A 115,343-nucleotide genomic window follows, 5' to 3' on the forward strand; every position below is an offset into this window, starting at 1 on the left:
AGCTGGGCGGAGTCCATCAGGGCCGCGCCCTCGGAGGCCGTGCGGCCGCTGTCGACCCAGATCCCGCGCTCCAGAGGGAGTCTGACCAGCAGTGGGATCCGCAGGTCCGGGCTCTCGGGCAGGTGGAGGTCGCCGATGCGCAGCGCCATGGGGATCTCCATCGGCACGCGGTAGGCGTGCCAGACGGGGTTGTCCCACGCCGCGAACGCGACGGGCAGTGCGGGTTCGACGACGGCGGACTCGGCGGCGAGCTGGGCGAGGTCGCGATCGAGGGCCTCGCGGGCCCGGGCGGTCAGCTCGTCGCGCTTGGCCCGGGCCTGTTCGCGGGCCCGGTCACCGGCGCCGCCGATCCGGTTGCGCGGGTCGGACAGGGTCCGGTCGAGCTCCTGGTCCATGCGGGACTCGGCGAAGTCGACGGCGCTGCGGTACGCGGCGGTGGTGCGGGCCAGGTCCTCGAACATGCCCCAGATCTGGTTGTAGAGGCGTTCCTCCATGGACCAGCCGGTCGCGTCCCCGGCGACGGGCCCGGCGGGGCGGCCCGGCTCGGCGGGCGGCGCGGTGGGAGGGGGCGGCGGGGGCGCAGTGGTCTGGCGGCGCGGGTGCGCGTAGTTGATGGGGCCGCCCGTCGGGGCCGCGGGCGGCGGGGTGGTGGGCTCGGTGAGGGGCTCCGACGGCTGGGCGGCCGTCGGCGGTGCGGCTTGAGGCCCGCCTCCGTCCGAGGGCGGTACGGGGCCCGTGCCGAGCCCGACCCGGCCCGTCTCGGGGGTGCGCGGTGGCGGCGGTGCGACCGACCGGGCCATCGCGCGGGTGACCGTGTCCTGGATCGTGTGGGCCAGCTCGGCCGCCCGGGGCAGTCCCTGGTCGGCGAGCATGGCGGCGAGGCCGCCCGCGTAGCCCTGGCCGACGGCGCGGACCTTCCAGGCGCCCTGGCGGCGGTAGAGCTCCAGGGCGGCGACCGCGGACTCGCTGTCCAGGCCGGTGAGGGTGAAGGTGGCGATCTCGGTGCCTTCGAGTCCGGTGACGGCGACGAACGGTGCGGCGACCGCGCCGAACCGGACAGGGCCGCCGACGCCCGTGGGCAGCGCCAGCAGCACCGTGACCCGGTGCACCGGGGCGGGCAGCGCTTCGAGGTCCAGGGCGAGGCGGTGCTCGGCGGCGGCCTGCCGGGACACTTCGAGCCCGGGCAGCTGCGGCGATCCCGGGTGGGCGATCCACTCGGTGCCGTGCACCGTGCCGTTCTCGTCGCCGAGCGTGGCACCGGCCACGACGGGCGTGCCGGCCGATACCCGGATCTCCAGACGGGTCTGGGGCAAGGTGTGGTTCTGCCCCCGGACCAGCTCGGCCGTCATTGCCCTGTCCCCTCGATGAGTTGCCGCTGCGTCGTGCGGTGCTGAACGGTGCGGCGCTTGTGGTCCGGCGCCCCGGTCGGGCGCCATGTGGTGCAGCTCCCGGCGGCCGATGCCGCCGGGAGCTGCGCGTGCCGATGCCTGACGGCCGGTCCGGCCGTACCTACAGGTGCGGCAGGATCGACGGCATCAGGTCCTGGAAGGTGCGGCCGTTGGCCGGATTCCCGAGGGCGGTCATCTGCCATCCGTTCCCCGCGCGGTGCACCTTCGCCATGATCTGGGCGGTGTACTGCCCGCCGCCGTCCAGCGTGTAGCGGGCCAGCTCCTGGCCGTTGGTCTCGTCGACGATGCGGCAGAAGGCGTTCTGCACCTCCTGGAACGTCTGGCCGGTGAAGGAGTTCACCGTGAAGACGATCTGGTCGATGTGGACCGGAACCCGCTGCAGATCCACGAGGATCGCCTCGTCGTCGCCGCCCGAACCGGCGCCACCGACCAGGTTGTCCCCGGTGTGGGTGACCGAGCCGTCGTCACTGACAAGGTGACGGAAGAAGACCACGTCGACCGGCTGCTTGTCGGCGAACAGCACCGCCGACGCGTCGAGGTCGATCTCCCGCGTACGCGAACCGAACAGACCGCGGCGCGGCGCTGCCTGCCAGCCGAGCCCCATCCTTACCGCGGTCAGGGTCCCCCCGTCGCTCTTCTGCAAGCTGATGGCCTGGCCCTTGGTCATATTGACCGTCACGCGCTGTCCCCTCTCCGCTTTCCCCGCAACCGTCCGTGCGCGGTTTTCCAGCACCCTACGCAGTCGCACTGACAATGCGGCCACCTGGAGTGAATTTGTGTCGGTCCTGCAACACACCCGATGCCACGGGGTCAGGCGAGGCCCGCCTCACGCATCTGGCGCAGCTCCTTCTTCAGCTCACCGACCTCGTCGCGCAGCCGGGCCGCCACCTCGAACTGCAGGTCCGCGGCGGCCGCCCGCATGCGGTCGGTCATCTCCTCGATGATTCCGGCGAGTTCGGTGGCGGGCCGGTCGGTGACCACCGCGCCCTTGCCTCCAGCCGCCTTGCCACCGGTCGTCTTCGCTCCGGCCGTCTTGATGCCCAGTGCGGGAACGGGGGCCTTGGTGCCTTTCGCCTGGCGGTAGCTGCTGCCGAGCAGTTGCTCGGTGTCGACCTCCTCGCGGGCGATCGTGGCGACGATATCGTTGATCTTCTTGCGCAGCGGCTGCGGGTCGAGGCCGCGCTCGGTGTTGTAGGCGATCTGCTTCTCACGGCGCCGGTTGGTCTCGTCGATGGCCTGCGCCATCGCCGGGGTGATCTTGTCCGCGTACATATGGACCTGCCCCGAGACGTTACGGGCGGCGCGCCCGATCGTCTGGATCAAGGACGTACCCGAGCGCAGGAAGCCCTGCTTGTCCGCGTCGAGGATGGCGACGAGCGACACCTCGGGCAGGTCGAGACCCTCGCGCAGGAGGTTGATGCCGACCAGTACGTCGTACTCGCCGGAGCGCAGCTCGCGCAACAGCTCGATGCGGCGCAGGGTGTCGACGTCGCTGTGCAGATAGCGGACCTGGATGCCGAGCTCCAGGAAGTAGTCGGTGAGATCCTCGGCCATCTTCTTGGTGAGGGTGGTGACCAGGACCCGCTCGTCCTTCTCGGCACGCGTGCGGATCTCGTGCACCAGGTCGTCGATCTGGCCCTCGGTGGGCTTGACGACGACCTCCGGGTCGACGAGGCCGGTGGGGCGGATGATCTGTTCCACGAAGCCGTCGCCCCTGGACAGCTCGTACTTTCCGGGCGTGGCGGAGAGATAGACGGTCTGGTCGATCCGGCTCAGGAACTCCTCCCACTTCAGCGGGCGGTTGTCGAGCGCGGACGGGAGCCGGAAGCCGTGGTCGACAAGGGTCCGCTTGCGGGAGGCGTCACCTTCGTACATGGCGCCGATCTGCGGCACGGTGACGTGCGACTCGTCGAGGACGAGGAGGAAGTCCTCGGGGAAGTAGTCGAGGAGGGTGTTGGGGGCCGTGCCGGGTGAGCGGCCGTCGAAATGCATCGAGTAGTTCTCGACACCGGAGCAGGTGCCGATCTGCCGGAGCATCTCGATGTCGTACGTGGTGCGCATCCGCAGCCGCTGGGCTTCCAGCATCTTGCCCTGCTTCTCCAGCTCGGCCAGGCGCTGCTCCAGCTCCTGCTCGATGCCGCCGACCGCCTTCTCCATGCGCTCGGGGCCCGCGACGTAGTGGCTGGCGGGGAAGACGTGGAGGGACTGGTCCTCGCTGATGACCTCGCCGGTGAGCGGGTGGAGGGTGGAGAGCGCCTCGATCTCGTCACCGAACATCTCGATGCGGACGGCGAGCTCCTCGTAGACGGGGAAGATCTCGATGGTGTCGCCGCGGACCCGGAAGGTGCCGCGGGTGAAGGCGAGGTCGTTGCGGCTGTACTGGATCTCGACGAAACGGCGCAGCAGCTGGTCGCGGTCGATCTCGTCACCGACCTTGAGCTGGACCATCCGGTCCACGTACTCCTGGGGCGTACCGAGGCCGTAGATGCAGGAGACGGAGGCGACCACGACCACATCGCGCCGGGTGAGCAGCGCGTTGGTCGCGGAGTGGCGCAGCCGCTCGACCTCCTCGTTGATCGAGGAGTCCTTTTCGATGTAGGTGTCCGACTGCGGGACGTAGGCCTCGGGCTGGTAGTAGTCGTAGTACGAGACGAAGTACTCGACGGCGTTGTTGGGCAGCAGCTCGCGGAACTCGTTCGCCAGCTGGGCCGCCAGCGTTTTGTTCGGCGCCATCACGAGGGTGGGGCGCTGCAGCTTCTCGATCATCCAGGCGGTGGTCGCCGACTTGCCGGTGCCGGTCGCGCCGAGCAGGACGACATCCTTCTCACCGGCACGGATGCGCCGCTCCAGCTCGGCGATGGCCGCGGGCTGGTCGCCGCTGGGCTGGTAGGGACTGACGACCTCGAAAGGCGCCACCGAACGTTCGATCTTCGAAACGGGCCGCATGCACCTACGGTACGACCCACCACTGACAGCCGGGCCGGATCGGCCGCGGTGCCGGGGCAGGGGTCACCATTCTCCCGGTGGCGCGGGATCGCGCGGCCGGGAGTGGAACGACGCCGGGTCGGCATGTGTTCCGAACCGCGGGACCTGCCGGGGGGCCGGGATTCCGGGGGGACGGCCGGCCCCGTTCGGGGCCTCGGGGTCGTCCCAGTCCGGGGTGCCCATCACCATCAGGGGGTCGAACATCACGACCACGGCGGCCAGGAGCAGGAAGCAGCCGGGGCCGATCAGCAGCGGGACGAGGGGGGCGGCCGGCCCGTCGGCCGAACCGGCGCCGGCGACGGCGCCGGGGTGCAGATGGACGCTGAGCGCGGCCATTCCCATGTAGTGCATGCCGCTCACCGCGACGCCCATCACGGCACTGGCACCGATGCTGGACAGGAAACCGTGGATGGAGACGGCCGCCCAGAGCGCGATCGTGGCGGCCACCACGGCTATGACGACGGAGAGGGCCACGGTGATCGTGTCGTACTCGAACCGCCCCTCAAGACGCATTCCGGCCATACCCAGGTAGTGCATGGTGGCCACGCCCAGCCCGGTGATCATGCCGCCGGTCACCAGGGCCATCCGGGTGGCTCCCCGGTACCCGACGATGAAGATGCCGATCGCTACCATGCCGATCGCGACCGCGAGGCTGGCGAAGGTGATGGGCTTGTCGTAGTCGATGGCCACCCCTTCGACCGAGAAGCCCAGCATCGCGATGAAGTGCATCGTCCAGATGCCGGAGCCGATGGAGGTCGCGCCGAGGGCCAGCCACCCTGCCTTGAAGGAACGCTCGGTGCGCAGTGAACGAGTCGTGCAGCGCAGCCCGAGAGCCGCGCCGAGGCAGGCCATGAGGAAGGCCGCTACGGGCGTCACCGCTCCATAGCTGAAACCGTCGATCGTGCCCTGCATGCTCGTACGCCCTTCGCGGAAGCCCGGGTTGTGGGTGACCCCAAGAGCCTGTCGGGTGAGCTTCGATCGGGTAGCGGACGCGGTCTGGTGCGTGCGATTCCAAGGCGCCGGGATGTCCTCGTAGCGGAGCTACTTGGGCATGTCGGCAACGCGGGAAGCGTGCGTGCCAGGGCGTGGCCGCCCGATCAGAGGTCACCCGACAGGCTCTAAGGCGCGAGGCCCGGCAGACAAACAGATGAGCCGCATTTTATCGGCACGGAAATCGGTCCGTGCCCCGGTCTCAGCAGCGGCGTTCACGTTGTGGCCAACCTTCGCCTGTCCACTGTTGGGGCACAGCTGCCACTCTCGGCCCGTCCGTAACTCTGAACCGAGGAGTACACGTGTACGCACGTACCGCAACCGCTGCCGTCGCCGCCGCCGCTCTCATGGGCGCCGGCGCGCTGCTGATGTCGACCACCACTGCCCAGACCACGACCACGGCCGGGCACACGGGCAGGGGCACGGTCACGGTCACGAGCGCGGGCTCGGTCACGAACATCCAGACCGTGAGCGCCCGGACCCCGGCCGCGAAGGCACATGCCCCGGTCGTCCTCGCCCACCGGGGTGCTTCCGCGTACGCGCCGGAGAACACCCTGGCCGCGGTCGACAAGGCCGACGCCCTCGGCTTCGACTGGGTGGAGAACGACGTCCAGCTCACCAAGGACGGCGTCCTGGTGGTCGTGCACGACACCGATCTGAAGCGGACCACCGACGTCGAGGAGGTCTTCCCGGACCGTGCGCCGTGGGCGGTCAAGGACTTCACGGCCGCCGAGATCGCCAGTCTGGACGCGGGCAGCTGGTTCGGTCCGCAGTTCACCGGCACCCGGGTGCCCACCCTCGAGCAGTACCTGGACCGGATCGAGCGCAACCACCAGAATCTGCTGCTGGAGATCAAGAGCCCGGAGATCTACCCGGGCATCGAGAAGGAGACCCTGCGGGTGCTGCGCCAGAAGGGGTGGCTCGACCGCAGTCACGTCAAGCACAGGCTCGTCGTCCAGAGCTTCGGCGCGGACAGCGTGAAAAAGGTGCACCAGCAGCGTCCGGACGTCACGACCGGCTTCCTCGGCACCCCCGCGGTGGCCGATCTCCCCTCGTACGCGGCGTTCACCGACCAGATCAACCCCTCGTACACATCGGTCTCCGCCGACTACGTGAAGGCGGTGCACGCGCTGAAGGGCGCGCACGGCAAGAAGCTCCGGGTCAACACCTGGACGGTCAACGACGCGGCGACCGCGGCGAAGGTGGCGGGCTTCGGCGTCGACGGGATCATCACCAACAACCCCGATGTGGTGCGCGAGGCCACCGGCTGACAGCTCGGCGGCCCCGCTGCCGCGGCCGGTTGTCAGTGGCCGGTCGTACGGTGGTTTCCATGAACAGCAACGGGGTTGTCGAGTGGGCCGTCGTCGAGAGCGACATCGGTCCGCTGCTGCTGGCCGCGACCGACACGGGGCTGGTGAGCGTGGTCTTCCATGCCCGTCCCGAGGTCCGCCGGAAGGCGGTCGGGCAATTGCGGGCGCGACTGGGTGCGGAGCCGGTGGAGAATCCCGGCTCCGCACGGCTCGCCGAGCCGATACGCCAGCTCGCGGCGTATTTCGCGGGATCGTTGCGGGAGTTCTCGCTGGACCTGGACTGGTCGCTGACGTCCGGCTTCAACCGCCAGGTGCTGCGCGAGCTGGCGACGGGGGTGCCCTTCGGGGCGGTCGCCGGGTACGGGGACCTGGCCGAGCGTGTGGGGCAGCCCGGGGCCGCGCAGGCGGTCGGGGCGGCCATGGGGTCCAATCCGCTGCCGGTGGTGGTGCCGTGCCATCGGGTGGTGGAGAGCGGCGGCGGGCTCGGCGGGTTCGGCGGTGGTCTCGAGACCAAGCGGAAGCTGCTGGCTCTGGAGGGTGTGCTGCCCCAGCCGCTGTTCTGATCCGGTGCGGCAGGGGCAGGCCCTCCTCGCTTCGGATACCCGGGGCATCATCGGCCCCGCGCCCTGGCCACGGCCGTGCTCTTCTCCGCCCCTGCCGGTGTACGTCGCCGTGCTCGGACGGTCCCTGTTTCGTACATGTGTACTCACTGGCACACTGCGTCAGTGACCAACACCCCCGACGCACCTGACACCTCCACCGGGCCCGGCCGCACCGCCTGCCCGGTCACCGCGGCCGAACTGCCCGGACTGCGGCGCAGGACGTCCGCAGTGCTCATCGCCAGCCAGATACTCGGCGGCCTCGGCGTGCCCATCGGCATCACCCTGGCCCCCGTCCTGGCCATGGAGGTGAGCGGCTCCGAGTCGCTGTCCGGCCTGGCTCCGACCGCGTCGGTGACGGGTACGGCGCTGCTCTCGCTGCCGCTCGCCGCGCTGATGACCTCGCGGGGCCGACGCCCCGGTCTCGTACTCGCGTATCTGATCGGTGCGCTCGGCGCGGGGCTCGTGGTGCTGGCCACCGTCGTGGAGAGCTTCCCGCTGCTGCTGCTCGGCATGGCCGCGTTCGGTGCCGGTTCCTCGGCCAATCTGCAGGCCCGGTTCGCCGCCGCGGATCTGGTCGAACCCGACCGGCGCGGCCGGGCGATCTCCACCGTCATCTGGGCCACCACGATCGGCTCGGTTCTGGGACCGAACATCGCGGCTCCGGTGGGACGTGTCTTCCGCGGCACCGCGATATCCGAGAAGGCGGGCCCGTTCTTCTTCGCGGCCGGGATCTTTCTGCTGGCCGCCCTGGTGGTCTGGGTGCTGCTGCGGCCGGACCCGCTGCTCACCGCACGGGCGCTGGCGCCGCGGGGCGCCGGGTCGCCGGCAGGCCGTTCGCTGCGTGCCGGTGTCGCGGCGGTCCGGGCATCTCCGATGGCACGGCTGGCGCTGGTGACGGTGACCGTCTCGCACACCGCGATGGTCTCGATCATGGTGATGACCCCGGTCGATCTGGGCCATCACGGCGCCGGACTCCAGCTGATCGGCCTGGTCATCAGTGGCCACATCGCGGGCATGTACGCGTTCTCGCCGGTGATGGGCTGGCTGTCCGACCGGTTCGGCCGGCTCACCGTGATCGGCCTGGCGGTCGGGCTGCTCTCCTGCGCCGCGCTCCTGGCCGGTACGGCGGGCGCCGGCCACGGGCAGACTGCGGCCGGTCTCTTCCTGCTCGGGCTGGGCTGGTCGGCGGGGCTGGTCGCGGGCTCGGCGCTGCTCACCGACTCGGTGCCGCAGGCCGCCCGCGCCGCCGTGCAGGGCCTGTCGGACCTGACCATGAACACGGCGGCGGGCATCGGCGGCGTGATCGCCGGGGTGATCGTCGCCCGGGCGAGCTACGGCTGGCTGAACGTGGTCGGAGCATGTCTGCTGCTGCCCATGGCGGCGCTGGCGCTGCGCCGGGCGCTCGCCCGCCCCGCGGCACGGGCCGGGACGGCAGCCTCCGAAACGGTGCCCTCGCCCGCATCACCCGGCGCATCCGCCGCACCCGCCTCCGACGTCAGAGACGCCTGAGACGCCAGAGGCCCATAAGGCGTCAGAGGCTGATGTGGTACGCCTTGCGCAGCGTCTCGTGCACGGTCCACGTCGTACGGTCGCCCTCGCGCAGTACGCAGGCGTCCCCCGGCCCGATCTCCAGCGTCGCCCCGCCCTCGACCACCACGGTCGCACGTCCGCTGACGACCACGAACAGCTCGTTGGCCTCCGTGTCGGTGACCACGCCGGGCGTGATCTGCCAGATCCCGCGCACCTGCTTGCCGTCCGGCGATTCCCACAGCACCTTGCCGGTCACCACGGGCTCGCCCGAGACGATCTGTGCCGGGTCGAGCGGTTCCGGTTCGAGTTCGGCATCCGGGATGTGCACGGCGAAAGTGGCGGGAGCTTGATCAAATGTGGTCATGACCGGTCACCCTAGCGACCGCTCCGGGGCGACTCGACACCAGGACCGGGAGTACCCGTGGAAGGGACGGGTGATCCGGCCGGCGTCCCGGCCGCACGTTTGAGGTCGGCGGGCCCGCGACAGGGATGTGGACATGTCATCGAATGCGTCACGCAGCGCACGGTCCTACACCCTCGTCCTCTCCACCGAGGTGAGGGCGGCCCTCGCCACGCAGCACCCCGTCGTGGCCCTGGAGTCGACGATCATCGCCCACGGTCTGCCGCGCCCCCGCAACCTGCGGGTCGCCGAGGAACTCGAAGGGCTCGTACGGAGCGCGGGCGCGGTGCCCGCAACGATCGCCGTACTCGACGGACGGGCCCACATCGGCCTGGACAAGGACCAGTTGGAGCGGGTCGCCGCCGACCCGGAGATGCGGAAGCTGGGCCACCGGGACCTCGCACCGGCCCTGGCCACGGGTGCGAGCGGGGCGACGACCGTGTCCGCGACGGCGTTCCTGGCCGCCCGGGCGGGCCTGCGCGTCTTCGCGACCGGTGGCCTCGGCGGCGTACACCGGGAGTGGACGAAGACCCAGGACGAGTCCGCGGACCTCCGGCTCCTCGCGCGGACCGGCGTCACCGTGGTGTGCGCGGGGGTGAAGTCGATCCTGGACGTCCCCGCCACGCTGCAGCGTCTGGAAACCCTCGGTGTCGGGGTGCTCGGTTACGGAACCGGCCGCTTCCCCGGTTTCTATCTGAACAGTTCCGGCGAACCGGTCGACTGGACGGTGCGGACGCCCGAGGAGGTAGCGGAGGTGATGCGGGCACAGGACGCGCTCGGCGGTCCCGGCTCCGCGCTGATCGTCGCCAACCCCGTGTCCGTGGAGGACCAGCTGGACCCCGCGCTCCACGACCGCGTGCTGACCGAGGCCCTCGCCGCGTGCCGGGAGCGCGGCATCGCGGGCCAGGCCGTCACACCGTTCCTGCTCGACCGGCTGATGCGGGGGACCGGGGGCGCTTCACTGGAGGCCAATCTGGCGGCCGTACGCGGAAACGTATCGCTCGCCGCGCGGATCTCCACCGCCTGGACAGCCGCGCAGGACGCGGCACCGCGCCGGAACCCGGCGGCCGGTCGATGACCGACGACGGGGCCGCGACCGGCAGCGGGCCGGTGGCCGGCGCCTCCGCGACCGGCGGCGGCCTTCTCGTCGTCGGCGACGTGGTCACCGACGTGGTGGCCCGGCACGCGACGGCGCTGGTCCACGGTACGGACACCTCGGCCCGTATCCGCACCCTCCCCGGCGGCGCGGGCGCCAACGTCGCCTGCTGGGCGGCACGTTCGGGCTGCCGCGACGTACGGCTGCTGGCCCGCGTCGGCTCCGACAGCGCGGCCTGGCACCGGGACGCACTCCAGCGGGCAGGGGTCCGCTGCCTGCTGGCCGTGGACGACGACGCGCCGACCGCCACCGTCGTCGCCCTCGTCGATTCCGCCGCCGAGCGCACCTTCCTCACCGACAGCGGTGCCGTGCTCCACCTCTCCCCCGGCGACTGGTCGGCGTCGATGCTCGACGGCATCGCCCATCTCCACCTCTCCGGCTACCTCCTCTTCGCCGCGACGAGCCGGGCGACGGCTCTGCTCGCCCTGCGGGAGGCCCGGCGGCGGCGGATCACGGTGAGCGTCGACCCGGCGTCGGCCGGCTTCCTCGCCGGTCTGGGTGCCGACCGGTTCCTGACTGCCGTGGCGGGCGCGGATCTGCTGCTGCCCAACGCGGACGAGGCCCGGCTGCTCACCGGACTCCCCGAACCTGCCGACGCCGCAGCGAAGTTGAGCCTTCAGGTGCCCCGCGTGGTCGTCACGCTCGGCGGGGGCGGAGCCCTGCTGGCCGTCGCGGGCGCGGTGACCCGGCACATCCCTGCCGTGCGGGTGCGGGGGGCCGTGGACACGACGGGCGCGGGCGACGCGTTCACCGGCGGCTTCCTCGCGGCGCGCCTGTCGGGGGCGGACGACGCCGCGGCCGTCGAGGCGGGCTGCCGGGCGGGGGCGGAGGCGGTCGCGACCGTGGGAGGCCGCCCCGGACCATGACACCCCCGGACCGCCGGAGCAGCCCCGGCCCGCCAGGGCCTGCCGAAAGGTCCCTAACCGCCCTGCCGCCACCCGGTCCAGGCGGGGTGCAGCGGATCATCGGCCCGTACGACCGCGTCCGCACGGCCGCCGGGCGCCACCTCGTCCTCGTATCGCGCGAAAGCGGGCAGGGTCCAGCGCTCGCTCTCCTCCGTGCGCCGCCGCAGCGCGCCCGGCGACAACCGCAGGTGGACACTCAGATCGAACGGGAACCAGTGCCCCAGCAACAACGGGCCGTGCACCACCAGCACACCGCCCTCGGGCAGCGGCCGGTACGGACTGCGGGTGGCCCGGTCCGTCATCGGATCCCAGAGATCCGGCAGCACCCGCCCGCTCCCGCCCGCCTCCAGTGGCCCGAACACCTCGCGCCACAGCGCGCCCGTGTCGAACCAGCTGTCGTAGTACGAGTCGGGGTCCTCCTTGCCAAACTCGTACCGAAGACTCGCCGGCCGCAGGAACCCCTCGGTGGACACGACCAGCACCGCACGCCCGCGGACCCGCAGCGCCTGTGCGACCCGCCCGGCCAACTCCCCGGGACGGGCCGCCGGAGGCCCGTCGACGGCGACCTTCAGCCAGGGGCCGGCATCGGCCGCCTCAAGACCGTCGGCGTGCGCGGCGAAGGCTTCGGCCAGCCGCTCCCAGGTGATCGCTTCGAATCGCACCCGACCATCATCACCCCGGCCCCGTGCACCGGTTCCGCCCCTCCCGCCGGCGGGGTGTCTGCGCACCACTCCCCGCCAGGTTGCTCCCGGTCAGCCGCACCACTCGCCCGGCGAACGGGCGCAGGCCCGGCTCCCGGAGTTCCACAACTCGGGGTCCGTACGGAAGGAGTCCAGGGGCCCGAGCGCTTGCACTGGATCTGCTCACGGAACACCCTCGGACGGAAATCCGCCCGAGGGTGTTTCACCGCGACCCGCATTTTGATCCAGGCACGACGGATGAGGCTGCGCATGGTGATGACAGGGCGTCGCAACTCCGTGATCACCAGACCCCGTGTCTGTTCTGCTACTGGGGTCCTCCATCGTGCCTGTCCGCGCGAGTTCTTAGTCGTTGAAGAGGATGATCTTGCCCCCGGGGCTGTTCTCCATGTGCGCTACCGGGCATGACGTCTCCTGCGAGGATTCCTCGGTCTTGATCTGGATTCCGCAGAAGGGCGAGTTGTCCCAGTCGAGGTGCTTGAAGTTGCTGAGCACGTGGATGTTGTCCCCGTCGCCACGGGTGTCGGCGCTGGCCCCGCCGACGCCGGCGAAGAGGATTCCGCAGGTCGCCGCGGCCACCACTGCGATCTTCTTGACATTCATTATGTGTTCTCCTTCGCTGTTCTGCCCTCAGATTGGGCAGGCACCGTGGGGAACGATCCGCAAGATCGACGCGTAACGTCATCCAGCCGTTGACCACTCGCACGGCCGTACACATCACAAAACTCCCGAACGAGCCGCCGATCGGAACCGCGGACAATCTCCGGTTTCGGCGCATCCGGGGAGACGCTCGCCGGCTGACGGCCGGGCGGGCGGCGGGCGTCAGGCACCGGCCGCGCTACTTCCCGTCGCAGTCCGCCGCGTCGGCGTCGTCCGAGAGCGCGCTGCCCGCGGGCAGCAGATAGGTCACCCAGAGCACGACGGGCTCGGTCCCCAGATTGCGCCCGATGTGGCGGTGCCGGGTCCCGGACGGCTCGATGAAGGACGAGCCCGCGGACGTCACCTCCACCGAGCAGTCGTCCAGAGTGCGGGTCAGCGTCCCGGACTTGACGACCGCGATCAGCTGGCCGTCATGGGTGTGCCAGCCGGTGGAACCGCCGGGCTCGACGGTGATGGTCCGGAAGGTCACGTCGGTGCGGCCGTTCGGAGTCTTCACCTTCAGCTTCCCCGCCGATGTGCCCTCCGCGACCACTGTGCCACTGACACCACTGCCGGGTGTGGCGACAGCCGCCGACGGCACGAAACCGAGGGCCGCCACGCAGCCGCCGACAACCAGGGTCCTGGCGAGTCGTCCCCGGCTCACCCCCGGCCACTGCCGTACCCGCTGCCCCTGCCCCGCCCGCTGCTCCCGGCTTCCCACCCTCATGTGCAACTCCTCCACCTCGGCCCACGGGTAGCGTCCTCGACATCCCAAATATCCCCACGCTACCCGCGGGCCTGCCCCCGGAACCCTCCCGATCCGGCGGCGCAGGTCGCGAAGTACGCTCACTCGCCGCGGAGTTCGGCGGCAAGCGGTCCGTCGCCCGACACCTCGATCCGCCCGTCCTTCACGGCCTCGGCAAGCGTCACCCCACCCCGTCCGAGCGCCAGGCAGACCTCGACATCGAGGGCGATACGGGCGTCGGGACGGGCCGCGGGACCGTCCCCGTACACCGCAGCACCGGCCGTCGGCCCCCCTGTGTCATCCGCACCACCGGCGCGCACATGGAACTCCCCCTCGTCCAGGTGGACTTCGACGACTCCGGCATGGGTCATCCCGTCGAGCGCGCGCAGCAGTGGAAGCGCGAACCAGTGCGCCCGCACCGCATCGGTGGGACGCCGCTCGGCGAGTGCGGGCGCGCCCCACTCGGCGAGAGCGGTGAGTACGGGCAGCAGTCCGTGGCCGCGCTCCGTCAGTTCGTACACCGAGGCGGCGGCGGGCGGCGGAAGCCGACGGCGAGTGGCCAGGCCGCTCTGCTCCATGTCCTTGAGCCGGGAGGCGAGGACGTCCGTACTGACACCCGGCAGGTCGGCGTGGAGGTCGGTGTAGCGGCGGGGGCCCGCCAGCAGTTCACGGACGATCAGCAGGGTCCACCGGTCGCCCACGGAATCGAGGGAGCGCGCGGTGGCGCAGAACTGGTCGTAACTCCGGCGGCGGGCCGGGCGGGTTGCGGACTGTTGCTGACGTGGCATGCGACGCAGTCTAGACATGTTGTTGGACTTTCCAAGCCCGAGCTTGGTAAAACCAAGTATCGCAATCAGGTCGGGGAGGCCACCGCATGGAATTCCGGCAGTCCAGCAAGCTCGACGAGGTCTGTTACGAGATCCGGGGCCCGGTCATCGAGCACGCCAACGCCCTGGAGGAGGCGGGCCACAGCGTGCTCCGCCTCAACACCGGCAACCCGGCACTCTTCGGTTTCGAGGCGCCGGAGGAGGTTGTCCAGGACATGATCCGGATGCTTCCGCAGGCCCACGGCTACACCGATTCGCGCGGCATCCTGTCCGCCCGCCGGGCAGTGGCGCAGCGCTACCAGGCGATGGGGCTGACGGACGTCGGGGTCGACGACATCTTCCTCGGCAACGGCGTCTCCGAGCTGATCTCCATGGCCGTCCAGGCGCTGCTGGAGGACGGCGACGAGGTGCTCGTCCCGTCCCCCGACTATCCGCTGTGGACTGCGGTGGTGACCCTTGCGGGCGGCAGGGCCGTGCACTACACCTGCGACGAGGCCTCGGACTGGAACCCGGACCTCGCGGACATGGCCTCGAAGATCACCGACCGCACCAGGGCCGTCGTGATCATCAACCCGAACAACCCGACCGGCGCCGTCTACCCGCGCGAGGTCCTCGAAGGCATCCTCGACCTGGCGCGCAGGCACGGCCTGATGGTGTTCGCCGACGAGATCTACGACCAGATCCTGTACGACGACGCCGAGCACCACAGCGTGGCGTCCCTCGCTCCCGACCTGGTCTGCCTCACTTTCAGCGGCCTGTCGAAGACGTACCGCGTGGCGGGCTTCCGTTCCGGCTGGATGGTGGTCTCCGGCCCGCAGCAGCACGCCCGCAGCTATCTGGAGGGGCTGACCACACTCGCTTCGATGCGTCTGTGCCCCAACGCGCCCGCGCAGTACGCCATCCAGGCGGCGCTCGGCGGCCGGCAGTCGATCCGGGATCTGGTCGCGCCCGGGGGCAGACTGTACGAACAGCGCAACCGGGCCTGGGAGAAGCTGAACGAGATCCCCGGGGTGTCGTGCGTGAAGCCGAAGGGCGCGCTGTACGCGTTCCCGCGCATCGACCCGAAGGTGCACCCGATCGTCGACGACGAGAAGTTCGTCCTGGATCTGTTGTTGCGGGAGAAGATCCAGGTCGTACAGGGCACAGGCTTCAACTGGCCGCGTCCCGACCACTTCCGGATCCTGACGCTCCCGTACGCTGACGATCTCGACGCGGCGATCAGCCGCATCGGCCGCTTCCTGACCGGATACCGCCAGTGATCGGATGCCCGTGCTGACCTGCCCCGCCTGCCGCTTTCCCGTCCTCACCCAGTTCGCCTCGCCCGAACTCGTCGGCCCGATCGTCGAGGGCGGACTCGATCCGGTCACCGACCCGGCGTGGGCGGAGTCGGGCGCGGCATCACCGGCCGAGTACGCGCGCTGGTCCGGTCATCTGTGCGGTATGACCTGCCTGCGCATGGCGCTCGGCGCCGGGGAGGGTCCGGGCACCCTCTCGGCCGAAGTCACTGGGGGTGCCGGGGTTGCCGGCGCACCGTCCCTGTTCGCGCTGCGCGACGGGGCGCTCAAGTACGGCGCGTACACGGAGGACGCGCAGGGGGCGATCCGGGGCCTGGTCTACGCACCCTTCGCGGAGTACGTACGGGAGGTGCACGGCCTCGATGCCACGGTCCACCGCCACCTGTCGCCGTCGGAGATCCTCGATCTGCTGGACGGCGGGCGGACGGTCATGGCCTCGGTGCACTACGGCATCCGGCATCCTCGGCGGCCCGCTCCGGGGCGCGGCGGGCATCTGGTGCTGCTGACGTCCCGTACGGCCGACGGCGTCGGCGTCCACTTCCACAACCCGTCCGGGATCACGGCCGGGACGCGGGCGGCGGATCTTCCGCTGCCCGACTTCGAGCGCTTCTTCGCGGGGCGCGGGGTGTCGCTGCCCGCGAGCGGGTGACGGGATCCCTGGAAATGGGAGCGGGCCGTCTTCATCCGTGCCGCGGCCGGGTACGGGACCGCACAGCACGGCTGATCGTGCTGCCGGTCGTCGCCGTGCTGCTGATCGGCATCGGCCCCTTCGTCCATCTGCAGAGTTGCTGAGGCCCGGGCCGGCCCGGCCGGTTCAGCCGCCGCGGAGTTCCATGAGCGCGCCCACCGGGTCGGAGCCCGGGGTGGCCCGGGGCCACCAGTCGTCCTCGCCGGGCTCGGATTCGTAGCCGTACCAACGGCCGTCGTGGCCGAAGCGGAGCTGGAGTGTGCCGCCGGGGTGCGTGAGGTGGTTGCGCCAGGGGTGGAAGCGGGGGAAGCCGGCGGCTGCGAGTGCGGGGCGGGCCCGGTCGAAGGGGCCTGCCGGAGGGTCCCAGGGCGTTTCGAGGACGGACAGCCCTTCGGCGCCGCCCTGGCGCCAGGCCGCGACGGCGCGGGCCAGGTCGGTGGGGGTACGGCCGGTGGCGTGGGCCAGCTCGCGGTAGAGGGCACGGGTGGTCGCGGTGAGCCCGGCGGTGGGCCGGGATGCGGCCAGCCGCACCGCGTCCTGCCAGGCGGTGAGCCCGGCGAGCGGGTCGAGGCCGGTGGTGAGGAGCGTGTGCGCACGGGCCGCCGCGTCCGTGGCCAGGTGGTCGAGGGCGAGCGGGTCGCGCGCCCCGGGCAGGCTCGGGTACGAGGGCGGCTGCCCGGGGTGCGGCAGGACCATGAGCGGCGCGGGGAGCGGCGGGAGGTAGCGGTCGGCCAGGGCTTCGCGGGCCGGTACGGAGGGGGAGGCGGGCGCGGCCGGGCGTTCCCGGGCGGAGTGCGCAGCGTTGCGGCGGCCCAGTTCTTCGAGAAGGTCGCGCTCACCCCGGCCACGCAGCAGCAGCAGGACGAACGGGTCGGCGTCCAGCAGCCGGGCCATCTGGTAGCAGAGGGCGGCCACATGCTTGCAGGGCCAGCCGTGGTCGGGACAGGAACAGCCGGGATCGAGATCGCCCGCCGCGGGCAGCAGTCCGATGCCGGCCTCGGCCGCCGTGTCGGCCAGCGAGTGCGGCATCTCCTTGGCAAGCAGTGCGGCGAGGTGACCGGGGCGGGCGGCCACCGCGTCCAGGAAGGTGTCCCAGTCGGCGTCGGTGAGCGCCCGCAGACGCAGCTCGGCGCGGTAGGGGCGGGGGCGGCTGCCGTGGACGTAGGCGACGACCCGTCCGGGGGTGACGGTGATCGCGGCGACCTTGCCGCTGTCGGCGTACGTACGGCCGCGGGACAGCCGTCCCTCGTCCATCGACAGGGACTCCAGGGCGGCCACCCAGGCGCGGCCCCACCAACTGTCCGCGAAGGGTTCGTCGCCCTGGGAGGTGCGGGGCGGCACGGCCTCGAAGGTGCGCCGCAGATCGTCGGGGCCGGGGCGCGACCGGGCGGCCGGCCGGGGCTCGGGGCGGGCGGACGAACGGGGCCGGGGCTGCGGGCGGTGGCTCATGACGGCCTCCGGAGGGAGACGAGATCGGCCAGGTCACGGTCGCTGAGCTCGGTCAGCGCGGTCTCACCGGCGCCGAGGACCGTGTCGGCCAGGACCCGCTTGGCCCGCAGCAACTCGCCGATCCGGTCCTCGACCGTGCCCTCCGCGATCAGCCGGTGCACCTGCACGGGTTGCGTCTGGCCGATGCGGTACGCCCGGTCCGTGGCCTGTTCCTCGACGGCCGGGTTCCACCAGCGGTCGTAGTGGATGACGTGGGCGGCCCTGGTGAGGTTCAGTCCGGTGCCCGCCGCCTTGAGGGAGAGCAGGAACACCGGGACCTCGCCGGACTGGAAGCGGTCCACCATCCGTTCGCGCTCGGCCACCGGCGTACCTCCGTGCAGGAGTTGGGAGGGGATGGCGCGCGAGGCGAGGTGGGCGGAGAGGAGCCGGGCCATCGTCACGTACTGGGTGAAGATGAGGACGGAGCCGTCCTCGGCGAGGATCGTGTCGAGGAGTTCGTCGAGCAGGGCGAGCTTTCCCGAACGGCCCGCGAGGCGGGTCGGTTCCTCCTTCAGATACTGCGCGGGGTGATTGCAGATCTGCTTGAGCGAGGCCAGCAGCTTCATGATCAGACCGCGCCGGGCGATGCCCTCCGAGGCTTCGATGAAGGCCATCGTCTCGCGGACCGCCGCCTCGTAGAGCGTGGCCTGTTCGCGGGTGAGGAAGACGGGGTGGTCGGTCTCCGTCTTGGGCGGCAGCTCGGGGGCGATGCCCGGGTCCGACTTCTTGCGGCGCAGCAGAAAGGGCCGCACCAGTCGCGAAAGCCGTTCGACCGCTTCGTCGTTGGCGAGCCCGGCAGCCGTACCGGTGCTCTCGACGATGCGGGCGTGCCGGGCCCGGAACGCCTTGAGAGGGCCGAGCAGTCCGGGAGTGGTCCAGTCGAGCAGGGCCCATAGCTCGGAGAGGTTGTTCTCCACGGGGGTGCCGGTGAGGGCGACCCTGGCCGGGGCCGGGATCGTGCGCAGCGCCTTCGCCGTGGAGGAGTGCGGGTTCTTCACGTGCTGGGCCTCGTCGGCGACGATCAGTCCCCAGCCGTGGTCGGCCAGTTGCGCCGCGCTCGAACGCATCGTGCCGTAGGTGGTGAGGACGAAGCCGCCGTCGGGTTCGGCGAGTGTGCGGTCGGTGCCGTGGAAACGGCGCACGGGGACACCGGGGGCGAAGCGGTTGATCTCCCGGTGCCAGTTGCCCAGGAGGGAGGCGGGGCAGATCACCAGGGTGGGTGCGGGGTGGGCGCGGTGCAGATGGAGGGCGATGAGGGTGATCGTCTTGCCCAGGCCCATGTCGTCGGCGAGGCAGCCGCCGAGGCCGAGCGAGGTCATCCGGTCCAGCCAGGCGAGGCCGCGCAGTTGGTAGTCGCGGAGCGTGGCGTCGAGACCGGGCGGCGGGGCGATGGTGGTGTCGTCGGCGGTGATGCGGGCGCGGAGCGCGGCCAGCGCGCCGACGGGCACCGCTTCGACCTGCTCTCCGTCGACCTCGGCGGTACCGGTCAGGGCCACGGCGAGGGCGTCGACCGGATCGAGCAGACCGAGCTCCCGCTTGCGAGCCCTGCGTACGAGCGCGGGGTCGACCACGACCCACTGGTCCCGCAGCCGCACCACCGGCCGGTGGGCCTCCGCGAGTACGTCCATCTCCGCCTCGGTCAGCCGCTCGTCGCCCAGTGACAACTGCCAGTTGAAGGAGAAGAGCTGCTCGGCGTCGAAGAACGAGGTGCCGTCGGTGGCCGAGCCGGGCGCGGGTCGCACGACGGCGGCGGCGGTGAGGGAGCGGGCGAGCTCCCTGGGCCAGTGGACGCTCACTCCGGCCGCCGCCAGCCGGGCCCCGGCGTGGCCCAGCAGCTCGTACAGCTCGTCCTCGTCGAGGGCGAGCGCATCGGGCACCGGCTGGTCCAGCAGCCGCTCCAGCGGCGGCCAGACACGGGCGGCGCGGCGCAGGGCGAGCACGGCGTCGATCCTGGCCCGGGGGCCGAACGGCTCCCCCGCCCCGCCGTTCCACAGCGCGGCGGCGTCGGTGACGTAGGTCGGGTCGGCGAGGCTGTGCACCTGCGTGATGGCCGCGGCGGCGTGCCGCGCGGCGCCGGGGCGGGCACTCGCCGCCGCCCCGGAGGCGTCGTCGGGGCGGCCGCCCTCGCTGTGGCTGTTGTGGCGGTCGTCGTCGGGGCCGGAGCGGGTATCCGCCCTGTCGAAGAGTTCGTACGCCGACAGGTCGAGGCGCAGCGAGATCCGTACGCCCGCGTCGAGCCCGGAGGCGACCTCGACGGCCCAAGCACGGGCTCCCGGCAGATGCTGGGCCGCACGGCCCGCGAAAGGTGCCCCCATCGCGTATGCCGCGGCGGGCGTACGGGGCAGGGTGTCGGCCACCGCGTCGAGGAACGCCCCGAGCAGCCACTCCGGGTCGGGGACCTGGAGCGGTGCGCGATCCGGGAGCGGGACCGCGTATCCCTCGGCCGGCAGGGCGGCGGCGATCGCGCGGAGGTGCGCGACGTCCTCGGCGTCGCGCGGACCCGCCCGCCAGGCGTCGTGGTCGTCGCCCGTCAGGCCGGGCAGCAGTCTGCCGCGCGCCGCCAGGTTGAGCGCCTGGAGCGCGGCGGCGCCCCAGGCGCGGGTCGCGGGATGGGCGGACTGCTGGTGCCGGGCCCGGGCCAGCAGGGGCAGCGCATCGTCCACGGCCAGCAGGACGGCGGGCACCGTACGCCGGCGGACGCCGTCCTGCCGGCCGTGCCGACGGACGACGGTGATCTCCGCGGCGGTCGCACCGGACGCCGCACCCTCGGGGTCCACCGGGCGGGACGGCTCCGGGAGAGGGCCGCCGACGGGATCCCAGAAGGCGACGCGCCCGTCCCTCGGCAACGGTGCCGGCAGGAAGACAGCGGCACACCTCATGAGGCGGACGGCGGAGTCGTCCGGCCGGTGTCCTGCCGTGGTCATCGGTCCCCTCCCGTCCCGCCCTGGTCCTCTTGATCGTCTTGATCCCTATGACTCCTGCGAGTCTAGGCGGGGGGTCTGACAGCCGGTCGCGCGCGTTCCAGCGGGCGGGGGTCACTGCTGCCGGCCCGTCCGGTCCGCGAAACGGGCGGACGGTTCCCTGCCCGGCCCAGCTCCCGGCTCGGTGCGGTGCCCGGCTCCTGTCCCACTCGCCCGGCTCAGTGCCTGGCGAGTGGCTTCGAACGGGGCGACCGCGCGGGTGCGGTGGCCGCGAGCGCGGCGGGCGTGGGAACGGGCGTCCCGGATCGCGGCTCCGGCTGCGGCTTCTGTGTCCGTGGCCGCGGCTGCGCCTCCGCGGGCCGCTCGGGCCGTGCCTGCACGGCGCGCTCGGGTTGTGCCTGGCCGGCGGGGCGCTGTGGCGGTGCGGGGCGCTGTGGCTGCGCGGGGCGCTGTGGCTGCGGCGCCGTCTGTTGTACGGGCTGTTGCGCGGGGTACTGCGCCCTCTCCAGGAAGCGGAGCAGCTCCACCGGGAACGGGAGCACCAGCGTGGAGTTCTTCTCGGCCGCGACCGCCACCACCGTCTGCAGCAGGCGCAGCTGGAGCGCGGCCGGCTGGGCGGACATCTCCTTCGCCGCCTCGGCGAGCTTCTTCGACGCCTGGAACTCGGCGTCCGCGTTGATGACACGGGCTCGCCGCTCACGGTCGGCCTCGGCCTGCCGGGCCATGGAGCGCTTCATCGTCTCCGGCAGCGAAACGTCCTTGATCTCGACCCGGTCGATCTGCACGCCCCACCCCACCGCCGGGCTGTCGATCATCAGCTCAAGGCCCTGATTCAGCTTCTCCCGGTTGGACAGCAGATCGTCCAGGTCGCTCTTGCCGATGATCGAACGCAGTGACGTCTGCGCCATCTGTGACACCGCGAACCGGTAGTCCTCCACCTGGATCACCGCGCTCGCCGCGTCGACCACCTTGAAATAGATCACCGCGTCGACCCGCACCGTCACGTTGTCCCGGGTGATCCCGTCCTGCGCGGGCACCGGCATCGTCACGATCTGCATATTGACCTTGTGCAACCGGTCGATGCCGGGGATCACCATGGTGAATCCGGGCCCTCGCACATCGTCACGGAGCCTGCCGAGCCTCAGCACGACGCCCCGCTCGTACTGCTTGACGACCTTGGCCGCCGCGGACAGGTACAGCGCACCCGCCGAGGCCCCTGCCACTATCGCGATCACGAACTCCTGGACCATGACGGCCCCCTGAAAACCGGAAACAGAAACAGTCGCTGTTACCACGGTATGCCCAATATCACCCCATATGAACATGAGCCGGAGCCCTCCCTCCGGGGCGCCCGTCCCCCGGCCGGCCGCGCACCGGATGCCGAGGCGCCGGGGAGCGGGCAGGGTGACCAGCGTCAGCACGTTCCCCCTGGTGTACGCGGTGCCGTGGCGCGTGCGGTGCTGACGGCTGAGCCGGACGAGACAGACGAGGACCCGCCCATGCCCGTGACCGATCACCGACGCCACCGTCTCGCCGCAGCGGCCGGCACCCTGCTCCTGGCCCTCGCCGTCGCAGGCTGTTCCGGCCTCGGCCGGACCGCGGTCGGGCCGGTCACCTACACGACCGAGCGGGACATCGTGATCATGATGAACAGCCCTTCGGTGAGAGGCTGCCACCGGCTCGCTCCGGCGGGTGCCAAGGAAGTGACCAACGGCACCCTGATCGACATCATCCTGTACCGCACCCGTGACTGCACCGGGCCGGGTACGACGTACGTCGCGACCACCGTCAGCGACGTCACCGGGACCGGCACCCTCCCGTGGCGCAGCTTCAGCACCGTCCACTGACCGGCCGCGGGCCGGCCACGGCCGTCCGGGCGGACGCGCCGGGCGCGGAACGGCGAGCCGCTACCGCTCGGGGCCGAAGTTGACGGACCCGATCTCGGCGGCCTGGATCACCGGGCCGCCGATACGGGGCGTCCCACTGATGGTGTTGTGCACAACGCCCGCGCGCCCGGTGCCCCCCGCTGGCTCCAACTCGGCGAGGATGGCGCGGAGTTCGTCCGCAGCGCGGGGATCCGCAGCGAGCCTGCGGCGCAGCCGCGCACGCCACTCGGCCTCGACGTCCCCGGCCGACGGGTCGTCGCCCTCGTCCCGTGCGGCAGTCAGCTCACCGCGCGACGCCTCCAGCTCACCGGCCAGCGCCGACTCCGCCTCGGGCGCCGCCTCGCCCCGCGCGAAGAAGGCCACCAGCCGATCGCGTACCTGGCCCCAGGAATCGGCCACCATGTGCTGCACGAGTGCCGTTGCCCCCGATGCCGCCAATGCCACCAACTCTGCTTCCACCGAACCCCCTTCGGCCGTTGTGCACACGTCGTCGGCCACCACCGTATCCGGCGGTGGCCCGGCTCCGCTCCATGGCCGCTATACCGAGCGGCGGGCGACCAGGGCCGCGCTGATGTGCTGGAGGTCGGCCGGACGGGCCGGGGAGAGACCGGTCAGACGGTCGATGCGGCGGATGCGGTAGTCGACGGTGTTGGGGTGGATGTGCAGGGCGGCCGCGGTGGTCCGCCGGTCCAGGCCGAGTTCGAGGTACGTCTCCAGGGTGTGCAGCAACTCCGGCTTCGCCTCCAGGGGTTTCAGCAGCCTCGCGAGACCGTGCAGCGCCTCGCTGGGGCGGCTGAGCTGGTACTCCAGCAGGACATCGGCCAGCCGGTACAGGCCGGGCGGCCGGCCCGTACGGGCGACCAGGTCGACGATTTCGGCGTTTCGGGCCACGGCGGCCGGTACCGCCTCGGGTTCCGCGGTCTCGGCGGCGGCCGTGATGGGGACCCCCGCCGCGCGGGTCGCCTCGCCGATCAGCGCGCACAGTCCGGCGGGCCCGTGCCACGGCGGCGGCTCGGCGGCCGGCAGCAGCACCGTGCCGCCGGAGGTGTCGAGGGCGGTGAGCACCGGCCGGCCGGCGAAGTGATCGAGGGCGGTACGCACGCGGCGGATCTTCCGCCGGGCCGCGACGCCGGCGCCGGGACCCGGTGACTGGGTCAGCTCGTCGGGGTGCGGGGCCAGCGCGAGCGTCATCGTGAGGTAGCGGGCGGCGGGCCGCAGCCCGGTGCGGTGGGTGAAGCGGTCCAGGGGCTCGCCGGTCAGCAGGGCGGCCATCAGGGCGTGCCGGCCGCCGTGCTCCTGGCTGTCGAGGATCTGCCGGGCCTCCAGGTAGGCACTGCTGACGGCGGAGGTCAGCTGCTGCTGGAGAACCATGATCCGGTCCATGATCTCCAGGACAGTGGGGAGGTCGCCGGGGAGCGCCCCCTCCGCGGCCTCCTGCCAGCACATCGCCGTACCGACCTGGTACGCGGTGAGGATCGCGTCCAGCGGCACCCCCTCCTCGGCGCGCTGGGCGGCGGAGTCGCGCTGCTGGGCGAGTTCGGCGTCGGTGGCGGGGCGGCGGTACTCCACGACGTCGGCGAAGAGTCGCAGATTGTGCTGGACGATGTCGGCGATGTCGCCGGAGATCTCCTCGTGGGGCAGTCCGGCGTAGACCGGCAGGTCGGCGAGGAGCCGGGCGACGACGCGTCCGGTCAGGGCCGGGACGCGGGCGCGCAGATACGGGGCCACCGGGCGTCCGGCGATGGTCAGCGGTGCAGCGGCCGGCCCGGCGGAGCCGTCCCGCTCCCCTGTCGCGACGGGTCGCCGTTTGTCACGCGTCACAAGTTCCCCCGCAGAAGTCTGCGTTACCCACCAGTTAAACGACGGCACTTGAGTCTGCATGATGACCGGCGTCACACGCCATGCCCCACCTCGCCCCCCACCACCGGAGGATTACGTGAACCTGCCGCAGAACAAGCCTTTCTGTCGTTCCGTCAGGATCTTCATGGGCGTACTCGCGCTGGCCGGTCTGGCCGTGGGGACCGGCGCGGTGCCGGCGTCCGCCGCCGGGGACGACGCCCCTTCCTATGTCGCGCTCGGCGACTCCATGGCCTCCGGGCCGCTCATCCCCGACATCACGGGACCGGTGCCCTGCGGCCGGTCGACGCACAACTATCCGCACGAGCTCGCGGCGCGGCTCGGTGCGTCGCTCCGCGACGTCACGTGCAGCGGCGCCGCGTCCAAGCACATGACCGAGAAGCAGTCGCTCTCACTGCTCGACATTCCGATGGGCTCGGCCCCGCCCCAGTTCGACGCGCTGCGCGCGGACACCGACCTGGTGACCCTGACCATCGGCGGCAACGACGCCGGTCTGGTCGGCATCGCGCAGAAGTGCACCACACTCGACCCGAACGCCACCCCGTGCAAGGAGAAGTACAACGAGGGCGGCGTGGACCAGGTGGGGCAGCGCGTCGCGGAGTTCGCGCCGAAGCTGGGGGCCGTCCTGGAGACGATCCACCAGCGCTCGCCGCAGGCCCGGGTGATCGTCACGGGGTACGGCCTCTACATCAAGCCCGGCGGCTGCTGGCCGTTGCAGCCGGTCCTCCCGGTGGACGCCGACTTCCTACAGGGCAGCGTGGACCGGATGAACGCGGCGATCGCCGAGCAGAGCGCCCTGCACGGTGCCGAGTACATCGATCTGGCCACGCCCAGCAAGGGGCACGACTCCTGCCAGGCCCCGTCGGACAAGTGGGTCGAGGGATACGTACCCACCGCGGTGGCCGCCCCGCTGCACCCCAACCGGAACGGTGAGGCGAACTACGCGGCCGTCATCGGCGCGCACCTCCAGGGGAGTTGACCCCGTTGCGGCTCCGACTGCCGCGCGGACCGCGGCACGGGCTGCTGGCGGCGGTGCTGAGCGCCGCCGCCGTGCTCGTACCGACGGCCCCGGCCGCGCGGGCCGCCGCGCCGCACGGACCGGGCTGCGATCCGCTGGTGCCCGCCGAGTGCCTGCTGCCGTTCCCGAACGACTGGTACACACGGCCCGACCCGGCCACCGACACCGGTCGCCGGGTGGACTTCGACGCCGCGGCCCTCCCGCGCGCCACGGCCGGTCTCCCCATCGAACCGACCGCCTGGAACCGGTCCGACGGCTTCTCCCCCGGCTCCGCGCTGATCGCCCAGGTGCCCGGCATCGACCTGAGGGCGACCGGCGCGGCCCCGCTCACCGGCATCGGCCGCTCCCTCGCCCCGGACGCCCCCGTCGTGCTGCTGGACACCGGGACCGGCGAGCGGTGGCCCTACTGGGCCGAACTGGACGCCAACGCCACCGACCCGGCGCGCCGGGCGCTGCTGATCCGTCCCGCTCGCAACTTCCGCGACGGCCACCACTACGCCGTCGCCCTGCGACGGCTCAAGGACGGCGCGGGACGCACGATCCCGGCCGCCGCACCGTTCGCCGCCGTCGTCGGCAAGCCGCTTCCAACCGACGATCCGCTGCGCGCCCGTCAGCGGCAGCTGCGCCCGGCCCTGAAGGCGCTGCGCGGAGCCGGCGTGCGGTCCGGGGAGCTGTACCTCGCCTGGGACTTCACCGTCGCGAGCACCCGCGGTCTCACCGGCGACCTCTTCGCCCTGCGCGACGACGCATTCCGCCGGCTCGGCGATCGCGCTCCCGCCTTCGCCGTCACCGGTGTCACGGACTTCACGACCGGGCAGGACCCGAGAATCGCCCGGGAAGTGACCGGCCGGGTCAGTGTGCCCAGCTATCTGAACCTGCCCGGCGGTCCCCCCGGATCCGTCCTCCACCGCGGCCGTGACGGCACCCCGCGACGGCTCCCGCTGAACACCCAACTCGCCACGTTCCGCTGCGAGATACCACGTTCGGCGTTCCACACTCCGTCCCACCCGTCCCTCTACGGGCACGGCCTCCTCGGCCGCCGCTCCGAGGTCGGCGCGGGCAACGTCAGGGCGATGGCGGCGGAACACAACTTCACGTTCTGCGCGACGGACTGGATCGGAATGGCCGAGGAGGACGTCCCGGTGGTACTCGGGGCGCTCGCGGACCCGAACCTCTTCCCCGCCGTCCCGGAGCGCACCGAGCAGGGCATGCTGAACGCCCTCTTCCTCGCCCGCGCCCTGATCCACACCGACGGGCTGACCTCCGACGCGGCCTTCCGCGACGACGGCGGGCGGCCGCTCGTCGACATCCGGCACGGCATCGCGTACGACGGGAACAGTCAGGGCGGAATCCTCGGCGGCGCCCTGGTCGCCGCCTCGCCCGACATCCGCCGCGGGGTCCTCGGTGTCACCGGCATGAACTACGGCCTGCTTCTCGACCGCAGCGCCGACTTCGCGCCGTTCCAGCGGGTCCTGGACCTGTCCTACCCGGACAAGCTGCGTCAGCAGCTCGTCCTCCAGCTGTTCCAGATGGTGTGGGACCGCGGTGAGACCGACGCGTACGCGAACCATCTCACCGACCACCACCAGGTGCTGATGCACATCGCGTACGGGGACCACCAGGTCGCGAACGCGGCGGCCGACGTGGAGGCGCGCACCCTCGGCGCCCGGCTGCTCACCCCGGCGCTCACGGCGGGGCGCAGTCCGGACTCCGTCCCGTACTGGGGCATCAGGACCGTCGCGCGCGACGGGCTTCCGTACCGCGGCTCCGCCATGACGGTGTGGGACAGCGGCACACCGGCCCCGCCGGTCACCAACACCCCGCCCGACGGCCCGCGTTACGGCCACGACCCGCACTCCGATCCCCGCAACTCGTCGGCCGCGCGTCAGCAGAAGGCCACCTTCCTGACCACCGGCCGCGTCATCAATGTCTGCGGCACCACACCGTGCACGGCCGCCCCCACCTCCTGACACCCCACTCCCGCCCAGGGAATGCAGACAAGGAGCACCATGCGTACGCACCGCATCACCCAGGCAGCCGTCGCGGCCGTCCTGCTCGCCAGTACGGTCCTGGTCCCGCCCGCCCTCGCCGCCACACCGTCCGCCCCGCCCGCGGCCGGTGCCCGAGCCGCCGTCCGGGCCGCCGTGCCGTTCACCGCGGCAACCGTCCGGCGCGCCGCGGACGGCGGTCACACGCTCTCCTGGTCCTCCGCCGCCGGCTCGGTCTCCGTCACCGCGGTCACCTCCCCCGACGCCACCACCGGCACCCTCGTGGGCACCGCCCCCGGCACCGGTTCGCTGACCGTCCCCGCCAAAACGCTCCCCGGCACCGGACGCTGGTACTTCCGGCTGACGCCGGACAGCGGCTCCCCGCTCGTCGTCGCCGACCGTTCGCTCGGCATCGAGTCGGCCCGCAACTTCCGGGACATCGGCGGCTACCGCACCACCGACGGGCACTGGGTGCGTTCCGGTCTGGTCTACCGCTCCAACAAGCTCGACAGCCTCACCGACGCCGAGCAGCAGCGTCTGCTCTCCCAGCGCCTCACCCTCGACGTGGATCTGCGCAACGCGATGGAACGCCATGACGATCCCGACCGGCTGCCCGCCGGTGTGACGTACCAGGTCGCCGATGTGGTGTCGCTCAGCCACGGCATCCGTTTCCACGACTCGGCTCTGATGACCCTGGCCGAGGCCATCGCGGCCGGGCTGTTCTCCGGCTCGTCCGACCTCGGCCAGTCCATCGGCTACCCGTTCATGGTCAACTTCGTCGGCGCCGACTACGCCTTCCGTGATCTGGTCACCGCCGTCGCCACGAACACCTCCGGCGCGACCGTCTTCCACTGCAGCGCGGGCAAGGACCGCACCGGCTGGGGCACGGCCGTCCTGCTCACTCTGCTCGGCGTCCCGCGCGACACCGTCGAGGCGGACTTCCTCGCCAGCAACGAGTACACCGGCAACCCGAAGGCCGTCGAACTGAGCTGGCTGCGTGCGGCGTTCGCCGAGGTGGACCACCTGTACGGCGACTTCGACAGCTACGTACGCGAGGGCCTGAAGCTCGACGACGCGACGGTGGCCACGCTGCGCGCCAAGATGCTGACGGACTGACCGGTCGTCATCGTCCGGTGTACTGCCGGTCCGTCGGCGCCGAAGGCGTGCGGCCGTACCGTCAGTACGCCGGGTAGCGCTCGGCCGGCCACGCGACCGCGTGCTCGAACTCCACGCACAGGTCGTCGGCCAGCTCGGTGATCACCGCCCGTCCCTCGGTCGCCACCAGCCAGGACGGCGGCAGGTGTACGTCCCCGTGGCGGGCGCCGAGCAGATTGCCGCAGACCGCACCGGTGGAGTCGCTGTCGCCCGAGTGGTTGACCGAGAGCAGCAGCGAGCGGGCCACCTGGTCGGCGTCCGGCAGCACCAGGGCGCAGTACACGGCGATGGCGAGGGCCTCCTCGGCGACCCAGCCGGCGCCCAGCGTCTCCACCTTCTCGGCGGTCGGTCCGCCCTCCGCGGCAAGGTCGACGGCAGCGCGCAGGGCCGCCGCTGTCTCCTCGTGCCCCGGGTGGCGGCGCAGCAGTTCCATGGCCCGCAGCACCGCGCCCGCCATCGAATCGCCCTCCAGGAGATGGGCGACGATCGCGGCCAGCGCCCCGGCGGCGTACGCACCGGTCGGGTGGCCGTGGGTGATCTGCGCACACCAGTGGGCGAGCCGGAAGCCCGCCTCGGCGCCCTGCCCCACCAGTCCGAAGGGCGCGGACCGCATCACCGTGCCGCACCCCTTGGACCCGGTGTTGACCGGACCGGGCTCGCCGAGCCGCTCCGACGGTTCGGGGACATGGCCGGTCGCGAGTCCCGTCAGGCAGGCGTTGCCGGGGGCCCGGCGTGCGTACAGCCAGGGCTGCTGCCGGAGCCAGCCGGTCCGCACCGGGTTGTCGGCCCCGCCGGGCGGCGGGGCGGGGTGGTTCTGGGTGTCCAGCCAGCGCAGGTACGCGTTCCGCACGATCCCGGTCTCGGCGCCGCCGATTCCCTTCGACATCGCCCCGGAGTGCGCCCTGATCAGGGCCTCGGCCGTGAACAGGGTCATCTGCGTATCGTCGGTGACCCGTCCGACGACCCCCTCCTCGTCCGCGACGAGGCCCTGTACACCGTGTTCACCGTGCGCGCGGCGGATCCCGGCGAGCGAGAGGAACTCCACCGGGTTTCCCAGCGCGTCCCCGATGGCCCCGCCCAGCAGACAGCCCCGGACCCTCGCCCTGCGGCCGTTACGGTCCCCCCACGATGTGCCGTTCACGCACGATCCCCTCAATCCGATGTCGACATGTCCCCAAAACGGTGCCGCGGGTCCATCCTGGTAGGAGAGGCGATAGCCATGCGTACCGGTAATGAACCGACGACTGCCCGCAGTCCTCTGCGGCTGCGGCTCTGCCTGAGTCTATGGGGGCTGGCCTGGGCCGTCTTCGGCCTGGCGGCCTTCACGCTGGCCGGCCGCCCGGGGTGGGCCGCCGCCTGTGGTGTGCTGCTCGTGCTGGTGCTGGCGGACATCGCGGTGATCGTCCACCACATCCACCAGGGCCCGCACTACCAGCCGGGCCGCAACATCCCGCCGTACGAACCGGACCACGGCGGGCGTGGCAGGTACGGGCACTGACCAGGGTGCGACGTCCGCCCGGCGGTGCGGTGTCAGTCCTTCGTGCGGAAACGGGCCGCCTTCAGGTACTCCGGATTCGGGTCGAGGGCCGCAGCCAGCCGGAAGTGACGGGCGGCCCGGTCGGAGCGGCCGGAGCGCTCGAAGGTGCGGGCGAGCGCGAAATGCGCGAAGGCGTTGTCCGGTTCGCGCTCCAGGACGAGTTCGAATTCGAGCTCGGCAGGACGCAGTTGGGCGGCGGCGAAGAAGGCACGGGCCCGCAGCAGGCGTGCGGCCGTGTTCTCCGGATGGGCCGCGATCACCGAGTCCAGCAGCTTCACCGCGCCCCGGGGGTCGCGGGCCGCCAACAGGTGTTCGGCCGCGCGGAAGTCGATGACGTCGGTTTCCGGGGTCCTCTCGGGCACGATGTCTTCCTTCCTTTCACTACCGCGTTCCCAACGCCCGGCCGGGGCCCGGTATTCCGATCCGGAAGTCAGCCGGCCGCCACCCGCTTCATCAGCTCCGACCAGACCTTGCGGACCTGCGGCTCCAGCTCCTCCAGCGGTCCGTCGTTGTCGACGATCAGATCGGCGACGGCACGCCGCTGCTCCCGGGTGGCCTGCGCGGCCATCCGGGCACGGGCCTCCGGCTCGGTCATGCCGCGCAGCCGTACGAGCCGGTCGAGCTGGGTCTGCGGACGGGCGTCCACGACGACGACGACGTCGTAGAGGGGGGCGAGCCCGTTCTCGGTGAGGAGGGGGACGTCGTGGACGACGACCGAATCGGGACCCGCGGCCCGCTCCAGCTCGGCGGAGCGGGCGCCGACCAGCGGGTGGACGATCGCGTTGAGGGCGGCGAGCCGGTCGGCGTCGGCGAAGACGATCGAGCCGAGTCCGGGCCGGTCCAGAGTGCCGTCGGCGGTGAGGATGCCGGGGCCGAACGCGTCGACGACGGCCGCGAGCCCGGGTGTCCCCGGCTCGACGACCTCCCGGGCGATCCGGTCCGCGTCGATCAGCACGGCCCCGTATCCGACGAGCAGCCGTGACACTTCACTCTTGCCGGCGCCGATCCCACCGGTCAGGCCCACTTTCAGCATGCCGGGCAGCCTAGTACGCCGGACGGCCGGCGGGGCCGGTCAGATGTCCCCCTCGCGCTCCGCGAGGAACCGCTCGAATTCGAGACCGATCTCGTCGGCCGACGGCAGATCGACCGGCTCGGCGACCAGATTGCCCCGGGTCTCGGAACCCGCGACGGCGTCGTACTGATGCTCCAGGCCCTCGACGAGCGAGACCAGCTCCTCGTCGCCCTGGTCGATCTGCCGGGAGATCTCGGTCTGGGTGCGGTGGGCCTCCGTACGCAGCGCATGGGCGACGGCCGGCAGGACCAGGCCGGTCGCGGCCGTGATCGACTCCAGGGCGGTGAGCGCCGCGTCCGGGTAGGCGGAGCGGGCGACGTAGTGCGGCACATGGGCGGCGACACCGAGGACGTCGTGTCCGGCCTCCATGAGCCGGTACTCCACCAGGGCCTCGGCGGAGCCGGGCACCTGCGCCTCCTCGAAGGGGCTTCGGTGACCGGGCACGAGGTCCGTGCGGTTGCCGTGCGGGGTGACGCCGACGGGGCGGGTGTGCGGGACGCCCATCGGGATGCCGTGGAAGTTCACCGCGAGGCGGACGCCGAGACGCTCGACGATCTGCTCGACGGCGGCGGCGAAGCGCTCCCACTCCACGTCCGGCTCGGGCCCGGAGAGCAGCAGAAAGGGTGCCCCGGTGGCGTCCTGAACGACCCGTACGTCAATCGTCGGAGTCTCGTAGTCCGCCCAGCGGTCGCGCCGGAAGGTCAGCAGCGGGCGCCGTGCGCGGTAGTCGACGAGCCGGTCGTGGTCGAAGCGGGCGACGACCTGGTGCGGCAGCGATTCGAGCAGGCCGTCGACGATCTGGTCCCCGGTCTCGCCCGCGTCGATGTATCCGTCGAAGTGGTAGAGCATGACCAGGCCGGCCGACTCCTGGGCCAGCGCCATGTCGACGACGGCCAGTCCCTTCGGCTCCCATTCGTACAAACTCTGCGGATCAGGCACGGTTACCGCTCCTCCTCGTGTTCCCTGAGAAGAACGCCCGGCGGGGCACTGGCATTCCCGGACCGTGCCCGTTCACCGGGCGGTTCATGCCGCAATCCGCGCGGGAACGCGGGCGCGCGGGACAGTCATGTCGGTGAACACCTCGATCGGGGCACGGAGTTCGCGACAGCAGGGGTACGTCCTGCCCCGGCCCGCCACACGTCGAGACCGGAATCGCGGCCGGAGCGCTTTACATGCCGTCAATTGCCTGCGCATCCAGGAGGTTTCACCCGTCCGCTCCGCCGGCCGCCCACGAAGAATGGTCCATACCTTGACATGACCCCACCTCGCCCCTACCGTCACTGCGCAGCACGTTCAGAGGCTCGCCCCACATTCATGTACGAGAACCTCTTGGACTCCTTCGACGGGAAGGCACCCCCCATGCGCACCCGCACGCTGCTCCCCGCCCTGCTGGCCGCCGCGCTCGCCACCGGCGGCCTCACCCTGGCCGCCGCCACCACCGCGGACGCCGCGACGGTCATCGACGTGAGCACCGCGGCCCAGCTCAAGTCCGCCCTCACCGCCGCCGCCCCCGGCGACACCATCCGGCTCGCCGACGGCACGTACACCGGCAACTTCAAGGCGACCGTCCCCGGAACCGCGTCCGCCCGGATCACCCTCACCGGTTCCGCCAAGGCCGTCCTCACCGCCGGGGGCGGCTACGGACTGCACCTCAATGGCGCCTCCTACTGGACCGTCAAGGGCATCACCGTCACCGGCGGCCAGAAGGGCATCATGGCCGACTCCGCCACCGGGGTCGTGATCGATTCCGTGACCGTGCACGACCTGGACATGGAGGGCGTCCACTTCCGCAAGTCCAGCAAGGACGGCGTCATCAGGAACTCCCGGATCTACGACATCGGGCACGACGGTCGCGGGATGGGCGAAGGCGTCTACGTCGGCACCGCGGGCGACCTCTCCGACCGGAGCGACCGGGTTCAGATCCTGAACAACACGATCGGGCCGGGGGTGGGCGGCGAGAACGTCGACATCAAGGAGGGCACCACCGGGGCGAAGATCATCGGCAACACCTTCGACGGCAGCGGGCTGACCGGCTCCCACTACGACGACTCCTGGGTCGACGTGAAGGGCAATGACGTCCTGGTCGACGGCAACAAGGGCTCCCGGACGACCAACAACGGCTACGAGATCCACACCCAGCAGAACGGCTGGGGCTGCGGCACCGTCTTCCGCGGCAACATCTCGGACCTGTCCGGCTCCACGGGCGACAAGCGGATCGCGATCAATGTCACCAACTACGGCGCGGGCTGCCGGACCACCGTCTACAGCAGCAACACCGTGACCGGCGGCAGGGGGCTGACCAACATCGCCGTCACGCCGTAACGGCCCGCGCCCACGGCCGCGGAAACGAGTGAGGCCCGCTCCCCGAAGGGAGCGGGCCTCACTTTCACCTACTGCGGTCGATCACCGACCGGAAGGACAGAGCGTCAGCTCTGGCCGCCCGCCAGCTTCTCGCGCAGGGCAGCCAGGGCCTCGTCCGACGCCAGGGCGCCGGAGTTGTCCGCGGACTCCGAGGAGTACGAGCCGCCACCGCTGCCGCCCGAGGCAGCCGGGGCGCCACCGGCCGGGGCGGCAGCACCCTCGGCAGCAGCGGCCTCGTCGGCCTCGCGGGACTTGATGACCTGGGCCTGGTGCTGCTCGAAGCGCTGCTGCGCCTCGGCGTACTGCGTCTCCCACGCCTCGCGCTGGGTCTCGTAGCCCTCGAGCCAGTCGTTGGTCTCGGGGTCGAAGCCCTCGGGGTAGATGTAGTTGCCCTGGTCGTCGTAGGACGCGGCCATGCCGTACAGGGTCGGGTCGAACTCGACCGAGGCCGGGTCGGCACCGAAGGACTCGTTGGCCTGCTTCAGCGAGAGGCTGATGCGGCGACGCTCCAGGTCGATGTCGATGACCTTGACGAAGATCTCGTCGTTGACCTGGACGACCTGCTCCGGGATCTCCACGTGGCGCTCGGCCAGCTCGGAGATGTGGACCAGACCCTCGATGCCCTCGTCGACGCGCACGAACGCACCGAACGGAACGAGCTTGGTGACCTTACCGGGAACGACCTGCCCGATCTGGTGCGTACGGGCGAACTGCTGCCACGGGTCTTCCTGCGTCGCCTTGAGCGACAGCGAGACGCGCTCGCGGTCCATGTCGACGTCGAGGACCTCGACGGTGACTTCCTGGCCGACCTCGACAACCTCGGAGGGGTGGTCGATGTGCTTCCAGGACAGCTCGGAGACGTGCACGAGACCGTCGACGCCGCCGAGGTCCACGAACGCACCGAAGTTGACGATCGAGGAAACGACGCCGGAGCGGACCTGGCCCTTCTGCAGGGTCGTGAGGAAGGTCTGGCGGACCTCGCTCTGGGTCTGCTCCAGCCAGGCACGGCGGGACAGGACCACGTTGTTGCGGTTCTTGTCCAGCTCGATGATCTTGGCCTCGAGCTCCTTGCCCACGTAGGGCTGGAGGTCACGGACACGACGCATCTCGACGAGGGAGGCCGGCAGGAAGCCACGGAGGCCGATGTCGAGGATGAGACCACCCTTGACGACCTCGATGACGGTACCGGTGACGATGCCGTCCTCTTCCTTGATCTTCTCGATCGTGCCCCAGGCACGCTCGTACTGAGCGCGCTTCTTGGACAGGATGAGGCGGCCTTCCTTGTCCTCCTTCTGGAGAACCAGGGCCTCGATCTCGTCGCCGACCTTGACGACCTCGTTCGGGTCGACGTCGTGCTTGATCGAAAGCTCGCGGGAGGGGATGACGCCTTCGGTCTTGTAACCGATGTCGAGCAGGACCTCGTCCCGGTCGACCTTCACGATGACGCCGTCGACGATGTCGCCGTCGTTGAAGTACTTGATCGTCTCGTCGATCGCGGCGAGGAAGGCTTCCTCGTTACCGATGTCGTTGACCGCTACCTGCGGGGTGGTGGCGGTGGTCTCGGTGCTGCTCGTCATGTGGGAAAGGGCTCCGGTACGGACAGTGAGTCGTAGGTACTGCTACGCCGGGAGCCCGTATCACCTCTGCAGAAGCCGGACAGCTCGGGAAGCGCCGGACCCGTCGAACGGGAAGCGCCTCGTGAACCGAGGGGACATACAACAGATGCGAGCGCGGCCTGCTAGGTCTGAGGCGCGCAGGCTCGCAGCGCAACTTGTAGCATACGGGGGCAGCCGGGCACGGTCAATGCGCGAAGGCGCACACCGGGGGCGCAACGCACCATATCCGGCACAATTCATGTTCTCCGAGGCCACATCGGCCCCGGGAGACAATCCGTGGGGGACGGAGCCGAACGGATGGGTATCCCTGCTTGCGTACCGCGTGCGGCGGGGTGAAGGCAAACTACAACGACGGACACGATGAGCCAAGAGATCTACGCGGCCGAACCCGAGGCGACCCGCCGCAGCGCGTCGGAGGCCGAGAGCAGCCGGGCCAGTCGCGGCTGGTGGGACCGGAACGCCGACGAGTACCAGAGCGACCACGGCGCCTTCCTCGGCGACGACCGTTTCATCTGGGGTCCGGAGGGGCTGGACGAGGCCGAGGCCGGTCTGCTCGGCCCCGCCGGATCGCTGAAGGGCCTGGACGTCCTGGAGATCGGGGCGGGCGCCGCGCAGTGCTCGCGCTGGCTCGCCGCCCGGGGGGCACGTCCGGTGGCCCTCGATCTCTCGCACCGACAGCTGCAGCACGCGCTGCGGATCGGCGGCGGCGATGTGCCGGCGGTCCGGCTGGTGGAGGCGGACGCCGGGGCGCTGCCGTTCCGGGACGGCTCCTTCGACCTGGCGTGCTCCGCCTACGGCGCGGTGCCGTTCGTCGCCGACCCCGTGCGGGTGTTCCGCGAGGTGCACCGGGTGCTGCGCCCCGGGGGCCGCTGGGTCTTCTCGGTGACGCACCCGATCCGCTGGGTGTTCCCGGACGAGCCGGGGCCCGAGGGGCTCTCGGTCGCGGCCTCGTACTTCGACCGCACCCCCTACGTCGAACAGGACGAGCGGGGCGAGGCGGTCTACGTCGAGCACCACCGCACGCTGGGCGACCGGGTGCGGGACGTGGTGGCCGGCGGATTCCGGCTGGCCGATCTCGTCGAACCGGAGTGGCCCGCCTGGAACGACCAGGAGTGGGGCGGCTGGTCCCCGCTGCGCGGGAATCTGATCCCGGGCACGGCCGTCTTCGTCTGCATGCGGGACTGAGTCCGGGGAGGGCCGAGGGGGGCCGGCCCGGTCCCGGGGTGCGGAGGGCGTGGCGGCCCGTACGAGACTGGGGGCGTGATCCGTACCGACGCCCTGGACCAGTTGCCCGTACGCACCGCGGTGCCCGCCCTGGAGCGGGCGCTCGACGACCGCGGTGTCGCGGTGCTGTGCGCGCCGCCCGGCACCGGCAAGACGACCCTCGTACCGCTGGTCCTGGCCGGTCTGGCCGGGGGCGGCCCGGTGCGCCGGGTGGTGGTCGCCGAGCCGCGGCGGATCGCGGCGCGGGCGGCGGCGCGGCGGATGGCGTGGCTCGTCGGGGAGCGGACCGGCGGGCGGGTGGGCTTCACGGTCCGCGGGGAGCGGGTGGTGGGGCCCGGCACGGTGGTGGAGGTGGTCACCACCGGGGTGCTGCTCCAGCGCTTGCAGCGCGACCAGGAGCTGGCCGGGGTCGACGCGGTGATCATCGACGAGTGCCACGAGCGGCATCTGGACGCGGACACGGTCGCCGCGTTCCTTCTCGATGTGCGGGAGGCGGTCCGGCCCGATCTGCGGCTGGTGGCCGCGTCCGCGACGACGGACGCGGCGGGCTGGGCGCGGCTGCTGGGCGATGCCCCCGTGGTGGAGGCGCGGGGTGTCTCGCATCCGGTGGAGGTGGTCTGGGCGCCGCCCGCCGGGCCGGTGCGGCCGCCGCACGGGACGAGGGTCGATCCGGCGCTGCTGACGCATGTCGCGGCGACGGTGCGCCGGGCACTCGCCGAACGGGACGGCGACGTGCTGTGCTTTCTGCCCGGTGTCGGCGAGATCGGGCGGGTGGCGGGGCAGCTGGCGGGGGTGGGAGCCGAGGTGCTCCAGGTGCACGGGCGGGCTCCGGCCGCGGTGCAGGACGCGGTGCTGGCCGGGTCGTCCGAGGGGCGGCGGGTGGTGCTGGCGACCTCGGTGGCGGAGTCGTCCCTGACGGTGCCCGGGGTGCGGGTCGTGGTCGACTCGGGGCTGGCCAGGGAGCCGCGTACCGATCACGCGCGGGGGCTGAGCGCGCTGACGACCGTGCGGGCGTCGCAGGCCTCGGGGAGGCAGCGGGCGGGCCGGGCCGGGCGGGAGGCGCCGGGGACGGTGTACCGGTGCTGGGAACAGGCGGAGGACGGGCGGCTCGCCCGGTTCCCGTCCCCGGAGATCAGGGTCGCGGATCTGACGGCGTTCGCGTTGCAGGCGGCCTGCTGGGGCGATCCGGACGCGTCGGGGCTGGCGCTGCTCGATCCGCCGCCGGCGGGTGCGATGGGCGCGGCGCGCGAGGTGCTGACGGCGGTCGGCGCGGTGGACACGGAGGGGCGGGTGACCGACCGGGGCGTACGGATGTCCCGGCTGGGCCTGCATCCGCGGCTGGCGCGCGCCCTGCTGGACGGCGCCGCCGAGGTGGGCGGGCGGCGGGCCGCCGAGGTGGTGGCGCTGCTGAGCGAGGAGCCGCCGCGGGAGTACGGCGACGATCTCGCGGTGGCGCTGCGTACCGCCCGGCGGGGCGGGGACGGGTACGCGGCGCGGTGGCGGCAGGAGGTCCGGCGGCTGTCCTCGTCGGTCGGGGGTGCCGGTGGGGGCGGGGGTTCCGGCCCAAGGGACGGGGACGGGGACTGGGCTGTCGGTCTGGTGGCCGCGCTGGCGTTCCCGGAGCGGGTGGCACGGGCCCGGGGCGAGGGTGCGTTCCTGATGGCGTCGGGTACCGGTGCGGAACTGCGGGACGGGTCGGGGCTGCGCAGCGCGCCGTGGCTGGCGGTCGCGGTCGCCGACCGGCCCGCCCACGCGGCGTCCGCGCGGGTGCGGCTCGCCGCCGTGATCGACGAGGAAACAGCACGGGCGGCCGCCGGGCAGCTGCGCTTCGCGGGCGAGGAGGTCCGCTGGGCCGACGGCGACGTGGTGGCCCGCCGGGTGGAGCGGCTGGGCGCCGTCGAGCTGTCGGTGCGCCCCCTGAAGGAGCCGGCGCCCGAGCTGGTGCGGCGGGCGCTTGTCGAGGGGCTGCGGCGCGAGGGGCTCGGGCTGCTGCGCTGGACGCGGGACACCGGACAGCTGCGGGAGCGGCTCGCCTTTCTGCACCGGGAGCTGGGGGCGCCCTGGCCGGATGTGTCGGACGGTGCGCTGCTGGACCGTACCGAGCAGTGGCTGGAGCCGGAGTTGTCGCGGGCCCGGCGGCGCTCCGATCTCGCGCGGATCGACGCGGGGCAGGCGTTGCGGCGGCTGCTGCCGTGGGCGACGGGTGAGGCCGCGCGGCTGGACGAGCTGGCGCCGGAGCGGATCGAGGTGCCGAGCGGCTCCCGTATCAGGGTGGAGTACGGCGGGGCGCAGCCCGTGCTCGCGGTGAAGCTCCAGGAGCTGTTCGGTCTGCGGGAGACCCCGCGGGTGGCCGGGGTGCCGGTCCTGGTCCACCTCCTCTCCCCCGCCGGCCGCCCCGCGGCGGTCACCGCGGATCTGGCGTCGTTCTGGCGGGACGGCTACCGGGCCGTACGGGCGGAGCTGCGCGGCCGCTATCCGAAGCATCCGTGGCCACAGGACCCCACGACGGTGGAGGCGACCCGGTTCACGAAGAGGGCTCGGCGGTAGGCAGCGCGACGCCTCGAAGCCCACCTCCGGGCCCTCTGGGGCCCGGCTCAGGCGGGAGCAGGTTGCGGGTCCGGGGCGGGCGCCGGAGTCCCGTTCGGCAGGCGTCCGTCCGGACGGCGGGAGCGGGCCTCCAGCCACAGGGCGAGCGCGAACAGCCCGGCGCCGAGGGCGAGGAAGCCCCAGGGCAGGTACGAGGTGAGCAGCAGGACCAGCAGGCGCTGGGACTTGACCAGGGCGACGATCGAATCGATGTAGTCCTGGCGCATCTTCACATGCCCGGCGAACACGGTGACGGTGTCCTGGGGCAGGCCCATCGCCCTGGCGTTGCGCAGCTCCTCCTTGTGGATCTCCTCGCCGTTGACGGGCGCTCCGGTGACCGGGTCCACCCAGAACATCCGCTTGGTGGTGTACCAGCGGGTCATACCCGTCTTCGCGATCTGTTCCGGGGTGACGCCCTTGATGGGCATCTTCTTCGGCATCGGGACCTTGGTCCACGGGATGGTCTGCTCGAAGTAGTAGACGTCCATGCCGTGGAAGGTGCGGGTGCCCCGGTAGTGGATGGGCGAGCTGGTACGGGCCTGGGCGTCGAAGTACTCGTAGTCGCGTTTCTGGGTGAGGAAGGGCCACTTGAACTCGATGCCCTCCCGCCTGACCGGGTCGCCGTCGACCGATTCCCCGGTGGCGTGGACGGGGGCCTGGCTGTGGGCGTCGAAGATGTAGCGCTCGGGAATCTCGGAGACCATCTTGCCGTCCGGGCCGGCCACGAAGCTGAGGGCGTCCCAGACGACGACGTCGCGGCCGGCGCTGCGCTCGATCTTCTCGGACTCCTCCACATTGCCCTTGAGGGTCTGCACGATGGTGACCTTGGGGACCCGCTTCACCTTCATGTTGTCGTTGTAGTCGAGGAGGGTGGCGGGCTTCGCCTCCAGCACCGTCTCCTGGTACTGACTGGGCGGGATCTTCGCCAGCCTCGGGAAGGCGTACCAGCGCAGCAGGGGCGACATGGCGGCGAAGAAGACGGCGAAGGCCAGGAGTACGAGGCTGGCTCGGCGGCGCATGATGGTGCCCTCCCTCAGCTTCTGTTGCTTCTTCCGGTTACTGGTTCTTGGGGCCCGGGACGGTGGTCAGCAGAGGTTTGGGCGAGGTCTCTCCGGGCGGGGCGCCGATCGCGCTGATGGTGAAGACGAGCGCGAGGGCTGCGGCCAGCCCGATGGCGGCGGCGACGAGGGCACGCATGCCGGTCCTCCCGGAGAGCACAGATCTGATGGGTCGTCAGGGTTGGGGCACCGTAGCAACGCGGGCGCGAGATGAGAACACCGGGCGCGGGACGGGAACGGGACGGGAACGGGACGGGAACGGGACGGGAACGGGACGGGAACGGGACGGGAACGGGACGGGAACGGGACGGGAAGACGTGAAACAGCCCCTCTGCCGGGTGAGGGCGGAGGGGCTGTCGCGATGTACGGGCGGGCGGATCAGGCGGCGGGAGCCTCCGGGGCCTCGATCACGAGCTCGATGACGACGGTGGCGCCGCCCTCGGTGGTGAGGCGCAGTTTGTACGTGCCCGTGGTGTCGTCGGCGTAGATCTTCGGGAGCTTCAGGATGCCGTCGGCGTCGGTCCTGAGGTCTGCGAGGGTACGGACCGTCTTGCCGTCCGCGTCCTTGAAGTACGGGCCCTTGTCGTTCTCGGCCGGCTCGGCGTCATCGGTGATCATGGTGGCGGTGACGGCGACACCGGCGGCGACGGCGCCCTTGTAGGTGGCCTTGACCTCGGCGGTACCGGCGAACTCGGCGCCGGGCGCGGCGGTCAGCGCCTTGTCGTCGGTCCTGGCGATCGCGTCGGCCTGTCGGGCGGTGACGGTCGCGCCGTACGTGACGGCGGGCAGCGAGCGGCCGGTGGCGGTGGCCCGCACGGTGAACTTGCCCGCCTTCTCACCTGCCTTGAGCACCGGGGCGGTGACCGTGCCGTCGGCTCCGGTGAAGAGGGTGGCCGTCTTCTTCCCGCCGCCGAAGGCCGCGTCCGTGTCACCGGAGACGGTGAAGGTCACGGACACCTTGGCGAGCGGGCCGCCGCGGCTGTTCTCGGCCCGTACCTTGATCCGCTCGGTGAACGCGGTGCCGGCGGTGGCGGTCAGCGTGCCGGTGCCGGCGTTCTCCAGACCCGCGAGGGTCTGGGGCGGCGTGGGGGTGGGGGTGGGCGTGGGAGTCGGGCTGGGCGTGCCGCCACCCGGCTTCGGGGGGTTCGGACTGGGCTTCGGGGCCGGCTTGGTGGATCCGGACGGCGAAGGGGTAGGGCTCGGGCTGCCGGGGCCCCAGTCCCGGCCGCCGCCGAGGCCGGGCGGGATCGCGTCGGTGCCGTCGGGGACCTCGTGCGTGCCGCGCTTGTAGTAGTCGAACCAGGAGCGCACCGTGCGGAGGTAGGCGTCCGAGTGGTTGTAGCTCAGGACGGCCCGGTCGAGGTCCGCGGCGAGGGACAGATCGCGGGATCCGGCGCAGAGGTAGCGTCCGGCGGCGAGCGCCGCGTCGTAGATGTTGTTGGGGTCCTTGCGGCCGTCGCCGTTGCCGTCCTGGCCCCAGACGGCCCAGGTGGACGGGATGAACTGCATCGGGCCGACGGCGCGGTCGTGCGTCGCGTCCCCGTCGTACGCCCCGTTGTCGGTGTCCTTGATCATGGCGAAGCCCCGGCCGTCGAGGACCGGGCCGAGGATCGGGGAGAACGTGGTGCCGTTCGCGTCGACCCGGCCGCCGCGGGCCTGGCCGGACTCGACCTTGCCGATCGCGGCGAGCAGTTGCCATGGCAGCCGGCAGGCGGCGTCGCTGTCGGCAACGGTCTGCTCGGCCTTCTTGTAGGCGGCCAGGATCGAAGCCGGAATGCCTGATTCCGCACTGCCGGTGACGGGCAGGTTCGTGGTGGTTCCCGGCTTGTTGGGTGTGTTCAGCGGGGGCAGGTCCGTGTAGTACGGCGAGTTGCCGGTGGCCGCGCTGTCGTCGGGCGAAGGTGTCGTTCCGGTGGACTGCTGGTCGCCGCTGTCGCCGACCAGCGGTGTACCGGGGGCCCCGGAGGCGGAGAGCGCCGCCACGGCGACGGCAGCCACCGCGGTGGTGGTCGCCCCCTTGCGAAGTCGGCGACCGAACTGCGCTGCCATACCTCTGGCCTCCCCATCGACGGCTGTCCGCGCTCCCCAGCGCCTGGACTCAGGCGACCCTACGACAACTCGTACCGTCGGCACACCGTGCACTGACCGGTTCTCACCTGTTTTTCACGTTCCCGACAGCAAGTTGTACGACGGTCGTCCGACGGGCGACGGCGGCTCGCGCATACTTGCCGCCATGCCGTTCACACTCAGTCATGCCGCCGCGGTGCTGCCGGGGATGCGGCGGAACGGAACGGCGCGCGGCCCCTTCCTCGCCTCCGCCCTCGTCGCGGGCTCGTTCGCCCCCGACATGACGTACTACGCGGACACCGCGATCCCCGGCGCCATGGAGTTCGGGCAGGTCACCCACTCGGTGTGGGGCGTGTTCACGGTCGACGTGCTGATCACCGGGGCCGTGGTGGCGCTGTGGCTGCTGCTGCGCGAACCGTTGGTGGCGCTGTTGCCGGGGGCCCGGCAGGGACAGGTGCACGCGTTCGTAGGAGGGCGGCGGCACCCGTCCGGCCGGGGGGCGTGGGGGGTCCGGGACGCCGGGTGGTTCGCACTGTCGGCGGCCGTCGGGGCCGCCACCCATGTCGTCTGGGACTCCTTCACCCATCACGGCCGGTGGGGTGTGCGACTGGTGCCGGTGCTGGACGCAAGCGTTGGCGGGTATCCCGTGTTCCAGCTGGTGCAGTACGGCAGTTCGGCGGTGGCACTGACCGTGCTCGCCTGGTTCACGGCTTCGGTGCTGCGGCGGACGGGGGCGTGCCCGGCCCCGCCGTCCGTGCCGGTGCTGGGCCGTCGGGGGCGGTGGGCGGCGGGGGCGCTGCTGAGCGTCTGTGTCCTGCTCGGCATCGTCCACCGGTGCGCACGCTGGTACGCGTACTTCGGGCACATCGACACCCCGCTGGACATCATCCCGACCGCGTGCTTCGGCGCCGGGGCGGGGCTGGCGGTGGGCCTGGTGCTGTACGGGGCGTGGATGCGGCTGCGTCGGCCGCGCCCCTCCGTGCGCACGGCCGCCGGACGGGCCCAGAAGGTCTGAACGACCCCCGGCCCGTCCTGCGCCGATACGCGGCGCGCCGCGTCAGTGCGCCGCGGACTCCCAGTCCGTGCCGACACCGACCGAGACATCCAGCGGCGCACGCAACTGCACGGCCGTGGACATCTCATGGCGGAGGATCTCCTCCACCTGTGCACGCTCGCCCTCGGCGATCTCCAGCACGATTTCGTCGTGGACCTGGAGCAGCATCCGGGACTTCAGCTTCGCCTCGGTCAGCGCCCGGTCGACCTGGAGCATGGCGACCTTGACGATGTCCGCCGCCGTGCCCTGGATCGGTGCGTTGAGCGCCATCCGCTCGGCCATCTCGCGGCGTTGGCGGTTGTCGCTGTTGAGGTCGGGGAGGTAGCGGCGGCGGCCGAAGACCGTCTCCGTGTATCCGGTGGCCCTGGCCTCGTCCACCACGCGGTGCAGATAGTCACGCACTCCGCCGAACCGCTCGAAGTAGGTGTCCATCAGTCCGCGTGCCTCGCCCGCCTCGATGTTCAGCTGCTGGGAGAGGCCGAACGCGGAGAGCCCGTAGGCGAGTCCGTAGCTCATGGCCTTGATCTTGCGGCGCATCTCGGGGTCGACGGCCGACTTGCCGACGCCGAAGACCTGCGAGGCGACCGTGGTGTGCAGGTCCTCCCCGGAGGTGAACGCCTCGATGAGGCCGGCGTCCTCGGAGAGGTGGGCCATCACCCGCAGTTCGATCTGGCTGTAGTCGGCCGTCATCAGCGTCTCGAAACCCTCGCCGACGACGAAGCCCCGGCGGATGGCCCGGCCCTCGTCCGTACGGACCGGGATGTTCTGCAGGTTCGGGTCGGTGGAGGAGAGCCGGCCGGTCGCCGCCACCGTCTGGTTGAACGTGGTGTGGATACGGCCGTCGGCAGCGATCGTCTTGATCAGGCCCTCGACCGTGACCCGCAGCTTCGCCTGTTCGCGGTGGCGCAGCATGATGACCGGCAGCTCGTGCTCGGTCTGCGCGGCGAGCCAGGCCAGGGCGTCGGCGTCCGTCGTGTAACCGGTCTTCGTCTTCTTCGTCTTGGGCAGGCCCAGCTCGCCGAAGAGGACTTCCTGGAGCTGCTTGGGCGAACCGAGGTTGAACTCATGGCCGACCGCGGCGTGGGCCTCCTTCACCGCCTGCTGCACCGCGCCGGCGAACTGCTGCTCCATGCCTTCCAGATGGGCCCGGTCCGCGGCGATGCCGTGCCGCTCCAGACGGGCCAGCAGGGCGGACGTCGGCAGCTCCATGTCGTGCAGCAGCCCGGCCGCGCCGACCTCTGCCAGCCTGGTGGTGAACGCGTCACCCAGATCCAGGACCGCACGGGCCTGCGCCATCAGTGCGTCGGCCTCGGCCCGGTCGTCCGCACCGAAGGCGAGCTGCCCGTCGGACGCCGCCGCGGGGGCCAGCTCCCGGCCCAGATACTCCACCGCCAGCGCGTCCAGCGCGAAGGAACGACGGCCCGGCTTGACCAGATAGGCGGCCAGCGCGGTGTCCATCGTGACGCCGTCGACCTGCCAGCCGTGCTCCGGGAAGACCCGCATGGCGCTCTTCGCGTTGTGCATGACCTTCGGCCGCCGCGCGTCGGCGATCCAGGCGGCGAACGCCTGCTCGTCGCCCTCGTCGAGCTCCGCGGGGTCGAACCAGGCCGCCGCCCCGTCGGCCGCGGCGAGCGCGACCTCGGTGACCGTGCCCGCGCCGAGAGCCCAGGTGTCGGCGGTGGCGACACCGAGCGGCTGCCCTCCGTGCTCGGCGAGCCAGGGCGCCAGCCCGCCCGCCTCCAGCACCACGCCGTCCAGCTCGATGCCCGCGGCGGGCGCCGCGGCCTCCTCCTCGGCCGCGCCCGGGTCGACGGCCAGCAGCCGCTCGCGCAGGCTCGGGTTGCGGATCTCCAGGACGTCCAGCACGCCCGTCACCGCGGTGCGGTCGTACGGCGCGCGCTCCAGGTCCTGCGGGGTCTTCGGCAGCTCCACGTCACGGACCATCTCGGTCAGCCTGCGGTTCAGCCGCACCGCGTCCAGGTGGTCCCGGAAATTCTGCCCGGCCTTGCCCTTGACCTCCTCGGCGCGCTCCACCAGCTCGTCGAACGAACCGAACTGGTTGATCCACTTCGCGGCGGTCTTCTCGCCGACGCCGGGGATGCCCGGGAGGTTGTCCGACGGGTCACCGCGCAGCGCCGCGAAGTCCGGGTACTGCCGCGGTGTGAGCCCGTACTTCTCCTCGACCTTCGCCGGGGTGAAACGCGTCAGCTCCGAGACACCCTTCGTCGGGTACAGCACGGTCACGTTCTCCGTGATCAGCTGGAACGAATCCCGGTCACCGGTGACGATCAGCACCTCGAAACCGGCCGCCTCGGCCTGCGTGGCCAGCGTGGCGATGACATCGTCCGCCTCGAAACCGTCGATCGCGAAACGGTCGGCGTGCATCGCGTCGAGCAGCTCGCCGATCAGCTCCACCTGGCCCCGGAACTCGTCCGGGGTCTTGGACCGGTTCGCCTTGTACTCGGGGAACTCCTCCGAGCGCCAGGTCTTGCGCGAGACGTCGAACGCCACCGCGAAATGCGTCGGCGCCTCGTCACGCAGTGTGTTCGCCAGCATCGAGGCGAAGCCGTACACCGCGTTCGTCGGCTGGCCCGACCCTGTCGTGAAATTCTCCGCAGGCAGCGCAAAGAACGCCCGGTACGCCAGGGAGTGCCCGTCCATCAGGAGCAGGCGCGGTCGGTTGTCTGCCGTCTTCTTCGATGCCGTCTCAGCCACGCCCCCGATCCTGCCACGGACCACTGACATTCCCGACCGCGCACGGCTCCCGGGACGCTCTGTCGGTACCGCGTGACAGGATCGGCCGTAAAAGGCGTACGCATCGACGCGTACCGCGCACCGCGCGCGCAGCCGGCTCGAAGGCTCGAAGGAGAGTGCACCATGGCCACGAAACCGCCCACAGGTGACCCGGTCCAGGACGCGCCGCGGGTCGAGCCGGCGCAGCACGCCGCCGCCGGACTGCCGGCCGTGGCCCACAGCCTGCGCATCGCCCAGCAGCAGATGGGCGTGCGGCGCACCGCGCAGACCCTCCTCAAGGTCAACCAGAAGGACGGCTTCGACTGCCCCGGCTGCGCCTGGCCCGAGGGCGACGAGCGGCACACGGCGGAGTTCTGCGAGAACGGCGCCAAGGCCGTCGCCGAGGAGGCGACACTGCGCCGCGTCACACCCGGCTTCTTCGCCGCGCACCCCGTCGCCGATCTCGCCTCGCGCAGCGGGTACTGGCTGGGCCAGCAGGGGCGGATCACCCAGCCCATGTACCTCCCGCAGGGCGCCGAGCGGTACGAGGCGGTGACCTGGGAACGGGCCTTCGGCATCATCGCCGAGGAACTGGGCGCGCTCGCCTCCCCCGACGAGGCCCTTTTCTACACCTCGGGGCGCACCAGCAACGAGGCCGCGTTCCTGCTCCAGCTCTTCGCCCGCGAATTCGGCACCAACAACCTCCCCGACTGCTCCAACATGTGCCACGAGTCCTCCGGCTCGGCCCTGACGGAGACCATCGGCGTCGGCAAGGGCAGCGTCTCACTGGAGGACCTCCACCGGGCGGACCTGATCATCGTCGCCGGGCAGAACCCCGGCACCAACCATCCCCGGATGCTCTCCGCCCTGGAGAAGGCCAAGTCCGCGGGCGCGAAGATCATTTCGGTGAATCCGCTGCCCGAGGCCGGCCTGGAGCGGTTCAAGAACCCGCAGACCCCGCTCGGCATGATCAGGGGCGCCGCGCTCAACGACCTCTTCCTCCAGATCCGCATCGGCGGCGACCAGGCCCTCTTCCGGCTCCTCAACAAGATGATCCTGGAAACCGACGGCGCCGTCGACGAGACCTTCGTACGGGAACACACCCACGGCTACGAGGAGTTCGCGGCCGCGGCCCGCGAAGCCGACTGGGAGCAGACCCTCACCGCCACCGGACTCGACCGCAGCGCCATCGAGGAGGCCCTCGCGATGGTCCTCGCCTCGAAACGCACCATCGTGTGCTGGGCCATGGGCCTCACCCAGCACAAACACTCCGTACCGACCATCCGGGAAGTCGTCAACTTCCTCCTGCTGCGCGGCAGCATCGGCCGTCCCGGTGCCGGAGTCTGTCCCGTCCGCGGCCACTCCAACGTCCAGGGCGACCGCACCATGGGCATCTTCGAGCGGCCCGCCCCCGCCTTCCTCGACGCCCTCGACAAGGAATTCGGGATCACCTCGCCGCGCCACCACGGCTACGACGTCGTCCGTTCCATCCAGGCCCTGCGCGACGGCGACGCCAAGGTCTTCTTCGCCATGGGCGGAAACTTCGTCGCGGCCACCCCCGACACGGAGGTGACCGAGGCCGCCATGCGCCGCGCCCGCCTCACCGTCCATGTCTCCACCAAGCTCAACCGCTCGCACGCCGTGACCGGCACCCGCGCACTGATCCTGCCGACGCTGGGCCGCACCGACAAGGACGTCCAGGCGAGCGGCAGGCAGTTCGTCACCGTCGAGGACTCCATGAGCATGGTCCACGCCTCGCGCGGCAACCTCACCCCCGCGAGCCCCCACCTGCTCTCCGAGCCCGCCATCGTCGCCCGCCTCGCCCGTGCCGTCCTCGGCCCCGCATCGGCCACCCCCTGGGAGGAGTTCGAGAAGGACTACGCGACGATCCGCGACCGCATCTCCCGCGTCGTCCCCGGCTTCGAGAACTTCAACGCCCGCGTCGCCCGGCCCGGCGGCTTCACCCTCCCGCACGCCCCGCGCGACGAGCGCCGCTTCCCCACCACGACCGGCAGGGCCAACTTCACGGCCGCCCCCGTCGAATACCCCGAACTCCCCGAAGGCAGGCTGCTGTTGCAGACCCTGCGCTCGCACGACCAGTACAACACCACGGTCTACGGCCTCGACGACCGCTACCGCGGCATCAAGGGCGGCCGCCGCGTCGTCCTGGTCAACCCCGACGACGCCCGCGCCCTCGGTCTGGCCGACGGCGCATACGCCGACCTGGTCAGTGAGTGGAAGGACGGGGTGGAACGCCGCGCCCCCGGCTTCCGCGTCGTCCACTACCCGACGGCCCGGGGCTGCGCCGCCGCCTACTACCCGGAGACCAATGTGCTGGTCCCCCTCGGCGCCACGGCCGACACCAGCAACACCCCCGCCAGCAAGTCCGTCGTCGTGCGCTTCGAGAACGTCCGGGCAAAGAGCGGCCGGGGAGAGGCAGGCCGGTCCCGGGCCGGCCGGGAGTAATCCGCACCACAACCCACTAAGCGTTCGCTCAGTCGTCTGATAAGAACAATGCACACAGCAATAAAGCTATGAACCACCGCAGACGATCGGAGCCGGACCCCATGGGCGAGCACACCGCACCCAAGTTCCCCCAGGAGATCATCGACGAGTACGCCGCACTCGGCGTCGATCTGCCCGCCCTGTTCTCCGCCGGCCACCTCGGCGAGCGGATGGGCGTCACGATCGTCGACGCCTCCGCGGACCGCGTCGTCGGCACCATGCCCGTCGAGGGCAACACCCAGCCGTACGGCCTGCTCCACGGCGGCGCCTCAGCCGTCCTCGCCGAGACCCTCGGCTCGATCGGCGCCATGCTCCACGGCGGTTCCTCCAAGCTCGCCGTGGGCGTCGACCTGAACTGCACCCACCACCGAGGGGTACGCAGCGGTCTCGTCACCGGCGTCGCCACCCCCGTACACCGCGGCCGCTCCACCGCCACCTACGAGATCACCATCACCGACGAGCACGACAAGCGGGTCTGCACCGCCCGCCTCACCTGCATGCTCCGCGACGCACCCCGGCCCGGCACCGCCTGACCGAAACACAACACAACACACCCTCGACACCGCTGCCCGGCCGGACCGAAATCCGGCCGGGCAGCAGCATTCCCACCCACAACCACCCACACACAAGGCACAGTTGAGCAACCAATCCGGCCAACACCCTTGACCGTGAGGCGCGTTGTATGGCCCACTCAGCACCCCGGCCACGACCGGCGCACACAACACCGCGTCGACCACATCCGCCCCGATGTAACGCTCCGTAACAAGCGCGCCAGGCACGAACGCCCCCGCGCAGCACCCCGGCCCCGGCCCCACAGGCACCGGGCGACTCGACGCGCCCTCGCGCACCCCCCTCACCCCGCACCACGCGACAGCAGCAAGATCCGCCCAAGCCCCTTAGCAGAGCTGGGCGTTCTCAAAATACGGTCACTTCGCCGACCGGCAAAAAACAGTACATGTCAGCACAGCCACCTCAAGCCTTGCTCAAGGGCATAACAAGACAGTCACATCCTGCGGCGGACCCATCCCGGACCACCACACCTGCGCCTAGAGTCACCGCCAGTCACCGCGCCGCCGGGCGCGTCTGCAGCACGGCCCTGTACCAACCAGTACGGCCCGGCGAACGACACGGCACCTCAAGCAGAGGAGGCCGCGCCAGGGAAAGGACCTATCGTGCGACACCGTTCTTTGCTCATACTCACCACAGTGCTCACCACAGGAGCACTGACACTCACCGCCTGCGGGTCGCGCGACGACAGCAAGAACAGCAGCAGCGGCGACACCAAGACCGTCGTCATCGGCGTCGACGCGCCCATCACCGGCGACCTGTCCGCCCTCGGCCTCGGCATCAAGAACTCCGCGGACCTCGCCGCCAAGACGGCGAACAAGGAAAAGACCGTCCCCGGCATCAAGTTCGAGGTCAAGCCGCTCGACGACCAGGCACAGCCCTCCGTCGGTCAGCAGAACGCCCAGAAGTTCATCGACGACGACACCGTCGTCGGCGTCGTCGGCCCGCTGAACTCCGGCGTCTCCCAGTCGATGCAGAAGCCGCTCAACGACAACGGCCTCACCCAGGTCTCCCCCGCCAACACGGGCACCGAGCTCACCCAGGGCGAGAACTGGAAGACCGGCGACCGGAAGCGCCCCTACAAGACCTACTTCCGCACCGCCACCACGGACCAGATCCAGGGCGCCTTCGCCGCGAAGTACCTCTTCAACAACGCGAAGATCAACCAGGTCTACCTCATCGACGACCAGAAGCCCTACGGCGCCGGCCTCGCCGCCTCCTTCAAGAACACCTTCACCACCCTCGGCGGCAAGATCGTCGGCACCGACCACGTCAACCCCGACGACCGCGACTTCAACGCCGTCGTCACCAAGGTCAAGAAGTCCGGCGCCAAGGCCGTCTACTACGGCGGCGAGTACCCCGCCGGCGCACCCCTGAGCCAGCAGCTCAAGGACAGCGTCCAGATCCCCCTCATGGGCGGCGACGGCATGTACAGCGCCGACTTCATCAAACTCAACAAAAAGGCCCAGGGCGACATCGCCACCTCCGTCGGCAAGCCCGTCGAGGAACTCGACTCCGCCAAGAAGTTCATCGCGGACTACAAGACGGCCGGATACAAGGACGCCTACGAGGCCTACGGCGGCGGCACCTACGACGCCACCTGGTCGATCATCGAGGCCGTCAAAATCGCCGTCTCCGAGAACGACGGCAAACTCCCCGACGACGCCCGCGCCAAGGTCCTCGAAGCCATGAGCAAGGTCAAGTTCGACGGTGTCACCGGCCCTGTCTCCTTCGACGAGTACGGCGACACCACCAACACCATGATGACCGCCTACCAGGTCGACGGCGGCAAGTGGACCTCCAAGCTCAGCGAAGCCTACAAGCCCTGACCCACGCCCTCCCGGCCACACACTGAACGACACCAGACCGCGCGGGAGCGCTACCAGCGCTCCCGCGCGGTGCCACATCCGAACCACTCCACGGAGGCCCTGCGGTGAACGAACTGCCGCAACAGCTGGCCAATGGACTCATCCTCGGCGCGATGTACGGACTCATCGCGATCGGCTACACGATGGTCTACGGAATCATCCAGCTCATCAACTTCGCCCACGGCGAGATCTTCATGATCGGAGGCTTCGGAGCTCTCACCGTGTACCTCTGGATGCCGGCCGGTGTCTCCCTCCTCGCGATCATCCCACTCATGATCATCGGCGGCGTCATATGCTCCGTCGCCGTCAGCGCCGCCGCCGAACGCTTCGCCTACCGGCCCCTGCGCAACGCCCCACGACTCGCCCCGCTCATCACCGCAATCGGGCTCTCCCTCGCACTCCAGCAAGCCATCTGGAAGTGGTACCCCGACGCAAAGAAGGACCGGTCCTTCCCCCAGTTCAAGGGCGAAGCAATCGACATCTTCGGCGCCCACATCCAGCGCGGCGACCTCTTCGTCCTCATCACCGCACCCATCTGCATGCTCGCCCTCGGCCTCTTCGTCTCCAAAACCCGCTCCGGCCGCGGCATGCAAGCCACCAGCCAGGACCCCGACACCGCAAAACTCATGGGCATCAACACCGACCGCATCATCGTCATGGCCTTCGCCATCGGTGCCGCGTTCGCCGCCGTCGCCGCCGTCGCCTACGGGCTCAAAAACGGCCAAATCGGCTTCAAAATGGGCTTCATCATGGGCCTCAAAGCCTTCACCGCAGCCGTACTCGGCGGCATCGGCAACATCTACGGCGCCATGCTCGGCGGCGTCGTACTCGGCATCGCCGAATCCCTCGCCACCGGCTACATGAGCAACGTCCCCGGCATGGAACTCTTCGGCGGCGGCGCCTGGAAGGACGTATGGGCCTTCGTCCTCCTCATCATCGTCCTGCTGCTCCGCCCCCAGGGCCTGCTCGGCGAACGCGTCGCGGATCGGGCGTGATACGGATGACCACCAACCCCACCACCGCCGCAACCGCCCCCCTCCTTCCCATCCCGGCGGCCGCAGCCCGCATCGCCACCCTCACAGGCGCCACCGCCGCACTCGCCGGCACCTTCCTCGCCTGGACCTGGACCAGCGAATTCCCCGGCGACCTCACCGTCACCGGCTACCCCGGCGGCCTCCAAGTCCTCACCCTCATCAGCGCCGCACTCACCCTGCTCCTCACCCTCTCCGGATACGGCATCCGAGGCCTCGGCTGGCTCACCCCGGGCGGCACCAACAGCCCCGTCCGCCTCCTGGCACTCGGCACCCTCGGCACCACCGGCTACGCCATCGGCGCCATCGCCTACGACCTCGGCGGCATCATCAACCTGGAACCCGGCGCCTGGGTCAGCGGCATCGGCGCCCTCGTCGCCGCCGTCGCCGCACTCGGACTCCCCGACGACCAGCCACTCACCAACACCCTCCCCGGCACCACAACCACCACCTGGCAACGCTTCCGCAACAGCCTCGCCGCCCCACCCGCCCGCCGCACCCAAACCCTCCCCGCCTGGACCGAAATCCTCATCATCGCGGCAGCCTTCGGCATCGGCCTCCAGGTCTTCGCCTACGGCATCGACACCGACTACGCCGAACTCTTCATCGGCTTCCTCATCACCGTCGGCTTCGCCTTCACCGCACTCCACCGCGCCGGACTCATCTCCCGCCTCACCACACTCACCACCAAACACCGCAACATCACCCTCGCCGCCGCCCTCGTCGCAGCCGTCTGCTTCCCCTTCACCCAGCAGAAAGAGGAATACGCGCTCATCGGCGCCAACATCCTCATCTTCGCGACCGTGGCACTCGGCCTCAACGTCGTCGTCGGCCTCGCCGGCCTCCTCGACCTCGGATACGTCGCCTTCCTCGGCGTCGGCGCCTACGCCGCCGCCCTGGTCTCCGGCTCCACCATGTCCGCCATCGGCGTCGAATTCCCCTTCTGGGCCGCCGTCCTGACCGGCGCCGGCGCCTCACTCGTCTTCGGCGTCCTCATCGGCGCCCCCACCCTGCGACTACGCGGCGACTACCTGGCCATCGTCACCCTCGGCTTCGGTGAAATCTTCCGCCTCACCGTGAACAACCTCAACGGCAACAGCGGCCCCGACCTCACCAACGGCTCCCAGGGCATCCCAAGCATCCCCGACCTCAAATTCTTCGGATTCGACTTCGGGCTCAAACACGACGTCCTCGGCTTCAACCTCGGCAGGTCCGCCAACTACTACCTGCTGATGCTCGTCTTCACCGCCGTCGTCGTACTCGTCTTCCGCCGCTCCGGAGAATCCCGCATCGGCCGCGCCTGGGTCGCCATCCGCGAAGACGAAACCGCCGCCACCGCCATGGGCATCAACGCCTTCCGGCTCAAACTGCTGGCCTTCGCCCTCGGCGCCACCCTCGCCGGCCTCGCCGGAACCGTCCAGGCACACGTCAACTACACCGTGACACCCGAGCAGTACCAGTTCGCCGGCTCCGTACCACCCAACTCCGCGTTCCTCCTCGCCGCCGTCATCCTCGGCGGCATGGGAACCCTCAGCGGACCCCTCGTCGGCGCCGCACTGCTCTACCTCATCCCGGCCAAACTCCAGTTCATGCAGGACTACCAGCTCTTCCTCTTCGGCGTCGCACTCATCCTCCTGATGCGCCTGCGCCCCGAAGGCCTCATCGCCGACCGCAGAAAACAACTCGAATTCCACGAGACCGGCCAACCCGACGTACCCGAACCACGACAGCCCGAAGAGACCGGCGCCGGCATCGCCAAGGCGGGGGCGTGACCACCATGACCACCACCACGAAGACCGCCACCGTCCTCGACGCCAACGGCGTCACCATGCGCTTCGGCGGCCTCACCGCCGTACGCAACGTCGACCTCACCGTCAACACCGGCGAGATCGTCGGCCTCATCGGCCCCAACGGCGCCGGCAAGACCACCTTCTTCAACTGCCTCACCGGCCTGTACATCCCCACCGAGGGCAAGGTCAGCTACCGAGGCACCGTCCTGCCGCCCAAACCCCACCTCGTCACCCAGGCAGGCATCGCCCGCACCTTCCAGAACATCCGGCTCTTCGCCAACATGACCGTCCTGGAAAACGTCCTCGTCGGACGCCACACCAGAACCAAAGAAGGACTCTGGTCCGCCCTCCTGCGCCTCCCCGGCTTCACGAAGGCCGAGCACGCCAGCCGCGAACGAGCCATGGAACTCCTGGAGTTCATCGGCCTCCAGGACAAGGCCGACCACCTCGCGCGCAACCTCCCCTACGGAGACCAGCGCAAACTGGAGATCGCCCGCGCACTCGCCAGCGACCCCGGGCTCCTGCTCCTCGACGAGCCCACCGCCGGCATGAACCCGCAGGAAACCCGCGTCACCGAAGAACTCATCTTCGCCATCCGCGACCAGGGCATCGCCGTCCTCGTCATCGAGCACGACATGCGGTTCATCTTCAACCTCTGCGACCGCGTCGCCGTCCTCGTCCAGGGCGAGAAGCTCGTCGAAGGCACCTCCGACGTCGTCCAGAGCGACGAACGCGTCGTCGCCGCCTACCTCGGCACCCCCTTCGAAGGCGCCCCCGGCGCCGAGGAGGTGGCCGAAGTCGAAGCCGCCGAGGCAGGCACCGGCAAGAAGGCCGACACCATCGGCACCACCGCCGCCGACAACACCACCGAAACCGACAGGGCCACCGGCACCACCGGCACCACCGGCACCGAGGAGGAGGACACCCGATGACCGCACTCCTGGAGGTCGAGAACCTCCGCGTCGCCTACGGCAAGATCGAAGCCGTCAAAGGCATCTCCTTCACCGTCGAAGCCGGCCAGATCGTCACCCTCATCGGCACCAACGGCGCAGGCAAGACCACCACCCTGCGCACCCTCTCCGGACTGCTCAAACCACTCAGCGGCAGCATCCTCTTCGACGGCACACCACTCACCAACATCCCCGCCCACAAGATCGTCTCCCTGGGCCTCGCCCACTCCCCCGAGGGACGCCACATCTTCCCCCGGCTGACGATCACCGAAAACCTCCAGCTCGGCGCCTACCTCCGCAACGACAAGGCAGGCATCGAGAAGGACATCCAGCGCGCCTACGACCTCTTCCCCATCCTCGGGGAACGCCGGAAACAGGCCGCCGGAACCCTCTCGGGCGGCGAACAGCAGATGCTCGCCATGGGCAGGGCCCTCATGTGCCAGCCCAAGCTCCTGATGCTCGACGAACCCTCCATGGGACTCTCCCCGATCATGATGCAGAAGATCATGGAGACCATCGTCGAACTCAAGGCCCAGGGCACCACCATCCTGCTCGTCGAACAGAACGCCCAGGCCGCACTCTCCCTCGCGGACCACGGCCACGTCATGGAGGTCGGCAAGATCGTCCTCTCCGGCACCGGCGCGGACCTCCTCCACGACGAGTCCGTCCGCAAGGCCTACCTCGGCGAGGACTGACCCGCACCACCACACGGATGAGGCCCGTGCCCCGGTCCACCGGGGCACGGGCCTCATCCGTACGGACGCGAACGCCTACGCGCCGTCCTTCGCCGCCCGCTTCTTCTCCTCGGCGTCCTCGATCAACGCCTCCGCAAGCTGCTGCATGGACAACCGACGATCCATCGACGTCTTCTGGATCCACCGGAACGCGGCAGGCTCCGACAGCCCGTAATCCGTCTGCAGAATGCTCTTCGCCCGGTCCACCAGCTTCCGCGTCTCCAGCCGCTGCGCGAGGTCGGCGACCTCGGACTCCAGCGCCTTCAGCTGCGCGAACCGCGACACCGCCATCTCGATGGCCGGCACCACGTCGCTCTTGCTGAACGGCTTCACCAGATACGCCATCGCCCCGGCGTCCCTGGCCCGCTCGACGAGATCGCGCTGCGAGAACGCGGTCAGCATCAGGACCGGCGCGATGGACTCCTCCGCGATCTTCTCCGCGGCGGAGATCCCGTCCAGGACCGGCATCTTCACATCGAGGATCACCAGGTCCGGCCGGTGCTCCCGGGCCAGCTCGACAGCCCTCTGCCCGTCCCCGGCCTCACCGACGACCGCGTAGCCCTCTTCCTCCAGCATCTCTTTGAGATCGAGACGGATGAGCGCCTCGTCCTCCGCGATGACGACGCGGGTCGTCAGCGGCGGAACGTGCGACTTGTCGTCGTCGGCGGGCTGGGGCGGCTCGGGCGTGGTCACTGGGCTCCTTGATTCAGGGCAGGTACTGCTCCCACGAGCCTACCTAGCTCCTGTAAGGTGGTGACGCGCAGGGCGGCTACAGCCCTACCTTTCTAAGGCCCCAGTACTCCAACTGGTCAGAGAGGCCGCTCTCAAACAGCGGACAGTGTGGGTTCGAATCCCACCTGGGGCACTCTTCCTTCGATTCCAAGGCAACAGCGGAATCGGCAAACTTCACTTGATCTGGGTATTCGCATCGGATTCACCCGCCAGATCCCGGTAGTCGCGCAAGGCTCGACTCCATGTACGACATGGGAACCCGGAAGCGAGCGCTCGCGCTGGTGGCACAGGGGCGCAGCCTCAATTCCGTGAGCAAGCAGACCGGCATATCCCGTTGGGCGCTCCGGCAGTGGCAGCTGCGCATCGAACCGCTGTCTCATCCCGGGCAAGCCACGCCGTGTCCTCGATGCTCGACCGTACGAAGCAGTCCGGACAACCAAGCCGATTACGCCTACCTGCTGGGCCTCTATCTCGGTGACGGCTGCATCAGCCCCCAGAGGCGCGGCGGCTACCAACTACGCATCGCGTGCGCCGATGCGTGGCCCGGCCTCATCGAAAGCTGCCGAACCGCCATTACCCGAGTGCGTCCCACCGACCGTGTGTACGTCCTTCAGCGTCAAGGTTGCGTGATGGTCACCAGCTACGGACGCCACTGGCCCTGCCTCTTCCCTCAACACGGTCCCGGGAAGAAGCACCTGCGCCCGATCCGCCTCGAATCCTGGCAGCAAAGAATTATCCAGCAGCACCCGTGGGACTTCATCCGGGGTCTGATCCACTCGGACGGCTGCCGCATCACCAACTGGACCAGCCGGACCATTCAGGGGGAAACAAGGCGCTACGAGTACCCTCGCTATTTCTTCACCAACCTGTCCGCCGACATCCTGGGACTCTTCACCAATGCCCTCGACCAAGTCGGCGTCGATTGGAAGCAAGCGAACAAACGCAACATCTCCGTCGCCCGACGGGCGTCCGTCGCGCTCATGGACGCCCATGTCGGGCCGAAGTACTGACGACCTGCCTACTTCGGGCTGTCGTCCTCGCCGATGCGGTGCACCCGGACCAGGTTCGTCGATCCCGGGACTCCCGGCGGGGAGCCGGCCGTGATGACCACGATGTCGCCCTTCTCGCAGCGGCCGATCTTCAGCAGCTCCTCGTCGACCTGGGCCACCATCGCGTCCGTCGATTCCACGTGCGGGCCGAGGAAGGTCTCGACGCCCCAGGTCAGGTTCAGCTGGGAGCGGGTGGCCGGGTCCGGGGTGAAGGCCAGGAGCGGGATGGGTGAGCGGTAGCGGGAGAGGCGCCGGACCGTGTCGCCGCTCTGGGTGAAGGCGACCAGGAACTTGGCGCCCAGGAAGTCGCCCATCTCGGCTGCCGCGCGGGCCACCGCGCCGCCCTGGGTGCGGGGCTTGTTGCGGTCGGTCAGGGGCGGGAGGCCCTTGGCGAGGATGTCCTCCTCGGCGGCCTCGACGATGCGGGACATGGTGCGGACCGTCTCGACGGGGTACTTGCCCACGCTGGTCTCGCCGGAGAGCATCACCGCGTCCGTGCCGTCGATGACCGCGTTGGCGACGTCGGAGGCCTCGGCTCGGGTGGGGCGGGAGTTGTCGATCATCGAGTCGAGCATCTGGGTGGCGACGATGACCGGCTTGGCGTTGCGTTTGGCGAGTTTGATCGCGCGCTTCTGGACGATCGGCACCTGTTCCAGGGGCATTTCGACGCCGAGGTCGCCGCGGGCGACCATGATGCCGTCGAAGGCGGCGACGATGCCGTCGATGTTCTCTACGGCCTGGGGCTTCTCCACTTTGGCGATGACGGGGAGGCGGCGGCCCTCCTCGTCCATGATGCGGTGGACGTCTTCGATGTCGCGTCCGCTGCGGACGAAGGAGAGGGCGATGATGTCGGCGCCGATACGCAGGGCCCAGCGGAGGTCTTCGATGTCCTTCTCGGAGAGCGCGGGGACGGAGACCGCGACGCCGGGGAGGTTGAGGCCCTTGTGGTCGGAGACCATGCCTCCCTCGATGACGGTGGTGTGGACGCGGGGGCCGTCCACCTCGGTGACTTCGAGGGTGACGCGGCCGTCGTCGACGAGGATGCGTTCGCCTGCGGTGACGTCGGCGGCGAGGCCGTCGTAGGTGGTGCCGCAGGTGTGGCGGTCGCCTTCTGTGGGTTCGACGGTGATGGTGAAGTCGTCACCGCGTTCAAGGAGTACCGGGCCTTCGCGGAAGCGGCCGAGGCGGATCTTCGGGCCTTGAAGGTCGGCGAGGATGCCGACGCTGTGGCCGCTCTCGTCGGAGGCCTTGCGTACACGGTGGTAGCGCTCTTCGTGTTCGGCGTAGGTGCCGTGGCTGAGGTTGAGGCGGGCGATGTCCATTCCCGCTTCGACCAGTTCTCTGATCTGGTCGTACGGGTCGGTGGCGGGGCCCAGGGTGCAAACGATTTTCGCTCGGCGCATGGTTCGACCCTAAGCCCTTACCTACGGGTAGTTAGTTGGCCGTATATGACTGCTCAACAACCTTTGGATGAAGGGTTGTTGACAAGTGTTGAATTGTGCACCGGGGTGCTCGGATGAGCGTTCTTCTCAGAGTTTTGGCGGTGACATGGTGAAGCGGGCGTTCACCTGTGCATAGACGGTCTGGCGTTGTGGTTCGAGGTCGAGGTCGGGGGCGGAAGAGGATTCGGTCGCCGCTCCGCCGTAGGCGCCACGGCTGCGGATGCCACCGGGGCGGGCGGGCGCGGGGGTGGTGTTCTCCGCGCCGATGTCGGCGAGTTCCACCAGGGCGGTGAGGTGGGCGCCGAGGGCGTCGGCGTATTCGCGGGCGCGCTGGACGGCTTCGCGTACGGCTTGGCGGCGGGCGTTGGCGTGGGCGGGTGAGTCGGGGCGCAGGGACCACCAGGGGCCGTTGATGCTTGTCATGTCGAGGTCGGCGATGCGGGTGGTGAATTCGCCGAGTGCGGTGAAGTCGTTGAGGACGGCGGTGACGTGGACGCGTCCGTGGTAGGCGCGGATTTTTTCGTCGCGGCCGTGTTTGGTGAGTTCGGGGGTGATGGAGAGTGCGCCGGTTTCGAGTTTTTCGATGGCGGGTCCGTAGGACCGGGCGAGTTCGAGGACGCGGCTGTTGCGGCGGGTGAGGTCTTCGAGGGCGGCGCGGCGGTCCTTTCCGCGGGCGCTGACGGTGATGCTGATGTGGGCGGTCTCGGGGTCGACTTCGAGTCGGGCTTCTCCGCGGACGGCGACGCGGGGGTGGTCGGGGGTGCCGTAGGGCGGTGGGGTGTCGGTCATGTGTCCACTGTCGCATTCGGGTGCGACAACGGGTGGTCATCAGATCGAAACCCGCGAGGGGTGTTGCCGGGTGTGGCTTCTGGGTCATTATCTACGCGCGTTGTGTACGGCGGGAGCTGAGCCGTACGGGAACCGAACTGTACGGGAACCGAGCCGTACGGGAACCGAGCCGTACGAGTACTGAGCTGTACGAGTACCGAGCTGTACGAGAACTGAGCTGTACGAGAACTGAGATGTGGGAGACGAAATGCCGCTGAACCGTAGGACGTTCCTGGGCACATCGGCGGCCGCCGGTGCCGGTGTGGCGATCGCGGGTGGCTCCGCCGTTCCTGCCGCCGCTCAGGGCCAGGGACATGGCCACGGGCGTCCGCCGAAGCGGTACTCGTTCACCGTGATGGGCACCACCGATCTGCACGGGAACGTCTTCAACTGGGACTACTTCACGGACCGCGAGTTCGACGACAAGGCCCATAACGATGTCGGTCTGGCGAAGATCTCGACCTTGGTGGACCAGGTGCGCCGTGAGAAGGGCCGCCACAACACTCTGATGATCGATGCGGGTGACACGATCCAGGGCACCCAGTTGTCGTACTACTACGCGAAGATCGATCCGATCACGGCGAAGCGCGGCCCGGTGCACCCGATGGCGCAGGCGATGAACGCGATCGGGTACGACGCGGCGGCGCTCGGCAACCATGAGTTCAACTACGGCATCCCCGTGCTGCGGAAGTTCGAGGAGCAGTGCCGCTTCCCGCTGCTGGGTGCGAACGCGCTGGATGCGAAGACGCTGCGGCCGGCGTTCGCGCCGTATGTCATCAAGCGGATGCGTACCCCGCACGGTCGGGATGTGAAGGTGGCGATTCTGGGTCTGACCAACCCGGGCATCGCCATCTGGGACAAGGCGAACGTCGGCGGGAAGATGGTGTTTCCGGGTCTGGAGGAGCAGGCGGCGAAGTTTGTGCCGCGGCTGCGTTCCATGGGTGCCGATGTCGTGATCGTCTCGGCGCACTCGGGCAGCAGTGGTACGTCGTCGTACGGTGATCAGATCCCGTACGTCGAGAATGCGGCCGGTCTGGTGGCCGAGCAGGTTCCGGGTATCGACGCGATCCTGGTCGGGCATGCGCATCTGGAGATCCCCGAGTATTTCGTGGAGAACAAGCAGACCGGCAAGAAGGTGGTGCTCTCCGAGCCGTTGAAGTGGGGGCAGCGGCTGACGTTGTTCGACTTCGACCTGGTGTGGGAGAAGGGTCGCTGGGTGGTGGAGAGGGCGGGTTCGCAGGTGTTGAACTCCAACACCGTGGAGGAGGACCCGGAGATCACGAAGCTGCTGATGGACGAGCACAGGAAGGTCGTGGCGTACGTCAATCAGGTCATCGGGACGTCGACGGCGGCGATGACGACGGCGGAGGCGGCCTGGAAGGACGAGCCGATCATCGATCTGATCAATGTCGTCCAGGCGGAGACGGTGAAGGCGGCGCTGGCGGGTGGTGCGTACGCGGCGCTTCCGGTGCTCTCGCAGGCGTCCTGTTTCTCGCGTACGGCGCGGATCCCGGCGGGGAATGTGACGATCAAGGACGCGGCGGGGTTGTACCCGTTCGAGAACACCCTTGAGGCACGGTTGTTGACGGGTGCGCAGATCAAGGAGTATCTGGAGTTCTCGGCGCGGTATTACGTGCAGACTGCGGCGGGTGCTCCGGTGGATACGGCGAAGCTGACGAACGCGGACAACACTCCGGATTACAACTACGACGCGGTGTCGGGTCTGACGTATGACATCGACATCGCGAAGCCGAATGGTTCGCGGATTGTGAATCTGGCGTTCGGGGGCGAGCCGATCGATCCGGCCGCGCAGTTCGTGCTGGCGGTGAACAACTACCGGGCGAGTGGTGGTGGCAACTTCCCGCATGTGGCGGGTGCCAAGCAGTTGTGGGCGAATTCGGAGGAGATCCGCAACACGATCATCTCCTGGGTGCAGGCGAAGGGTTCGGTGGATGGTGCGCAGTTCGCTTCGGTGGACTGGCGGCTGACGCGGGACGGTACGCCCGTGTTCTAGGTGGTTGTTGCGGGGGTGTGCGGGTGCGGTGGGCGGCCGTCCTCTTCTTCTGGAGGGGGCGGCCGCCTTCTGTTGGTGTGCCGTGGTTCCCGGGGTCAGTTGCGCTGGGCGAGGGGGATGAGGCCGGGGCTCTGGGTGGGGATGGGTGGGGTTTGGGGGGTGAGGCCGAAGGTGGTGAAGGCGGTGCGTTCGGGGAGGGGGTAGGTGTGGGTGCCGGTGAGGTCGTTGAGGATGGTGGCGCTGCGCCAGGCGGCGAGGCCGAGGTCGGGGGCGCCGACGCCGTGGGTGTGGCGTTCGGCGTTCTGTACGTAGATGTTGCCGGTGACGGTGGGGTCGAGGTCGAGGCGGAACCGCTCGTCGATGCGGGGGCGTGCGGAGGCGTCGCGGCGCAGGTGGGGGTCGAGGCCGGTGAGGATGTGGTCGAGGGGGCGTTCGTGGTAGCCGGTGGCGAGGATGACGGCGTCGGTGGTCAGGCGGGTGCGGGTGTTCTGTTGGGTGTGTTCGAGGTGGAGTTCGATTCGGGTGTTGGCGATGCGTCCTGCGGTGCGTACGGAGACGCCTGGGGTGAGGGTGGCGTCGGGCCAGCCGCCGTGGAGGGTGCGGCGGTAGAGCTCGTCGTGGATGGCGGCGATGGTGTCGGTGTCGATGCCTTTGTGGAGCTGCCATTGGTGGGGGACGAGTTCGTCGCGTACGGGTTCGGGGAGGGCGTGGAAGTAGCGGCTGTAGTCGGGGGTGAAGTGTTCCAGGCCGAGTTTGGAGTATTCCATGGGGGCGAAGGCCGGGGTGCGGGCGAGCCAGTGGAGTCTTTCGCGGCCTGTGGGGCGGGCGCGCAGGAGGTCGAGGAAGATTTCGGCGCCGGACTGCCCGGATCCGATGACCGTGATGTGTTCGGCGTCGAGGAGTTTTTCGCGGTGGTGGAGGTAGTCGGCGGAGTGGATGACGGGTACGGATTCTGCTTCGGTGAGGGGTTTGAGGGGTTCGGGGATGTGGGGTTCGGTGCCGATTCCGAGGACGACGTGGCGGGTGTGGGCGCGGCCGAGTGCTTCGGCTTCGCCGTCGGTGCCGAGTTGGGTGAAGTCGATTTCGAAGAGGTGTCGTTCGTTGTTCCAGCGGACGGCGTCGACCTGGTGGTTGAAGTGCAGGCCGGGGAGGTGGTCGCTGACCCAGCGGCAGTAGGCGTCGTATTCGGCGCGTTGGATGTGGAAGCGTTCGGCGAAGTAGAAGGGGAAGAGCCGGTCGCGGCTGCGGAGGTAGTTGAGGAAGGTCCAGGGGCTGGCGGGGTCGGCGAGGGTGACGAGGTCGGCGAGGAAGGGTACTTGGAGGCTGGCTCCGTCGATGAGGAGGCCGGGGTGCCAGTGGAAGGCGGGGCGTTGTTCGTAGAAGGTGGTGGCGAGGGGGTGGGGGTTGCCGGGGATGCCGTGGGCGAGGGCGGCGAGGGAGAGGTTGAAGGGGCCGATGCCGATGCCGACGAGGTCGTGTGGCCGGTCGGTTGTGGGGGTGGGCAGGTCGGTCATCGGGGGTTGTCGCCTTCCGCGAGGTCGTGGGTGAGGTGGTTGACGAGGTCGAGGAGTGTGCGGAGGTCGTCGGGGGTGGTGTGGGGGTTGAGGAGGGTGGCTTTGAGCCAGAGGCGGTTGTCGGTGTGGGCGCGGCCGAGTACGGCGTGTCCGCGGGTGAGGAGGGTGCGGCGGATGGTGGCGACGGTGCGGTTGTCGGCGCCGGTGGGGCGGAAGAGGACGGTGCTGATGGTGGGGCGGTCGTAGAGGTCGAGGGTGGGGGTTTTGGCGATGAGGTCGGCGAGGTGGTGGGCGGTGGCGATGGTGCGGTCGATGAGGTCGGCGAGTCCGGTGCGGCCGAGGGCTTTGAGGGTGACGGCGATCTTGAGGGCGTCGGGGCGGCGGGTGGTGCGCAGGGAGCGGCCGAGGAGGTCGGGGAGGCCGGCTTCGGTGTCGTCGTCGGCGTTGAGGTAGGGGGCGTGGTGGTGGAGTGGGTCGAGGTGGGCGCGGTGGGGGACGGCGAGGATGCCTGCGGGCGCGGGTTGCCAGCCGAGTTTGTGGAGGTCGAGGGTGACGCTGTGGGCGCGGTCGAGGCCGTGGACCTTGTCCTGGTGGGTGGGGCTGAGGAGGAGGGGTCCGCCGTAGGCGGCGTCGATGTGGAGTTCGGCGCCGTGGGTGGTGCAGAGGTCGGCGATGTCGGTGAGGGGGTCGATCTGGCCGGTGTCGGTGGTGCCTGCGGTGGCGGTGACGAGCAGGGGGCGGTGGAGTTCGGTGAGGGTTTTGTCGAGTGCGGTGAGGTCCATGACGCCGGTGGGGGCGGGGATGACGATGGGTGCGGGTAGTCCGAGGAGCCAGGCGGCGCGGGTGATGCTGTGGTGGGCGTTGGTGGCGCAGATGGTCTGTACGGGGCCGTTGCGTTCGCGGGCGAGGAGGAGGGCGAGTTGGTTGGCTTCGGTGCCGCCGGTGGTGATGAGTGCGTCGGGTGAGGGTTGGTGGGGGTAGATCTCGGCGGCGAGTGCGGCGGTGATGTCGGCTTCGAGGGCGGAGGCTGCCGGGGCTTGGTCCCAGGAGTCCATCGAGGGGTTGAGTGCGGAGGCGGCGAGGTCGGCGGCGGTGGCGAGGGCGAGGGGCGGGGTGTGGAGGTGGGCCGTGCAGAGTGGGTGTGCGGGGTCGGCGGCGCCTTCGGTGAGGGCGCTGACGAGGGTGCGCAGGGCGTCGTGGGGGCCGGTGCCGTGGTCGGGGATGACGGGGTGGGTGGTGGTGCGTATCCGGGGGGTGATGGTGTCGGGTCCGCCGGCGGGGAGGGGGCCGTCGCGTCGGTGGGCGCCGTCGTGGAGTGCGGTGAGGACGGTGTCGACGAGGGGGCGCAGGGCGGCGGGGCCGGTGGTCGATCCGGCGAGGGGCGGGGTGGGCATGGTGGCGGGGCCTTTCGGGTGTGCACGGTGGGCAGGGGTGGACGTGTCAGCTTGTCCGGGTTTTCGGGGGAGCGGCCGGGGAGCCCGGTGATCTGAACTCGAATGGGGGATGTGGGAGGCGTGGAGGGTCGTTGTGGGTGGTTCTGGTGGTATGGGTGTGGCGCCGGACATGGGTGTGCCCGGCGCCTCCCTGTGTGGTGGGGGTGGCGCCGGGCACGGGTGGTGCGGGTCTTGGGGCCGGTATGGGTGGTGCGGGCCCTATGAGGTCAGTGGGGTCAGTGAGGACGGTGGGCGTCGCGTACGGCGAGCGCGCGGCGCAGGTCGTCGACCTGGTCGTTGAGCTTGCGGCGCAGGGCCGGGATGAGGTCTTTTTCGTTCAGGGCCTGTTCGCCGAGGTGGAGGCTTTCCGCGTCGACGGCGTATCCGGGGAAGGCGTAGCGGCCGGCGGCTTCGGCGATGGCGGGGCCGCGGCGGGCGGCGAGCCGGGTCGCGTCGGGGTAGTAGCGGGGTACGTAGTCGCGTACGAGGTCGGCTTGTTCGGGCTGCCAGAAGCCCTGGGCGGTGGCGGTGAAGAGGTAGTTGGAGAGGCTGTCGTCGTTGAACAGGGCGTCCCAGGCGGTGGCCTTGGCCTCGGGGGTGGGGAGGGCGGCGCGGCAGCGGGCGGCGCCTTCGCGTCCGGTGGCGCTGGGGTCGTGGTCGAGTTCGGCGGCGATGGTGGTCTCGTCAGTGGCGCCGAGGACGGAGAGGCGGGTGAGGATGCGCCAGCGCAGTTCGGGGTCGAGTTCGGGTCCGCCGGGGACGGTGCCGTTGGTGAGCCAGTCCTGGATGGTGTCGGGCTGGGTGGCGGCTTCGATGAGGTGGCGTACGGCGATGAGGCGCAGGCCGGGGTTGTGGCCGTCCTCGGTGCGGCGGATGAGGTCGCGGCAGAGGGCGGTGAGGGTGGCGAGGGCGGCGGGGCGGTTGTCGGGGGTGAGGTAGCGGCCGGCGATGTGGGTGTCGGCGAAGGCGAGTACGCCTTGGACGAGGGCGAGGTCGGTTTCGTGCGGGAGGTGTGCGCGGGCCGCTTCGAGGTAGGTGGTGGGGGCCAGTTCGCCGTCGCGGACCATGTCGCGGGCGGTGTTCCAGACGACGGCGCGGGTCAGTGCGTCGGGGATGCCGGACAGGTCGCGTACGGCGGTGTCCCAGGATGCGGTGTCGAGGCGGATCTTGGCGTAGCTGAGGTCGTTGTCGTTGAGGACGACGAGGGCGGGGCGGCGGCCTGGCAGGGCCTTGGCCGTGCCGTTCTGGGGGATGTCGATCTCGAACCGGTCGCGCAGGACGAGGCGGTCGGGGCCGGTGTGGGTGTCGGGGGCGTGGTCGTAGGCGCCCACGGCGATGCGGTGGGGGCGGCTGCCGTTGTGGTCGACGGTGAGGGACCAGGTGCCGTCGGAATCCTCGATGTGGGGGGTGAGGGTGTCGACTCCGGTGGTGCGCAGCCAGGAGTCGGCCCAGGCGTGGACGTCGCGGTCGGTGGCCGATGCGAGGTTGTCGATGAAGTCGGCGAGGGTGGCGTTGGCGAACTTGTGGCGGGCGAAGTGGGCGTTGATGCCGGCCAGGAAGTCCTTCTCGCCGAGCCAGGCGACGAGTTGGCGCAGGGCGGATGCGCCCTTGGCGTAGGAGATGCCGTCGAAGTTGAGCATGGCGGACGCGGTGTCGGGGACGGCGGCCGGGTCGGGGGCGACGGGGTGGGTGGAGGGGCGTTGGTCGGCGTCGTATCCCCAGCCCTTGCGGGCGACGCCGAAGTCGACCCAGGTGTCGGTGAAGCGGGTGGCCTCGGCGAGGGTCTGGTAGCCCATGTATTCGGCGAAGGACTCGTTGAGCCAGATGTCGTCCCACCAGGCGAGGGTGACGAGGTCGCCGAACCACATGTGGGCCATCTCGTGGGCGATGACCATGCCCCGGGTCTGGCGCTCGGTGTCGGTGACGGCGGAGCGGTAGACGAATTCGTCGCGGAAGGTGACGAGTCCGGGGTTCTCCATGGCGCCCGCGTTGAACTCCGGTACGAAGGCCTGGTCGTAGGAGTCGAAGGGGTAGGGCTCGTCGAACTTCTCGTGGAAGCGGTCGAAGCAGGCGCGGGTGATGTCGAGGATCTCGTCGGCGTCGGTGTCGAGGTACGGGGCGAGCGAGCGGCGGCAGTGGATGCCGAAGGGCAGTCCGGCGTGTTCGGTGGTCACGGAGTGCCAGGGGCCGGCGGCGACGGCGACGAGGTAGGTGGAGATCAGCGGGGTGGCGGCGAGGGTCCAGTGGCCGTCGCCGTGGTGTGCGGCGATGCCGTTGCCGAGGACGGTCCAGCCTTCGGGGGCGGTGATGGTGAGTTCGAAGACGGATTTGAGGTCGGGCTGGTCGAAGGCGGCGAAGACGCGCTGGACGTCCTCCATGAACAGTTGGGTGTAGACGTATGTCTCGCCGTCGGTGGGGTCGGTGAAGCGGTGCATGCCTTCGCCGGTGCGGGAGTAGCGCATGGCGGCGTCGATGCGCAGTTCGTGTGTGCCGGCGGTGAGCGCGGTGAGCGGGAAGCGGTTCTCGACGAGGTGGGCGGGGTCGAGGGGCTGTCCGTCGAGGCTGATCGAGCGCAGGGTGGCCGGCTTGAGTTCGACGAACGTGTCACCGGCCTCGGCCGCGGTGAACTGGATGACGGTACGGGAGTCGAAGGTCTCCTCCCCTCCGGTCAGATCGAGGTCGATCGTGTACCGGTGTACGTCGAGGAACTGGGCTCGGGTCTGCGCTTCGTCGCGCGTCAGTACGGACATGCGTCCATGCTGCCGTACGGGGTGCGCGGGGCGCAGGAGGGTTCTCCCAGGGCTGAGCGGCGACGGCCGGGGCCTTGCGGGGTCCGCCGGGGGCTCTGCGGGGTCCGCCGGGGGCTCTGCGGAGTCCGCCGGGGGCTTCGGGCGGTGCCGGTTCGGGGGGGCGGAGGCCCGTGGCCGCCCCGGATGCTGAGGACGTTGCCGCTCAGGAGCGGTACACCGCGGGGCACTTCCGTACCGTCGCCGGGGCCGATCCGCACGAACGCATCGTTACCCTGATGGTGGTGGAGCCTTTGCAGGTCACCGAGGTCTCCACCGCCCTGGACGACATGCCGCACTGATCCGCCGCGGGTACGGGCGGGGCCGTTCAGGCCCCGGCGTCCCCGTTCGCCGACTCCTCCGCGATCCGTTCGTGGTGGCGGATGACCTCCGCCACGATGAAGTTCAGCAGCTTCTCCGCGAAGGCCGGGTCCAGGTGCGCGCTCTCCGCCAGCTGCCTCAGGCGGGCGATCTGCCGGCTCTCGCGGGCCGAATCGGCCGGGGGAAGCTGGTGGGCGGCCTTGAGGTGGCCGACCTGCTGGGTGCACTTGAAGCGCTCGGCGAGCATGTGGACAACCGCGGCGTCAATGTTGTCGATGCTCTCGCGCAGCCGGTTCAGTTCCGCGCTCACGGACTCGTCGATGTTCCTCGTGGTCATGGTCAGCGAGCCTAAGGGCTGTCCCGTAATCCCTGGTGGATCAGCGCGCGGCGTCAGATGCGGTGCATCGCAAGGCGGAGGGACGTCCGCATACTGGATGTATTCGGACGTTCCGACAACGCGGCGAGGTGCCGTAGCTGTCGTCGTGCGCCCGCCAGGGATTACGGGACAGCCCTTAGGGCCTTTCGTTCGGATCACGCCCGGCGCAACGGGGTGCGGCTCAGTCGGCCGGGCCCAGGGGGCTGATCGTCGGCGGGTGATCCGGATCGGGCACCTGGTCGCTCCAGCCGCCCGGCACGCTGCGGCCCTGCTGTTCGCGGAACCGGACCGGGGCCGCACCGACCCGGCGGGCGAAGAGGCGGGAGAAGTACGCCGGGTCGTCGTACCCCACCCGCCGGGCGACCGCGGCGACCGGCAGGTCCGTGGCGGCGAGGAGTTCCTTTGCGCGGCCGAGCCGGATGCCGAGGAGGTAGTCCTTGGGGCTGCAGCCGGCGCCCCGCCGTACCGCCGTGCGCAGTTCGGCGGGTGTCATGCCGTGCCGGGCGGCGTGTTCGGCGACGGACAGCGGCTGGAAGGCGTCCCGGGCGAGGGCCTGCAGGACGGGGTCGCCGTCGGGGCTGACGTCGGCGCGGGCCCGGCGCAGGGCGACGAGGAGTTCATGGACGGCGGCGCCGGTCTCGACTTCGAGGAGCGGGTTGCCGCGCCGTGCGGCACGCACCATCCGTCCGATCGCGGCGCGAGGGCCCGCCGTGTCGGCGAGCGGGACGAGCGGGCGGTCGGGCTCGATGTAGCCGAGCTCGGTGTACGTGGCGGTGGCGGGGCCGGTGAAGTCGACGAAGCTCTCGTCCCAGCCGGTGCCCGGATCTGCGCCGTAGTGGTGCGGGGTGCCGGGGGTCAGCCAGATCAGACTGGGCGCGACGACGGGCACGCGGCGGCCGTCGGAGCCGGCGAACCAGCCGCTGCCGGAGCTGATGACGACGGCCACGTGATGGTCCAGGGTGCGCGGGCCGACCGTCGGCAGGGCGCCGTGCTGCAGACCCACGCCCAGGCAGACGAGGCCCAGCCGGTGGTGGAGCGGGCTGGGGGTGAAGAAGCGCATCCAGGTGTGGTACATCGGCCTTTCTTCCTCCCCCTTCGTTCTTCTTGCGCTTTCCTTGCGCCGATCCGAACAATTGTGTCCAAACAGCAGTGATCTTTGTCCATGGACCGGCCGCGCGCCAGGGGTGAGGGTTGGTTGCAACATTTCTCCCGGGTTCGCCCGCTCCGTGGTGCGTGCCGTCGTGCGACCCCGGGGCCGTGCGACCCCGGGGGACCGCGCGCACAGGAGAGTACGAGCACGATGGCTGACTTCACCGTGGGGGACGACCACTTCCGGCTCGACGGGAAGCCCGTACGGCTGCTGTCGGGGGCCCTGCATTATTTCCGGGTCCACGAGGCGCAGTGGGATCACCGGCTGTCGATGCTGCGCGCCCTGGGCCTCAACTGCGTCGAGACGTACGTGCCATGGAATCTCCATGAGCCGCGGCCCGGCCGGTTCCGGGACGTGGCGGCGCTGGGCCGCTTCCTGGACGCGGCCCAGCGGGCCGGGCTGTGGGCGATCGTCCGCCCGGGCCCGTACATCTGTGCCGAGTGGGAGAACGGCGGTCTGCCGGTCTGGGTGACGGGGCGGTTCGGACGACGGGCGCGGACCCGTGACGAGGAGTACCTGGGCGCCGTGGAGCGGTGGTTCGCCGCGCTGCTGCCGCAGGTGGTGCAGCGGCAGATCGGACGCGGCGGTCCGGTGATCATGGTGCAGGCGGAGAACGAGTACGGGAGCTACGGCACCGATCAGGTCTATCTCCGGCGGGTGGCCGGGATGCTCCGGGAGCAGGGGGTGACCGTGCCGCTGTTCACCTCCGACGGACCGGAGGACCACATGCTCACGGGCGGCTCCGTGCCGGGGCTGCTCGCCACGGCGAACTTCGGCTCGGGTGCGCGGGAGGCCTTCGAGGTGCTGCGCCGCCATCAGCCGAAGGGGCCGCTGATGTGCATGGAGTTCTGGTGCGGGTGGTTCGAGCACTGGGGTGCCGAGCCGGTCGTACGCGATCCGGGGCAGGCCGCCGACGCGCTGCGGGAGATCCTGGAGTGCGGGGCCTCGGTGAACATCTACATGGCGCACGGGGGCACGAACTTCGCCGGATGGGCGGGGGCCAACCGGTCCGGTCCGCTCCAGGACCAGGACTTCCTGCCGACGGTGACCTCGTACGACTACGACGCGCCGATCGACGAGTACGGCCGTCCCACCGAGAAGTTCCGGCAGTTCCGCGCGGTGCTCGCCGCGTACGCGGACGGGCCCCTTCCGGAGCTGCCGCCCGAGCCCGTCGGCCTTGCCGCTCCGGTACGGGCGGAGCTGACGGACCATGCCACGCTGACCGCCGTCCTGGAGGCGCTGGGCGATGAGGAACCGGTGCCGGCCGGCGTTCCGCCGACCTTCGAGGAGCTGGAGCTCGACCGGGGCCTGGTGCGCTACCGGGTCGACGTCCCCGGCCCGCGCCGCCCGTACACCCTGGGGGTGACGGGGCTCCGGGACCGGGCCGTGGTGTACGTGAACGGTGTCCGCGCGGGTGTGCTGAGCGACGAGAACGGCACGCTGGACGAGCCGGTGGCCGCGCCCGCGGAGGTCGATCTGTGGGTGGAGTCCCTGGGCCGTGTCAACTACGGGCCGCGGCTCGGTGAGCCCAAGGGGATCACCGGCGGGGTGCTGCACGAGCGGCAGTTCCTGCACGGTGTACGGGCCCGGGCGCTGCGGCTGGAGGCGTTCGAGGAGCCGGACGCGCTGGCCGAAGTGGCCTTCGGGAGCGTCGACGGGGCCGGGCGCACGGGGCTGTTCCGGGGCACCTTCGACGTCGCGGGGGTGGACGGCACCGGGCACGCGGGGCTCGAACTGCCGGGCTGGACGCGCGGGTTCGTCTGGGTGAACGGCTTCTGCCTGGGGCGCTACTGGTCGGCGGGTCCGCAGCGGACGCTCTACGTACCGGGGCCGGTGCTGCGGGAGGGGGCCAACGAGGTGTGGGTGCTGGAACTGGAGGACGCGGGCGCGCCCTATGCGGAGCTGGGCCCGGGGGTGCCCGTCCGGACGGGCACCCCCGGGGACGTTCAGGTGTGAGTCAGAGCCTGGCCGGAACCGGGCTGTGAGTCAGAGCCCGGCCGGAACCGGGACCGGGGTCAGAGCGTCGACGCCGCGGAGGCGATGTCGGCGGCGAACGTCGAGACCTCGCTGTACACGCCCGGGTAGCCGGGCCGGGCGCAGCCCTGGCCCCAGCTGACGATGCCCACCTGGATCCAGGCTCCGGCGTTGTCCTTGCGGAACATGGGGCCGCCGGAGTCGCCCTGGCAGGTGTCGACGCCGCCGGTGTCGACCAGTCCGGCGCAGATCTCGTCGCCGGGGACGAGGTCGCTGCCGTACGCGGCCTGGCAGTCGGCGTCGGAGACGAACGGCACGGTGGCCTTGAGCAGGTAGCGCTGCTGGGCGCCGCCCTCGGTGGCCGCGCCCCAGCCGGCGATGTTGAAGGTGCCGTTGTTGTACGCGGTGGTGGTGGCGATCTTCAGGGTCGGCTGGTCGATGGGCTTGGCGAGCTTGATGAGCGCCCAGTCCTTGCCCTGGCCCGTGTAGCCGGGGGCCTGGAGGACCTTGGTGGACTTGACCTTGGTCGCGCTGGAGGACTGCAGGTCGACCACGCCCGCGGTGGCCGTGATGGAGGTGTTGTTGCCCGAGCCGTCCACGCAGTGCGCGGCGGTGAGGACGATGTCCTTGGCGTAGAGGGCACCGCCGCAGCCCATCGACAGCCGGACCATGAACGGGAATTCGCCCTGGGCGGCGCGGGTTCCGCCGACGACCGGGGTGGGGGCCGCGGAGGCTCCGGCGGGCTGAAGGCTGACGGCCGCGAGGACCACGGCGGCTATGACGGAGCATCTCTTCACTGCGCGCAGAAGCTGCTTCAACGGACTGCCTTCTTTCGTGGGGGTTCCTGTGGGGGGTGTACGCGCCGGCGTCCGGGCCCGGCCATGGACGGAACCGTCGATGGTCATGCTCCCGACAAAGGCACGATCCGGATTATCGGGAAGTGATCACGGGCCCCACAAGATTCACTTTTCGGCCAAGATCATCCAGAGCGTTCCGGCTACAGTGGAGGCCGGGTCGAGCGTCGCGGATGGGGGTGGGGACGTGACGGACAGCAGCCGGGGCAACGGCCGGGGCGGCGGTCCGGTGGTCCACGGCTTCCCCCACCTCGACACCGTCCGGTCCGCGATCACAGCCCTGTACCGGAGGCTGTCGTACGAGGGCGTCCGCGGCTACGCCCCGAGCCTCGCCCCCGTCGATGCCGCCTTCTCCGACCAGGACGATCTGTATCTCGGCGCCCAGCGGGTGGCGCGGGCCGTGGTCCAGCACCTGCGTCTGCCGGAGGCCCGGATGATCGTCGGCTTCCGGACGATGGAACACGCCGCCGGTGTCGAACTCGCCGCGGGGCCCGAGTACTTCATCGAACTCAACGACCGCTTCCGCACGCACCGCAGGGACATCGGCGCCGCGCTCTCGCACGAGGTCATGCATGTGCTGCTGCACCGCCTCGGCCTGGAGTTCCCCGGCACGCGCGACAACGAGATCCTCACCGACACCGCGACGACCTACCTGGGCGCGGGGTGGCTGCTGCTGGACGCCTTCCGCGAGGACGCCGTCTCCAGCCAGAAGCTCGGCTATCTCACCCCGGAGGAGTTCGGTTACGTCCTCGCCAAGCGGGCATTCGCCTTCGACGAGGACCCCTCACCGTGGTTCACGAGCCCGCAGGCGTACACGGCCTACACGAAGGGCCGCGCCCGGGCCGCCCACGACACCCGGCAGCCGCCCCTCGTGGCCGCGGGCTGGGCGGGCCGTCACCGCTACGCCAGGGACCGGCGGTACGCCCAGGACCACCCGGGCGCACCGACACCCCCGGGCTCCGACGCCCCGTACTCCTTCGAGAACGGCCCGCAGGGGCTGCGGGTCTCCTTCGCCTGCCCCACCTGCCTCCAGCGGATCCGCGTTCCGGTGCGCGGCCGGGTGCGGGCCCGGTGCGGCTTGTGCCGGACGGTGCTGGACTGCAACACCTGAAACGCCCCGGGCCCCGCTCCCCCTCAATCGCCGGAGGGACCGGGCGCCGCCCCGTACACCGGCCGCGCCGCCCCCGCCTCCGCCAGCAGCTTCCGTGCCGCCTCCCCCGCCTCCGCCGGCGCCCACCGCGCGCCCCGGTCCACGGTGGGGCCGGGCCGCCAGCCCTCCATGACCGTGATCCGGCCGGCCTCCGCCTCGAAGACCCGCCCGGTCACCCCGTCGCTCGCGGCCGAGCCGAGCCACACCACCAGCGGTGAGACGTTCCCGGGGGCCATCGCGTCGAACTCCCCCTCCCCCGGTGCCGCCATCGTCTGCGCGAACGTCCTCTCGGTCATCCGGGTCCGGGCCGCCGGGGCGATCGCGTTGACCTGGATCCCGTACCGCCCCAACTCCTCGGCGGCGACCAGCGTCAGCCCCACGATGCCCGCCTTCGCCGCGGAGTAGTTGCCCTGCCCGACGCTGCCGAGCAGGCCCGCGCCGGAACTGGTGTTGATCACCCGGGCCACCGGCGCACGGCCCGCCTTCGCCTCCGCCCGCCAGTGCGCGGCCGCGTGCTTCAGGGGCAGGAAGTGGCCCTTCAGGTGGACCCGCATGACCGCGTCCCAGTCGTCCTCGGCCAGATTCACCAGCATCCGGTCGCGCAGGAACCCGGCGTTGTTGACCAGGGTGTCCAGCCGCCCGAAGGTCTCCAGCGCGGCAGCGATCAGCGACGCCGCCCCTGGCCCCGTGGCGATGTCGGCCCCGTGGGCGACCGCTTCGCCGCCCGCCGCCACGATCTCGTCGACGACCCGCCGGGCCGGACCGTCCGAGCCGCCGTCGCCGCCGGGGCCGACCCCCAGATCGTTGACGACCACCTTCGCGCCCTCGGCGGCGAACGCGAGCGCGTGGGCCCGGCCGAGGCCGCGCCCGGCACCGGTCACGATCACCACGCGCCCCTCGCACAGCCCTCCGGAACCTCCCCTCTCCCGTCCTCCGTCCCGTCCAGCACTGCTTGCACTCATCAGACATCTCCTTGTTGGCGATGCGGGGGCAGGCTGCTACCTTCCACACCTAACAAATGTTTGGTGGAAAGGTAGCTGATGCGCTCATGGGTGTCTCCACCACAAGTCCGGGCAAGGGCATCCGACTCGTCACGGTCGACCATCCGCCCGTCAACGCGCTCCCCGTACGGGGCTGGTACGACCTCGCCGGCGCCGTTCGCGCCGCGGGCCGCGATCCCGAGGTCCGCTGCGTCGTGCTGGCCGCCGCCGGTCGCGGATTCAACGCGGGCGTCGACATCAAGGAGATGCAGCGCGACACCGGGCACGACGCCCTGATCGGCGCCAACCGGGGCTGCTACGAGGCGTTCTCGGCCGTGTACGAATGCGAGGTCCCGGTCGTCGCCGCGGTGAACGGCTTCTGCCTCGGCGGCGGCATCGGCCTCGTCGGCAACGCGGACGCGATCGTGGCGAGCGACGACGCGACCTTCGGCCTGCCCGAGCTGGACCGGGGCGCGCTCGGCGCGGCGACCCATCTGGCCCGGCTCGTGCCCCAGCATCTGATGCGCGCGCTCTACTACACCTCGCGCACCGCCACCGCCGCCGAACTGCACGCCCACGGCTCGGTCTGGAAGGTCGTGCCGCGTGCCGAACTCCTGGACGCCGCGCTGGAGCTGGCCGGCGAGATCGCCCGCAAGGACGGGTATCTGATCCGGCTGGCCAAAGCCGCCCTCAACGGCATCGACCCGGTGGACGTCCGCCGCAGCTACCGCTTCGAGCAGGGCTTCACCTTCGAGGCCAACCTCAGTGGTGTCGCCGACCGCGTCCGCGACACCTTCGGCAAGGAGGCATGACCATGACCGAAATCGCCGGTGCCGGTACCGGCAGGCGGACCGACAAGACCATGACCGTGCAGGAGGTCGTCTCCCGGCTCAGCAGCGGGATGACGATCGGCATCGGCGGCTGGGGCTCACGCCGAAAGCCCATGGCGCTGGTCCGGGCCCTGCTCCGTTCCGAGATCACCGATCTCACCGTGGTGGCGTACGGCGGACCCGACGTCGGCCTGCTCGCGGCCGCCGGCAAGATTCGCAAGCTGGTCGCGGCCTTCACCACGCTCGACTCGATCCCGCTCGAACCGCACTTCAGGGCGGCCCGTCAGCGCGGCGCGTTCGAGCTGATGGAGGTCGACGAGGCGATGTTCATGTGGGGGCTGCACGCCGCCGCGAACCGGCTGCCGTTCCTCCCCGTACGCGCCGGTATCGGCTCGGACGTGATGCGGGTCAACCCGGGCCTGCGCACGGTCGCTTCGCCGTACGCGGACGGCGAGGAGTTCGTCGCGATGCCCGCCCTGCGGATGGACGCGGCGCTGGTCCACATGAACCGCGCCGACCGGTTCGGAAACGGCCAGTACCTCGGACCCGACCCGTACTTCGACGACCTGTTCTGCGAGGCCGCCGACAACGCCTACGTCTCCTGCGAACGCCTCGTGGACACCGCCGAGTTGACCGAGAAGGCCGCCCCGCAGACCCTCCTCGTCAACCGGCACTCCGTGACCGGCGTAGTCGAGACCCCGAACGGCGCGCACTTCACCTCCTGCGTCCCCGACCACCCGCGCGACGAGGCGTTCCAGAAGGCGTACGCGACCGCGGCCGCCGACCCCGACGCCTGGGCGGCCTTCAGCGACCGCTTCCTGCCCGCGCGGGGCGACGAGAAGAGCTACTGGGCAGCCGTCCGGACCTGGCACGAGGAGCAGAAGTGACCACGGAGAACACGACTACGGCCGATACCGGCACCGACGCCCGTACCGCCCCCGCCGCCACCCGGGCCGAGTACTGCGTGATCGCCTGCGCCGACGCCTGGCGCGACAACGGTGAGGTGCTCGCCAGCCCGATGGGGCTCATCCCGTCCATCGGCGCCCGGCTCGCCCGGCACACCTTCTCGCCCGATCTGCTGCTCACCGACGGCGAGGCGCTGATCATCGGGGTGGACGGCACGCCGGAGGGCTGGCTGCCGTACCGCCGGCACCTCACCATGGTCACGGGCGGCAGGCGTCACGTGATGATGGGAGCGAGCCAGATCGACCGGTTCGGCAACCAGAACATCTCCTGCATCGGCGACTGGGAACAGCCCGCCCGCCAATTACTCGGCGTGCGCGGAGCACCGGTCAACACCCTGAACAACCCGGTGAGTTACTGGATACCCAGACACTCCACCCGGGTCTTCGTCGAGCGCGTCGACATGATCTGCGGGGTCGGCTACGACAGTGCCGCTGCGGCCGGTCCGTCGGCGACCCGCTACCACCGCATCCCGCGCGTCGTCACCGACCTCGGTGTCCTCGACTTCGCCACCCCGGACCGCTCGATGCGCCTCGCCTCGCTGCACCCCGGCGTCACCGTCGACCAGGTCCGCGAGGCCACCGGTTTCGCCCTCACGATCGCGGACGACGTCCCATGCACCCGGGAGCCGACCGCCGCGGAGCTGGACCTGATCCGCGAGGTCATCGACCCGCGGGGGACCCGGAACCGCGAGGTCGGGGCCTGATGCGGACCGCGCTCACGGAGCTCGTCGGCGTCCGCCACCCCGTCGTCCAGACCGGCATGGGCTGGGTCGCTGGCCCCCGTCTGGTCTCCGCCACAGCCCGGGCGGGCGCGCTCGGCATCCTCGCCTCCGCGACCATGACCCCGAAGCGGCTGCGGGAAGCGGTGCGGGAGGTCAAGTCCCGTACCGACGAGCCCTTCGGCGTCAATCTGCGTGCCGACGCCGGTGACGCGCGCGAACGGGTACGGATCATCATCGACGAGGGCGTGCGGGTGGCGTCCTTCGCGCTGGCCCCCTCGAAGGGGCTCATCGCCGAACTGAAGGACGCGGGCGTGGTCGTGATCCCGTCGATCGGCGCCCGGCGCCATGCGGAGAAGGTCGCGGCGTGGGGTGCGGACGCGGTGATCGTGCAGGGCGGCGAGGGCGGCGGGCACACCGGCGAGGTGGCGACGACCGTGCTGCTGCCCCAGGTGGTCGACGCGGTGGACATTCCGGTGATCGCGGCGGGCGGCTTCCACGACGGCCGGGGCCTGGTCGCGGCGCTGGCGTACGGGGCGGCGGGCATCGCGATGGGGACCCGGTTCCTGCTGACCTCGGACTCGACCGTGCCGGACGCGGTGAAGGCCCGCTATCTGGCGGCGGGCGTCAGGGACGTCACGGTCACCACGGCGGTGGACGGGCTCCCGCACCGGATGCTGCGTACGGAGATGGTCGCCGCGCTGGAGAACGCGGGCCGGGTCCGGGCGCTGGCCCGGGCGGTGCGCCGGGCGGCGGGCTTCAAGCGGATCTCCGGGCTGAGCTGGTCCCGGATGGTGCGCGACGGTCTCGCGATGAAACACGGCAAGGACCTGTCCTGGAGCCAGGTCCTGCTGGCCGCCAACACCCCGATGCTTCTGAAGGCGTCCATGGTCGACGGCCGCACGGATCTGGGCGTGATGGCATCGGGCCAGGTGGCGGGCCTGATCGAGGACCTGCCCAGCTGTGCGGAGCTGGTGGACCGGGTGATGGCCGAGGCCCACGCGGCGCTCGGCGCGGTGACCCGCGCGAAGGGCGCGGAGGTGTAGGTGACAGGTACGGGCGCGCGAGGGGCGCCCGGATCTCTCCGGGCGCCCCTCGCACATGCCGGTCCGTACGGCTACGCGGCCCTGCGGCCACGCCCGGCCGCGGCACCACCGCGTCCGGCCCCGGAGCGCCCGGCCCCGGAACCACGCGCCTCACTGTTGCCACGGCCACGGCCACCACCGGCACCGGCACCGGCACCACGAGCCGAACCGCCCGCACCGGCGACGCGGGAGGAACCGCCCGCGCTCCGGCCCTCACCGCCGCCGCCCTGCCCGGCACCACCGCGCCGGCCACGGCCGCGGCTCCCCGAGCGGAAGCCCGCGCCACCGGCCGCGGCCCCGGCCGACCGCGTGCGCGGCTTCGGCGGGGTCGGCTGGGGGACCTCGATGACGATCGCGACACCGGACGGCTCACGGGCCCCGGTGATCCGGGTGAGTTCCTCGTCGCTGGACTTGATCCGGGTGGTCCGCGGAGCGATGCCCGCATCGGCCATCAGCCGGGTCATCTCCCGCTTCTCCTCGGGCAGCACCAGGGTGACGACGCTGCCGGACTCCCCGGCACGCGCCGTGCGCCCGCCGCGGTGGAGGTAGTCCTTGTGATCGGTCGGCGGATCCACGTTCACGACCAGGTCGAGGTCGTCGACATGGATGCCACGCGCCGCCACGTTCGTCGCGACGAGCGCGGTGACCTGACCGTTCTTGAACTGGTCCAGCGTCCGGTTGCGCTGCGGCTGCGAGCGCCCGCCGTGCAGGGCGGCAGCCCGGACACCGCTGGCCAGCAGCCGCTTGGCGAAGCGGTCGGCGGCGCGCTTGGTGTCCACGAACATGATCACCCGGCCGTCGCGGGCGGCGATCCGAGTGGCGACGGCCTTCTTGTCGGTCTCGTCGGCCACATGCAGCACATGGTGCTCCATGGTGGTGACCGCGCCCGCGGACGGGTCGACCGAGTGCACGACGGGGTCGGTCAGGAACATCTTGACCAGCCGGTCGATGTTCTTGTCGAGCGTCGCGGAGAACAGCATCCGCTGACCGTCCGGCTCGACCTGCTTGAGCAGCGCGACGACCTGCGGCATGAAGCCCATGTCGGCCATCTGGTCGGCCTCGTCGAGGACGGTGATGGCGACCTGGTCGAGGCGGCAGTCGCCGCGCTCGATGAGGTCCTTCAGCCGGCCCGGCGTGGCGACGAGCACCTCGGCTCCGCGGCGCAGCGTGCCGGACTGCTTGCTGATCGACATGCCCCCGACGACCGTGGCCAGCCGCAGGTTCACGGACGTTGCGTACGGCGTCAGCGCGTCGGTGACCTGCTGGGCCAGCTCGCGGGTCGGCACGAGGACGAGCGCGAGCGGGGCGCGCGGCTCGGCGCGCCGCCCGCCGGTGCGGGCCAGCAGCGCGAGGCCGAAGGCGAGGGTCTTGCCGGAGCCCGTGCGGCCGCGGCCGAGGATGTCCCGGCCGGCGAGCGAGTTCGGCAGGGTGGCGCCCTGGATCGGGAACGGATCGGTGACGCCCTGCGCGGCAAGGGTTTTCAGCAGGGCTGCGGGCATGTCCAGCTCGGCGAACGCCTCGACGGCGGGCAGTGCGGGGGTCATGGTTTCCGGCAGGGCGAATTCGCCCTGCGGCGGCGTGGCCCTGCGACGGGGCGACGCCTTGCCGGATCCCTTGCCGGAACCCTTAGCGGTTGCCTTTGCCGGGGCCGTGCCGCGCCCCCTCGACGGGCGGTTGCGGGCGGGTCGGTCCTGGCGTTCGGAGCGGGTCATACGGAATTGCCCTCCTGGGGGATTCCTGAGGATTCCTAGGGGATTCCTGGGAACTGCTGGGGACTGCTGGGGACTGCTGAGAAGTACCGGGAGCCTCTGCGGGACGGTGGCACGTCTGCACCATGTCCTGAGGACAGCACAAACCGGGACCCGCACCTTCACGGTGCGGGCCCCGGCTGCGAGGTACGCGTCCGGCGATTAGGCCGGGACGATGTTCTCCGCCTGCGGGCCCTTCTGGCCCTGCGTGACGTCGAAGGAGACCTTCTGGCCCTCCTGGAGCTCACGGAAGCCCGAGGTGGCGATGTTGGAGTAGTGGGCGAAGACGTCGGCGCCGCCGCCGTCCTGCTCGATGAAGCCGAAGCCCTTTTCCGAGTTGAACCACTTCACGGTTCCAGTAGCCATGTCATTCTCCTAAAAGAGGTGCAGTGCCGGAAATTCGCACTTTACGAATTCCAAGTCGCCGCATTGAGCCCCATCCGGAGAAAGCCGGAAAACAATAATGCGCCTGAGGAAGCATTCCCGTCAGGCGCACATAATGTTCATGGGTACCAAAACTGCAACACGGCAACCGTAGCACGATCTGCCGACCAGCGGTGGAACACGCCGCGCCGCAGGTCGGCGGATTTTCGCCCGGACCCTTGGGACAACTGGCCCGGAGCGGGCTCGAAGCGGCGTCGAAATCTCTCCCCCGACCGGTGCCGAATCGGTTCGGCAGCCGCGCCTGAGCTGCGCGGCAGCCGTGTCCCGGGCCGAGCCGGAGCGGAGGGCGTCAGATCCGTTCGATGATCGTCACGTTCGCCTGGCCGCCGCCCTCGCACATGACCTGCAGGCCGAATCGGCCATCCGTGCGCTCCAGCTCGTGCAGCAGCGTCGTCATCAATTTTGCACCGGTTGCGCCGAGCGGGTGACCCAGGGCGATCGCACCGCCGTTGACATTGACCCTGTCCGGGTCGGCTCCGGTTTCTTTCAGCCAGGCCAGCACGACCGGGGCGAACGCCTCGTTGATCTCGACCAGGTCGATGTCGTCGATGGTCATTCCGGTCTTCTTCAGCGCGTACGCGGTGGCCGGGATCGGCGCCGACAGCATGCGGATCGGGTCCTCGCCGCGCACGGAGAGGTGATGGATGCGGGCGCGCGGGGTCAGGCCGTGCTCGGCCACGGCGCGCTCGGAGGCGATGAGCAGGGCGGCGGCCCCGTCGGAGACCTGCGAGGAGCAGGCGGCGGTGATCGTGCCGCCGTCCAGCACCGGTTCGAGGGCCGCCATCTTCTCCAACGTGGTGTCGCGGCGCGGCCCCTCGTCGGTGGTGACGCCACCGACGGCGACGGTCTCGCGCCGGAAGCGGCCCTCGTCGATGGCACGGATCGCACGCCGGTGGGAGCGGAGGGCGAACTCCTCCATGTCGAGGCGGCTGACGCCCCACTTCTCGGCGATCAGCTGGGCGCCGTGGAACTGGTTGACCGGCGCGTCGCCGTACCGGGCGCGCCAGCCCTCGCTGCCGGCGTACGGGCCGTCCGTCAGGCCGAGCGGTTCGGCGGCCTGACGGGAGGCGAAGGCGATCGGGATCTGCGTCATGCTCTGGGTGCCGCCCGCGACGACCAGGTCCTGGGTGCCGGAGAGGACGCCCTGGGCGGCGAAGTGCACGGCCTGCTGGGAGGAGCCGCACTGACGGTCGACGGTGACGCCGGGGACCTCCTCGGGCAGTCCGGCCGCCAGCCAGCAGGTGCGGGCGATGTCGCCGGCCTGCGGCCCGACGGTGTCGAGGCAGCCGAAGACCACGTCCTCGACGGCCGCCGGGTCGATTCCGGCCCGTTCGACGAGGGCCCCGAGCACGTGGGCACCGAGGTCGGCGGGGTGGACTCCGCCCATTCCCCCCTTGCGCCGGCCGACCGGGGTGCGTACCGCTTCGACGATGTATGCCTCGGCCATGACTGCTGCTCCTTGGTGGTTTACCGGAGGTGGTCTAGGTGTCCAGTGCGATGCCGTCCAGGACCATCGAGAGGTACTGGCGGGCGATCTCCTCGGGGCTGTGCTGTCCGCCGGGCCGGTACCAGGACGCCGCGACCCAGACGGTGTCGCGGACGAAGCGGTAGGTGAGGCGGATGTCGAGGTCGGCGCGGAAGGTCCGGTCGGCGACGCCGCGTTCCAGCGTGCCGAGCCAGGCCTTCTCGAACTTCTGCTGGGAGTCGACGAGGTAATGGAAGCGCGGCTGGGCGGCCAGGTGCTTGGACTCCTTCTGGTAGATGGCGACAGCGGCACGGTGCCGGTCGATCTCCCGGAAGGACTCGGTGACGAGGGCCTCGATCGTCTCCCGGGGGCCGAGTCCGGCGGCGAGCACCGCGTCGTACCCCTCCCAGAGTTCGGTGAGGAAGGTCGAGAGGATCTCGTCGATCATCGATTCCTTGGAGTCGAAGTGGTAGTAGAGGCTGCCCGCGAGCATCCCGGCCTCGTCCGCGATCCTGCGGACGGTGGTGGCGTTGTAGCCCTGCGCGGCGAACACCTCGGCGGCGGTGTCGAGCAGTTCGCGGCGGCGCTCGGGCGAGGGGGTCACCTGGGGCTTCTTCTTGGTAGGCACCCGCCCATTCTCCGCCCGCTGGACGGCCGCGCGGATGCCCTGCCGGATGCCCTGCCGGATGCCCCCGCGGACGCGGCGGCAGGTGCCCGCTCAGGCATGCTGACTGCTGACCGCGACGACTTCTCCCGTCATGTACGAGGAATAGCCGCTGGCCAGGAAGACGATGACGTTGGCGACCTCCCACGGCTCCGCGTAACGGCCGAAGGCCTCCTTCCCGGTCAGTTCGTCGAGGAGTTCCGCGGAGGTGACCTTCACCAGATGCGGGTGCATGGCGAGGCTGGGGGCGACGGCGTTGACGCGTACGCCGTACTCGGCGGCCTCGACCGCGGCGCACCGGGTGAGGGCCATGACACCCGCCTTGGCGGCGGCGTAGTGGGCCTGGCCGATCTGTGCGCGCCAGCCGACGACGGAGGCGTTGTTGACCACGATGCCGCCGTGCCCCGCCGCCCTGAATGAGCGCAGAGCGGCCCGGGTGCACCGGAAGGTTCCGTTCAGGGTGACGTCGAGGACCTTGGTCCACTGTTCGTCGGTCATCTCGGTGAGTTCCGCGGTGCCGCCGAGGCCCGCGTTGTTGACGACGATGTCGAGACCGCCGTGGGCCTGTTCGGCGCACGCGAAGAGCGTCCGGACCTGGGTCTCGTCGGTGACGTCGCAGGGCAGGGCGGCAACACGGTCGGCGCCGAACTCCTCGGCGAGAGCCCGCTCGGTCTCCTTCAGCCGCCGGGCATGCGCGTCGCCGATGACGACACGGGCTCCTTCCTCAAGAAACTTGCGGGCGGTGGCTCCGCCGATTCCGGCGCCCGCGGCCGCGGTGACGACGGCGCCGCGGCCGGCCAGCAGCCCGTGTCCGGGTACGTACTGCGGTGCACTCATGCCCATGCCTCCTCGGTCCCGGCCCACGGATCCTCGACGGTGCTCGTGCCCGTACGTTAATCTACCAAACACTTGTTAGGGAAGGATGAGCCGATGCCCGCTGCCCACGACGCCTCCGCCGGCCACTCCCAGGACGACCCCGTGCTGTACGAGCGCCGGGGCCCGGTCGCCTGCGTCACGCTGAACCGCCCCCGCTACCGCAACGCCCAGAACTCGGCGATGACCTACGCCCTGGACGCCGCGTTCTACCGGGCCGCCGAGGACTCCGAGATCAAGGTGGTCGTCCTCGCGGGCGCCGGGGAGCACTTCTCGGCGGGCCACGACATCGGCACGCCCGGACGCGACGCCCATCTGCCCTTCGAGCGCAGGGCCGGCCTGTGGTGGGACCACTCCGACAAGGCCGGCGCGGAGAGCCGCTTCGCCCGCGAGTCGGAGGTCTACCTCGGCATGTGCAGGCGCTGGCGCGAGCTGCCGAAGCCGGTCATCGCCTCCGTGCAGGGGGCATGTGTGGCCGGCGGGCTGATGCTCGCCTGGATCTGCGATCTGATCGTGGCGAGCGAGGACGCCTTCTTCGCCGATCCGGTGGTCCGGATGGGCATCCCCGGCGTCGAGTACTTCGCGCACCCGTGGGTGATGCCGCCCCGGATCGCGAAGGAGTTCCTGTTCACCGGCGACCGGATGAGCGCCCGTCGGGCGTACGAGGTCGGCATGGTGAACACGGTGGTGGAGCGCGGCGAACTCGCCGGATCCACCCATGAGCTGGCGTTGCGGATCGCCCGGATGCCGCGGCTGGGGCTGGCCCTGACCAAGCGCGCCGTCAACCAGGCCGAGGACCTTCAGGGGCTGCACACCGGCCTGGACTCGGTCTTCGGGCTGCACCACCTCGCCCACGCGCACAACGCGGAGACGGCGGCGGACCCGCTCGGCGGCATGGACATCGCCTCGATGAAGAAGGCGGGTGCGTGATGGATCTGTCATGCACGGCCGAGGAGGAGTCGTTCCGGGCCGAGGCACGCCGGTGGCTGCGGTCCAACGTGCCAGCCGGGCCGCTGCCGTCCCTGGAGACCGCCGAGGGATTCGCCGCGCACCGGGAGTGGGAGGCGCGGCTGCACGCCGACCGCTGGTCGGTCGTCTCCTGGCCGCGCGAGTACGGCGGCCGGGGCGTCGACATCTTCGGGTGGCTGGCGTTCGAGGAGGAGTACTACGCGGCGGGCGGCCCCGGCCGGGTCTCGCAGAACGGCATCAACCTCCTCGCCCCGACACTCTTCGACCACGCCACGGACGAGCAGCGGGCCCGGGTCCTGCCGCCGATGGCGAGCGGCGAGGTGATCTGGGCACAGGCCTGGTCCGAGCCGGAGTCGGGCTCGGACCTGGCGTCGCTGCGCTCGCGGGCGGTGCGCACGGACGGCGGCTGGCTGCTGTCGGGGCAGAAGACCTGGTCCTCGCGGGCCGCGTTCGCCGACCGGGCGTTCGGCATCTTCCGTACGGACCCGGGAGCCGCGAAGCCGCACCACGGGCTGACGTATCTGATGTTCGACCTGTCGGCACCGGGGGTGTCGGTCCGGCCGGTCGGGCGGCTCGACGGCAAGCCCGCCTTCGCGGAGCTGTTCCTGGACGAGGTGTTCGTACCGGACGAGGACGTGATCGGGGAACCCGGCCAGGGCTGGCGTATCGCCATGTCGACAACGGGCAACGAGCGCGGGCTGACGCTCCGCTCCCCCGGCCGCTTCCTGGCCGCGGCGGACCGGCTGGCCGGGCTGTGGCGCGCCCACGGCGACCCGTCGGACACGGCACTGCGCGACCGGGTGGCGGACGCGGTGATCGGGGCGCACGCGTACCAGCTCTTCACCTGCGCCAACGCGTCACGGTTCGCGGCGGGGACGGCCATCGGCGCCGAGTCGAGTCTCAACAAGGTCTTCTGGTCCGAGTACGACATCGCGCTGCACGAGACGGCGCTCGATCTGCTGGGCGCGGACGGTGAACTCGCCCACGGGGAGTGGGCCGAGGGGTACGTCTTCTCCCTCGCGGGCCCCATCTACGCCGGCACGAACGAGATCCAGCGCGACATCATCGCCGAACGGCTGCTCGGCCTGCCGAAGGGACGGCGCTGATGCGTTTCCTCCTGGACGAGGAGCAGCGGGAGTTCGCCCGCTCACTGGACGCGATGCTGACGGCCGCGGACACCCCTGCCGCGGTACGCGCCTGGGCCGTCGGGGACCACGGAGCGGGCAGGGATCTGTGGACGCGGCTGGCGCGGGCGGGGGTGTTCGCTCTCGCGGTACCGGAGGCGTACGAGGGCGTCGGGCCGCTTCCGGTCGAAATCGCGGTCGCCTTCACCGAGTTGGGGCGGCACGCGGTCCCGGGGCCGGTGGTGGAGACGGTCGCGGCCGGGGTGCTGCTGGGGGGTGTGGGCGGTGCGGCGGCGAAGGAGTGGCTGCCGCGGCTGGCATCGGGCGCGGCCTCGGCGACGCTCCGGATGGACGGGTACGGGCCGTATGCGCTGGACGCGGATGCCGTGGACGCCGTGTTCACGGTGGCCGGTGGCGAACTGCGGCTCGCGTCCGGGCCCGGCGCGCTCAGCCTGTCGTCCGACCCGGCCCGGCGGCTGTGGCGCCCCGAGCCGGGCGGGGAGCTGCTGATGTCCGGGCCCCGGGTGGCCGGGGCGGCGGCGCGGGCCGCTCGGTGGGCGGCGTTCGCGACGGCCGCGCAGGCGCTCGGCGTGGGCGAGGCGCTGCTGCGGGCCACGGTCGGGTACGTGAAGCAGCGCACCCAGTTCGGTACGGCCATCGGCTCCTTCCAGGCGGTGAAGCACCGGCTCGCGGACGTACTGATCGGGCTGGAGTTCGCCCGGCCGCTGCTGTACGGGGCGGCCCTCGCGCTCGCCGGGGAGGCGCCGGACGCCGATGCGCGGGTGGCGGCGGCGAAGGTGACGGCCGGTGAGGCGGGGTACGCGGCGGCGCGGGCGGCGCTCCAGTTGCACGGCGCGGTGGGGTACACGGAGGAGCTCGATCTGGCGCTCTGGCTGCGGAAGGCGCGTCCGCTGCGGGACGCGTGGGGGACGCCGGGGGCCTGCCGGGCGCGGGTGCTGGCACCGGCCGGCCCGGGGGCCCCTCCCCTGCCCCTGGGTTCATGGGAGGAGCTTGAGAACGGCCGGGGTCAGGTCTCGTACGGAGCGCTGTAGTCCGGGGCCCGGTGGATCGTGCGCAACGGCTTTCCGGGCCGCCACACCTGTACCACCAGCTCCTCGGACTCCAGGGTGGTGCGCACCACTTCCTGGAGTTCCGCGCGGAAGAGCTGGAACGGCTCCGGCGGCTTCGCCTCCTCGACGAAGCGGGCCAGGGTCCCGGGGTCGGTCACCTCCACCGCGCGGCCGGAGACCCGGACGTCGCCGTCCGCCATCTCGGCGTCGGGTCCCGGGTTGGCCTGCACCGCGAACCGCGGGTCGCGCAGCAGGTCCAGCGCCTTGCGCGAGTTCGGCATCATGCCGAGCAACAGCTCACCGAACCGGATGTCCACCTCCAGGCCGGTCACCCGAGGCGACCCGTCCTTGCGCAGGGTCGCCAGGACTTGGTGCCTGTACTGCCCGAAACGGGCCTGGACGGCATCGGCGAAGGCAGGCTGCGCCGACCGGAACTCTTTCCACGAACTCGATGTCATGAGGCCATGGAACCCCGGAAACCCGACATCTTCTGTCGGGATTTCCGGAGCGTCCGCCAGACCATCTTCTGTCGGGTTTCCGGAGCGTCCGCCCGACGGCTCATCCTCGGGACAGAGTGACCACCAGGGCCCACCCCAGGGTCCGGAGCACCCCCGGCGATTCGCCCTGCGCCAGCACCGCGTCGTAGCGGTCGAGTCCGATGCCCGGGCCGTCGAGCACCGCACCGTCCTCCAGCGCGAGGGCCAGGACCGCCCCGCCCCGGGGCGCCGACAGCCGGACGGTGCCGCGCACCACCGCGACCTCCGCGCTCGTGCGCGCCCTGCGGTACATCACGTTGGCATTCACGACCGGGCCGCCGAGCAGCCTGCCGTACGTCTCCAGGTCACCGGGGAAGTCGTGCGGCCAGTACGGCTCGTCGACGATGTGGTGCTCGCCGCCCACCAGGAGGTCCATCCCGGCACCCTCGACCACGGTCAGCGTGCGGTCGACCCCGGGGAACGCGGAGAACGGCCCGTCCCGGGACACATCGGCGAGGCTGACCCGCCAGTCGAAGGCGTCCAGCGGCGCCCCTTCGGGGAACGCCGCGATCTCCCGGGTGACTCCCCCGCCGTTCTTCCAGGGCGTGGCCGTCCGGTCGGCCGCCCGCAGCACCCGGGCCGTCACCGGACGATCCCCCGGTCCCGGGCCGCGGCCAGCCACTGCGGGAATTCGGCGACCAGCCGGTCGTACAGCTCGGCGTCCGGGACCGTGCGCGGGTCGGGCCCGGCGTGGAAGAAGCCGGCGTTGTCGACGGGGCGCTTGGCGGGTACGGCCAGTTCGTCGAGCCTGCGCAGGAAGTCGAACTGCGTACTGCGCTTGTTGCCGAAGCCGACGAACTGCCAGAACAGCGGCAGCCTTGCCGCCTTGCAGAGGTAGCGTTCCGCGGCGTGCTTGCTGATCGGGCCGCCGTCCGTCTGGAAGACGACGAGCGCGGGGGCGGTCGAGCCGCTGTCGAGGTAGTGGTCGATGACCGCGTCCATGGCCAGGTGGTAGCTGGTCTTCCCCATGTGTCCGAGGCCCGCCACGATCTCGTCGACCCGGCCGCGATGGTTGTCCAGGGCTATCTCGGTGACGGCGTCGATGCCGGTGGAGAAGAAGACGACGGGTACGCGGCCGTCGTCGTCCAGGTGCGCCGAGAGGCCCAGTACCCGGTCGGCCAGGGCCTGGACACTGCCGTCCTTGTAGTACTCCCTCATGGAGCCGGAGTAGTCGAGCACCAGATAGACCGCGGCCCGCTCGCCGCTCATGCCGCGCCTGGTCAGCGAGACCGACGCGCTCTTGTAGAGACTCACCAGCGCGGGTGCGGTCTCCTCGATCTTGCGGAGGCTGATGGCCGGACCTGTTGCGGCGCACGAGCCGGCCATGCGGATGCTCCGATCCTCGATGTGTCAGAACCACGAGCGTAAGGCACCCGCATGGGCCCCGGGCCGCGGTGTTCGTTATCTTGATCGCCGCCGTCCCCACCGGCCGCTCGTACCCGCCCACCGTGAAGGAGCCCGCCGTGGACGCCGCAGCCACCACCTGCTACCGCCATCCGTCGTACGAGACATATGTGAGCTGCACCCGCTGCGAACGCTTCATCTGCCCCGACTGTATGCGTGAGGCCGCCGTCGGCCACCACTGCGTGGACTGTGTGAAGGAGGGGCAGCGTTCGGTCCGGCAGGCGCGCACGGCGTTCGGCGGCACGGTGCCCAGGACCGCGGTACCGCTCGTCACGTACGTGCTGATGGGTCTCAACGTCCTGGCGTATCTGGGCGAGTTGGTCCGGCCCGGAATCGTCGACCGGTTCGCGATGCTCGGCGCGGGACTGAACGGCCCCGACGGGGGCCAGTACGTCTACCAGGCGGGAAACTTCCCCGGCTTCGACGCGATCGGTGTGGTGGACGGTGAGTGGTACCGGCTGCTGACCGGCGCCTTCCTGCATCTTCCGCCGGGCGGATCGTCCTTCGGCTCGCTGCCGTTCGGAGTGCTGCACATCCTCTTCAACATGTATGCGCTGTGGAACCTCGGCCGCGTCGTCGAGGAGCAGCTGGGCCGGGTCCGGTACCTCGCGCTGTATCTGCTGTCCGCGCTGGGCGGTTCGGTCCTGGTGTATCTGATCGCGCCGTCCGACAGCACAGTGGGTGCGTCCGGTGCGGTCTTCGGTCTCGGCGCGGCCTTCTACATCATCAACCGGCGCCTGGGCCGGGACATGCGGGCGGTGAACCGGTTCATGGCGGGGTTCCTGCTCTGGATGCTGATCTCGGCCGGATTCGCCTCGTGGCAGGGCCACTTGGGCGGACTGCTGACGGGCGGCGCCGTCACGCTCGTGTACGCGTACGCCCCGGCGAAGCGGCGTAGCCTCGCGCAATGTGCCGCGTGCGGTGTGCTGCTGGTGGCGCTGGTCGCCCTGGTGGTCCTCAAGACGTCGCAGCTGACCGGCGGCGGAGCGGCTTGAGCGGTCCGTCAACGCCCCTCTACCGTGGGCCACTTCTGGAATGATGTGGCCGGGGACGAGAGGGCTGGGGGCGCGTGTGGAGCGGGAACAGGGCGAGGCTGCGGCGGGACGGCGGCGCGCGCTGCTGATCGGGGTGAAGGACACCCCGTATCTGGCCAAGAACCCTGATCTCGCGGTCCGGTACCGCCCGCTCGACTTCGTCGAACGCGATGTGTCGCTGATCGCCACCGCGTTGAGGCAGTCCGACTACTCGGTCGTCGTGGAGCACGAGGACACCGGTCTCAACCCGGTCTTCGGTGCGGTCTGCGACTTCCTGGGGTCCTGCGAACCGGGCGACACGGCATTCCTCTACGTCTCCTGCCACGGCGAGACCCTCGACGGCAAGGACCATCTGGTCCTGGCCGACGCCCAGCCCGGACCGGAGCTCCCGGACGGCAGCCGCGGTCTCCTCCCCCGCAGCCTGCTCCGGGCCGACGAGAGCGGGCTGCTGAGCTCTCTGCCCGCCGGGGTCACCGCCGTCGTCTGCCTCGACATCTGCCGTACGACCGGCGCGGCGGTGCCCGCGCAGACGGCGGGCGGGTGGAGTTCGGGCAGCCACGACGCCTACTGGCTCTACAGCTGCGGCGCCGGACAACGGGCCTACGCGGACCGGGTGGAGGGCAGCTGGTTCGCCCGGGCACTGGCCGGCGCGCTGTCCTCCACGAACCCGCCGACGACGTTCCTCGACGTGGCCCGGCACACGGAGACCGAGCTGCGCCGGACCGCGGACCAGCACCCGCAGGCCGAGCCCCCGAGGGTCGAGACCCGGCTGCCCATCCCGCCGTCCGGCGCCGCGCAGTCCGACCCGGTTCTCTGCGAGGGTTCGCGGCAGACCCTGCACTGGACCCGGACGATCCGCGAGTCCGGGCTGTGGGCGCACACCTCGGGCACCGGGGCCGCCCACGACCGGGTCAAGGACAAGCTGACCGAGCTGGTGCACTGTGTGGTCGACAGCTGCGCGGGATTCGGCGCCCACCGCGACGACCCCTGGTCCGACCCGCTCTACCCGGCGCGCGTCGAGGCCCGGCTCACCTCCCTGGTGGCACGGGCGCAACTGCGGCACGGGGACCGGCTGACCCCCGCCGAGACGGGGTGTCTGCTGGCCGCGGCCGTCGTCCACGAGGGTGTCGTCGCCATCGCCCTGGACGAACTGCGCGGGCTCCTGCCCGAAGAGTTCGATCCGGGCCCGCGCCGCCGTACCGAGGCGGCCGGTGACCACCGGCGGCTGGTGCGTGACGCCGCCCGTGATGTCTGCCGCGCCCATTCCATGGTGCTGCGGACGGCCGAGACGCTGCGGGGGCGCGGGCCCCGGCTCCGGTCCGCCACGACCGCCGCGGACCACTGGCTGCGCCACCGGTTCATCGCCGACTGGGACCGGCTGTGGGAACGGACCGGGGACTACGGTCTCGTCGACCGGCTCATCGGGATGACGGTCGCGGCGATCGAGGCGGCGGCTGAGACCCCCCTCGCGGGGACGGTCACGGCGGAGACCAGACAGGAGATCGACAGCAAGGTCCGCCAGGTCCTCGGCCATCTCACGGTCAAACCCGGCCGGAGCCCCCGGATCAATCTGGACCACGCGGACGACACCTGGGACGAGAACTGGCGGCCGGTCCCCGGCAACCGGCTCCGCGGGCTGCAACTGGCCCGGCTGCTGTGGACGGCGGGGCTGCTCGCCGCGGATCCGCGCAGGCTCTCCAGCGTGCTCGTCGACCACCTGGGCGCGCACGATCCCCTGCTGCCCACCGAGGTCGTAAAGGCGCTCGGCACCGGTTTCGACTACGAGGAGGAGGACGAGGGCCGCACCGCCGACACCTACGGTCTCACCGTCTGGTTCCGGTGCCCGCACCCGGCGCTGCACGCCGCGGTGGAGGAGCTCGCCCTCGACGCCGACGCCACCGTACAGGCGTTTCGCGGCGACATCGGATCGCAACCGCTGCTGCGCGGACTGCCCGACCAGGTGACGGCACAGCAGTTGCGGGCTCTGCCGGGGCGCTACCAGGAGCCGCTGGAACGGTTCCGCCTCGCGGAGGACGAGATCCGGCCGCTGCTGATGGGCACCCAGCTGTACGGGGACCGGATGCTGGCGGTCCGGGAGCTGTACCAGAACGCGCTGGACGCCTGCCGGTACCGCGACATGCGACGGCAGTACGGTCTCACCCGGACTTCGTGGGACGGCGAGATGACCGCCGCGCAGGGCTGGGAGGGCGAGATCACGTTCACTCAGGGCTGGGACGACGACCGTCCGTACATCGAGTGCCTGGACACGGGTGCGGGCATGACCCGTTCCAAGCTCACCTCGATGTTCGCGCGGGCCGGCAAGCGGTACGAGCAGGACCCGGACTTCGTCCTGGAGCGACGCAACTGGCGGCGCCACGGCATTGCCGACCGGGCCATGAACTCCCGTTTCGGCATCGGGGTGTTCAGCTATTTCATGCTCGCCGAGGAGGTCGTCGTCTGGACGCACGCGGTGGACTCCTTCGGACGGCCGGGCAAGGAGAAGCCGCTGCGGGCGGACATCCAGTCCGGTTCCGGTCTGCTCCAGATCAACCGCTCGGACGACCCGCTGGTCCCGGCGAACGGCGGCACCCGGGTCCGGCTCTATCTGGCCGAGCCCCGCGAGGGCGAGAAGCGGCCCTCCCTGGTGGAGACCTTGCACTCGCTGCTGTGGGTGACCGAGCACCGGGTGACGGCGAAGGAGCTGACCGAGGACGGGAAGCCGGCCCGCAGTCTCGGCTGGGATCCCGGCCGCCTGGCGCACCGGGACGGCTGGCACGGCAGCCCGCTGCTGGTCCGGGGGCGCGAGAGCACGGAGGCGTTCGCCTGGCTGGTGCAGGGGCCGGGACAGCTGCTGCTGGACGGAGTGGTGGTGCGGGACGCCCCGGCCGTCGAGGGGCGGGTGATCAATCTGTGCGAGCGGCACAGTCCGGTGCCCAGCGTGGACCGCAATCAACTGCTGTCGTACGACGAGGACCTGGTACTGGAGGAGTTACTGGCCGGGGTCGCGGACGCGGTGGCCGACTGCGAGGAAGTGTCGATGCGGTGGCTGTGGAAGCTGGCCGCCGACGCGCCCCGCGTCGCCATCGCCGTACTCGACGGGCTGCCCCGGGGCGCGACGGCCGTACTGAACTCCGAGGAGGGCGAGCGGCTGGTGCCGGGGAGGCTGCCGCTCGCCACTGCGGGCTGCTTCCCCTTCGACGAGAGCGCCGTGCGCAACACCTACAGCGGTGCGCGGCTCGACTCCGAACGTCCCCACGAGAACGTGCTGTTCAGGGACTGGCAGTTCACTCGTCTGGGCATCTTCGCGTCCCAGGAGCACTTCGCTCCGGCGAGCTACCCCAGGCACAACAGTCTTGATGCCCTGCTCTTCCAGAAGGAAATGCCTCCACCGTGGGTGTCGGTGCTCCATGCGAGTGCCCGGGCCCAGGTGCCGGTGCGCGAGGCGCTGAAGGCATTGCGCCGCTATGCCGTCACGGGGGTCGAGGTCCCGGCCGTGGACGACCTGAGGCAGTTGGGGGACCGCGGGGTGGGGCAGCCTGCCGCCGACCTCTACGCCGGCTATGCGTCCGTGGCAAGGCAATTGCACCCCTCTGAGGTGACGACCTTCCTGTTCTTCCGGCAGCAGTCCGAGACGCTGCGCAGATCGAAGCCGCCTGCGGTGCATGCCCCGATCCTGGCGGTGTCGGCACTCCACGACCTCCCCCTGGGCGCGGTGGCGGATCTGCTCCAGGAGCTGTCCCACCTCGACCCCACGCTGCCGAAGCCTCCCGAAATCGACTCGGTGCTCGCCCAGGAGCGCGTGACCAAGGACGAGGTCTGCCGCATCGCGATCGATGGGGGCCTCCCTCCCACCCCCTGGCTGAAGCCGACGGGCTGGCTGCCCGGGGAAGTGGGGCCCGTGGACCTGCTGAGCCGCGCGGAGCCTCCGTTGGCTCTCGGCGAACTCGCCCGTCGTATCGAGCAGTTCACCGCGTTGGGTTTCTCCCTCGTCCGCACACCGACCGCCGCCGCGCTCGAATCCGGTGTGCTCCCGCCCGACCAGCACCTCCTGCTGTCGGCGGAGTTCGACCGCACACCGCCGTGGCGCGAGGGAGCGCTTCCGCTGCATCATCTGCTGAGGGCGACCTCGGAACTCGGAGTCCCCCTGGGAGAGGTGGTCCGACGGGTCAACGTCGCGACTCCGGTCACCGGTGCCCTTGCCCAGGACATTCCCGAAGAGGTGGCCGACTGGATCGTCCCGTACCCGCTCGCCGTCCTGCTGTTCAACGGGCAGTCGGGATCGGCCGCACCCGCGCTGAGGCCGTGGGAGCTGGTCGGCGTCTTTCTCCAGCGGAGCAGAGACCTGACGGAACTCCGCAAGGCGATCAGCGCCCTGGACGCCTTGGGAGCGATCGACTGGAGAGGGACCGACAGGGTCGCCCTGGAGCGGCAGGTATCCACCCGCAGCGGTCTCCTGGTCCCCTATTCGGCGGCCAACACCATTTCCAACTCCGATTATTACATCAGCGTCGGGGGCGACTTCGACGAGGACGGCGTCAGCCTGGCCTATGCCCTGGCCCTTTCGGTCCAGCAGGACAGCGAACTCGGGACGATGGTGGACCTGCTGAACGGAGTGCGCACGGATCTGCCTCTGAAGGTCGAACCGCTCCCGCCGAGCGCCCGTGGGCTGCTCGCCACCGCCAGCGACGTACGCAGTCTGGTTTCCGGAGCGGTCGACTCCCATGCCACCCGGTTCCGTGACCGGCTGACCGTTCCGGCCCTGCTGAGGCATGCGGAGGACAGCCTCTGCTCGCTGGGAGCGTCCGTCCGCCGTCTGCGTACCTTCGCCCCACTGGGCGCGCCAACCCCGCCGGGCGACCCGGCCGACCCCGGCGTGCTGGACCTGGACGACTTCACGCCGGACCGGTTCGACCACGCCGCCTTCGACAAGGGGCTCCTCGGCCCCGGCGTCCTCGGACCGCTCGAACTCGTCCTGGTGGCAGGCAGGTTCGGCTGGGACCTCGGCCGGACGTACGCGCGCTACGCGCCCCTGCGCTGCCTGGGTCTCAAAGTCACCGTCCGCGCACCCGACTCCCGCGAGGCGTCCCTGTCGCCGGACTGGCGCGACGTCCTCCTCCTCACCTCCCAGCTCACCGGCCGTCTGCCGGCCCTGACCGGCGAGGTCTCCCGGGACCACATCGCCCTGTGCGCGGAGGAGACCGATCTCGACGAGGCCGGGGTCGTCGGGCGCCTGCGGCAGTACGCCGGCCTCTTCGGCCTCGGCCTGCCGGCTCCCGCACCGACCGTCGAAGAGAGTCAGTGATCCCATGGAATACAACGCCGCCGTCACCCGGTCCGAAGTACTCACCTTCGCGTGGACACTGCGCGAGTCGGGCGGCCGTGCGCTCTACACGGCGACGGGCACCTGCGTCCAGTGCGGCTGCCCGATGACCCGGACCTTCCCCTTCGTCCAGCCACCGGTCCCGAAGGGGGGCGGTTTCCTGGGCCGCCGTGAGGACCCGGGGCCGGGGACGTGGCACACCACCTGCCGCTGCGCGTCGCTCCACATGCCCCGGCCGGCGAACGAGCCGCACGGCTGCGGGGCACTGCTGACGCTCGCCCCGCCGCCCGCCGGGCTGGTCGCGCAGGCCGGGCCGACATCATGACGGACTTCACCCCGCAACAGGTGCGGGACGCCGAACGGCGGCTGGACGCCCTCGCGGATCCGCACGAGCAGCTCCGGCTCGCCGTGCAGCAGGCCGAGGGCTACCGCAACTTCCTGTCCTCGCTGACCGCGGTACTGACCGCGGTCTTCGTCCTCAAGGGACAGGAGGATCTCAGCAAGCTGGCCGCCGGCCCCCGCTGGACGGTCATCGCCCTGCTGATCACGGGCTTCGTGGCGCTCGTCGCCGCGTCCTGGCTGAGCGTCGTCGCCGTGCACGACCGGCCCGGCCGGGAGATCGTCGGTGAGCCGGAGCGGCTGCTGCGCGACGAGGTGCGGCGTACGCGCCGGATCTGGCGGCTGGTCGAGTGGGCGCGGTGGCTGGCGCCGGCCGGGGTACTGGGGGTGGCGGCGGCGGTGATCGTCACCTGGGTCGCCCCGGCCGCATAGCGGGGCCGGGGCCGGGACAGGGAGCAGACCGGTCCCGGACGCGCCACGGCGCCTGCCGAGGTCGTCCGGTCGGGGACGGGCAGGCGCCGCGTTCAGTTCCGTACGCCGTTGTACGGGACGTCCTGTGTGCCGTGGAATCAGACCGCCAGGGCGCGGTCCGTCGGGCGGATCGGGGCCGGCAGGGCGCTGGCTCCGGTCAGGAAGCGGTCCACGCCGCGCGCCGCGGAGCGGCCCTCGGCGATGGCCCACACGATGAGGGACTGGCCGCGGCCCGCGTCACCGGCGACGAAGACTCCGTCGATGTTGGTGGCGTAGTCCGCGTCACGTGCGACGTTGCCGCGCTCGTCGAGCTCCAGGCCGAACTGCTGGACCAGGCCGTTGGACTGGTCGGTGCCCGTGAAGCCCATGGCCAGGGTGACCAGCTGAGCGGGGATCCTCCGCTCGGTGCCGGGCTTCTGCGCCGGCTTGCCGTCCTTGAACTCCACCTCGATCAGGTGCAGGGCCTGGACGTTGCCGACGGTCTGCCCCTCCTCGGGAGCGGAGCCCTCGAAGTGGGTGGTGGAGACGGAGTACACCCGCTCGCCGCCCTCCTCGTGCGCGGAGGTGACCTTGTAGAGCATCGGGAAGGTCGGCCAGGGCTGGTTGGCGTTCCGGTCCTCGCCCGGCCGGGGCATGATCTCCAGCTGGGTGACCGAGAGCGCGCCCTGGCGGTGGGCGGTGCCGACGCAGTCGGCACCGGTGTCGCCGCCGCCGATGACGACGACGTGCTTGCCCTCGGCGGTGATCGGGGAGACCGTCAGATCGCCCTCCTGCACCTTGTTGGCGAGCGGGAGGTACTCCATGGCGAAGTGCACGCCGTTCAGCTCACGGCCCGGGACGGGCAGATCGCGGGAGACGGTGGCACCGGCGGCGATGACGACCGCGTCGTAGCGGCGGCGGAGCTCGGCGGCGTCGATGTCCCTGCCGATCTCCATCTCCGTACGGAACTTGGTGCCTTCCGCGCGCATCTGCTCGATGCGGCGGTTGATGTGCGCCTTCTCCATCTTGAACTCGGGGATGCCGTACCGGAGAAGTCCCCCGATGCGGTCCGCGCGCTCGAAGACGGCGACCGTGTGGCCGGCCCGGGTCAGCTGCTGGGCCGCGGCGAGACCCGCCGGGCCCGAGCCGATGACGGCCACGGTCTTGCCGGAGAGCCGCTCGGGCGGCTGCGGGGTGACGTCGCCGTTGTCCCACGCCTTGTCGATGACGGAGACTTCGACGTTCTTGATGGTGACGGCCGGCTGGTTGATGCCGAGTACGCACGCCGACTCGCAGGGGGCCGGGCAGAGCCGCCCGGTGAACTCCGGGAAGTTGTTCGTGGCGTGCAGGCGCTCGGACGCGGCCGTCCAGTCCTCGCGGTAGGCGTAGTCGTTCCACTCGGGGATGAGGTTTCCGAGCGGGCAGCCGTTGTGGCAGAACGGGATGCCGCAGTCCATGCAGCGGCCCGCCTGCTTGCTGATGATCGGGAGCAGCGAGCCCGGAACGTAGACCTCGTTCCAGTCCTTGACGCGCTCGCCCACGGGGCGGGTCTCGGCGACCTCGCGCCCGGTGGTCAGGAAGCCCTTGGGGTCAGCCATGGGTCGCCGCCTCCATCATCTTCTCGGTGGTCTCCTGTTCGGAGAGACCGGCGAGCTCAGCGGCATCCTTGGCGGCGAGCACTGCCTTGTACGTGGACGGGATGATCTTGCTGAAGCGGGAGACACCGCCGTCGGCGCTGTCCCACTCGGCAAGCAGCTTCTCGGCGACCGTGGAGCCGGTCTCCTCCTGGTGGCGGCGCACCACGTCGTGCAGCCACTGCTTGTCGGTGTCGGAGAGTTCCTCGATCGCGCCGAGGTTGCCGACGTTGACGTTGTCGCGGTCCAGGTCGACGACGTACGCGACGCCGCCCGACATGCCCGCGGCGAAGTTGCGTCCGGTCTCGCCGAGGACGACGGCATGACCACCGGTCATGTACTCGCAGCCGTGGTCGCCCACGCCTTCCGAGACGACCGTCGCACCGGAGTTGCGGACGCAGAACCGCTCACCGGTCCGGCCGCGCAGGAACAGTTCGCCGCCGGTGGCGCCGTAGGCGATGGTGTTGCCCGCGATGGTGGAGTACTCGGCGAGGTGGTCGGCGCCGCGGTCCGGGCGGACGATGACACGGCCGCCGGAGAGGCCCTTGCCGACGTAGTCGTTGGCGTCGCCCTCCAGGCGCAGCGTCACTCCGCTCGGCACGAAGGCGCCGAAGGACTGGCCGGCGGAGCCGGTGAACGTGACGTCGATGGTGTCCTGCGGCAGACCGGCGCCGCCGAACTTCTTCGTCACCTCGTGGCCGAGCATGGTGCCGACGGTCCGGTTGATGTTCCGGATCGCGATCTGGGCCCGGACCGGCTGGGCGGCCTCGGCGCTCTCCGCGTCCAGGGCGTCGGCGGCGAGCTTGATCAGCTCGTTGTCGAGGGCCTTGGCGAGACCGTGGTCCTGCTCGACCAGCTGGTGCCGGACCGCACCCTCGGGCAGCTCGGGGACGTGGAACAGCGGTTCCAGGTCGAGGCCCTGCGCCTTCCAGTGCGTGATCGCCCGGTCGGTGTCGAGCAGCTCGGCGTGGCCGACGGCCTCCTCGATCGTACGGAAACCCAGCTCGGCGAGGAGCTCACGGACCTCCTGGGCGATGAACTCGAAGAAGTTGACGACGTGCTCGGCCTTGCCGGAGAACCGGCTCCGCAGGACCGGGTTCTGGGTGGCGATGCCGACCGGGCAGGTGTCCAGGTGACAGACGCGCATCATGACGCAGCCGGAGACGACGAGCGGCGCGGTCGCGAAACCGAACTCCTCGGCGCCCAGCAGCGCGGCGATCACGACGTCGCGGCCGGTCTTCAGCTGGCCGTCGGTCTGCACGACGATGCGGTCGCGCAGGCCGTTGAGCAGCAGGGTCTGCTGGGTCTCGGCGAGGCCCAGCTCCCAGGGGCCGCCCGCGTGCTTCAGCGAGGTGAGCGGGGAGGCGCCCGTTCCGCCGTCGTGGCCGGAGATCAGGACGACGTCCGCGTGCGCCTTGGAGACACCCGCGGCGACCGTGCCGACACCGACCTCGGAGACCAGCTTCACATGGATGCGGGCCGCCGGGTTGGCGTTCTTGAGGTCGTGGATCAGCTGGGCCAGGTCCTCGATGGAGTAGATGTCGTGGTGCGGCGGCGGCGAGATCAGGCCGACCCCGGGGGTGGAGTGCCGGGTCCTGGCGACCCATGGGTAGACCTTGTGGCCGGGCAGCTGGCCGCCCTCGCCGGGCTTGGCGCCCTGCGCCATCTTGATCTGGATGTCGTCCGCGTTGACCAGGTACTCGCTGGTCACGCCGAAGCGGCCGGAGGCGACCTGCTTGATGGACGAGCGGCGCGCCGGGTCGTAGAGCCGGTCGGCGTCCTCGCCGCCCTCACCGGTGTTGGACTTGCCGCCCAGCTGGTTCATGGCGATGGCGAGGGTCTCGTGCGCCTCGCGGGAGATCGAGCCGTACGACATGGCGCCGGTGGAGAACCGCTTGACGATGTCGGAGACGGACTCGACCTCATCTAGCGGGATCGCCTCGCGGTCGCTCCTGCCGTTCTCATGTGTCTTGAGGGCGAACAGACCACGGAGCGTCATCAGACGCTCGGACTGCTCGTTCACCCGGTCCGTGTACTTCTTGAAGATGTCGTACCGCTTGTTGCGCGTGGCGTGCTGGAGGCGGAAGACCGTCTCCGGGTCGAACAGGTGCGGTTCGCCCTCGCGGCGCCACTGGTACTCGCCGCCGATCTCCAGCGCGCGGTGCGAGGCGGAGATGCCGGACGCCGGGTAGGCCTTGGCATGGCGGGCGGCCACTTCCCGGGCGATGACGTCGAGGCCCGCGCCACCGATCTTGGTGGCCGTGCCGTTGAAGTACTTCGCGACGAAGCCCTCGTCCAGGCCGACGGCCTCGAAGACCTGGGCGCCCCGGTAGGAGGCGACCGTCGAGATGCCCATCTTGGACATGACCTTGAGAACGCCCTTGCCGAGCGCGTAGATCAGGTTCCGGATGGCCTGTTCGGCCTCGATGCCCTCGATGAACGTGCCGGCGCGGACCAGGTCCTCGACGGACTCCATCGCCAGGTACGGGTTGACCGCGGCGGCGCCGTAGCCGATCAGCAGCGCGACGTGGTGGACCTCGCGGACGTCTCCCGCCTCGACCAGCAGCCCCACCTGGGTGCGCTGCTTGGTACGGATGAGGTGGTGGTGGACGGCTGAGGTGAGCAGCAGCGACGGGATCGGGGCGTGCTCGGCGTCGGAGTGCCGGTCGGACAGGACGACGAGGCGGGCGCCGTCCTCTATGGCGGTGTCGACCTCGGCGCGGATCTGCTCGATCCGCTCCGCGAGGGCGTCGCCGCCGCCGCCGACCCGGTAGAGCCCGGAGAGGGTGGCGGCCTTCATGCCCGGCATGTCGCCGTCGGCATTGATGTGTATCAGCTTGGCCAGTTCGTCGTTGTCGATCACCGGGAACGGCAGCGTGACGCTGCGGCACGACGCGGCGGTCGGCTCCAGCAGGTTGCCCTGCGGGCCGACCGTGGAGCGCAGCGAGGTGACGAGCTCTTCGCGGATGGCGTCCAGCGGCGGGTTGGTGACCTGCGCGAACAGCTGGGTGAAGTAGTCGAAGAGCAGCCGGGGGCGCTCGGACAGGGCGGCGATCGGCGAGTCCGTGCCCATGGAGCCGAGCGGCTCGCCGGCCGTGCGGGCCATCGGCGCGAGGATGACGCGGAGCTCTTCCTCGGTGTAGCCGAAGGTCTGCTGGCGGCGGGTGACGGAGGCGTGCGTGTGCACGATGTGCTCCCGCTCGGGGAGGTCCTCCAGCTGGATCTCGCCGCTCTCCAGCCACTCCTCGTACGGCTGCTCGGCGGCGAGGGCGGCCTTGATCTCGTCGTCCTCGATGATGCGGTGCTCGGCGGTGTCGACCAGGAACATCCTGCCGGGCTGGAGGCGGCCCTTGCGGACGACCTTCGCGGGGTCGATGTCCAGGACACCTACCTCGGAGGAGAGCACGACGAGGCCGTCGTCGGTGACCCAGTAGCGGCCGGGGCGCAGACCGTTGCGGTCCAGGACCGCGCCGACCTGGGTGCCGTCGGTGAAGGTGACGCAGGCCGGGCCGTCCCAGGGCTCCATCATCGTGGAGTGGTACTGGTAGAAGGCGCGGCGGGCCGGGTCCATGGAGGTGTGGTTCTCCCACGCCTCGGGGACCATCATCAGCACCGAGTGGGGCAGCGAGCGGCCGCCGAGGTGGAGCAGCTCCAGGACCTCGTCGAAGGAGGCGGAGTCGGAGGCGTCCGGGGTGCAGACGGGGAAGATCCGGTCGAGCTGCTCGCTGCCGCTGTGCCCATGGCCGGCAGAGCCGAACGCGGTGGAGGCGAGCTGGGACTCGCGGGCCTTCATCCAGTTGCGGTTGCCCTTGACCGTGTTGATCTCGCCGTTGTGCGCGACGAAGCGGTACGGGTGGGCGAGCGGCCAGCTCGGGAAGGTGTTCGTGGAGAAGCGCGAGTGGACCAGGGCGACGGCGGTGGCGAAGCGGCGGTCGGAGAGGTCCGGGAAGAACGGCTCCAGCTGCCCCGTGGTGAGCATGCCCTTGTAGACGATCGTGCGGGCGGAGAGCGAGGGGAAGTACACCCCGGCCTCCCGCTCGGCGCGCTTGCGGAGCACGAAGGCCTTGCGGTCGAGCGCGATGCCGGTGCTCTCGCCGTCCGCGACGAAGAGCTGGCGGAACTCGGGCATGGTGGCGCGGGCGCCGTTGCCGAGGATGTCCGGGGTGACCGGGACCTGGCGCCAGCCGAGGACCCTGAGGCCCTCCTCGGCGGAGATCTTCTCCAGCTTCCCGACGGCCTCGGCGGAGTCGTCCGCGGGCAGGAAGGCGATTCCGACGGCGTAGGCACCGGCCTCGGGAAGGCCGAAGGCGACCTCGTCGCGGAGGAAGGTGTCCGGCACCTGGAGGAGGATCCCGGCCCCGTCGCCGGAGTCGGGCTCGGATCCGGTGGCACCGCGGTGTTCGAGGTTGCGCAGTACGGTCAGCGCCTGCTCGACCAGCTCATGGCCGGCCACACCGGTCAGAGTGGCCACGAACCCGACACCGCAGGCGTCGTGCTCGTTACGGGGGTCGTACATCCCCTGCTGGGCGGGGCGACCATCCATGGGCGACCAGGCGTCGGTACGCATCGGCTCTCCCGTCGTCGTCGTGGCATGTTCAGTGCCGAGGGACGACGTTGGCCCTCTGCGATTTTCGTGCGGGTTACATAATGAGGCGCTTCTCAGAAAGCGGATAGTCCGTTCCAACATGCGGACACCGCGTGAGGCGGTGAGGGTGGGTCGCAGTCGGAGGATGGGCGCCCGGGAGAGGGACCGCAGAGAGCAGGCGTCGTTGCCCGCGGTGTCTACGGCTCATGCCCGGCGGAAAAGGAAATGAAACCGCCGGATAATGGCTACTTATGTGCAGCTCTGTATAGAGACCCATTTTACGTGCGGGGATGCCGTTCCGCCCAGAGGCGGTCGCCTAGACGTACATCACACGGATGGCGGACCGGTTACGGGCAAGCGGTCCCCCGCCCGGCCCACCAGGGCTTCTCGTCCGGATCACGCCGGGCCCGCGGGATCCGTCGCCGGGCCCCGATCCGGCGCGATCCTGGCGAAAGCGCCTACGGGACAGTCCTCAGCTTCCGACGGCCACGCCGAACAGTGTGCCCAGGCCGTAGGTGATCGCCGCCGCGGCCCCGCCCAGCAGCAGCTGCCGCAGCCCGCTGTACAGCCAGCTGCGCGCCGTCACCCTGGCCACCACGGCACCGCAGGCGAACAGTCCGGCCAGGGCGAGCAGCACGGCCGGCCACAGCGCACTCGCACCGAGCAGATACGGGAGTACCGGCAGCAGGGCCCCCAGCGCGAACGCGCCGAACGACGACCCGGCGGCGACGAGCGGCGAGGGCAGGTCGCCCGGGTCGATCCCGAGCTCCTCGCGGGCATGGATCTCCAGCGCCTGCTCCGGGTCGCGCGACAGCTGCCGCGCGACCTCGCGGGCGAGGCCGGGCTCGACGCCACGGGACTCGTAGAGCGCGGCGAGCTCCCGCTCCTCGTCCTTGGGATGCTTGCGCAACTCGCGGCGCTCGACGTCGAGTTCGGCCTCGACGAGCTCGCGCTGCGAGGCGACCGAGGTGTATTCGCCGGCCGCCATGGAGAACGCACCGGCGGCCAGGCCCGCCAGACCGGTGATCACGATCGTCTGCTGGGAGACGGAACCACCCGCGACACCGGTCATCAGCGCGAGGTTGGAGACCAGTCCGTCCATGGCACCGAACACCGCCGGGCGCAGCCAGCCGCCGTTCACATCGCGGTGGGTGTGGTTGTCGCGGTGCGCCTCGTGCAGTACGGCGTCGGTCTCGATGATGGACACAGCTCTCCCCTTCTCCGGCAGCGGGTTTCCTGCGCTCCGCCCCCGCTCAACACCCTCGAAAATACGCACGAAAAAGGGCCCCCGCCAGCAAGGCAGGCCGTACTTACCCACCCCTGCGACCAGGTGAGCACGGCCTCGCCCACCGGACCTCGGCCGTCATCCGACTGGCCCTTTTGTGGTGATGACCGGCCTCTGCCGGAGCTCCGCGTGGGACAGATCGAGGAGGTACGAGAACTGGCTCGGCGCGAGCGAAGGGTCGACGCGATGGAGTTGATTGCAGGAAATCCGGCAGAGCCGCGGACGGGCGGCACGGCGGCGGTTCGACACGGCGCACCGGCGGTGGCGGGGGACGGCGCGGACCGGAACGGGACATCCCCGGGGGATCTGGGTGACCGGGCCAGGGGTTCCCTGCTCGGCCTCGCGGTCGGTGACGCGCTGGGCGCACCGGCGGAGAACCTGCGGCCGTCCGAGATCCGTCGTCGCTGGGGCCGGATCGAGGGCTTCGTGAGCGACGACCCGGCGGGCACGGACGACACGGAGTACGCGATCTTCTCCGGACTGCTGCTCGCCCGGCACGGTTCGGCACTCACCGTCACCCAGGTGGAGCGGGCCTGGCATCTGTGGATCGCCGATCTGGACGAGGGGCCGTTCCGCGGCGCCGGGTTCAGCGAACGGGGCACGCTGGAGAATCTGCGCCGGGGCCTCGCCGCCCCGATCTCCGCCCAGCACCGGCATGCCTGGAGCGACGGTCTGGCGATGCGGGCGGCCCCGTTCGGCGTCTTCGCGGCGGGCCGGCCGTACGAGGCGGCGCGCCTGGTCGCGGTGGACGGGCGGGTCAGCCATGACGGGGAGGGCATCTACGGCGGTCAGGCGGTGGCGGCCGGAGTGGCCGCCGCGATGGTGGGGGCCGGGACCGCGTCGGTGATCGCCGCCGCGCTGTCCGTCGTTCCCATGGACTCCTGGACGGCACGCTCGCTGCGGCGCGCGGTGGCGGCCGCGCAGCGCACGTACCCCGACCGGCTCACCATGGAGCGCGCGGTGCGTTCCGCGGTGGTCGTCGGCGGCTACCCGTGGACGGACCTCGCGCCGGAGGCGGTCGGCCTGGCGTTCGGCGCGTTCGCGGCGGCGCGCGGCGACTTCCGTACGGCGGTGCTGACCGCGGTCAACATGGGCCGCGACGCGGACACCACGGCCGCGGTGGCGGGGGCCCTGGCCGGCGCCCTGCACGGGGCGTCCGCGATCCCGCGCAACTGGGGGGAGGCGATCGGCCCGGTCCGGGGCAGTTGCCTGCCGTCGATGCGGGGTTACCACGTCCTGGACATCGCGGAGTTGCTCACGCCGGACGAGGCGGACGAGGCGGACGAGGCGTGCGCGGGGACGGGGCCGTGCGCACCGGGCGGAGTCCGTACGGCTCAGAGCCCCCCGGCACACGGCGCCGAGTTCCCGCCCTCCGGCGCCCCGCCCACGGCCGATGACGAGGACCGGGCCCGGCACCAGGTGCGTACGGACGCGGGCCCGGACCGTACCGGCGCGGCCCCGGACCACACGCCCCGTGCCTCCGGCTCCCCCGCCGCCCGCCGCACCCGCACCGCGCCGGGGCATCGGGCCCGGATCGAGGGGCTGTTGCTCGGGCTCGCCTCCGGGGACGCCGCCGGGTGGCCGGCCGCGCGGCACCGGGCCACCCGGATGCCCGAGTGGACCCGGCGCCTCACCCGGGAGCTCGACACCTTCGCCGAGCAGAACGCCACGACCACGCTGCCCGTCCCGATCGCGCTCAACCAGCCGCCCGAACCCCTGCGGCTCGGGCCCTCCGACGACGCCGAGTGGGCGGCGTTCGCCGCCCAGGCCGTGCTCGCCTCGGCGGCCGGCCCGCTGCACGGATTGTCCCCCGAACGCCGCGTGCGGGCCGCCATCGACGTCGCCTGGAACGCGCTGGCGGCCGAGGTCGCCGCGGCCTCCGCCCGCGCCCCCGAGGTCGAGTCCGCGGTGCTCCCCCTGCGCGCCCGGATCTCGGTGCGGGCCGGGCTCGGCAATCTCGCCGCCGGGCTGCGCCCGCCCGCCACCGGGCACGACAACCCGCACTACTTCGACGACGCGGCCTGTGTACGGGCCGCCGTGCTCGCCGTCGCCCACCCCGCCGACCCCGCGGCGGCCGCCGATCTCGCGGAGTTCGACGCCCGCTACACCCAGGACGGTGACGGCGTGCACGGCGCCCGGGCGATGGCGGCCGCGATCGCCGAGGCGCTGGGCGGCGCGGACGTGGACACCGCGGTGAACGCCGCGCTCGCCCAGCTCCCCGACGGCACGGAGATCGCCCGCAACGCCGCCCACGCCGTCCGGATCGCCCGAGAGTTCGTCGGCGAGCCGGCGGGTGCGTACGCCCTCGTCCCGGTGCTGGAGCATCAGATCGTCGACCACGTCTACAGCTACGGGATCGCCGCCGCCGAGACCGTCCCGGTCGCCCTCGCCCTGGCCACGGCGGCGCGCGGGCAGATCGCCCGGGCCGTTCCCGCGGCGGCGTGCCTGTCCCGGGTGGCCGACTCGGCGCCCGCCCTGGCCGGTGCGCTGACCGGTGCGCTCGGCGGTGCCGGCGCCGTCCCGAACGGCTGGCGCGAGGCCTGCCGCACCCTGGCCGGGTGTGCGCTGCCCCGCCTCGCGGGGACCGATCTCATCGAACTCGCCGGGCTGCTGGCAGACACGGAACCGAAGCCCCCGGGTGGACAATTCGGACATGACATTCACCACGCCCATGCGTCCCGAGGCGAGGACCACGGCACTCGCACTCGATGAACGGATCACGGGAGCGCTCGTCGGCGCGGCGGTCGGCGACGCGCTGGGCGGTCCGGTCGAGGGCCGGTCCCCCGAACAGATCGTGGCCCGCCACGGCGGTCGGATCAGCGGCGTCGTCGGCCCGTGGGACGGCGACGACTGGCGTACCGCCCGCCCCATCGCCCCGTACCACAAGGGCGACGGACACGTCACCGACGACACCTTGATGACCCATGCGCTGGTACGCGTGTACGGGACGGTGCGCGACCATCTCGACGCGTACGCGGTCGCCGGACACCTGGTGCCCGAGCTGATCTCGACCCCCCGCTGGATCCCGGAGCTGGAGGCGGACGCGCTGCCGCTCCAGCGGATCTTCCTCGCCGAGAAGTGGATCGTCGCGCGGCTGCACTACGGCCACGTCGATCCGCGCGAGGCGGGTTCCGGAAACATCGTCAACTGCGGGGCGGCGATGTACATGGCACCCGTCGGCCTGGTCAACGCCGCCCATCCGCGCGCCGCGTACGCCGAGGCGCTGGACGTCGCCGGCGCCCATCAGTCCTCGTACGGCAGGGAGGCGGCCGGAGTCCTCGCCGCGGCCGTCGCCGCCGCCTGCGCCCCCGATGCGACACCCGCCACCGTCGTCGACACCTGTCTGTCGCTCGCCAAGGACGGCACCCGTTCCGCCATCGAGGCGGTATGCGAAGTCGCCGCCCGGTACGACGACTTCGAGTCGGCGCTGGCTCCGCTGCGTAGCGCCGTCGCCCCCTTCGACACCGTCGGCCCCGACTACCGCTCCCCCTCGCTCGGCGCCCGCCGGCCCTCCCGGCTGCACGCCATCGAGGAACTCCCGATCGCGCTCGGCATGCTGCTCGTCGCGGACGGCGACTACCGGCACACGGTCCTCGGCTCGGTCAACTACGGCCGGGACTGCGACTCCATCGCCACGATGAGCGGCGCGATCGCGGGCGCGCTCCACGGCGAGCGGGCGATCCCCGCTGCCTGGGTGGGAACAGTCACCGAGGCCAGCCGGCTCGACCTGCGCGCCCCCGCGCGGACCCTGACGGACGTCGCCCGCGAGGTGTTCGCGCGGGACACGGCCCGGCGGCGCGCGCACGAGTCGGCGTTCACCGCACTGGCGGGCACGCCGTGACGGTACGGGTGACGTGGGTGCAGCCCGAGGACCTGGTCGGGCACGAACTGCGCCAGGCGGCCGAGGACGGCCGGGACGCTCGGGCGATCGCGCGCCGGTGGTACGAGGCGGGCGGTGCCCCCGCCCCGGAACGCGCGGGCGCGTCGACCGCTCCGGCACCCGAGCTGCGCGCCCTCGCCGAACGGCTGCTGGACGAACTCGCCCTGCTGGAATCGCCGTTGGACGAGGACGAACCGACGGACCTGGCCGCGATCCGGGCCGCCTGCCCCGACTGGCCCGCCCCCCGCACCGCCCCGCTCCCGGTGAGCCACGACCGGCTGCACGCCGCCTGGCTGGGGCGGGCCGTCGGCTGTCTGCTCGGCAAGCCCGTCGAGAAACTGCCGCTGACCGGCATCCGCGCACTGGGCCGCGCCACCGGCAACTGGCCGCTGACCACCTGGTTCACCGCCAAGGGGGTGCCCGCCGAACTGGCCGCCACCTACCCCTGGAACCGTCGCTCCGCGTCCACCTCGCTGGCCGAGAACATCGACGGCATGCCGGAGGACGACGACCTCAACCACCCTTTGCTCACGCTGCTGTTGCTCCAGCGGCACGGCCCGTCCTTCACCACCGCCGATCTGGCCCGGCTCTGGCTCGACGAGCTTCCGGCCGGCCGGACGTTCACTGCCGAGCGGGTCGCGTACCGCAATCTGCTCGACGGCATCGAGCCCCCGCACACCGCGAGATACCGCAATCCGTTCCGGGAGTGGATCGGTGCGCAGATCCGGGCCGATGTGCATGGCTGGACCCATCCCGGCGACCCGTCGGCCGCGGCGGAGCAGGCGCACCGGGACGCCGTCCTGACCCATACCGCCAACGGGGTGTACGGGGCGATGTTCACCGCCGCGACACTCGCCGAGGCGACCGGCGGCGAGACCGGTGTGCACGGCTGTCTGGCCGCCGGGCTGCGCGTCGTACCGCCGTGTTCCCGGTTCGCGCACGCGGTGCGCTTCGGTATCGCGGCGGCCCGCGGCACCGCCGATTTCGACACCGTGGCCGACCGGCTGCACGCCGAGTACGGCGGCCACCACTGGGTCCATGTGCTGCCCAATGCCGCGCTGCTCGCCGCCGCCCTGACCCACGCCGACGGCGACTTCTCCGACTCCGTCTGCCGTGCGGTGTCGGGCGGCTGGGACACCGACTCCAACGGTGCGACCGCCGGTTCGCTCGCCGGCCTGCTGGCCGGGAGCCCCGGCGCGCTGCCCGGTCGCTGGACCGCCCCGCTGAGGAACCGCCTGGCCACGTCCGTCCCCGGCTTCGACTCCATCGGCTTCGACGCACTCGCCGAACAGACCCACCGGCTCACCCATGAGGAGGCACTCCGCCCATGACCGGCATCGCGGTGCTCGGCAGCACCCATATGGACCTTGTCGCATACGCCGCACGGGCCCCGGAGCGCGGAGAGACCGTCACCGGGCGGGAGCTGCGCACCGTGCCCGGCGGCAAGGGCGCCAATCAGGCGGTGGCCGCCGCGCGCGCGGGCGGCGAGGTGACCATGATCGGCGCGGTCGGCGACGACGCGTACGGCACCCTGCTGCGGTCCACCCTGGAGCACGCGGGCGTCGGCACCGGTCTGCTGCACACCGCGGAGGGCCCCAGCGGTACCGCGCACATCGTCGTGGACGACACGGGCTCCAGCTCCATCGTGGTGATCCCCGGCGCCAACGGCACCGTCACCGAGCTCGGCCCCGGCGAAATGGCCGCCATCGCCGGCGCCGATCTGCTGCTCCTCCAGCTGGAGCTGCCGCTGTCCGCCGTGACGGAGGGCGCGCGAGTCGCCCACGCCCAGGGCGTACGGACCATCCTCACCCCGTCCCCCGTGCAGCCCCTGCCCGCCGAACTCCTCGACTGCGTCGATCTGCTGATCCCCGACGAGCAGGAGGCGGCCGCACTCACCGGAGCCTCGGATCCCCGTGCGGCGGCGCAGATCCTGCTCAGCCAGGTCCCGGCCGTCGTCATCACGCTCGGTCAGGAGGGCTGCCTGTACGCGGCCCGGGGCGGCGAAGCCGTCCTCTTCCCCGCCCCCGAGGTCACCGCCGTCGACATCACCGGGGCCGGGGACACCTTCGTCGGCACGCTGGCCGTGGCGCTCGGCGAGCGGCGGCCCGTTCCCGAGTCACTGGCCTGGGCGGCGTCCGCCGCCGCGCTCTGCGTGCAGAGGCCGGGCGCCTCGGCCTCCATGCCGTACCGCAGCGAGATCGACGCCGCATGAACGCGCCCGCGCAGGCACCCCTGACCGGACTGCGGGTCATCGATCTCGCCACGCTCTTCGCGGGCCCTCTCTCCGCCACCATGCTCGGCGACTTCGGTGCAGAGGTGATCAAGGTCGAGCATCCGCGCAGGCCCGATCCGTCCCGCGGGCACGGCCCGACGAAGGACGGTGTCGGCCTGTGGTGGAAGCTGCTCGGCCGCAACAAGCGCAACCTGACCCTCGATCTGTCCAGCCCCGGCGGGCGCGACATCCTGCTCCGGCTGGCCGCCGGGACCGATGTGATCATCGAGAACTTCCGGCCCGGGACGCTGGAGCGCTGGGGTCTCGGCTGGGAGAAGCTGCACGCGGTCAATCCGCGGCTGGTGCTGGCCAGGGTCACCGGCTTCGGCCAGTTCGGCCCGTACGCGCACCGGCCCGGCTTCGGCACGCTTGCGGAGGCGATGAGCGGGTTCGCCGCGATCACCGGGGAACCGGACGGACCGCCCACCCTCCCGCCGTTCGGGCTCGCCGACTCGATCGCGGCGCTGGCCACCGCGTACGCCGTGATGGCCGCACTCGCCGGACGCGACAGGACCGGGGAGGGGCAGATCGTCGACATGGCGATCATCGAGCCGATCCTGACCGTGCTGGGGCCGCAGCCCGTCTGGTACGACCAGCTCGGCTACGTACAGCCGCGCACCGGCAACCGCTCCCGCAACAACGCGCCGCGCAACACGTACCGCACCTCGGACGGCCACTGGGTCGCGGTCTCCACCTCCGCCCAGTCGATCGCCGAACGGGTGATGCGCCTGGTCGGCCGGCCCGAACTGATCGGCGAACCCTGGTTCGGCTCCGGCACCACCCGCGCCGAGCACGCCGACGAACTCGACGGGGCGGTCGGGAACTGGATCGCCCGGCACACCCGTGCGGAGGCGGTCGCCGCCTTCGAGAAGGCGGAGGCGGCCATCGCGCCGATCCACGACATCCAGGACGTGATGGAGGACCCGCAGTACCGGGCCCTCGGCTCCATCGCCGAGGTCGACGACCCGGAGCTGGGACCGCTGAGGATGCAGAACGTCCTGTTCCGTCTCTCCGGGACACCGGGCGCGATCCGCTGGGCGGGCCGGCCGCACGGCGCGGACACCGAGGAGATCCTCACCGGGCTGGGGCTGTCCGGCCCTCAGATCGCCGCGCTGCGTGCGGAGAACGTCCTGTGACGGCGGCGGTCCCGCTCACCCTGCTGTACGTCCCCGGCGACCGGCCGGAGGTGGTGCGCAAGGCACGCGACGCGGGCGCGGACGTGGTGATCGTCGATCTGGAGGACGCGGTCGCACCGGACCGCAAGGAGTACGCGCGGTCGGCCACGGCCGAGCTCCTGTCCGAACCGGCCGCGGACCCGGCCGTGCCGATCCACGTCCGGGTCCACACCGAGGCGGACATCCTCGCCCTGGCCGGGCTGCCGGGCCTCGCCGAACTCCGGCTGCCCAAGATCACCCACGCGGCGTCCGTCCATCACATCGCGGCCGTGGCACCGGGGGTCGCACTCTGTCCGCTGCTCGAATCGGCGCTCGGCATCGAACACGCGTACACGGTCGCCGCCGCCCATCCCCAGGTGCGCTCCATCGCCCTGGGCGAGGCGGACCTCCGGGCCGATCTGGGGGTACGGGAGGACGCCGGGCTCGACTGGTCGCGCAGCCGGGTCGTGGTCGCCGCCCGCGCGGCCGGACTCGCGCCCCCCACCCAGTCGGTGTTCACGGACGTACGGGACCTGGAGGGCCTGGCCAAGTCCTGCGCGCACGGCCGGACACTGGGTTTCCTGGGCCGGTCCGCGATCCATCCCCGCCAGCTCCCGGTCATCGAGCGGGCGTTCCGCCCGACGGCGAAGGAGGTCGAGGCAGCGGCGGAGATCCTGGAGGCGGCCACGGCGGACGAGGGCGCGCTCGCCCTCCCGGACGGCCGGTTCGTCGACGCGGCGGTAGTGGCCTCGGCCCGCCGCACACTGGCACTGGCGCGGCCGGCCGGGTGACGGTGAGAGCCTGTCGGGTGACCTTCGATCGGGTAGCGGACGCGGTCTGGTGCGTGCGATTCCAAGGCGCCGGGAGGTCCTTGGATGGGGTCTCCCCTGCTCGAACGAAGCTGAGAGCTTGAGGAAGGAGCTACTTGGGCATGTCGGCAACGCGGGAAGCGTGCGTGCCAGGGCGTGGCCGCCCGATCAGAGGTCACCCGACAGGCTCTGAGGTGCCGGACGGTGTCCGGCACGGGCCGGCGCTTGCACGTGGGGCCCCGAACCGTTCGGTTCGGGGCCCCACGTGCAAGCACACACGGCTCAGCCGTTCTTCGCCGCCTCCGCGGTGCCGCTCTTCGCCGCCTCCGCCTCGGCGGAACCGCTCTTCTCCGGCACCTCGGCGGCGCCGTCCCCGGCAGCACGGTCGGCCTCCGCGGTCGCGTCCGGTGCAGCGGCACCGTCCTTCGCCTTCTCGGCGCCTGAGGCTGCCGCCTCGTCCTCGGCGGCGCCCGGTTCCACGATCTCCTCGCGCCCCGGCCGCACCTTCGCCGAGATCACCATGTACAGCACCGCCAGCACGAACACGATCAACGCGGTCCACACATTGAGCCGCAGGCCCAGGATGTGGTGGGCCTCGTCGACCCGCATGTACTCGATCCAGGCCCGCCCGGCGCAGTACGAGGCGACGTACAGCGCGAACGCCCGGCCGTGTCCGAGCTTGAAGCGGCGGTCCGCCCAGATCACCAGCACGGCGACGCCGATGCACCACAGCGACTCGTACAGGAACGTCGGGTGGTACGTACCGGCGACCCGGTTGGGGCCCTCGCTGATCTTCAGCGCCCACGGCACATCGGTCGGCTTGCCGTACAGCTCCTGGTTGAACCAGTTGCCCCAGCGGCCGCAGGCCTGGGCCAGGGCGATGCCGGGGGCGAGCGCGTCGGCCCAGGCCGGCAGCGGGATCCCGCGGCGGCGGCAGCCGATCCAGGCACCGACGGCGCCGAGGGCGATCGCACCCCAGATGCCGAGGCCGCCCTGCCAGATCTTGAAGGCGTCGACCCAGTTCTCACCCTCGCTGAAGTACAGCTGGTAGTCGGTGATGACGTGGTAGAGCCGACCGCCGACAAGGCCGAAGGGCACGGCCCAGACGGCGATGTCGGCAACAGTGCCGGCTCTGCCGCCTCGGGCGATCCAGCGCTTGTTGCCGAACCAGACGGCGAGGAAGACACCGATGATGATGCAGAACGCGTAGCCGCGGAGCGGGATCGGGCCGAGATTGATCACGCCGGTCGACGGACTGGGAATGTAGGCAAGGTCCATGGCAAGGTCGACGCTACCCTGCCGGGCGGGGCGTTCGGCAACCCACCCGGCAACGTCTGGGTAACAGGCAGGTCATCGGTTTCTCCGGCGTGTCTCCTGCCGGACTCCGGTCAGGAGCCCGACGGCGCCGGGGTGACCGTGCCCGGTTTCTTGCCCTTGTTGGCCTCGGCGACCCACTTCTTCAGGTTCGCCGCGGTGATCGGTTCGGTGCCCTTCTTCGGGAAGATCGGCTCTCCATTGAGCAGCACGGTCGGCGTGCCCTGGAATCCGCCGTTCTGGAACGCCGTGTTGGACTTCTTCACCCAGCTGTCGTGCTTGCCGTCGTCCACACAGCTGCGGAAGGCGGGGGTGTCGAGCCCCGGGACCTTTCCGGAGAGCTCGATCAGCTTGGCGTTGTCGGCGAAGGCGTCGTCGGACTCCGGCGGCTGGTTGCGGTAGAGGATGTCGTGGTAGGCGGGGAATTTTCCGGCGCCCTGGGCGCAGGCCGCCGCGTTGGCCGCCCGCAGCGAACCGCTGCCGCCGAGATTGCCGTCGATGATCGTGGCGAGGTGGTACTCGACCTTGAGCTGCCCGCTGTTCTCCAGCTGATGGAACGTGTCCCGGAACACGTTCTCGAACTGGGCGCAGACCGGGCAGCGGAAGTCCTCCCAGATGGTGAGCGTCGACGGGGCGTTGTCCGCGCCGGCCTGGATGGCCAGACCGTCCTTGCCGCTCGCGCCGGACGGCGCGACGACGGGCCCCGCCGTCTTGCCCTTGCCGCCCTTGCCGCCGGTGTTCGCGGCGATCACGCCGACGACAGCGGCCAGTGCCAGCACACCCACCACGGCACTGCTGACGATCAGCGTGCGCCTGCGGCGCTCGTGCGCCTTCGCGCGCTCACGCTGCTGGACGAGCCGGTCTCGCGCGGCCCTTTTTCCCTGTTCGTTCTTCTCGCTCACACCCGCAGCAACGACCCGGGGAGGCACGTGCGCGCCTCCCCGGGGCCAGGTCCACCCGTACGGGTGACGCCTGATTCAGCGCTTTCGAACGCCCTCGGCGAGTTCGCCCGCCAGGGAGCGGACCGCCGCCAGGCCCGCCTCCTCGTCGGGGGCGTCGAGCATGCCCTTGACGAAGGCGGAGCCGACGATCACCCCGTCGGCGAAGCCCGCGACCTCGGCGGCCTGCCGGGCGTTGGAGACGCCGAGGCCGACGCAGACCGGGAGGGGCGTGGTGGCGCGGGTGCGCCGGACCAGATCCTGGGCCTGCTCGCCGACGGACTCGCGGGTGCCCGTGACGCCCATCAGCGAAGCCGCGTAGACGAAGCCGGAGCCGGCCGCGGTGATGGTGGCGAGGCGCTCGTCCTTGCTGCTCGGCGCGACGACGAAGACGGTCGCGAGGCCGTGCTTGCCCGCGTGCTCGCGCCACAGCCCGGACTCCTGGACCGGCAGGTCGGGCAGGATGCACCCGGCGCCGCCGGCCTCGGCGAGCTCGGCCGTGAAACGCTCGACGCCGTACCGGTCGATCGGGTTCCAGTACGTCATGACGAGGATCGGGACCCCGGTCGCCTCGTACGCCTCGCGGACCGTGCGCATCACGTCGGCGATCTTCACACCTCCGCGCAGGGCAATGTCGTCGGCGGTCTGGATGACCGGACCGTCGAGCACCGGGTCGCTGTGCGGCAGCCCGACCTCGACGATGTCCGCACCGCCCGCCACGACCGCCTTCACGGCGGCGATCGCGCCGTCGACGGTCGGGAAGCCGGCCGGGAGGTACGCGATGAGCGCGGCCCGGTTCTCCTCCTTCGCCCGGGCGAGGGAGGAACTCAGCAATTCCACGTTGCCGCTCACTTGGTGATCTCCTCTTCCCCGTCGGCCACATCGGCCTCGACGATCCCGTCGGTCCCGCCGTACAGCCCGAAGTAGCGGGCCGCCGTATCCATGTCCTTGTCGCCGCGGCCGGACAGATTGACCACGAGCAGCCCGTCCTTGCCGAGCTCCCTGCCGACCTCCAGGGCCCCGGCCAGAGCGTGGGCGCTCTCGATGGCCGGAATGATCCCTTCGGTGCGGGAGAGGAGGCGCAGCGACTGCATGGCGGCGTCGTCGGTGACCGCGCGGTACTCGCCGCGGCCGACGTCCTTGAGGTACGCGTGCTCCGGGCCGATGCCCGGGTAGTCGAGACCGGCCGAGATGGAGTACGGCTCGGTGATCTGGCCCTCGTCGTCCTGGAGGACGTAACTGCGCGAACCGTGCAGGATGCCGGGCTCGCCCGCGGTCAGGGTCGCCGCGTGCTCGCCGGTCTCCACCCCGTGTCCGGCGGGCTCGCAGCCGATAAGCCGGACGTGGGCGTCCGGGATGAAGGCGTGGAAGAGCCCGATGGCGTTGGAGCCGCCGCCGACACAGGCGATCGCGGCGTCCGGCAGCCGGCCGGTCCGCTCCAGGATCTGGCGGCGGGCCTCGACGCCGATGACGCGGTGGAAGTCGCGGACCATGGCCGGGAAGGGGTGCGGTCCCGCGACGGTGCCGAAGAGGTAGTGCGTGCGGTCCACGTTGGCGACCCAGTCGCGGAATGCCTCGTTGATGGCGTCCTTCAGGGTCCGGGACCCGGACTTCACGGCGATGACCTCGGCGCCGAGCATCCGCATCCGCGCCACGTTCAGCGCCTGCCGTTCGGTGTCGATCTCACCCATGTAGATGGTGCATTCGAGGCCGAAGAGCGCGCAGGCGGTCGCGGTGGCGACGCCGTGCTGGCCCGCGCCGGTCTCGGCGATGACCCGCGTCTTGCCCATGCGCTTCGTGAGCAGCGCCTGGCCCAGCACGTTGTTGATCTTGTGCGAGCCGGTGTGGTTCAGGTCCTCGCGCTTGAGGAAGATCCGGGCGCCGCCCGCGTGCTCGGCGAAGCGCGGGACCTCGGTCAGCGCGCTGGGGCGGCCGGTGTAGTTGATCATGAGCTCGTTGAGCTCGGCGGCGAAGGCGGGGTCGGCCTTGGCCTTGTCGTACTCGACGGCGACCTCGTCCACGGCGGCGACGAGCGCCTCCGGGATGAACTTGCCGCCGAACGCACCGAAGTACCCCTCGGCGCTGGGGATCAGACCCTCCGGGTCCGGGATGAAGAAGTCAGATGACATCCGACGTGCTCCTCGACATTGCAATGGGTGGGTTCACCGTATGCGCCGTGAGCGGAGCGCCGCCGCGACCGGGACGGTCGGACGGTGCGGTCGTACGTACGACAGGAGTTGCGGGTACGTCGGCCGGGGCTCGCTACAGCGCGGACCCCGTGCGCCATCGCATGCCGTTGACCTGGCCGGGCTCGTCACCGATCACGTACCGCACCCGCCGGCCGTGCACCCGGCGCGCGGGGGCGCGGCAGCCGCGGGGGCGGCAGCCGCGCGCCAGCGGCGCGTGCGGGTCCCGGGCAGCCGTCACCACGGCCAGGCGCAGGCGCGGCGGGGTGCGGAGCGCGGGACGGTCGGCGGACATGGTGCGGGTCAGCTCCGTCCGTGGCGGAGCGCCGGGTGGGCTCCCGCGGCGACCAGGTCGGCGACGGCTGCGCGCGGGTCGCGGCCGGTGACCAGCGATTCGCC

Annotated in this window: 96 protein-coding genes, 1 tRNA gene and 1 pseudogene (2 of these 98 cut by a window edge); 48 read left to right on the plus strand and 50 right to left on the minus strand. The window is 71.0% G+C overall.

Annotated elements, in window-relative coordinates:
* The 4 genes from ACF08M_RS03675 to ACF08M_RS03690 form a co-directional block, all read right to left on the minus strand.
* Window positions 1–1,349: the 5' portion of a TerD family protein gene (locus ACF08M_RS03675; protein WP_392183584.1), read on the minus strand. 604 nt of this gene lie to the left of the window's left edge; 1,349 of the gene's 1,953 nt are visible here — the first part of the coding sequence; it begins with the start codon at window positions 1,347–1,349; its stop codon lies off the left edge, out of view.
* Between the two features lie 160 nt (window positions 1,350–1,509).
* Window positions 1,510–2,088, minus strand: a complete 579-nt coding sequence (locus ACF08M_RS03680; RefSeq protein ID WP_392183585.1) for a TerD family protein — start codon at window positions 2,086–2,088, stop codon at window positions 1,510–1,512.
* Between the two features lie 131 nt (window positions 2,089–2,219).
* The gene (gene uvrB, locus ACF08M_RS03685; protein ID WP_392183586.1) at window positions 2,220–4,355 is read right to left on the minus strand and encodes an excinuclease ABC subunit UvrB; all 2,136 of its coding nucleotides are present in this window, start codon (window positions 4,353–4,355) and stop codon (window positions 2,220–2,222) included.
* A gap of 63 nt (window positions 4,356–4,418) precedes the next feature.
* On the minus strand, window positions 4,419–5,306 hold the full coding sequence (locus tag ACF08M_RS03690; RefSeq protein ID WP_392183587.1) for an MHYT domain-containing protein: 888 nt from the start codon (window positions 5,304–5,306) through the stop codon (window positions 4,419–4,421).
* Between the two features lie 380 nt (window positions 5,307–5,686).
* Here ACF08M_RS03690 and ACF08M_RS03695 point away from each other — a divergent pair, with 380 nt between their 5' ends.
* The 3 genes from ACF08M_RS03695 (at window position 5,687) to ACF08M_RS03705 (ending at window position 8,805) form a co-directional block, all read left to right on the plus strand.
* Entirely contained in the window at window positions 5,687–6,655 is a 969-nt protein-coding gene (locus tag ACF08M_RS03695; RefSeq protein WP_392183588.1) for a glycerophosphodiester phosphodiesterase, read from the plus strand.
* A gap of 59 nt (window positions 6,656–6,714) precedes the next feature.
* Entirely contained in the window at window positions 6,715–7,257 is a 543-nt protein-coding gene (locus tag ACF08M_RS03700; RefSeq protein WP_392183589.1) for a methylated-DNA--[protein]-cysteine S-methyltransferase, read from the plus strand.
* 162 nt (window positions 7,258–7,419) lie between these two features.
* Window positions 7,420–8,805, plus strand: coding sequence for an MFS transporter (locus ACF08M_RS03705; RefSeq protein WP_392183590.1), 1,386 nt, complete (start codon window positions 7,420–7,422; stop codon window positions 8,803–8,805).
* A gap of 22 nt (window positions 8,806–8,827) precedes the next feature.
* Here the strand turns inward: ACF08M_RS03705 and ACF08M_RS03710 are convergent, their stop codons facing one another.
* Window positions 8,828–9,190: a cupin domain-containing protein gene (locus tag ACF08M_RS03710; protein WP_392183591.1), complete on the minus strand. Its 363-nt coding sequence runs from the start codon at window positions 9,188–9,190 to the stop codon at window positions 8,828–8,830.
* Window positions 9,191–9,323: 133 nt separating this feature from the next.
* On the opposite strand from ACF08M_RS03710, the gene ACF08M_RS03715 reads away from it, so the two are divergent.
* Together ACF08M_RS03715 and ACF08M_RS03720 are read left to right on the plus strand one after the other, a co-directional pair.
* Complete coding sequence (locus ACF08M_RS03715) at window positions 9,324–10,304, plus strand: pseudouridine-5'-phosphate glycosidase (RefSeq protein WP_392183592.1); 981 nt, start codon at window positions 9,324–9,326, stop codon at window positions 10,302–10,304.
* Window positions 10,301–11,248 carry a carbohydrate kinase family protein gene (locus tag ACF08M_RS03720; protein ID WP_392183593.1) on the plus strand — a complete coding sequence of 316 codons (948 nt, stop codon included), beginning with the start codon at window positions 10,301–10,303 and terminating at the stop codon, window positions 11,246–11,248. Before ACF08M_RS03715 ends, ACF08M_RS03720 begins: the two co-directional genes overlap by 4 nt.
* A 53-nt stretch (window positions 11,249–11,301) precedes the next feature.
* Here the strand turns inward: ACF08M_RS03720 and ACF08M_RS03725 are convergent, their stop codons facing one another.
* From ACF08M_RS03725 to ACF08M_RS03740, 4 genes are all read right to left on the minus strand, one after another.
* Entirely contained in the window at window positions 11,302–11,949 is a 648-nt protein-coding gene (locus ACF08M_RS03725; RefSeq protein WP_392183594.1) for a uridine kinase, read from the minus strand.
* Between the two features lie 381 nt (window positions 11,950–12,330).
* Complete coding sequence (locus ACF08M_RS03730; protein WP_392183595.1) at window positions 12,331–12,588, minus strand: hypothetical protein; 258 nt, start codon at window positions 12,586–12,588, stop codon at window positions 12,331–12,333.
* A gap of 235 nt (window positions 12,589–12,823) precedes the next feature.
* Window positions 12,824–13,351 carry a cupin domain-containing protein gene (locus ACF08M_RS03735; RefSeq protein WP_392183596.1) on the minus strand — a complete coding sequence of 176 codons (528 nt, stop codon included), beginning with the start codon at window positions 13,349–13,351 and terminating at the stop codon, window positions 12,824–12,826.
* A 119-nt stretch (window positions 13,352–13,470) separates the two neighbouring features.
* Window positions 13,471–14,157: a winged helix-turn-helix transcriptional regulator gene (locus ACF08M_RS03740; protein WP_392183597.1), complete on the minus strand. Its 687-nt coding sequence runs from the start codon at window positions 14,155–14,157 to the stop codon at window positions 13,471–13,473.
* 86 nt (window positions 14,158–14,243) lie between these two features.
* Here ACF08M_RS03740 and ACF08M_RS03745 point away from each other — a divergent pair, with 86 nt between their 5' ends.
* Genes ACF08M_RS03745 through ACF08M_RS03755 form a run of 3 tightly spaced genes read left to right on the plus strand, consistent with a single transcriptional unit; the run spans window position 14,244 to window position 16,283 of the window.
* A complete protein-coding gene (locus tag ACF08M_RS03745; protein ID WP_392183598.1) occupies window positions 14,244–15,455 on the plus strand; it encodes a pyridoxal phosphate-dependent aminotransferase in 1,212 nt (403 codons plus the stop codon).
* A 13-nt stretch (window positions 15,456–15,468) separates the two neighbouring features.
* Window positions 15,469–16,140 carry a peptidase gene (locus ACF08M_RS03750; protein ID WP_392183969.1) on the plus strand — a complete coding sequence of 224 codons (672 nt, stop codon included), beginning with the start codon at window positions 15,469–15,471 and terminating at the stop codon, window positions 16,138–16,140.
* 14 nt (window positions 16,141–16,154) lie between these two features.
* Window positions 16,155–16,283: a hypothetical protein gene (locus ACF08M_RS03755; RefSeq protein ID WP_392183599.1), complete on the plus strand. Its 129-nt coding sequence runs from the start codon at window positions 16,155–16,157 to the stop codon at window positions 16,281–16,283.
* A 22-nt stretch (window positions 16,284–16,305) separates the two neighbouring features.
* Here ACF08M_RS03755 and ACF08M_RS03760 read toward each other — a convergent pair whose 3' ends face one another.
* The 3 genes from ACF08M_RS03760 to ACF08M_RS03770 form a co-directional block, all read right to left on the minus strand.
* Window positions 16,306–17,628, minus strand: coding sequence for an SWIM zinc finger family protein (locus ACF08M_RS03760; protein ID WP_392183600.1), 1,323 nt, complete (start codon window positions 17,626–17,628; stop codon window positions 16,306–16,308).
* Window positions 17,625–20,591: an SNF2-related protein gene (locus ACF08M_RS03765; protein ID WP_392183601.1), complete on the minus strand. Its 2,967-nt coding sequence runs from the start codon at window positions 20,589–20,591 to the stop codon at window positions 17,625–17,627. The genes ACF08M_RS03760 and ACF08M_RS03765 overlap by 4 nt, the downstream gene beginning before the upstream one ends.
* Window positions 20,592–20,806: 215 nt before the next feature.
* A complete protein-coding gene (locus ACF08M_RS03770) occupies window positions 20,807–21,838 on the minus strand; it encodes a slipin family protein (RefSeq protein ID WP_392183602.1) in 1,032 nt (343 codons plus the stop codon).
* Window positions 21,839–22,087: 249 nt separating this feature from the next.
* Here ACF08M_RS03770 and ACF08M_RS03775 point away from each other — a divergent pair, with 249 nt between their 5' ends.
* Window positions 22,088–22,435: a hypothetical protein gene (locus tag ACF08M_RS03775; protein ID WP_392183603.1), complete on the plus strand. Its 348-nt coding sequence runs from the start codon at window positions 22,088–22,090 to the stop codon at window positions 22,433–22,435.
* Between the two features lie 60 nt (window positions 22,436–22,495).
* Here the strand turns inward: ACF08M_RS03775 and ACF08M_RS03780 are convergent, their stop codons facing one another.
* Window positions 22,496–22,933: a hypothetical protein gene (locus tag ACF08M_RS03780; protein ID WP_392183604.1), complete on the minus strand. Its 438-nt coding sequence runs from the start codon at window positions 22,931–22,933 to the stop codon at window positions 22,496–22,498.
* 78 nt (window positions 22,934–23,011) lie between these two features.
* Window positions 23,012–24,223 (minus strand): PucR family transcriptional regulator, encoded by a 1,212-nt coding sequence (locus tag ACF08M_RS03785; RefSeq protein WP_392183970.1) that lies wholly within the window; start codon window positions 24,221–24,223, stop codon window positions 23,012–23,014.
* A gap of 187 nt (window positions 24,224–24,410) precedes the next feature.
* Between ACF08M_RS03785 and ACF08M_RS03790 the strand changes: the two genes are divergently transcribed.
* The 3 genes from ACF08M_RS03790 to ACF08M_RS03800 are packed head-to-tail and all read left to right on the plus strand — an operon-like array spanning window position 24,411 to window position 28,453.
* Entirely contained in the window at window positions 24,411–25,310 is a 900-nt protein-coding gene (locus ACF08M_RS03790) for an SGNH/GDSL hydrolase family protein (protein ID WP_392183605.1), read from the plus strand.
* Window positions 25,311–25,315: 5 nt separating this feature from the next.
* Window positions 25,316–27,319: a hypothetical protein gene (locus tag ACF08M_RS03795; RefSeq protein WP_392183606.1), complete on the plus strand. Its 2,004-nt coding sequence runs from the start codon at window positions 25,316–25,318 to the stop codon at window positions 27,317–27,319.
* Window positions 27,320–27,358: 39 nt separating this feature from the next.
* On the plus strand, window positions 27,359–28,453 hold the full coding sequence (locus ACF08M_RS03800; protein WP_392183607.1) for a tyrosine-protein phosphatase: 1,095 nt from the start codon (window positions 27,359–27,361) through the stop codon (window positions 28,451–28,453).
* A 61-nt stretch (window positions 28,454–28,514) separates the two neighbouring features.
* Here the strand turns inward: ACF08M_RS03800 and ACF08M_RS03805 are convergent, their stop codons facing one another.
* Entirely contained in the window at window positions 28,515–29,633 is a 1,119-nt protein-coding gene (locus ACF08M_RS03805) for an ADP-ribosylglycohydrolase family protein (protein WP_392183608.1), read from the minus strand.
* A 78-nt stretch (window positions 29,634–29,711) separates the two neighbouring features.
* Here ACF08M_RS03805 and ACF08M_RS03810 point away from each other — a divergent pair, with 78 nt between their 5' ends.
* Window positions 29,712–29,990, plus strand: coding sequence for a DUF6343 family protein (locus ACF08M_RS03810; RefSeq protein ID WP_392183609.1), 279 nt, complete (start codon window positions 29,712–29,714; stop codon window positions 29,988–29,990).
* A gap of 32 nt (window positions 29,991–30,022) precedes the next feature.
* Here the strand turns inward: ACF08M_RS03810 and ACF08M_RS03815 are convergent, their stop codons facing one another.
* From ACF08M_RS03815 to ACF08M_RS03825, 3 genes are all read right to left on the minus strand, one after another.
* Window positions 30,023–30,391 (minus strand): tetratricopeptide repeat protein, encoded by a 369-nt coding sequence (locus tag ACF08M_RS03815; protein ID WP_392183610.1) that lies wholly within the window; start codon window positions 30,389–30,391, stop codon window positions 30,023–30,025.
* A gap of 68 nt (window positions 30,392–30,459) precedes the next feature.
* Window positions 30,460–31,062, minus strand: a complete 603-nt coding sequence (gene coaE / locus ACF08M_RS03820; protein ID WP_392183611.1) for a dephospho-CoA kinase — start codon at window positions 31,060–31,062, stop codon at window positions 30,460–30,462.
* Window positions 31,063–31,101: 39 nt separating this feature from the next.
* Entirely contained in the window at window positions 31,102–32,040 is a 939-nt protein-coding gene (locus ACF08M_RS03825; protein ID WP_392183612.1) for a PAC2 family protein, read from the minus strand.
* Window positions 32,041–32,460: 420 nt separating this feature from the next.
* On the opposite strand from ACF08M_RS03825, the gene ACF08M_RS03830 reads away from it, so the two are divergent.
* Window positions 32,461–33,423, plus strand: a complete 963-nt coding sequence (locus ACF08M_RS03830; protein WP_392183613.1) for a right-handed parallel beta-helix repeat-containing protein — start codon at window positions 32,461–32,463, stop codon at window positions 33,421–33,423.
* 104 nt (window positions 33,424–33,527) lie between these two features.
* Here ACF08M_RS03830 and rpsA read toward each other — a convergent pair whose 3' ends face one another.
* Window positions 33,528–35,039, minus strand: a complete 1,512-nt coding sequence (rpsA, locus tag ACF08M_RS03835; RefSeq protein WP_072483117.1) for a 30S ribosomal protein S1 — start codon at window positions 35,037–35,039, stop codon at window positions 33,528–33,530.
* 399 nt (window positions 35,040–35,438) lie between these two features.
* On the opposite strand from rpsA, the gene ACF08M_RS03840 reads away from it, so the two are divergent.
* Both ACF08M_RS03840 and hrpB read left to right on the plus strand, forming a co-directional pair.
* A complete protein-coding gene (locus ACF08M_RS03840; RefSeq protein WP_392183614.1) occupies window positions 35,439–36,263 on the plus strand; it encodes a class I SAM-dependent methyltransferase in 825 nt (274 codons plus the stop codon).
* Window positions 36,264–36,338: 75 nt separating this feature from the next.
* Complete coding sequence (gene hrpB / locus ACF08M_RS03845) at window positions 36,339–38,849, plus strand: ATP-dependent helicase HrpB (protein ID WP_392183615.1); 2,511 nt, start codon at window positions 36,339–36,341, stop codon at window positions 38,847–38,849.
* A gap of 47 nt (window positions 38,850–38,896) precedes the next feature.
* Here hrpB and ACF08M_RS03850 read toward each other — a convergent pair whose 3' ends face one another.
* The 3 genes from ACF08M_RS03850 to ACF08M_RS03860 form a co-directional block, all read right to left on the minus strand.
* On the minus strand, window positions 38,897–39,907 hold the full coding sequence (locus ACF08M_RS03850) for a DUF3068 domain-containing protein (protein WP_392183616.1): 1,011 nt from the start codon (window positions 39,905–39,907) through the stop codon (window positions 38,897–38,899).
* A gap of 37 nt (window positions 39,908–39,944) precedes the next feature.
* The gene (locus tag ACF08M_RS03855; RefSeq protein WP_266745573.1) at window positions 39,945–40,085 is read right to left on the minus strand and encodes an SPW_0924 family protein; all 141 of its coding nucleotides are present in this window, start codon (window positions 40,083–40,085) and stop codon (window positions 39,945–39,947) included.
* A 239-nt stretch (window positions 40,086–40,324) separates the two neighbouring features.
* Entirely contained in the window at window positions 40,325–41,995 is a 1,671-nt protein-coding gene (locus ACF08M_RS03860) for a lytic murein transglycosylase (protein WP_392183617.1), read from the minus strand.
* Between the two features lie 184 nt (window positions 41,996–42,179).
* Here ACF08M_RS03860 and ACF08M_RS03865 point away from each other — a divergent pair, with 184 nt between their 5' ends.
* On the plus strand, window positions 42,180–43,028 hold the full coding sequence (locus ACF08M_RS03865; protein WP_392183618.1) for a DUF4184 family protein: 849 nt from the start codon (window positions 42,180–42,182) through the stop codon (window positions 43,026–43,028).
* A 42-nt stretch (window positions 43,029–43,070) separates the two neighbouring features.
* Here ACF08M_RS03865 and polA read toward each other — a convergent pair whose 3' ends face one another.
* A complete protein-coding gene (polA, locus tag ACF08M_RS03870; RefSeq protein ID WP_392183619.1) occupies window positions 43,071–45,782 on the minus strand; it encodes a DNA polymerase I in 2,712 nt (903 codons plus the stop codon).
* A 162-nt stretch (window positions 45,783–45,944) separates the two neighbouring features.
* Here polA and ACF08M_RS03875 point away from each other — a divergent pair, with 162 nt between their 5' ends.
* From ACF08M_RS03875 to ACF08M_RS03905, 7 genes are all read left to right on the plus strand, one after another.
* Window positions 45,945–48,266, plus strand: coding sequence for an FdhF/YdeP family oxidoreductase (locus tag ACF08M_RS03875; RefSeq protein WP_392183620.1), 2,322 nt, complete (start codon window positions 45,945–45,947; stop codon window positions 48,264–48,266).
* A 101-nt stretch (window positions 48,267–48,367) separates the two neighbouring features.
* Entirely contained in the window at window positions 48,368–48,838 is a 471-nt protein-coding gene (locus ACF08M_RS03880; protein WP_392183621.1) for a PaaI family thioesterase, read from the plus strand.
* 654 nt (window positions 48,839–49,492) lie between these two features.
* Window positions 49,493–50,701 carry a branched-chain amino acid ABC transporter substrate-binding protein gene (locus ACF08M_RS03885; protein ID WP_392183971.1) on the plus strand — a complete coding sequence of 403 codons (1,209 nt, stop codon included), beginning with the start codon at window positions 49,493–49,495 and terminating at the stop codon, window positions 50,699–50,701.
* 104 nt (window positions 50,702–50,805) lie between these two features.
* Window positions 50,806–51,735, plus strand: a complete 930-nt coding sequence (locus ACF08M_RS03890; RefSeq protein ID WP_266420688.1) for a branched-chain amino acid ABC transporter permease — start codon at window positions 50,806–50,808, stop codon at window positions 51,733–51,735.
* 5 nt (window positions 51,736–51,740) lie between these two features.
* A complete protein-coding gene (locus tag ACF08M_RS03895; RefSeq protein ID WP_392183622.1) occupies window positions 51,741–53,543 on the plus strand; it encodes a branched-chain amino acid ABC transporter permease in 1,803 nt (600 codons plus the stop codon).
* Window positions 53,540–54,493, plus strand: a complete 954-nt coding sequence (locus ACF08M_RS03900; RefSeq protein WP_392183623.1) for an ABC transporter ATP-binding protein — start codon at window positions 53,540–53,542, stop codon at window positions 54,491–54,493. The genes ACF08M_RS03895 and ACF08M_RS03900 overlap by 4 nt, the downstream gene beginning before the upstream one ends.
* On the plus strand, window positions 54,490–55,206 hold the full coding sequence (locus tag ACF08M_RS03905; protein ID WP_392183624.1) for an ABC transporter ATP-binding protein: 717 nt from the start codon (window positions 54,490–54,492) through the stop codon (window positions 55,204–55,206). Before ACF08M_RS03900 ends, ACF08M_RS03905 begins: the two co-directional genes overlap by 4 nt.
* Before the next feature lie 75 nt (window positions 55,207–55,281).
* Here the strand turns inward: ACF08M_RS03905 and ACF08M_RS03910 are convergent, their stop codons facing one another.
* Window positions 55,282–55,938, minus strand: a complete 657-nt coding sequence (locus ACF08M_RS03910) for an ANTAR domain-containing response regulator (RefSeq protein WP_392183625.1) — start codon at window positions 55,936–55,938, stop codon at window positions 55,282–55,284.
* A 97-nt stretch (window positions 55,939–56,035) separates the two neighbouring features.
* Between ACF08M_RS03910 and ACF08M_RS03915 the strand changes: the two genes are divergently transcribed.
* A tRNA-Leu gene (locus tag ACF08M_RS03915) sits at window positions 56,036–56,110 on the plus strand.
* A 109-nt stretch (window positions 56,111–56,219) separates the two neighbouring features.
* Entirely contained in the window at window positions 56,220–56,987 is a 768-nt protein-coding gene (locus tag ACF08M_RS03920; protein WP_392183626.1) for a transcriptional regulator, read from the plus strand.
* A gap of 8 nt (window positions 56,988–56,995) precedes the next feature.
* Here ACF08M_RS03920 and pyk read toward each other — a convergent pair whose 3' ends face one another.
* Together pyk and ACF08M_RS03930 are read right to left on the minus strand one after the other, a co-directional pair.
* Window positions 56,996–58,429 carry a pyruvate kinase gene (gene pyk / locus ACF08M_RS03925; protein WP_392183627.1) on the minus strand — a complete coding sequence of 478 codons (1,434 nt, stop codon included), beginning with the start codon at window positions 58,427–58,429 and terminating at the stop codon, window positions 56,996–56,998.
* 126 nt (window positions 58,430–58,555) lie between these two features.
* Window positions 58,556–59,257 carry an SIMPL domain-containing protein gene (locus ACF08M_RS03930; protein WP_392183628.1) on the minus strand — a complete coding sequence of 234 codons (702 nt, stop codon included), beginning with the start codon at window positions 59,255–59,257 and terminating at the stop codon, window positions 58,556–58,558.
* A gap of 247 nt (window positions 59,258–59,504) precedes the next feature.
* On the opposite strand from ACF08M_RS03930, the gene ACF08M_RS03935 reads away from it, so the two are divergent.
* Window positions 59,505–61,310, plus strand: a complete 1,806-nt coding sequence (locus ACF08M_RS03935) for a bifunctional metallophosphatase/5'-nucleotidase (RefSeq protein WP_392183629.1) — start codon at window positions 59,505–59,507, stop codon at window positions 61,308–61,310.
* Window positions 61,311–61,405: 95 nt separating this feature from the next.
* Here the strand turns inward: ACF08M_RS03935 and ACF08M_RS03940 are convergent, their stop codons facing one another.
* From ACF08M_RS03940 to pepN, 3 genes are all read right to left on the minus strand, one after another.
* Entirely contained in the window at window positions 61,406–62,824 is a 1,419-nt protein-coding gene (locus ACF08M_RS03940) for a lysine N(6)-hydroxylase/L-ornithine N(5)-oxygenase family protein (protein ID WP_392183630.1), read from the minus strand.
* Window positions 62,821–64,218 (minus strand): pyridoxal phosphate-dependent decarboxylase family protein, encoded by a 1,398-nt coding sequence (locus ACF08M_RS03945; protein ID WP_392183631.1) that lies wholly within the window; start codon window positions 64,216–64,218, stop codon window positions 62,821–62,823. The genes ACF08M_RS03940 and ACF08M_RS03945 overlap by 4 nt, the downstream gene beginning before the upstream one ends.
* A gap of 275 nt (window positions 64,219–64,493) precedes the next feature.
* Complete coding sequence (gene pepN / locus ACF08M_RS03950) at window positions 64,494–67,007, minus strand: aminopeptidase N (protein ID WP_392183632.1); 2,514 nt, start codon at window positions 67,005–67,007, stop codon at window positions 64,494–64,496.
* A gap of 170 nt (window positions 67,008–67,177) precedes the next feature.
* Here pepN and ACF08M_RS03955 point away from each other — a divergent pair, with 170 nt between their 5' ends.
* Window positions 67,178–67,345, plus strand: a complete 168-nt coding sequence (locus ACF08M_RS03955; protein ID WP_392183633.1) for a hypothetical protein — start codon at window positions 67,178–67,180, stop codon at window positions 67,343–67,345.
* Between the two features lie 26 nt (window positions 67,346–67,371).
* Here ACF08M_RS03955 and ACF08M_RS03960 read toward each other — a convergent pair whose 3' ends face one another.
* Together ACF08M_RS03960 and ACF08M_RS03965 are read right to left on the minus strand one after the other, a co-directional pair.
* The gene (locus ACF08M_RS03960; RefSeq protein WP_392183634.1) at window positions 67,372–67,701 is read right to left on the minus strand and encodes a chorismate mutase; all 330 of its coding nucleotides are present in this window, start codon (window positions 67,699–67,701) and stop codon (window positions 67,372–67,374) included.
* Window positions 67,702–67,921: 220 nt separating this feature from the next.
* Window positions 67,922–68,815, minus strand: coding sequence for a helix-turn-helix domain-containing protein (locus ACF08M_RS03965; protein WP_392183635.1), 894 nt, complete (start codon window positions 68,813–68,815; stop codon window positions 67,922–67,924).
* A 225-nt stretch (window positions 68,816–69,040) separates the two neighbouring features.
* Between ACF08M_RS03965 and ACF08M_RS03970 the strand changes: the two genes are divergently transcribed.
* Window positions 69,041–70,846, plus strand: coding sequence for a beta-galactosidase family protein (locus tag ACF08M_RS03970; RefSeq protein WP_392183636.1), 1,806 nt, complete (start codon window positions 69,041–69,043; stop codon window positions 70,844–70,846).
* 59 nt (window positions 70,847–70,905) lie between these two features.
* Here ACF08M_RS03970 and ACF08M_RS03975 read toward each other — a convergent pair whose 3' ends face one another.
* On the minus strand, window positions 70,906–71,682 hold the full coding sequence (locus ACF08M_RS03975) for a S1 family peptidase (RefSeq protein WP_392183637.1): 777 nt from the start codon (window positions 71,680–71,682) through the stop codon (window positions 70,906–70,908).
* Between the two features lie 223 nt (window positions 71,683–71,905).
* Here ACF08M_RS03975 and ACF08M_RS03980 point away from each other — a divergent pair, with 223 nt between their 5' ends.
* Window positions 71,906–72,829: a hypothetical protein gene (locus ACF08M_RS03980; RefSeq protein WP_392183638.1), complete on the plus strand. Its 924-nt coding sequence runs from the start codon at window positions 71,906–71,908 to the stop codon at window positions 72,827–72,829.
* A 23-nt stretch (window positions 72,830–72,852) separates the two neighbouring features.
* On the opposite strand, the gene ACF08M_RS03985 is transcribed toward ACF08M_RS03980, so the two are convergent.
* Complete coding sequence (locus ACF08M_RS03985) at window positions 72,853–73,830, minus strand: SDR family oxidoreductase (RefSeq protein WP_392183639.1); 978 nt, start codon at window positions 73,828–73,830, stop codon at window positions 72,853–72,855.
* An 86-nt stretch (window positions 73,831–73,916) separates the two neighbouring features.
* Here ACF08M_RS03985 and ACF08M_RS03990 point away from each other — a divergent pair, with 86 nt between their 5' ends.
* Genes ACF08M_RS03990 through ACF08M_RS04005 form a run of 4 tightly spaced genes read left to right on the plus strand, consistent with a single transcriptional unit; the run spans window position 73,917 to window position 77,408 of the window.
* Entirely contained in the window at window positions 73,917–74,660 is a 744-nt protein-coding gene (locus tag ACF08M_RS03990) for an enoyl-CoA hydratase family protein (protein ID WP_392183640.1), read from the plus strand.
* Window positions 74,657–75,565 carry a CoA transferase subunit A gene (locus tag ACF08M_RS03995; protein WP_392183641.1) on the plus strand — a complete coding sequence of 303 codons (909 nt, stop codon included), beginning with the start codon at window positions 74,657–74,659 and terminating at the stop codon, window positions 75,563–75,565. Before ACF08M_RS03990 ends, ACF08M_RS03995 begins: the two co-directional genes overlap by 4 nt.
* A complete protein-coding gene (locus tag ACF08M_RS04000; RefSeq protein ID WP_392183642.1) occupies window positions 75,562–76,347 on the plus strand; it encodes a CoA-transferase subunit beta in 786 nt (261 codons plus the stop codon). The genes ACF08M_RS03995 and ACF08M_RS04000 overlap by 4 nt, the downstream gene beginning before the upstream one ends.
* Complete coding sequence (locus tag ACF08M_RS04005) at window positions 76,347–77,408, plus strand: NAD(P)H-dependent flavin oxidoreductase (RefSeq protein WP_392183643.1); 1,062 nt, start codon at window positions 76,347–76,349, stop codon at window positions 77,406–77,408. Before ACF08M_RS04000 ends, ACF08M_RS04005 begins: the two co-directional genes overlap by 1 nt.
* Before the next feature lie 71 nt (window positions 77,409–77,479).
* On the opposite strand, the gene ACF08M_RS04010 is transcribed toward ACF08M_RS04005, so the two are convergent.
* From ACF08M_RS04010 to ACF08M_RS04030, 5 genes are all read right to left on the minus strand, one after another.
* On the minus strand, window positions 77,480–79,159 hold the full coding sequence (locus ACF08M_RS04010; protein ID WP_392183644.1) for a DEAD/DEAH box helicase: 1,680 nt from the start codon (window positions 79,157–79,159) through the stop codon (window positions 77,480–77,482).
* A gap of 198 nt (window positions 79,160–79,357) precedes the next feature.
* Window positions 79,358–79,561, minus strand: a complete 204-nt coding sequence (locus ACF08M_RS04015) for a cold-shock protein (protein ID WP_003969786.1) — start codon at window positions 79,559–79,561, stop codon at window positions 79,358–79,360.
* Between the two features lie 367 nt (window positions 79,562–79,928).
* The gene (locus ACF08M_RS04020; protein WP_392183645.1) at window positions 79,929–81,086 is read right to left on the minus strand and encodes an acetyl-CoA C-acetyltransferase; all 1,158 of its coding nucleotides are present in this window, start codon (window positions 81,084–81,086) and stop codon (window positions 79,929–79,931) included.
* A gap of 34 nt (window positions 81,087–81,120) precedes the next feature.
* Window positions 81,121–81,732 carry a TetR/AcrR family transcriptional regulator gene (locus tag ACF08M_RS04025; protein ID WP_392183646.1) on the minus strand — a complete coding sequence of 204 codons (612 nt, stop codon included), beginning with the start codon at window positions 81,730–81,732 and terminating at the stop codon, window positions 81,121–81,123.
* A 90-nt stretch (window positions 81,733–81,822) separates the two neighbouring features.
* Complete coding sequence (locus ACF08M_RS04030) at window positions 81,823–82,605, minus strand: SDR family oxidoreductase (protein WP_392183647.1); 783 nt, start codon at window positions 82,603–82,605, stop codon at window positions 81,823–81,825.
* Between the two features lie 93 nt (window positions 82,606–82,698).
* Here ACF08M_RS04030 and ACF08M_RS04035 point away from each other — a divergent pair, with 93 nt between their 5' ends.
* Genes ACF08M_RS04035 through ACF08M_RS04045 form a run of 3 tightly spaced genes read left to right on the plus strand, consistent with a single transcriptional unit; the run spans window position 82,699 to window position 85,786 of the window.
* Window positions 82,699–83,571, plus strand: coding sequence for an enoyl-CoA hydratase (locus ACF08M_RS04035; RefSeq protein WP_392183648.1), 873 nt, complete (start codon window positions 82,699–82,701; stop codon window positions 83,569–83,571).
* Complete coding sequence (locus ACF08M_RS04040; RefSeq protein ID WP_392183649.1) at window positions 83,571–84,716, plus strand: acyl-CoA dehydrogenase family protein; 1,146 nt, start codon at window positions 83,571–83,573, stop codon at window positions 84,714–84,716. The genes ACF08M_RS04035 and ACF08M_RS04040 overlap by 1 nt, the downstream gene beginning before the upstream one ends.
* The gene (locus ACF08M_RS04045; protein WP_392183650.1) at window positions 84,716–85,786 is read left to right on the plus strand and encodes an acyl-CoA dehydrogenase family protein; all 1,071 of its coding nucleotides are present in this window, start codon (window positions 84,716–84,718) and stop codon (window positions 85,784–85,786) included. Before ACF08M_RS04040 ends, ACF08M_RS04045 begins: the two co-directional genes overlap by 1 nt.
* Here ACF08M_RS04045 and ACF08M_RS04050 read toward each other — a convergent pair.
* The 3 genes from ACF08M_RS04050 to ACF08M_RS04060 all read right to left on the minus strand — a co-directional run bounded on the left by ACF08M_RS04050 (window position 85,762) and on the right by ACF08M_RS04060 (window position 87,666).
* Window positions 85,762–86,262 (minus strand): pyridoxamine 5'-phosphate oxidase family protein, encoded by a 501-nt coding sequence (locus tag ACF08M_RS04050; RefSeq protein ID WP_392183651.1) that lies wholly within the window; start codon window positions 86,260–86,262, stop codon window positions 85,762–85,764. The genes ACF08M_RS04045 and ACF08M_RS04050 overlap by 25 nt on opposite strands.
* Before the next feature lie 100 nt (window positions 86,263–86,362).
* The gene (locus tag ACF08M_RS04055) at window positions 86,363–86,926 is read right to left on the minus strand and encodes a HutD family protein (RefSeq protein WP_392183652.1); all 564 of its coding nucleotides are present in this window, start codon (window positions 86,924–86,926) and stop codon (window positions 86,363–86,365) included.
* Complete coding sequence (locus ACF08M_RS04060) at window positions 86,923–87,666, minus strand: vWA domain-containing protein (protein WP_392183653.1); 744 nt, start codon at window positions 87,664–87,666, stop codon at window positions 86,923–86,925. The genes ACF08M_RS04055 and ACF08M_RS04060 overlap by 4 nt, the downstream gene beginning before the upstream one ends.
* Before the next feature lie 137 nt (window positions 87,667–87,803).
* Here ACF08M_RS04060 and ACF08M_RS04065 point away from each other — a divergent pair, with 137 nt between their 5' ends.
* From ACF08M_RS04065 to ACF08M_RS04080, 4 genes are all read left to right on the plus strand, one after another.
* Complete coding sequence (locus ACF08M_RS04065; RefSeq protein WP_392183972.1) at window positions 87,804–88,739, plus strand: rhomboid family intramembrane serine protease; 936 nt, start codon at window positions 87,804–87,806, stop codon at window positions 88,737–88,739.
* 76 nt (window positions 88,740–88,815) lie between these two features.
* Window positions 88,816–94,080, plus strand: a complete 5,265-nt coding sequence (locus tag ACF08M_RS04070) for a caspase family protein (RefSeq protein ID WP_392183654.1) — start codon at window positions 88,816–88,818, stop codon at window positions 94,078–94,080.
* Window positions 94,081–94,084: 4 nt separating this feature from the next.
* On the plus strand, window positions 94,085–94,423 hold the full coding sequence (locus ACF08M_RS04075; protein ID WP_392183655.1) for a hypothetical protein: 339 nt from the start codon (window positions 94,085–94,087) through the stop codon (window positions 94,421–94,423).
* Window positions 94,420–94,869 carry a hypothetical protein gene (locus tag ACF08M_RS04080; protein ID WP_392183656.1) on the plus strand — a complete coding sequence of 150 codons (450 nt, stop codon included), beginning with the start codon at window positions 94,420–94,422 and terminating at the stop codon, window positions 94,867–94,869. Before ACF08M_RS04075 ends, ACF08M_RS04080 begins: the two co-directional genes overlap by 4 nt.
* Before the next feature lie 137 nt (window positions 94,870–95,006).
* Here the strand turns inward: ACF08M_RS04080 and ACF08M_RS04085 are convergent, their stop codons facing one another.
* The 3 genes from ACF08M_RS04085 to ACF08M_RS04095 form a co-directional block, all read right to left on the minus strand.
* A complete protein-coding gene (locus tag ACF08M_RS04085) occupies window positions 95,007–96,485 on the minus strand; it encodes a glutamate synthase subunit beta (RefSeq protein WP_392183657.1) in 1,479 nt (492 codons plus the stop codon).
* Complete coding sequence (gltB, locus tag ACF08M_RS04090) at window positions 96,478–101,088, minus strand: glutamate synthase large subunit (protein ID WP_392183658.1); 4,611 nt, start codon at window positions 101,086–101,088, stop codon at window positions 96,478–96,480. The genes ACF08M_RS04085 and gltB overlap by 8 nt, the downstream gene beginning before the upstream one ends.
* A gap of 490 nt (window positions 101,089–101,578) precedes the next feature.
* A complete protein-coding gene (locus ACF08M_RS04095; protein ID WP_392183659.1) occupies window positions 101,579–102,313 on the minus strand; it encodes a VIT1/CCC1 transporter family protein in 735 nt (244 codons plus the stop codon).
* 264 nt (window positions 102,314–102,577) lie between these two features.
* Here ACF08M_RS04095 and ACF08M_RS04100 point away from each other — a divergent pair.
* The 7 genes and pseudogenes from ACF08M_RS04100 to ACF08M_RS04130 form a co-directional block, all read left to right on the plus strand.
* Window positions 102,578–103,741: pseudogene (locus ACF08M_RS04100) on the plus strand (ADP-ribosylglycohydrolase family protein); the annotation flags it as partial.
* 183 nt (window positions 103,742–103,924) lie between these two features.
* On the plus strand, window positions 103,925–105,103 hold the full coding sequence (locus tag ACF08M_RS04105; RefSeq protein WP_392183973.1) for an ADP-ribosylglycohydrolase family protein: 1,179 nt from the start codon (window positions 103,925–103,927) through the stop codon (window positions 105,101–105,103).
* Window positions 105,045–106,232, plus strand: a complete 1,188-nt coding sequence (locus ACF08M_RS04110) for an ADP-ribosylglycohydrolase family protein (protein WP_392183660.1) — start codon at window positions 105,045–105,047, stop codon at window positions 106,230–106,232. Before ACF08M_RS04105 ends, ACF08M_RS04110 begins: the two co-directional genes overlap by 59 nt.
* Entirely contained in the window at window positions 106,229–107,602 is a 1,374-nt protein-coding gene (locus tag ACF08M_RS04115; RefSeq protein ID WP_392183661.1) for an ADP-ribosylglycohydrolase family protein, read from the plus strand. The genes ACF08M_RS04110 and ACF08M_RS04115 overlap by 4 nt, the downstream gene beginning before the upstream one ends.
* Entirely contained in the window at window positions 107,599–108,483 is an 885-nt protein-coding gene (locus ACF08M_RS04120; RefSeq protein WP_392183662.1) for a ribokinase, read from the plus strand. Before ACF08M_RS04115 ends, ACF08M_RS04120 begins: the two co-directional genes overlap by 4 nt.
* The gene (locus ACF08M_RS04125; protein ID WP_392183663.1) at window positions 108,480–109,679 is read left to right on the plus strand and encodes a CaiB/BaiF CoA transferase family protein; all 1,200 of its coding nucleotides are present in this window, start codon (window positions 108,480–108,482) and stop codon (window positions 109,677–109,679) included. The genes ACF08M_RS04120 and ACF08M_RS04125 overlap by 4 nt, the downstream gene beginning before the upstream one ends.
* On the plus strand, window positions 109,676–110,488 hold the full coding sequence (locus ACF08M_RS04130; protein ID WP_392183664.1) for an HpcH/HpaI aldolase/citrate lyase family protein: 813 nt from the start codon (window positions 109,676–109,678) through the stop codon (window positions 110,486–110,488). Before ACF08M_RS04125 ends, ACF08M_RS04130 begins: the two co-directional genes overlap by 4 nt.
* Window positions 110,489–110,788: 300 nt before the next feature.
* Here the strand turns inward: ACF08M_RS04130 and lgt are convergent, their stop codons facing one another.
* From lgt to trpC, 6 genes are all read right to left on the minus strand, one after another.
* Window positions 110,789–111,784: a prolipoprotein diacylglyceryl transferase gene (gene lgt / locus ACF08M_RS04135; RefSeq protein WP_392183665.1), complete on the minus strand. Its 996-nt coding sequence runs from the start codon at window positions 111,782–111,784 to the stop codon at window positions 110,789–110,791.
* A 110-nt stretch (window positions 111,785–111,894) separates the two neighbouring features.
* On the minus strand, window positions 111,895–112,722 hold the full coding sequence (locus ACF08M_RS04140; protein WP_392183666.1) for a DsbA family protein: 828 nt from the start codon (window positions 112,720–112,722) through the stop codon (window positions 111,895–111,897).
* A gap of 75 nt (window positions 112,723–112,797) precedes the next feature.
* Window positions 112,798–113,610, minus strand: a complete 813-nt coding sequence (gene trpA, locus ACF08M_RS04145; RefSeq protein WP_392183667.1) for a tryptophan synthase subunit alpha — start codon at window positions 113,608–113,610, stop codon at window positions 112,798–112,800.
* On the minus strand, window positions 113,607–114,887 hold the full coding sequence (gene trpB, locus ACF08M_RS04150) for a tryptophan synthase subunit beta (RefSeq protein WP_392183668.1): 1,281 nt from the start codon (window positions 114,885–114,887) through the stop codon (window positions 113,607–113,609). Before trpB ends, trpA begins: the two co-directional genes overlap by 4 nt.
* Window positions 114,888–115,020: 133 nt before the next feature.
* Window positions 115,021–115,239 (minus strand): tryptophan biosynthesis modulator TrpM, encoded by a 219-nt coding sequence (gene trpM / locus ACF08M_RS04155; protein WP_392183669.1) that lies wholly within the window; start codon window positions 115,237–115,239, stop codon window positions 115,021–115,023.
* An 8-nt stretch (window positions 115,240–115,247) separates the two neighbouring features.
* On the minus strand, window positions 115,248–115,343 hold the 3' portion of the coding sequence (gene trpC / locus ACF08M_RS04160) for an indole-3-glycerol phosphate synthase TrpC (protein WP_392183670.1). Its footprint extends 714 nt past the window's final position; the window shows 96 of its 810 coding nt (coding positions 715–810); its start codon lies beyond the right edge, outside the window; its stop codon occupies window positions 115,248–115,250.

The sequence above is a fragment of the Streptomyces sp. NPDC015032 genome, assembly GCF_043080425.1.
In the GTDB taxonomy this organism is placed as follows: Bacteria; Actinomycetota; Actinomycetes; order Streptomycetales; family Streptomycetaceae; genus Streptomyces.

Excerpts from the sequence above, each read along its gene's own strand:
- uvrB (WP_392183586.1), bottom strand. The coding sequence starts at position 4,355 with ATGCGGCCCGTTTCGAAGATCGAACGTTCGGTGGCGCCTTTCGAGGTC.
- ACF08M_RS03690 (WP_392183587.1), bottom strand. The coding sequence starts at position 5,306 with ATGCAGGGCACGATCGACGGTTTCAGCTATGGAGCGGTGACGCCCGTA.
- ACF08M_RS03700 (WP_392183589.1), top strand. The coding sequence starts at position 6,715 with ATGAACAGCAACGGGGTTGTCGAGTGGGCCGTCGTCGAGAGCGACATC.
- ACF08M_RS03710 (WP_392183591.1), bottom strand. The coding sequence starts at position 9,190 with ATGACCACATTTGATCAAGCTCCCGCCACTTTCGCCGTGCACATCCCG.
- ACF08M_RS03715 (WP_392183592.1), top strand. The coding sequence starts at position 9,324 with ATGTCATCGAATGCGTCACGCAGCGCACGGTCCTACACCCTCGTCCTC.
- ACF08M_RS03720 (WP_392183593.1), top strand. The coding sequence starts at position 10,301 with ATGACCGACGACGGGGCCGCGACCGGCAGCGGGCCGGTGGCCGGCGCC.
- ACF08M_RS03730 (WP_392183595.1), bottom strand. The coding sequence starts at position 12,588 with ATGAATGTCAAGAAGATCGCAGTGGTGGCCGCGGCGACCTGCGGAATC.
- ACF08M_RS03735 (WP_392183596.1), bottom strand. The coding sequence starts at position 13,351 with ATGAGGGTGGGAAGCCGGGAGCAGCGGGCGGGGCAGGGGCAGCGGGTA.
- ACF08M_RS03740 (WP_392183597.1), bottom strand. The coding sequence starts at position 14,157 with ATGCCACGTCAGCAACAGTCCGCAACCCGCCCGGCCCGCCGCCGGAGT.
- ACF08M_RS03745 (WP_392183598.1), top strand. The coding sequence starts at position 14,244 with ATGGAATTCCGGCAGTCCAGCAAGCTCGACGAGGTCTGTTACGAGATC.
- ACF08M_RS03755 (WP_392183599.1), top strand. The coding sequence starts at position 16,155 with ATGGGAGCGGGCCGTCTTCATCCGTGCCGCGGCCGGGTACGGGACCGC.
- ACF08M_RS03760 (WP_392183600.1), bottom strand. The coding sequence starts at position 17,628 with ATGAGCCACCGCCCGCAGCCCCGGCCCCGTTCGTCCGCCCGCCCCGAG.
- ACF08M_RS03765 (WP_392183601.1), bottom strand. The coding sequence starts at position 20,591 with ATGACCACGGCAGGACACCGGCCGGACGACTCCGCCGTCCGCCTCATG.
- ACF08M_RS03770 (WP_392183602.1), bottom strand. The coding sequence starts at position 21,838 with ATGGTCCAGGAGTTCGTGATCGCGATAGTGGCAGGGGCCTCGGCGGGT.
- ACF08M_RS03775 (WP_392183603.1), top strand. The coding sequence starts at position 22,088 with ATGCCCGTGACCGATCACCGACGCCACCGTCTCGCCGCAGCGGCCGGC.
- ACF08M_RS03800 (WP_392183607.1), top strand. The coding sequence starts at position 27,359 with ATGCGTACGCACCGCATCACCCAGGCAGCCGTCGCGGCCGTCCTGCTC.
- ACF08M_RS03810 (WP_392183609.1), top strand. The coding sequence starts at position 29,712 with ATGCGTACCGGTAATGAACCGACGACTGCCCGCAGTCCTCTGCGGCTG.
- coaE (WP_392183611.1), bottom strand. The coding sequence starts at position 31,062 with ATGCTGAAAGTGGGCCTGACCGGTGGGATCGGCGCCGGCAAGAGTGAA.
- ACF08M_RS03830 (WP_392183613.1), top strand. The coding sequence starts at position 32,461 with ATGCGCACCCGCACGCTGCTCCCCGCCCTGCTGGCCGCCGCGCTCGCC.
- rpsA (WP_072483117.1), bottom strand. The coding sequence starts at position 35,039 with ATGACGAGCAGCACCGAGACCACCGCCACCACCCCGCAGGTAGCGGTC.
- ACF08M_RS03840 (WP_392183614.1), top strand. The coding sequence starts at position 35,439 with ATGAGCCAAGAGATCTACGCGGCCGAACCCGAGGCGACCCGCCGCAGC.
- ACF08M_RS03850 (WP_392183616.1), bottom strand. The coding sequence starts at position 39,907 with ATGCGCCGCCGAGCCAGCCTCGTACTCCTGGCCTTCGCCGTCTTCTTC.
- ACF08M_RS03855 (WP_266745573.1), bottom strand. The coding sequence starts at position 40,085 with ATGCGTGCCCTCGTCGCCGCCGCCATCGGGCTGGCCGCAGCCCTCGCG.
- ACF08M_RS03860 (WP_392183617.1), bottom strand. The coding sequence starts at position 41,995 with ATGGCAGCGCAGTTCGGTCGCCGACTTCGCAAGGGGGCGACCACCACC.
- ACF08M_RS03865 (WP_392183618.1), top strand. The coding sequence starts at position 42,180 with ATGCCGTTCACACTCAGTCATGCCGCCGCGGTGCTGCCGGGGATGCGG.
- ACF08M_RS03875 (WP_392183620.1), top strand. The coding sequence starts at position 45,945 with ATGGCCACGAAACCGCCCACAGGTGACCCGGTCCAGGACGCGCCGCGG.
- ACF08M_RS03880 (WP_392183621.1), top strand. The coding sequence starts at position 48,368 with ATGGGCGAGCACACCGCACCCAAGTTCCCCCAGGAGATCATCGACGAG.
- ACF08M_RS03895 (WP_392183622.1), top strand. The coding sequence starts at position 51,741 with ATGACCACCAACCCCACCACCGCCGCAACCGCCCCCCTCCTTCCCATC.
- ACF08M_RS03905 (WP_392183624.1), top strand. The coding sequence starts at position 54,490 with ATGACCGCACTCCTGGAGGTCGAGAACCTCCGCGTCGCCTACGGCAAG.
- ACF08M_RS03920 (WP_392183626.1), top strand. The coding sequence starts at position 56,220 with ATGTACGACATGGGAACCCGGAAGCGAGCGCTCGCGCTGGTGGCACAG.
- pyk (WP_392183627.1), bottom strand. The coding sequence starts at position 58,429 with ATGCGCCGAGCGAAAATCGTTTGCACCCTGGGCCCCGCCACCGACCCG.
- ACF08M_RS03930 (WP_392183628.1), bottom strand. The coding sequence starts at position 59,257 with ATGACCGACACCCCACCGCCCTACGGCACCCCCGACCACCCCCGCGTC.
- ACF08M_RS03935 (WP_392183629.1), top strand. The coding sequence starts at position 59,505 with ATGCCGCTGAACCGTAGGACGTTCCTGGGCACATCGGCGGCCGCCGGT.
- ACF08M_RS03940 (WP_392183630.1), bottom strand. The coding sequence starts at position 62,824 with ATGACCGACCTGCCCACCCCCACAACCGACCGGCCACACGACCTCGTC.
- ACF08M_RS03945 (WP_392183631.1), bottom strand. The coding sequence starts at position 64,218 with ATGCCCACCCCGCCCCTCGCCGGATCGACCACCGGCCCCGCCGCCCTG.
- pepN (WP_392183632.1), bottom strand. The coding sequence starts at position 67,007 with ATGTCCGTACTGACGCGCGACGAAGCGCAGACCCGAGCCCAGTTCCTC.
- ACF08M_RS03960 (WP_392183634.1), bottom strand. The coding sequence starts at position 67,701 with ATGACCACGAGGAACATCGACGAGTCCGTGAGCGCGGAACTGAACCGG.
- ACF08M_RS03965 (WP_392183635.1), bottom strand. The coding sequence starts at position 68,815 with ATGTACCACACCTGGATGCGCTTCTTCACCCCCAGCCCGCTCCACCAC.
- ACF08M_RS03970 (WP_392183636.1), top strand. The coding sequence starts at position 69,041 with ATGGCTGACTTCACCGTGGGGGACGACCACTTCCGGCTCGACGGGAAG.
- ACF08M_RS03985 (WP_392183639.1), bottom strand. The coding sequence starts at position 73,830 with ATGAGTGCAAGCAGTGCTGGACGGGACGGAGGACGGGAGAGGGGAGGT.
- ACF08M_RS03990 (WP_392183640.1), top strand. The coding sequence starts at position 73,917 with ATGGGTGTCTCCACCACAAGTCCGGGCAAGGGCATCCGACTCGTCACG.
- ACF08M_RS03995 (WP_392183641.1), top strand. The coding sequence starts at position 74,657 with ATGACCATGACCGAAATCGCCGGTGCCGGTACCGGCAGGCGGACCGAC.
- ACF08M_RS04005 (WP_392183643.1), top strand. The coding sequence starts at position 76,347 with ATGCGGACCGCGCTCACGGAGCTCGTCGGCGTCCGCCACCCCGTCGTC.
- ACF08M_RS04010 (WP_392183644.1), bottom strand. The coding sequence starts at position 79,159 with ATGACCCGCTCCGAACGCCAGGACCGACCCGCCCGCAACCGCCCGTCG.
- ACF08M_RS04015 (WP_003969786.1), bottom strand. The coding sequence starts at position 79,561 with ATGGCTACTGGAACCGTGAAGTGGTTCAACTCGGAAAAGGGCTTCGGC.
- ACF08M_RS04020 (WP_392183645.1), bottom strand. The coding sequence starts at position 81,086 with ATGGCCGAGGCATACATCGTCGAAGCGGTACGCACCCCGGTCGGCCGG.
- ACF08M_RS04030 (WP_392183647.1), bottom strand. The coding sequence starts at position 82,605 with ATGAGTGCACCGCAGTACGTACCCGGACACGGGCTGCTGGCCGGCCGC.
- ACF08M_RS04035 (WP_392183648.1), top strand. The coding sequence starts at position 82,699 with ATGCCCGCTGCCCACGACGCCTCCGCCGGCCACTCCCAGGACGACCCC.
- ACF08M_RS04040 (WP_392183649.1), top strand. The coding sequence starts at position 83,571 with ATGGATCTGTCATGCACGGCCGAGGAGGAGTCGTTCCGGGCCGAGGCA.
- ACF08M_RS04045 (WP_392183650.1), top strand. The coding sequence starts at position 84,716 with ATGCGTTTCCTCCTGGACGAGGAGCAGCGGGAGTTCGCCCGCTCACTG.
- ACF08M_RS04050 (WP_392183651.1), bottom strand. The coding sequence starts at position 86,262 with ATGACATCGAGTTCGTGGAAAGAGTTCCGGTCGGCGCAGCCTGCCTTC.
- ACF08M_RS04060 (WP_392183653.1), bottom strand. The coding sequence starts at position 87,666 with ATGGCCGGCTCGTGCGCCGCAACAGGTCCGGCCATCAGCCTCCGCAAG.
- ACF08M_RS04075 (WP_392183655.1), top strand. The coding sequence starts at position 94,085 with ATGGAATACAACGCCGCCGTCACCCGGTCCGAAGTACTCACCTTCGCG.
- ACF08M_RS04080 (WP_392183656.1), top strand. The coding sequence starts at position 94,420 with ATGACGGACTTCACCCCGCAACAGGTGCGGGACGCCGAACGGCGGCTG.
- ACF08M_RS04085 (WP_392183657.1), bottom strand. The coding sequence starts at position 96,485 with ATGGCTGACCCCAAGGGCTTCCTGACCACCGGGCGCGAGGTCGCCGAG.
- gltB (WP_392183658.1), bottom strand. The coding sequence starts at position 101,088 with ATGCGTACCGACGCCTGGTCGCCCATGGATGGTCGCCCCGCCCAGCAG.
- ACF08M_RS04110 (WP_392183660.1), top strand. The coding sequence starts at position 105,045 with ATGACATTCACCACGCCCATGCGTCCCGAGGCGAGGACCACGGCACTC.
- ACF08M_RS04120 (WP_392183662.1), top strand. The coding sequence starts at position 107,599 with ATGACCGGCATCGCGGTGCTCGGCAGCACCCATATGGACCTTGTCGCA.
- ACF08M_RS04125 (WP_392183663.1), top strand. The coding sequence starts at position 108,480 with ATGAACGCGCCCGCGCAGGCACCCCTGACCGGACTGCGGGTCATCGAT.
- lgt (WP_392183665.1), bottom strand. The coding sequence starts at position 111,784 with ATGGACCTTGCCTACATTCCCAGTCCGTCGACCGGCGTGATCAATCTC.
- trpB (WP_392183668.1), bottom strand. The coding sequence starts at position 114,887 with ATGTCATCTGACTTCTTCATCCCGGACCCGGAGGGTCTGATCCCCAGC.
- trpM (WP_392183669.1), bottom strand. The coding sequence starts at position 115,239 with ATGTCCGCCGACCGTCCCGCGCTCCGCACCCCGCCGCGCCTGCGCCTG.